Source organism: Bacillus sp. D48C (genome assembly GCF_053345735.1).
Genome location: NZ_JBKFAQ010000003.1, coordinates 49,418 through 164,760 on the forward strand (window position 1 = coordinate 49,418; position 115,343 = coordinate 164,760).

At 35.1% G+C, this 115,343-nt stretch carries 98 protein-coding genes, 2 pseudogenes and 1 riboswitch (1 of these 101 cut by a window edge); of the genes and pseudogenes, 62 read left to right on the top strand and 38 right to left on the bottom strand.

From position 1 onward, the window contains the following. A partial coding sequence (gene galE / locus ACLBXA_RS09160) for a UDP-glucose 4-epimerase GalE (protein WP_447617177.1) occupies positions 1–670 on the top strand: 670 nt, incomplete at its 5' end. A 568-nt stretch (positions 671–1,238) separates the two neighbouring features. Here the strand turns inward: galE and ACLBXA_RS09165 are convergent. Beyond that, positions 1,239–1,640: a hypothetical protein gene (locus ACLBXA_RS09165; RefSeq protein WP_001128270.1), complete on the bottom strand. Its 402-nt coding sequence runs from the start codon at positions 1,638–1,640 to the stop codon at positions 1,239–1,241. Between the two features lie 371 nt (positions 1,641–2,011). Here ACLBXA_RS09165 and ACLBXA_RS09170 point away from each other — a divergent pair, with 371 nt between their 5' ends. Both ACLBXA_RS09170 and ACLBXA_RS09175 read left to right on the top strand, forming a co-directional pair. Next, positions 2,012–2,602, top strand: coding sequence for an AmiS/UreI family transporter (locus tag ACLBXA_RS09170; protein ID WP_000542567.1), 591 nt, complete (start codon positions 2,012–2,014; stop codon positions 2,600–2,602). A 102-nt stretch (positions 2,603–2,704) separates the two neighbouring features. Then, positions 2,705–3,592 carry an NAD-dependent epimerase/dehydratase family protein gene (locus ACLBXA_RS09175; RefSeq protein WP_003310130.1) on the top strand — a complete coding sequence of 296 codons (888 nt, stop codon included), beginning with the start codon at positions 2,705–2,707 and terminating at the stop codon, positions 3,590–3,592. 88 nt (positions 3,593–3,680) lie between these two features. On the opposite strand, the gene sodA is transcribed toward ACLBXA_RS09175, so the two are convergent. Beyond that, positions 3,681–4,307: a superoxide dismutase [Mn] gene (sodA, locus tag ACLBXA_RS09180; protein WP_000094037.1), complete on the bottom strand. Its 627-nt coding sequence runs from the start codon at positions 4,305–4,307 to the stop codon at positions 3,681–3,683. A gap of 216 nt (positions 4,308–4,523) precedes the next feature. Between sodA and ACLBXA_RS09185 the strand changes: the two genes are divergently transcribed. Further along, a complete protein-coding gene (locus tag ACLBXA_RS09185; RefSeq protein ID WP_000005086.1) occupies positions 4,524–5,594 on the top strand; it encodes a nitric oxide synthase oxygenase in 1,071 nt (356 codons plus the stop codon). Positions 5,595–5,953: 359 nt separating this feature from the next. Continuing rightward, on the top strand, positions 5,954–7,522 hold the full coding sequence (locus ACLBXA_RS09190) for a BCCT family transporter (protein ID WP_001242450.1): 1,569 nt from the start codon (positions 5,954–5,956) through the stop codon (positions 7,520–7,522). A gap of 52 nt (positions 7,523–7,574) precedes the next feature. On the opposite strand, the gene ACLBXA_RS09195 is transcribed toward ACLBXA_RS09190, so the two are convergent. Then, positions 7,575–8,873 (bottom strand): MFS transporter, encoded by a 1,299-nt coding sequence (locus ACLBXA_RS09195; protein WP_001103416.1) that lies wholly within the window; start codon positions 8,871–8,873, stop codon positions 7,575–7,577. Positions 8,874–9,197: 324 nt separating this feature from the next. Here ACLBXA_RS09195 and lytS point away from each other — a divergent pair, with 324 nt between their 5' ends. The 6 genes from lytS to msrB all read left to right on the top strand — a co-directional run bounded on the left by lytS (position 9,198) and on the right by msrB (position 15,402). Continuing rightward, entirely contained in the window at positions 9,198–10,967 is a 1,770-nt protein-coding gene (lytS, locus tag ACLBXA_RS09200; protein ID WP_000933557.1) for a two-component system sensor histidine kinase LytS, read from the top strand. Further along, entirely contained in the window at positions 10,945–11,685 is a 741-nt protein-coding gene (locus tag ACLBXA_RS09205; protein ID WP_000921846.1) for a LytR/AlgR family response regulator transcription factor, read from the top strand. Before lytS ends, ACLBXA_RS09205 begins: the two co-directional genes overlap by 23 nt. Positions 11,686–11,817: 132 nt before the next feature. Continuing rightward, positions 11,818–12,249, top strand: a complete 432-nt coding sequence (gene lrgA / locus ACLBXA_RS09210) for an antiholin-like murein hydrolase modulator LrgA (RefSeq protein ID WP_000104901.1) — start codon at positions 11,818–11,820, stop codon at positions 12,247–12,249. 35 nt (positions 12,250–12,284) lie between these two features. Further along, entirely contained in the window at positions 12,285–12,977 is a 693-nt protein-coding gene (lrgB, locus tag ACLBXA_RS09215; protein WP_000168869.1) for an antiholin-like protein LrgB, read from the top strand. Positions 12,978–13,300: 323 nt separating this feature from the next. After that, positions 13,301–14,335 (top strand): AI-2E family transporter, encoded by a 1,035-nt coding sequence (locus tag ACLBXA_RS09220; protein WP_001166012.1) that lies wholly within the window; start codon positions 13,301–13,303, stop codon positions 14,333–14,335. Positions 14,336–14,436: 101 nt separating this feature from the next. Then, complete coding sequence (msrB, locus tag ACLBXA_RS09225) at positions 14,437–15,402, top strand: peptide-methionine (R)-S-oxide reductase MsrB (protein WP_447617178.1); 966 nt, start codon at positions 14,437–14,439, stop codon at positions 15,400–15,402. Between the two features lie 28 nt (positions 15,403–15,430). On the opposite strand, the gene ACLBXA_RS09230 is transcribed toward msrB, so the two are convergent. Then, positions 15,431–18,547, bottom strand: a complete 3,117-nt coding sequence (locus ACLBXA_RS09230; RefSeq protein WP_001033480.1) for an efflux RND transporter permease subunit — start codon at positions 18,545–18,547, stop codon at positions 15,431–15,433. Positions 18,548–18,687: 140 nt separating this feature from the next. Between ACLBXA_RS09230 and ACLBXA_RS09235 the strand changes: the two genes are divergently transcribed. Further along, the gene (locus tag ACLBXA_RS09235; protein WP_000659642.1) at positions 18,688–19,563 is read left to right on the top strand and encodes a TetR/AcrR family transcriptional regulator; all 876 of its coding nucleotides are present in this window, start codon (positions 18,688–18,690) and stop codon (positions 19,561–19,563) included. 41 nt (positions 19,564–19,604) lie between these two features. Here the strand turns inward: ACLBXA_RS09235 and ACLBXA_RS09240 are convergent, their stop codons facing one another. Further along, positions 19,605–21,158, bottom strand: a complete 1,554-nt coding sequence (locus ACLBXA_RS09240) for an ABC-F family ATP-binding cassette domain-containing protein (protein WP_002083531.1) — start codon at positions 21,156–21,158, stop codon at positions 19,605–19,607. A gap of 169 nt (positions 21,159–21,327) precedes the next feature. Between ACLBXA_RS09240 and ACLBXA_RS09245 the strand changes: the two genes are divergently transcribed. Both ACLBXA_RS09245 and ACLBXA_RS09250 read left to right on the top strand, forming a co-directional pair. Beyond that, complete coding sequence (locus tag ACLBXA_RS09245) at positions 21,328–21,900, top strand: TetR/AcrR family transcriptional regulator (protein WP_000074952.1); 573 nt, start codon at positions 21,328–21,330, stop codon at positions 21,898–21,900. Between the two features lie 59 nt (positions 21,901–21,959). Next, a complete protein-coding gene (locus ACLBXA_RS09250; protein WP_447617179.1) occupies positions 21,960–22,898 on the top strand; it encodes an NAD-dependent epimerase/dehydratase family protein in 939 nt (312 codons plus the stop codon). 49 nt (positions 22,899–22,947) lie between these two features. Here ACLBXA_RS09250 and ACLBXA_RS09255 read toward each other — a convergent pair whose 3' ends face one another. The 4 genes from ACLBXA_RS09255 to ACLBXA_RS09270 form a co-directional block, all read right to left on the bottom strand. Continuing rightward, positions 22,948–23,886, bottom strand: a complete 939-nt coding sequence (locus ACLBXA_RS09255; RefSeq protein ID WP_447617180.1) for a glycosyltransferase family 2 protein — start codon at positions 23,884–23,886, stop codon at positions 22,948–22,950. A 96-nt stretch (positions 23,887–23,982) separates the two neighbouring features. Continuing rightward, positions 23,983–26,649, bottom strand: coding sequence for a YfhO family protein (locus tag ACLBXA_RS09260; protein WP_000023701.1), 2,667 nt, complete (start codon positions 26,647–26,649; stop codon positions 23,983–23,985). 309 nt (positions 26,650–26,958) lie between these two features. After that, on the bottom strand, positions 26,959–28,380 hold the full coding sequence (locus ACLBXA_RS09265) for an oligosaccharide flippase family protein (protein WP_000856134.1): 1,422 nt from the start codon (positions 28,378–28,380) through the stop codon (positions 26,959–26,961). A gap of 97 nt (positions 28,381–28,477) precedes the next feature. Then, positions 28,478–29,458, bottom strand: a complete 981-nt coding sequence (locus ACLBXA_RS09270; protein ID WP_000970526.1) for a glycosyltransferase family 2 protein — start codon at positions 29,456–29,458, stop codon at positions 28,478–28,480. Positions 29,459–29,683: 225 nt separating this feature from the next. Between ACLBXA_RS09270 and ACLBXA_RS09275 the strand changes: the two genes are divergently transcribed. Then, positions 29,684–30,961, top strand: coding sequence for a glycosyltransferase family 39 protein (locus tag ACLBXA_RS09275; protein WP_000901472.1), 1,278 nt, complete (start codon positions 29,684–29,686; stop codon positions 30,959–30,961). 76 nt (positions 30,962–31,037) lie between these two features. Here the strand turns inward: ACLBXA_RS09275 and ACLBXA_RS09280 are convergent, their stop codons facing one another. The 3 genes from ACLBXA_RS09280 to ACLBXA_RS09290 form a co-directional block, all read right to left on the bottom strand. Continuing rightward, positions 31,038–31,394 (bottom strand): DUF2304 domain-containing protein, encoded by a 357-nt coding sequence (locus ACLBXA_RS09280; RefSeq protein WP_001121769.1) that lies wholly within the window; start codon positions 31,392–31,394, stop codon positions 31,038–31,040. A gap of 6 nt (positions 31,395–31,400) precedes the next feature. After that, positions 31,401–32,129, bottom strand: a complete 729-nt coding sequence (locus ACLBXA_RS09285) for a glycosyltransferase family 2 protein (RefSeq protein ID WP_000021477.1) — start codon at positions 32,127–32,129, stop codon at positions 31,401–31,403. A gap of 217 nt (positions 32,130–32,346) precedes the next feature. After that, entirely contained in the window at positions 32,347–32,859 is a 513-nt protein-coding gene (locus ACLBXA_RS09290; protein WP_000412126.1) for an acyl-CoA thioesterase, read from the bottom strand. A gap of 298 nt (positions 32,860–33,157) precedes the next feature. On the opposite strand from ACLBXA_RS09290, the gene ACLBXA_RS09295 reads away from it, so the two are divergent. After that, positions 33,158–34,471, top strand: coding sequence for an ArnT family glycosyltransferase (locus ACLBXA_RS09295; protein ID WP_447617181.1), 1,314 nt, complete (start codon positions 33,158–33,160; stop codon positions 34,469–34,471). Positions 34,472–34,559: 88 nt separating this feature from the next. Here ACLBXA_RS09295 and ACLBXA_RS09300 read toward each other — a convergent pair whose 3' ends face one another. From ACLBXA_RS09300 to ACLBXA_RS09310, 3 genes and pseudogenes are all read right to left on the bottom strand, one after another. Beyond that, positions 34,560–35,300 carry a methyl-accepting chemotaxis protein gene (locus ACLBXA_RS09300; protein ID WP_396132498.1) on the bottom strand — a complete coding sequence of 247 codons (741 nt, stop codon included), beginning with the start codon at positions 35,298–35,300 and terminating at the stop codon, positions 34,560–34,562. 15 nt (positions 35,301–35,315) lie between these two features. After that, positions 35,316–35,864 (bottom strand): annotated as a pseudogene (locus ACLBXA_RS09305) (protoglobin family protein); the annotation flags it as partial. Between the two features lie 131 nt (positions 35,865–35,995). Then, positions 35,996–36,628: a trimeric intracellular cation channel family protein gene (locus ACLBXA_RS09310; protein ID WP_000924367.1), complete on the bottom strand. Its 633-nt coding sequence runs from the start codon at positions 36,626–36,628 to the stop codon at positions 35,996–35,998. Between the two features lie 464 nt (positions 36,629–37,092). Between ACLBXA_RS09310 and ACLBXA_RS09315 the strand changes: the two genes are divergently transcribed. The 8 genes from ACLBXA_RS09315 to ACLBXA_RS09350 all read left to right on the top strand — a co-directional run bounded on the left by ACLBXA_RS09315 (position 37,093) and on the right by ACLBXA_RS09350 (position 46,486). Then, positions 37,093–38,565 (top strand): O-antigen ligase family protein, encoded by a 1,473-nt coding sequence (locus ACLBXA_RS09315; RefSeq protein WP_000880761.1) that lies wholly within the window; start codon positions 37,093–37,095, stop codon positions 38,563–38,565. A gap of 95 nt (positions 38,566–38,660) precedes the next feature. Next, complete coding sequence (locus ACLBXA_RS09320; RefSeq protein WP_001221223.1) at positions 38,661–39,770, top strand: glycosyltransferase family 4 protein; 1,110 nt, start codon at positions 38,661–38,663, stop codon at positions 39,768–39,770. A 21-nt stretch (positions 39,771–39,791) separates the two neighbouring features. Beyond that, on the top strand, positions 39,792–40,532 hold the full coding sequence (locus ACLBXA_RS09325; protein ID WP_000290744.1) for a WecB/TagA/CpsF family glycosyltransferase: 741 nt from the start codon (positions 39,792–39,794) through the stop codon (positions 40,530–40,532). Positions 40,533–40,748: 216 nt separating this feature from the next. Continuing rightward, a complete protein-coding gene (locus ACLBXA_RS09330) occupies positions 40,749–41,948 on the top strand; it encodes an MFS transporter (protein ID WP_000521109.1) in 1,200 nt (399 codons plus the stop codon). Positions 41,949–42,166: 218 nt separating this feature from the next. Further along, positions 42,167–42,883, top strand: coding sequence for a LytR/AlgR family response regulator transcription factor (locus ACLBXA_RS09335; RefSeq protein ID WP_000698255.1), 717 nt, complete (start codon positions 42,167–42,169; stop codon positions 42,881–42,883). 122 nt (positions 42,884–43,005) lie between these two features. Further along, positions 43,006–45,084, top strand: a complete 2,079-nt coding sequence (gene cstA / locus ACLBXA_RS09340; RefSeq protein ID WP_000854306.1) for a carbon starvation protein CstA — start codon at positions 43,006–43,008, stop codon at positions 45,082–45,084. Next, entirely contained in the window at positions 45,077–45,280 is a 204-nt protein-coding gene (locus tag ACLBXA_RS09345; RefSeq protein ID WP_447617182.1) for a YbdD/YjiX family protein, read from the top strand. The genes cstA and ACLBXA_RS09345 overlap by 8 nt, the downstream gene beginning before the upstream one ends. Before the next feature lie 147 nt (positions 45,281–45,427). Next, a complete protein-coding gene (locus ACLBXA_RS09350; protein WP_000942921.1) occupies positions 45,428–46,486 on the top strand; it encodes a GGDEF domain-containing protein in 1,059 nt (352 codons plus the stop codon). A gap of 85 nt (positions 46,487–46,571) precedes the next feature. On the opposite strand, the gene pdxK is transcribed toward ACLBXA_RS09350, so the two are convergent. Continuing rightward, positions 46,572–47,396 (bottom strand): pyridoxine/pyridoxal/pyridoxamine kinase, encoded by an 825-nt coding sequence (gene pdxK, locus ACLBXA_RS09355; protein WP_000174252.1) that lies wholly within the window; start codon positions 47,394–47,396, stop codon positions 46,572–46,574. A gap of 134 nt (positions 47,397–47,530) precedes the next feature. Between pdxK and ACLBXA_RS09360 the strand changes: the two genes are divergently transcribed. From ACLBXA_RS09360 to ACLBXA_RS09370, 3 genes are all read left to right on the top strand, one after another. After that, the gene (locus ACLBXA_RS09360; protein ID WP_000488150.1) at positions 47,531–49,081 is read left to right on the top strand and encodes a GAF domain-containing sensor histidine kinase; all 1,551 of its coding nucleotides are present in this window, start codon (positions 47,531–47,533) and stop codon (positions 49,079–49,081) included. A 20-nt stretch (positions 49,082–49,101) separates the two neighbouring features. Beyond that, positions 49,102–49,749 carry a response regulator gene (locus ACLBXA_RS09365; RefSeq protein WP_000695816.1) on the top strand — a complete coding sequence of 216 codons (648 nt, stop codon included), beginning with the start codon at positions 49,102–49,104 and terminating at the stop codon, positions 49,747–49,749. Between the two features lie 191 nt (positions 49,750–49,940). Beyond that, entirely contained in the window at positions 49,941–50,567 is a 627-nt protein-coding gene (locus tag ACLBXA_RS09370) for an FMN-dependent NADH-azoreductase (RefSeq protein ID WP_000246718.1), read from the top strand. Between the two features lie 59 nt (positions 50,568–50,626). On the opposite strand, the gene ACLBXA_RS09375 is transcribed toward ACLBXA_RS09370, so the two are convergent. Continuing rightward, positions 50,627–51,298 (bottom strand): transcriptional regulator YeiL, encoded by a 672-nt coding sequence (locus ACLBXA_RS09375; RefSeq protein ID WP_000703317.1) that lies wholly within the window; start codon positions 51,296–51,298, stop codon positions 50,627–50,629. A 107-nt stretch (positions 51,299–51,405) separates the two neighbouring features. On the opposite strand from ACLBXA_RS09375, the gene ACLBXA_RS09380 reads away from it, so the two are divergent. The 4 genes from ACLBXA_RS09380 (at position 51,406) to ACLBXA_RS09395 (ending at position 56,106) form a co-directional block, all read left to right on the top strand. Beyond that, positions 51,406–52,101: a YjjG family noncanonical pyrimidine nucleotidase gene (locus tag ACLBXA_RS09380; RefSeq protein ID WP_000760176.1), complete on the top strand. Its 696-nt coding sequence runs from the start codon at positions 51,406–51,408 to the stop codon at positions 52,099–52,101. Positions 52,102–52,284: 183 nt separating this feature from the next. After that, a riboswitch (SAM riboswitch) is annotated at positions 52,285–52,389 on the top strand. Between the two features lie 92 nt (positions 52,390–52,481). Continuing rightward, positions 52,482–53,780, top strand: coding sequence for a bifunctional O-acetylhomoserine aminocarboxypropyltransferase/cysteine synthase (locus tag ACLBXA_RS09385; protein WP_000504772.1), 1,299 nt, complete (start codon positions 52,482–52,484; stop codon positions 53,778–53,780). Continuing rightward, positions 53,764–54,669: a homoserine O-acetyltransferase MetA gene (gene metA / locus ACLBXA_RS09390; RefSeq protein ID WP_001121542.1), complete on the top strand. Its 906-nt coding sequence runs from the start codon at positions 53,764–53,766 to the stop codon at positions 54,667–54,669. The genes ACLBXA_RS09385 and metA overlap by 17 nt, the downstream gene beginning before the upstream one ends. A gap of 141 nt (positions 54,670–54,810) precedes the next feature. Continuing rightward, complete coding sequence (locus tag ACLBXA_RS09395) at positions 54,811–56,106, top strand: homoserine dehydrogenase (RefSeq protein WP_000659105.1); 1,296 nt, start codon at positions 54,811–54,813, stop codon at positions 56,104–56,106. Positions 56,107–56,136: 30 nt separating this feature from the next. On the opposite strand, the gene ACLBXA_RS09400 is transcribed toward ACLBXA_RS09395, so the two are convergent. After that, positions 56,137–56,763 (bottom strand): YczE/YyaS/YitT family protein, encoded by a 627-nt coding sequence (locus tag ACLBXA_RS09400; RefSeq protein ID WP_000943406.1) that lies wholly within the window; start codon positions 56,761–56,763, stop codon positions 56,137–56,139. 97 nt (positions 56,764–56,860) lie between these two features. Between ACLBXA_RS09400 and ACLBXA_RS09405 the strand changes: the two genes are divergently transcribed. Genes ACLBXA_RS09405 through ACLBXA_RS09425 form a run of 5 tightly spaced genes read left to right on the top strand, consistent with a single transcriptional unit; the run spans position 56,861 to position 61,326 of the window. Beyond that, positions 56,861–57,838, top strand: a complete 978-nt coding sequence (locus tag ACLBXA_RS09405; RefSeq protein ID WP_081143286.1) for a LacI family DNA-binding transcriptional regulator — start codon at positions 56,861–56,863, stop codon at positions 57,836–57,838. A gap of 10 nt (positions 57,839–57,848) precedes the next feature. Then, a complete protein-coding gene (locus ACLBXA_RS09410; RefSeq protein WP_133963959.1) occupies positions 57,849–58,730 on the top strand; it encodes an SGNH/GDSL hydrolase family protein in 882 nt (293 codons plus the stop codon). Beyond that, positions 58,727–59,644, top strand: a complete 918-nt coding sequence (locus ACLBXA_RS09415; protein WP_000207706.1) for an ABC transporter ATP-binding protein — start codon at positions 58,727–58,729, stop codon at positions 59,642–59,644. The genes ACLBXA_RS09410 and ACLBXA_RS09415 overlap by 4 nt, the downstream gene beginning before the upstream one ends. Next, positions 59,637–60,629 (top strand): ABC transporter permease subunit, encoded by a 993-nt coding sequence (locus ACLBXA_RS09420; protein ID WP_001206482.1) that lies wholly within the window; start codon positions 59,637–59,639, stop codon positions 60,627–60,629. The genes ACLBXA_RS09415 and ACLBXA_RS09420 overlap by 8 nt, the downstream gene beginning before the upstream one ends. A 19-nt stretch (positions 60,630–60,648) precedes the next feature. Next, positions 60,649–61,326, top strand: coding sequence for a uracil-DNA glycosylase (locus ACLBXA_RS09425; protein ID WP_000432545.1), 678 nt, complete (start codon positions 60,649–60,651; stop codon positions 61,324–61,326). Between the two features lie 41 nt (positions 61,327–61,367). Here ACLBXA_RS09425 and ACLBXA_RS09430 read toward each other — a convergent pair whose 3' ends face one another. The 3 genes from ACLBXA_RS09430 to ACLBXA_RS09440 all read right to left on the bottom strand — a co-directional run bounded on the left by ACLBXA_RS09430 (position 61,368) and on the right by ACLBXA_RS09440 (position 64,201). Continuing rightward, positions 61,368–61,658, bottom strand: coding sequence for a DUF3817 domain-containing protein (locus tag ACLBXA_RS09430; protein ID WP_000953395.1), 291 nt, complete (start codon positions 61,656–61,658; stop codon positions 61,368–61,370). Between the two features lie 209 nt (positions 61,659–61,867). After that, a complete protein-coding gene (locus ACLBXA_RS09435; protein WP_000221382.1) occupies positions 61,868–62,689 on the bottom strand; it encodes a Cof-type HAD-IIB family hydrolase in 822 nt (273 codons plus the stop codon). 228 nt (positions 62,690–62,917) lie between these two features. Then, complete coding sequence (locus ACLBXA_RS09440; RefSeq protein ID WP_000847020.1) at positions 62,918–64,201, bottom strand: purine/pyrimidine permease; 1,284 nt, start codon at positions 64,199–64,201, stop codon at positions 62,918–62,920. Positions 64,202–64,296: 95 nt separating this feature from the next. Here ACLBXA_RS09440 and ACLBXA_RS09445 point away from each other — a divergent pair, with 95 nt between their 5' ends. The 3 genes from ACLBXA_RS09445 to ACLBXA_RS09455 all read left to right on the top strand — a co-directional run bounded on the left by ACLBXA_RS09445 (position 64,297) and on the right by ACLBXA_RS09455 (position 66,016). Further along, entirely contained in the window at positions 64,297–65,289 is a 993-nt protein-coding gene (locus ACLBXA_RS09445) for a potassium channel family protein (RefSeq protein WP_000993978.1), read from the top strand. Positions 65,290–65,295: 6 nt separating this feature from the next. Then, entirely contained in the window at positions 65,296–65,583 is a 288-nt protein-coding gene (locus tag ACLBXA_RS09450) for a YwdI family protein (RefSeq protein ID WP_001167339.1), read from the top strand. A 64-nt stretch (positions 65,584–65,647) separates the two neighbouring features. Continuing rightward, positions 65,648–66,016, top strand: a complete 369-nt coding sequence (locus tag ACLBXA_RS09455; RefSeq protein ID WP_000688315.1) for a DUF423 domain-containing protein — start codon at positions 65,648–65,650, stop codon at positions 66,014–66,016. 31 nt (positions 66,017–66,047) lie between these two features. Here the strand turns inward: ACLBXA_RS09455 and gerQ are convergent, their stop codons facing one another. The 4 genes from gerQ to hemQ all read right to left on the bottom strand — a co-directional run bounded on the left by gerQ (position 66,048) and on the right by hemQ (position 69,475). After that, entirely contained in the window at positions 66,048–66,476 is a 429-nt protein-coding gene (gene gerQ, locus ACLBXA_RS09460) for a spore coat protein GerQ (RefSeq protein ID WP_000068647.1), read from the bottom strand. Positions 66,477–66,503: 27 nt separating this feature from the next. Next, positions 66,504–66,926, bottom strand: coding sequence for a cell wall hydrolase CwlJ (gene cwlJ / locus ACLBXA_RS09465; RefSeq protein ID WP_000538161.1), 423 nt, complete (start codon positions 66,924–66,926; stop codon positions 66,504–66,506). Between the two features lie 330 nt (positions 66,927–67,256). Then, positions 67,257–68,528 (bottom strand): serine hydrolase, encoded by a 1,272-nt coding sequence (locus ACLBXA_RS09470; RefSeq protein WP_000722876.1) that lies wholly within the window; start codon positions 68,526–68,528, stop codon positions 67,257–67,259. Between the two features lie 203 nt (positions 68,529–68,731). Further along, complete coding sequence (gene hemQ / locus ACLBXA_RS09475; protein ID WP_001287595.1) at positions 68,732–69,475, bottom strand: hydrogen peroxide-dependent heme synthase; 744 nt, start codon at positions 69,473–69,475, stop codon at positions 68,732–68,734. Positions 69,476–69,755: 280 nt separating this feature from the next. Between hemQ and pta the strand changes: the two genes are divergently transcribed. Next, positions 69,756–70,727: a phosphate acetyltransferase gene (gene pta, locus ACLBXA_RS09480; protein ID WP_000067215.1), complete on the top strand. Its 972-nt coding sequence runs from the start codon at positions 69,756–69,758 to the stop codon at positions 70,725–70,727. A gap of 48 nt (positions 70,728–70,775) precedes the next feature. On the opposite strand, the gene ACLBXA_RS09485 is transcribed toward pta, so the two are convergent. Together ACLBXA_RS09485 and ACLBXA_RS09490 are read right to left on the bottom strand one after the other, a co-directional pair. Then, positions 70,776–71,621 (bottom strand): lipoate--protein ligase family protein, encoded by an 846-nt coding sequence (locus ACLBXA_RS09485; protein WP_081143284.1) that lies wholly within the window; start codon positions 71,619–71,621, stop codon positions 70,776–70,778. 129 nt (positions 71,622–71,750) lie between these two features. Next, positions 71,751–72,443, bottom strand: coding sequence for an RsfA family transcriptional regulator (locus ACLBXA_RS09490; protein ID WP_000868355.1), 693 nt, complete (start codon positions 72,441–72,443; stop codon positions 71,751–71,753). A 284-nt stretch (positions 72,444–72,727) separates the two neighbouring features. Here ACLBXA_RS09490 and ACLBXA_RS09495 point away from each other — a divergent pair, with 284 nt between their 5' ends. The 6 genes from ACLBXA_RS09495 (at position 72,728) to ACLBXA_RS09520 (ending at position 78,739) form a co-directional block, all read left to right on the top strand. Continuing rightward, positions 72,728–72,952 (top strand): DUF1450 domain-containing protein, encoded by a 225-nt coding sequence (locus ACLBXA_RS09495; RefSeq protein WP_000526079.1) that lies wholly within the window; start codon positions 72,728–72,730, stop codon positions 72,950–72,952. 311 nt (positions 72,953–73,263) lie between these two features. After that, a complete protein-coding gene (locus ACLBXA_RS09500; protein WP_000388296.1) occupies positions 73,264–74,319 on the top strand; it encodes a FecCD family ABC transporter permease in 1,056 nt (351 codons plus the stop codon). Then, positions 74,316–75,332: a FecCD family ABC transporter permease gene (locus ACLBXA_RS09505; RefSeq protein ID WP_001260753.1), complete on the top strand. Its 1,017-nt coding sequence runs from the start codon at positions 74,316–74,318 to the stop codon at positions 75,330–75,332. The genes ACLBXA_RS09500 and ACLBXA_RS09505 overlap by 4 nt, the downstream gene beginning before the upstream one ends. 15 nt (positions 75,333–75,347) lie before the next feature. Beyond that, positions 75,348–76,160 (top strand): ABC transporter ATP-binding protein, encoded by an 813-nt coding sequence (locus ACLBXA_RS09510; protein WP_000212066.1) that lies wholly within the window; start codon positions 75,348–75,350, stop codon positions 76,158–76,160. Between the two features lie 190 nt (positions 76,161–76,350). After that, positions 76,351–77,289 carry an ABC transporter substrate-binding protein gene (locus ACLBXA_RS09515; protein ID WP_000787726.1) on the top strand — a complete coding sequence of 313 codons (939 nt, stop codon included), beginning with the start codon at positions 76,351–76,353 and terminating at the stop codon, positions 77,287–77,289. 145 nt (positions 77,290–77,434) lie between these two features. Further along, entirely contained in the window at positions 77,435–78,739 is a 1,305-nt protein-coding gene (locus tag ACLBXA_RS09520; protein WP_000262742.1) for an HD domain-containing protein, read from the top strand. 39 nt (positions 78,740–78,778) lie between these two features. On the opposite strand, the gene ACLBXA_RS09525 is transcribed toward ACLBXA_RS09520, so the two are convergent. Beyond that, positions 78,779–78,964, bottom strand: a complete 186-nt coding sequence (locus ACLBXA_RS09525; protein WP_001147171.1) for a 2-hydroxymuconate tautomerase — start codon at positions 78,962–78,964, stop codon at positions 78,779–78,781. 112 nt (positions 78,965–79,076) lie between these two features. Between ACLBXA_RS09525 and ACLBXA_RS09530 the strand changes: the two genes are divergently transcribed. Further along, on the top strand, positions 79,077–79,751 hold the full coding sequence (locus ACLBXA_RS09530) for a site-2 protease family protein (protein WP_000372445.1): 675 nt from the start codon (positions 79,077–79,079) through the stop codon (positions 79,749–79,751). Between the two features lie 25 nt (positions 79,752–79,776). Continuing rightward, a complete protein-coding gene (locus ACLBXA_RS09535) occupies positions 79,777–80,286 on the top strand; it encodes a YwhD family protein (RefSeq protein ID WP_000136681.1) in 510 nt (169 codons plus the stop codon). A gap of 34 nt (positions 80,287–80,320) precedes the next feature. On the opposite strand, the gene ACLBXA_RS09540 is transcribed toward ACLBXA_RS09535, so the two are convergent. Continuing rightward, positions 80,321–82,372 (bottom strand): transglycosylase domain-containing protein, encoded by a 2,052-nt coding sequence (locus ACLBXA_RS09540; protein ID WP_079246218.1) that lies wholly within the window; start codon positions 82,370–82,372, stop codon positions 80,321–80,323. 101 nt (positions 82,373–82,473) lie between these two features. Then, entirely contained in the window at positions 82,474–83,199 is a 726-nt protein-coding gene (locus tag ACLBXA_RS09545; protein WP_000042780.1) for a glycerophosphodiester phosphodiesterase, read from the bottom strand. Positions 83,200–83,351: 152 nt separating this feature from the next. Between ACLBXA_RS09545 and ACLBXA_RS09550 the strand changes: the two genes are divergently transcribed. The 4 genes from ACLBXA_RS09550 to speB all read left to right on the top strand — a co-directional run bounded on the left by ACLBXA_RS09550 (position 83,352) and on the right by speB (position 87,012). Next, entirely contained in the window at positions 83,352–83,759 is a 408-nt protein-coding gene (locus ACLBXA_RS09550) for a MerR family transcriptional regulator (RefSeq protein WP_000276560.1), read from the top strand. Between the two features lie 5 nt (positions 83,760–83,764). Further along, positions 83,765–84,928, top strand: coding sequence for an MFS transporter (locus ACLBXA_RS09555; RefSeq protein WP_000444236.1), 1,164 nt, complete (start codon positions 83,765–83,767; stop codon positions 84,926–84,928). A gap of 164 nt (positions 84,929–85,092) precedes the next feature. After that, positions 85,093–85,920, top strand: coding sequence for a polyamine aminopropyltransferase (gene speE, locus ACLBXA_RS09560; RefSeq protein WP_000424696.1), 828 nt, complete (start codon positions 85,093–85,095; stop codon positions 85,918–85,920). A gap of 219 nt (positions 85,921–86,139) precedes the next feature. After that, positions 86,140–87,012, top strand: a complete 873-nt coding sequence (speB, locus tag ACLBXA_RS09565; protein WP_001209831.1) for an agmatinase — start codon at positions 86,140–86,142, stop codon at positions 87,010–87,012. Between the two features lie 129 nt (positions 87,013–87,141). On the opposite strand, the gene ACLBXA_RS09570 is transcribed toward speB, so the two are convergent. Next, entirely contained in the window at positions 87,142–88,179 is a 1,038-nt protein-coding gene (locus ACLBXA_RS09570) for a PTS sugar transporter subunit IIC (protein ID WP_000996325.1), read from the bottom strand. 234 nt (positions 88,180–88,413) lie between these two features. Here ACLBXA_RS09570 and ACLBXA_RS09575 point away from each other — a divergent pair, with 234 nt between their 5' ends. After that, positions 88,414–88,776 (top strand): YxeA family protein, encoded by a 363-nt coding sequence (locus tag ACLBXA_RS09575; RefSeq protein ID WP_000779933.1) that lies wholly within the window; start codon positions 88,414–88,416, stop codon positions 88,774–88,776. A gap of 25 nt (positions 88,777–88,801) precedes the next feature. Here ACLBXA_RS09575 and ACLBXA_RS09580 read toward each other — a convergent pair whose 3' ends face one another. Beyond that, on the bottom strand, positions 88,802–89,788 hold the full coding sequence (locus ACLBXA_RS09580) for a S66 family peptidase (protein WP_447617183.1): 987 nt from the start codon (positions 89,786–89,788) through the stop codon (positions 88,802–88,804). Between the two features lie 202 nt (positions 89,789–89,990). On the opposite strand from ACLBXA_RS09580, the gene ACLBXA_RS09585 reads away from it, so the two are divergent. From ACLBXA_RS09585 to ACLBXA_RS09595, 3 genes and pseudogenes are all read left to right on the top strand, one after another. Beyond that, positions 89,991–90,428: a DUF1934 domain-containing protein gene (locus ACLBXA_RS09585; protein WP_079246217.1), complete on the top strand. Its 438-nt coding sequence runs from the start codon at positions 89,991–89,993 to the stop codon at positions 90,426–90,428. Next, positions 90,428–92,098, top strand: a complete 1,671-nt coding sequence (gene argS / locus ACLBXA_RS09590; protein WP_001086463.1) for an arginine--tRNA ligase — start codon at positions 90,428–90,430, stop codon at positions 92,096–92,098. The genes ACLBXA_RS09585 and argS overlap by 1 nt, the downstream gene beginning before the upstream one ends. Before the next feature lie 397 nt (positions 92,099–92,495). Beyond that, positions 92,496–92,994 (top strand): annotated as a pseudogene (locus ACLBXA_RS09595) (RNA polymerase sigma factor). A gap of 26 nt (positions 92,995–93,020) precedes the next feature. Here the strand turns inward: ACLBXA_RS09595 and ACLBXA_RS09600 are convergent. The 4 genes from ACLBXA_RS09600 to map all read right to left on the bottom strand — a co-directional run bounded on the left by ACLBXA_RS09600 (position 93,021) and on the right by map (position 106,656). Then, a complete protein-coding gene (locus tag ACLBXA_RS09600; protein WP_000738257.1) occupies positions 93,021–93,395 on the bottom strand; it encodes a hypothetical protein in 375 nt (124 codons plus the stop codon). A 146-nt stretch (positions 93,396–93,541) separates the two neighbouring features. Continuing rightward, on the bottom strand, positions 93,542–94,942 hold the full coding sequence (locus tag ACLBXA_RS09605; protein WP_000045708.1) for a M28 family metallopeptidase: 1,401 nt from the start codon (positions 94,940–94,942) through the stop codon (positions 93,542–93,544). Positions 94,943–95,431: 489 nt separating this feature from the next. Then, complete coding sequence (locus ACLBXA_RS09610; protein WP_447617184.1) at positions 95,432–105,082, bottom strand: SpaA isopeptide-forming pilin-related protein; 9,651 nt, start codon at positions 105,080–105,082, stop codon at positions 95,432–95,434. Between the two features lie 779 nt (positions 105,083–105,861). Then, entirely contained in the window at positions 105,862–106,656 is a 795-nt protein-coding gene (gene map / locus ACLBXA_RS09615) for a type I methionyl aminopeptidase (RefSeq protein ID WP_002083543.1), read from the bottom strand. A gap of 157 nt (positions 106,657–106,813) precedes the next feature. Between map and ACLBXA_RS09620 the strand changes: the two genes are divergently transcribed. The 4 genes from ACLBXA_RS09620 to ACLBXA_RS09635 are packed head-to-tail and all read left to right on the top strand — an operon-like array spanning position 106,814 to position 110,177. Beyond that, on the top strand, positions 106,814–107,716 hold the full coding sequence (locus ACLBXA_RS09620; RefSeq protein WP_447617185.1) for an ABC transporter ATP-binding protein: 903 nt from the start codon (positions 106,814–106,816) through the stop codon (positions 107,714–107,716). After that, the gene (locus ACLBXA_RS09625; RefSeq protein WP_001202431.1) at positions 107,713–108,447 is read left to right on the top strand and encodes an ABC transporter permease; all 735 of its coding nucleotides are present in this window, start codon (positions 107,713–107,715) and stop codon (positions 108,445–108,447) included. Before ACLBXA_RS09620 ends, ACLBXA_RS09625 begins: the two co-directional genes overlap by 4 nt. Next, positions 108,448–109,578, top strand: coding sequence for a sensor histidine kinase (locus ACLBXA_RS09630; protein WP_000570631.1), 1,131 nt, complete (start codon positions 108,448–108,450; stop codon positions 109,576–109,578). It begins immediately after the preceding gene. Next, positions 109,575–110,177: a response regulator gene (locus ACLBXA_RS09635; RefSeq protein WP_447617186.1), complete on the top strand. Its 603-nt coding sequence runs from the start codon at positions 109,575–109,577 to the stop codon at positions 110,175–110,177. The genes ACLBXA_RS09630 and ACLBXA_RS09635 overlap by 4 nt, the downstream gene beginning before the upstream one ends. Before the next feature lie 40 nt (positions 110,178–110,217). Here ACLBXA_RS09635 and ACLBXA_RS09640 read toward each other — a convergent pair whose 3' ends face one another. Beyond that, a complete protein-coding gene (locus ACLBXA_RS09640) occupies positions 110,218–111,969 on the bottom strand; it encodes a M4 family metallopeptidase (protein ID WP_001109525.1) in 1,752 nt (583 codons plus the stop codon). Positions 111,970–112,137: 168 nt separating this feature from the next. Between ACLBXA_RS09640 and ACLBXA_RS09645 the strand changes: the two genes are divergently transcribed. Then, positions 112,138–112,995: a helix-turn-helix domain-containing protein gene (locus ACLBXA_RS09645; protein ID WP_001147494.1), complete on the top strand. Its 858-nt coding sequence runs from the start codon at positions 112,138–112,140 to the stop codon at positions 112,993–112,995. Positions 112,996–113,083: 88 nt separating this feature from the next. Beyond that, a complete protein-coding gene (locus ACLBXA_RS09650; RefSeq protein ID WP_000734733.1) occupies positions 113,084–113,230 on the top strand; it encodes a quorum-sensing peptide PapR in 147 nt (48 codons plus the stop codon). A 16-nt stretch (positions 113,231–113,246) separates the two neighbouring features. Here the strand turns inward: ACLBXA_RS09650 and ACLBXA_RS09655 are convergent, their stop codons facing one another. After that, positions 113,247–115,343, bottom strand: the 3' portion of a protein-coding gene (locus ACLBXA_RS09655; RefSeq protein ID WP_447617187.1) for a DUF4084 domain-containing protein. It continues 582 nt past the right edge of the window; 2,097 of the gene's 2,679 nt are visible here — the last part of the coding sequence; its start codon lies off the right edge, out of view — the gene reads right to left on this strand; its stop codon occupies positions 113,247–113,249.

Below are 115,343 nucleotides of genomic sequence, written 5' to 3' on the forward strand. Positions count from 1 at the left end.
AAAGAAGATGATCTTTAGTTCATCTGCAACTGTATATGGTATCCCGGAAACGTCACCGATTACGGAGGAGTTTCCATTAAGTGCAACAAATCCATATGGTCAAACGAAATTAATGATTGAGCAAATTATGCGTGATGTAGCATTTGCAGATGCAGAATGGGGTATCGCATTACTTCGCTATTTCAATCCATTTGGTGCACACGAAAGTGGGCGTATCGGAGAAGATCCAAATGGAATCCCAAATAACTTAATGCCATATGTAACGCAAGTAGCAGTAGGTAAGTTAAAAGAATTAAGTGTATTCGGAAATGACTATCCAACGAAAGATGGAACAGGAGTCCGTGATTACATCCATGTTGTGGACTTAGCAAATGGTCACGTAAAGGCGCTTGAGAAAGTAATGAGTACAACAGGAGTAGATGCTTATAACCTGGGCACAGGCATGGGCTATAGTGTACTAGAGATGGTTGAAGCATTTGAAAAAGTTTCGGGCAAGAAAGTTCCTTATAAAATCACAGAGCGTCGCCCAGGTGATGTGGCAGTATGTTTTGCTGATGCATCGAAAGCAAAGCGTGAATTAGGCTGGGAGGCAACACGCGGATTAGAAGAGATGTGTGCAGATTCTTGGAAATGGCAATCAAATAATAAAAATGGCTATTTAGAAGTTTAATGATGAATAAAAAAATGACCTTTGCTTAAAAGCAAGAGGTCATTTTTTATATTCATTTTTTATTAAGTTTATTACCTAACCTAGAAAAGAACGTTCCCTGTTTTATAGGAATATTTGACTGGCAACACGTGTAGGAATCGATACTTTCAATATTAGTAAAGGTATTGATTATTAAGTATGCGCTCTATTTCTCGTCTTAGAACGAAAGTGTATTTAATATAGCCTAGTAGTAAGTGAATAAAGATTGAAAAGTGCTACAAAGGTATTGTTATAAATAAGGAAAATTATCGGAAAGGATATAGATGAGGGATCAACTGCCTGTAAAACCCCAACTGATTAAAGTTTTATTTTATGATCAGCCAGCAACACAAGAGCAATTTCAGCGAGCATATGTAAATTTATTAAAAGAAATTAAAGGTTTTGATTCAAGCCTATTCCTTATACAAAATTGAGGATTTGAAACAATCAAAAACTGTTAAGGGTTACTATCGCGTTTTAGGTCCGTAATACAATTTTCTCATAAGAAAGAATGTATTACGGACCAACACCTATTACATAATAGGAGGAATTAATGAATTCGAACAAGTTGTTTGTGATATACTGTGTTTCCCTCTTGACTTGTATATGGTGGGAGACTTCGTCCGAAACAATTTGCAATAATATTGGAGTGAGCGGGATAAGAAATACGTATTTCATACAAATCAATAGTTTCATCTAAATTAGCATAAAAGACTGCGAGATGATTGCCTTGTAAAACATATGGGAATTCTACTTCTGCATTTTCACCAATTAATACAGGTAACTTTACAGGATTAGAATAATTAGACCAATCCCACACTTCTATATTTACATAGTGAGCGTAATATGCATCTAAATTTACAATGTTTATGACCGCTGAAATAGTTGCAGGTTCTCTTGTTAATACACCTGTAGAGTGAAAAACAGAATGATTTGGATAATGAAGAGGCATAAATATCAAACCTTTCTTAAAATGATAGGATTTTACAATATCTTATGCTAGAAGGTAGTAGAATGAGATAGAGGAATGTATTATTTTATTCATTTTTTATGGAAATTGAAAGCGTATTATTGAAATGTATTCCAACACTTGTATCATCGCTAGAGTCCGTTTATAATCAAGGAATCCTAGTTCATGTTTTGATAGGATTATTTATTATTGAAAGCGTTTTAAGTTCGCTCCTTTTTAAGGTAGGAGGTCTGACTTATACAGATGAAAAATTATGTATGTAGTTTTAAATGGGAAGAAAAATAATATAAGTATCACTTTATAGTGTGGGGAGGTTAAAAGTGTGAAAGGTAAAGATTTTCACACGAGTATATATGGGTTATGTAGGATTATTACTTTCAGGGGCAGCTTTATTTTTAAATAGTCTTGTTATATTAGGGAAAGCAGAGATGAAAAGTGCGGGTGTTTTTAATTTATTTGTGGGTGCACTACAAATTATTATTCCGTTTTATTTGATCATGATTTCTGACCAAAGCAATTGGACAGTGTATTCATATGCGGCTACTTTCTTATTTGGATTAACCTATTTATATGTAGGTGTTACTTTTATAAAGGGAATGGATAGTAGTGGTCTAGGATGGTTTTGTATTTGGGTAGCAATTATAGCCTTATTCTATATGGTTGTTTCATTTGTTCAATTTCATGATGTTGTTAATGCGTTAACATGGTTTATGTGGGCATTACTTTGGTACTTATTCTTTGTGCTAAATACACAAAAAAAGAATATTAATCAATATCTCGGACGAATCGCCTTCGTACAATCATGGGTAACATTGACTTTACCTTCACTATTTTATTTTATGGGAGTGTGGGGAGAGGGATTTGTATATGAACTATGGGTTTATGTATCAGTAATTTCTATTTTGTACTTTTGTTATTGTATTTTTAAATATAGAGTCCGTTAATATATTATCTGCATAAAAGCATGGAATCGTTAAACTGATTTCATGCTTTTTTTTATAGTAGCCTTTTATAATAAAAGAAGTAGTATTTTATAAATTGCAAAAATGGGGATGATGAAATTGAAGAAAGTGTTGGTGCTAGGAGGAACAAGATTTTTTGGTAAACATTTAGTAGAGTACCTTTTGCAAGCTGGACACGATGTAACAATTGCCACGAGGGGAGTTACTGAAGATTCTTTTGGTAACGCAGTAAAAAGAATAATTGTCGATAGAGAAGATGGAAAACTACTAGAAGAGCGTCTAGAAGGAAAAAGTTATGATATTGTATACGATAATTTATGCTATAGTTCAAATGCAGCGAAAATGGTATGTGAAGTTTTGAAAGGAAAAACGAAGAAGTATATTATGACATCTTCAATGGCTGTCTATGAACCTGCATTAAGCTTGTTAGAAGAGGACTTTAATCCATACGAATATGCAATTACATATGGAGATAGGAATGATTTTAATTATAGTGAAGGAAAGCGATTAGCCGAAGCGGTTTTATTTCAATATGCAACATTCCCAGTCGTTGCAGTGCGTTTTCCAGTTGTTATTGGAGAAAATGATTATACGAAAAGGTTACAATTTTACGTTGAATGTGTTGTGAACCAAAACCCTATCGTTGTGGATCATGTAGATGGAAATTTGTCATTTATACATGAAAAAGAGGCAGGAGAGTTTCTAGCTTGGTGCGGAATGGAAAATGTGAAAGGACCAATTAACGCCTGTAGTAACGGGGTAGTTTCTACGGAAGAAATTATTCATTTCATAGAAGAGAAGACGGGAATAAAAGCACTTATCCAGGAAGCTGGGGAAAATATAGCTCCTTATAATGAGGTAACTAACTGTACGTTACATAATGGAAAGGCTCGTGAATTTGGATTTTTGTTCCGAGAGCTGAAAATAGAAATAAAAAATGTTTTAAAACATTATATAAATACAATGAAGTAATCATAAATCCCCCGGTGGCAATCCGGGGGATTCTGGAGGATTTCGACAATACTGATTTTACATTACCAAATTTACCTTATACGTACGACTAATGTTTTTGCGATTGAATTGCTTGTAAATACTTCTCGTTTACTTGGTCCCAGTTTACTGTATGCCACCAGTTGGTAACAAACTCGGGGCGCCGATTTTGATACTTTAAATAATAAGCATGTTCCCATACATCAATTACGAGTAAGGGGATTTTTCCTTCTTGCAAAGGCGTATCTTGATTTGGTGTACTCATAACAGAGAGTTCCTCACCGTCAAGAACAAGCCATCCATAGCCACTTCCAAAACGACTAATAGCTGCTTTGGAAAGTTGATCTTTTAAGTTGTCAAAGGTATTGAAATAATAATCAATTACTTTTGCAACGTCTCCATTAGGCTCACCGCCACCTCGTGGGCTCATCACTTCCCAAAAAAGACTATGACAATAGTGACCACCACCGTTATTTCGTACAGCTGTAACAATTTCCTTCGGTAAAGCATCTAAATTACATAGCAATTCTTCTAAAGATTTATTATGTAATTCAGTATAATTTTCTAAAGTAGCATTTAAATTGTTTACGTATGTCGCATGGTGCTTTCCATGATGAATGGAAAGTGTATTGCTATCGATATGTGGCTCTAGTTCATCATAGTCATATGAAAGCTTTGGCAATTGAAATGAAGACATAACATTCCCTCCTTTCTATTCAAAAGTTGGTCTAGGTAAAAAAACTTTACCTGAGTCAAAAATACACTCATTTTCTATGGAAGTCAATAGTAAGTTCGTTAATTTTCTGAAAAATATTACAATAAAAGTAACACTCTCGCTTTCATTTGTGACTCCTATCCTTTTTGCTTATACTGTAAAGTATCAGGGTTTTGTTGAAATAGAAGGAGATTGTTTATGAGTGAAACGAAACAATTAATAGAGGAAGCAAGTAATTTTATTACGATTTGTTATAAAGAGCTTCATAAAGAACAATTGATAGAAGAACGTATAAAAGAAATTCAAATTGAGGTAGAGAAGACAGGGACATATGAGCATACATTTGAAGAACTTGTTCATGGTTCACGAATGGCATGGCGTAACAGTAATAGATGTATTGGAAGACTATTTTGGAGTAAGATGCACATATTAGATGCGCGCGAAGTAAATGATGAAGAGGGTGTATATAATGCATTAATTCATCATATTAAATATGCAACGAACGACGGGAAAGTTAAACCAACCATTACGATTTTTAAGCAATATCAAGGTGAGGAAAATAATATACGAATTTATAATCACCAATTGATTCGATATGCAGGATATAAAACAGAAATGGGAGTGATCGGTGACTCTCATTCCGCTACATTTACGGACTTTTGTCAGGAGCTTGGCTGGCAAGGAGAAGGTACGAATTTCGATGTATTGCCACTTGTGTTTTCTATAAACGGGAAGGCGCCTACATATAAAGAAATTCCGAGGAAAGAAGTAAAAGAAGTGCCAATTGAACACCCAGAATACCCTATTTCATCACTTGGAGCAAAATGGTATGGGGTTCCAATGATCTCGGATATGTGCTTAGAAATTGGCGGTATTTCTTATACAGCTGCTCCGTTCAATGGATGGTATATGGGAACAGAAATTGGGGCGCGCAACTTAGCGGATCATGATCGTTATAATTTACTTCCGGCTGTTGCGGAGATGATGGATTTAGATACATCGAGAAACGGTACGTTATGGAAGGATAAGGCGCTAATTGAGTTGAATATTGCCGTACTACACTCTTTTAAAAAACAAGGAGTTAGTATTGTTGATCATCATACTGCTGCACAACAATTTCAGCAATTTGAGAAGCAAGAAGCTGCTTGTGGTCGTGTTGTAACAGGTAATTGGGTGTGGCTTATTCCACCATTATCTCCAGCTACCACTCATATTTATCACAAACCGTATCCGAATGAAATTTTGAAGCCAAATTTCTTTCATAAATAATATTTAGTGCAGTTTTTTCTGCAAAATATAATTTTTTTAATTACTGTTATGTAGCAAATGGAAGCCTTTACTCTCGGTTATTTTTGGAAGAGGATTTTTGAACCAAGGAGTTCCTTATGTTATAATCAAATTTCTGTTTCGAAGACCTTATAGAAATATAAGGTCTTTTGTTTTGCTTTTTTATGTAAGAGAAAGAGATTTTTTCTTTTTAATAAGGGATTTGGCATATTTTTAGGGACAACATAAGTATGTGGGAAGTCGATAAAATGTTATGCATATATAATTATTGTGTTTTGGGTTTAAACAATAAAACATAATAAAGTTGTTTTTTTAGATTGCTGAGGAAGGAGGAATTGTAAATGAGGATGAAGAGTCGAAAAACTGATTGGCCTGTATTTATTATTAGCGGTGGTTCACTTTTATTATTTGTAATTGCAGTTTTTTTGAACAAGGATTATGTAGAGAGTGCGATTAATAACAGTTTCGCTTTTTCAATTAAATATTTTGGTGCCTTCTGGCAAGTTTTATTATTAGGTACATTTATTGTTGCGATGTGTATGGCGTTCTCCAAATATGGGAGAGTTAAACTTGGGGGATTAGAAAAACCTGAGATTAGTACGGCAAAATGGCTTGCTATTATTATGTCTACATTACTTGCCGGAGGTGGCGTTTTTTGGGCAGCAGCAGAGCCAATGTACCATTTGATGACGGTGCCACCAATACATGATGGTATATCTGCTGGAACGAAAGAAGCAGTCATGCCTGCTTTAGCACAAAGTTATATGCATTGGGGATTTTTAGCATGGACGATTTTAGGTACAATTAGTGCGGTAGTTATGATGTATGGACATTATCATAAAGGTATGCCGCTAAAACCTCGAACGCTTTTATATCCTATTTTTGGGGAAAAATTAAGAAAGAGCCTGCTTGGAACGATAATTGATGCAGCTGCAATTATTGCAGTAGCTGCAGGTACAATTGGCCCCATTGGATTTTTAGGTTTACAAGCAAGTTATGGATTACAAGAATTATTTGGAATTTCTGATGTGTTTACTACTCAATTGGCAATTATTGTTTGTGTAGTGGCCGTGTCTACCATATCGGCAGTAACAGGTATTGATAAAGGGATTCAAATTATAAGTAATTTAAATGTTAGATTAGCAATTTTGTTAATGGCATTCATATTACTATTTGGGCCAGGTGGATTTATTATTGATTCGTTTGTTTCTTCGTTTGGATTTTATGTAAGTGAGTTTATACCGATGAGCACATACCGTGGTGATACAAGTTGGTTAGGATCTTGGACAATCTTTTTCTGGGGATGGTTTATTGGATACGGACCAATGATGGCAATTTTAGTGAGTCGAATTTCAAGAGGGAGAACGATTCGAGAAATCATCGTTGCAATTGGAATTATCGCACCTATTATTACAACGTTTTGGTTTACTATATTAGGTGGATCAGGTGTGTTTTATGAGTTAATGAATCCTGGTTCTATCTCGGACGCATTAAGTGAATCTGGTATGCCGGCAGCTATGATTGCAATTACAGGGCAATTGCCACTTTCTAATATTATTGGACCAGCATTTCTTTTATTAACAATTTTATTTGTAGTGACAACAGGAGATTCAATGGCGTATTCCATTTCAATGGCAGTGACTGGAGACGGAGATCCTAGAATTAGTTTGCGAATTTTTTGGTCGCTTATTATGGGAGCAGTTGCAGCAATTCTTTTATATATGGGTGAAGGAAGTATTAATGCGCTACAATCGTTTATCGTAGTGACGGCAGTTCCGGTATCAATTTTATTATTCCCAATGCTATGGTTAGCGCCTAAAGTTGCGGGAGAATTAGCATTAAAACAAGGTATTGTAAAAGAAGAAGATAAAACTGCATTCTTATTTCAGAAGGCTAGTAAATCAAAATAAATAAAAACGTAAAAGAGGAAGCATCTTAAATAAGATGCTTCCTCTTTTACGTTTAATCTAATACTTTTCCCTTTGTTTCTGGTACACATATTAGCATTGTAATTAACCCGATTGGATAGATGATAAAAATCAAGGACAATGCTCCAAGCAGGTTGCCGCCTGTAGCGAGTAAGCCGATAATAACAGGCCCAAATCCAGCTAACCCACGTCCTGTACCGAAAATAAAGTTTTCTGCGGTAGAGCGAGCTTCAGCAGGGTAGTTTTCAGCTAAAATTGCCCCAAACCCTCCCATCATTCCATTTGCAAAGAATCCAAGCAATGCACTTCCCCATAATAATAATGTTGAATCTGTGAATAAGAAGAAGTAAATGAGACAGTATACTGTACCACCAATATAATAAATTGCAAAAGTTTTACGACGACCAATTTTATCAGCCAGAATACCAAAGATTGCAATTCCAATTAGCATACCGATGGTAGAAATGAACATCCAGCCACTCGCTTTTGCTAATGTATAGTTATATTTATTTGCTAAAATAGTTGGCATCCATGTGAAGATGCCGTAATATCCGAAGTTCTGGATAAACGACATAATAATAAGACCGATTGTTGTGATTGTTACTTTTTTATTGGCAAATAATTTTCGAAGTGGGAATTTTTTTATATGTTTTAGTTGTTCTGCTTCAGTAGTTGTTAATTTACCTGTAGCTTCTTTTTGCAATAGTTCCTTTTTGTAGCGTTGTTTTTGCTCCCATATTTTCGGTTCACTTAAACTTTTACGGACATAGACAGCTAGTAAAGCTGGAATTAATCCAAATAAGAAAACGGCTCTCCATCCAAAGTGTGGGACAATAAATGCTGGAAGGAGTGAAGCAATCAGTACACCAAATTGCCATCCAAGTGCAACAACAGATGTCGCTTTAGCGCGCATTTCTTTAGACCATGTTTCTGTTACAATGGCCATTCCGATTCCGAATTCACCACCAACTCCCACTCCAACTAAAAAGCGAAGAATTAATAATTGCCAGTAGTCTGTTGCGAAATAAATGAGTGCGGTTGCTAGTGAAAACAGTAAGATTGTGAAGGCCATTGTACGAATACGGCCAAATAAATCAGCAATAAATCCAAATAAATAAGAACCAATTAACATCCCTATTGTGGTAGCTAATGTTAAGTTTCCACCTTCAACAGGACTTAAGTGAAACTCTTTTAAAATATAGACAAGTACGAAAGATAATAGCAACATATCTAAACCTTCTGCTGCATATCCTAGCGCAGAACCAAATAATGTTTTATACCTTTTCGCTTTCGTCTCCTCTGTTGTTTGTTGTACATCAGTAGTGACGTTCATTATTACTCCTCCTTATTTTCTACAGTCGCTATGGAAGAATAACAAAAGGCCTTCTCACCTGATATGATGAGAAGGCCAAAAAAGCATACGTATCCCCAAAAAAGAACATACGTATATTGTATTCCGACTTCCTTCTCAACCTCACGGGGTTGGGTTAAAGGACTGTATTATATTACTTTATTTTTAGCACTCTTCTATTGGATTGTCAAATAAAGAGGAAGTTATTATGTGTGAAATATTTCAAAAAACATTTCGTTCTTCTTGACGTCGGCTTCATTATTTTCCCATAATAAAACTAACTAAATAAAAAGGAATGAATCAAAGATGCTAAATTTAGTACTCATGATGATTGAACGAGTCGGACTTATAGTTATTTTAGGATTTTTACTCTCTCATATTAAAACTTTCAGGCGCCTCCTTCATAAACAGGATGGCTATGTAGATAAGCTTAAGCTTATTTGTATTTTTTCGGTATTTACAATTGTAAGCAATTACACTGGGATTGAAATAGCGGGAAATACAATTATGAATGAAAATTGGTTACAAGGTGTTTCTTCGTCAAGTACAATTGCGAATACGCGTATTATGGGTGTTGGTATTAGCGGCTTACTTGGTGGCCCTATCGTAGGGATTGGAGTAGGGTTTATTGCTGGTATTCATCGTTATATGCTTGGTGGTACGACAGCGCTAAGTTGCGCAATCTCTTCTATTTTAGCGGGGATTATAACTGGTTATATCGGATATATTTTCAAAAAATATAACCGTACAATTACTCCTAAGTTTTCAGCAGTTTTAAGTATTTTTATCGTATCTTTAGAAATGCTTATGATTTTATTAATTATAGAGGATGGAATTAGCGTTGTGAAAACAATAGCGATACCGATGATTCTTGTAAATAGTTTTGGAAGTTTTATTTTACTTTCTATGATACAAGCTATTTTGCGTCAGGAGGAGAATGCAAAAGCACTTCAGACTCATAAAGTATTGCGTATTGCTGATAAAACGTTACCGTATTTTCGTCAAGGCTTAACAGAAGAATCGTGTAAGCATGTGGCACAAATTATTCACCGCTTTACAGGAACAGATGCGGTATCTTTAACAGATACAGAGAAAATATTAGCGCACGTTGGATTAGCATCAGATCACCATATTCCTTCACATAGTTTAATAACTGGTTTATCAAAAGAAGTTTTACATACAGGGCAAATAATGAAGGCGAAATCACGTGAGGTTATTAATTGCCAACATGAAGGCTGTCCCTTACAAGCCGCTATTGTTATTCCACTAACTTCACATGGAAATACGATAGGGACATTAAAACTGTATTTCAAAAATTCTAACCAGTTAAGTCGCGTTGAAGAAGAATTAGCAGAAGGGTTAGCAAAAATATTCTCCACGCAGTTAGAGTTAGGAGAAGCTGAGTTGCAAAGTAAATTACTTCAAGATGCGGAGATAAAAGCATTACAAGCGCAAATTAACCCGCACTTTTTATTTAATGCGATTAATACAGTATCAGCTTTATGCCGAACAGATGTAGAAAAAGCAAGGAAGTTATTATTACAGCTTAGCGTGTATTTCCGTTGTAATTTGCAAGGAGCACGTCAGTTATTGATTCCACTGGAACAAGAATTAAACCATGTACAGGCATACTTATCACTAGAACAAGCAAGGTTCCCAAATAAGTATGAGGTAAAGATGTATATTGAGGATGAGCTAAAGACAACTTTAGTACCACCATTTGTTCTTCAACTATTGGTTGAAAATGCATTGCGACATGCTTTTCCGAAGAAGCAACCAGTGTGTGAAGTGGAAGTGCATGTTTTTGAAAAAGAGGGTATGGTTCACTTTGAAGTAAAAGATAATGGACAGGGAATTGAGGAAGAACGTTTAGAACAATTAGGAAAGATGGTAGTTTCTTCAAAGAAAGGGACTGGAACAGCTTTATATAATATTAATGAACGTCTTATTGGGTTATTTGGGAAAGAAATGATGCTTCATATCGAAAGTGAATTAAATAAAGGGACGGAGATTACCTTTATTATTCCAAAAAAAGTAGGGGAGGAAGAGCCAGGTGTTAAAAGTATTAGTAGTTGACGATGAAATGTTAGCACGTGATGAACTAAAGTATTTATTAGAGAGAACGAAAGAAGTTGAGATAGTTGGTGAGGCTGATTGTGTGGAAGACGCATTAGAAGAACTAATGCAATGTAGACCAGATATTGTATTTTTAGATATTCAATTATCCGATGATAACGGATTTGAAATCGCGAATATATTAAAGAAGATGAAAAATCCACCTGCAATTGTATTTGCTACTGCCTATGATCAATATGCGTTGCAAGCATTTGAAGTAGATGCGTTAGACTACATTTTAAAACCATTTGATGAAGAGCGTATTGTGCAAACATTAAAGAAGTATAAAAAACAAAAACAAGCGCAAATAGAAACGAAGCACGAAATAAAGGGGACAGATGTAACAGCAGAGATGCATAAATTAGCATTACCAATTGAAGAATCAATCGTACTTGTGAATATTGAAGATATTATATATGTAGGGCTTGTAGATGGGAAAGTAACAGTAAAAACAATGAGGGAAACATATGTAACACATGATACACTTGTAATTTTAGAGAAGAAGTTACCACAAGCAAACTTCATGCGCGTCCATCGTAGCTTTATTGCAAATATTAATCATATTACTGAAATTCAGCCATGGTTCAATTCTACTTATAATTTAATCATGAAAGAAGGATCGAAAGTACCTGTTAGCCGTACATATGCCAAAGAACTCAAGAAGCTGCTTCGTATTTAAGAAGCAGCTTTTGTATTTCATCCTTTTATATTTGTAACTGATTCTGTATATTTGACGTTCCGTTATGTAAACGCTTACCTCGTTACTTACATCTTATACAATAAAGGTACCAAATCGAAAGAGGTGGCCAAAATGAGTACGAAAAAAGTATACAGTTTCTTATCACAAGCATTCATATTCTCAGCTATTATGTTAATTTCTAATATTATTGCAACACATTTACCAATTCCGATGCCTTCATCGGTAATCGGGTTAGTTATTTTATTTAGTCTATTATGTTTAAAAGTTATTAAATTGGAGCAAGTTGAATCACTTGGAACAGCTTTAACAGGTATTATCGGATTCCTTTTCGTCCCATCAGGTATTTCAGTTATTAATTCTCTTGGTGTAATGGGACAATATTTTGTACAAATTTTAACTGTAATTGTTGTAGCAACAGTTATTTTACTAGCTGTAACAGGATTATTTGCACAATTTATTTTAGGAAAAGATGAAAAAGAAACAGAAGATACAAAAGAATTGAAAGTAGTAAATAAAGGACGCAAGCACGGAAAGGTTGCGTAACCATTGCATTTATATATTGTTAGGAGGTAATGAATATGGCAAGCACAATGACTCCATATTTCGGAATCGTCGTTTCATTAATCGCATACGGGATCGGAACGTTATTATTCAAGCATTCAAAAGGATTCTTCTTATTTACACCATTATTTGTAGCGATGGTATTAGGGATTGTCTTTCTAAAGGTAGGTAACTTTACTTTTGAAGAATATAATACTGGCGGAAAAATGATTAGTTTCTTCTTAGAACCAGCAACAATTGCATTCGCTATCCCACTATACAAGCAAGTGGATAAGTTGAAAAAATATTGGTGGCAAATTTTATCGGCTATCGTGGTGGGATCTATTTGCTCAGTAATTGTCGTGTTCATTGTTGCAAAAGCAATCGGTTTAGATACAGCAGTAATGAATTCAATGCTACCACAAGCAGCAACAACAGCAATTGCGTTACCAATCTCAGAAAGTATTGGTGGTATTCCAGCAATTACATCGTTTGCAGTTATTTTCAACGCAGTTATCGTATACGCATTAGGGGCATTATTCTTAAAAACATTTAGAGTTAAGCATCCGATTGCAAAAGGTTTAGCACTTGGAACAGCGGGCCATGCATTAGGAGTTGCAGTAGGAATTGAAATGGGTGAGGTAGAGGCAGCGATGGCAAGTATTGCTGTAACGGTAGTTGGGGTTGTAACAGTAGTTGTCATCCCAATGTTTATGCCATTCATTGGATAGTAAAACTTACTTAAAAAATAAGAAAAGCAAGCTATTTGTAGGACAGATTTCTACTGATAGCTTGCTTTTTATGTTACAGTAGTGGTAAGACCTATTTAAAAAAATGTAAGTTTCCTTAAATCTTCATTAATACTATGTAGAATACGTTTTGAATTAGGTCATTGTATTGTAAAATAAGAAGTAATCTACTATATACCTGTTAAGATAGGCATATAATGAGTTTATAAAAATCTTAATATGAATGAATAATTTAAAAGTAGAAAAGAGAGAAATCTACTTATTAACGTTTTAGTTTATAGGACAGGAGAGAGTATTCGTCGATTATGCAAATAAAAAACCTGTTTCAAAGCAAAGGATTTCAGAGGTTACTCGTATTAGTAATACTTGCTCTCGTGTTATACGGGCTGCAAAGTATGTTGAATTTAATATTAATTACGTTTATTCTCACGTATTTAATGGATCGATTCCAAAAGTTTATTTCCCGCAAATTAGATCATTTCATGCCTATTAATCGAAAAATTATTATAGCATTTCTATATGTAATGTTAATTGGTGGAATTGCTATTACGCTATTTAAATATTTACCAGTATTAACGATACAAATTTCACAATTGATTTACCAATTCAATGTATTTTTAAGAAACCCACCAGATAGTGAACTAATTAAGTATGCAGTTAATGCTGTCAATCATATGGAGCTTTCTAAATATGTAGGACAAGGCGTAGACATTTTGTATAAATCGATTACGAATGTTGGTAAATTTGGCCTTCAAGTTTTACTTTCTTTAATTTTGAGTTTGTTTTTCTTACTAGAAAAATCTCGTATTGTTGGTTTTACTGTAAAGTTTAAAGAAAGCAGGCTTGCAATTTTCTATACTGAAATTGAGTACTTCGGAAAGAAATTTGCACGTTCATTTGGAAAGGTAATCGAAGCGCAATTTTTAATTGCTGTTGTTAACTGTGTTCTTTCAGTTATCGCATTATGGATATTAGGATTCCCACAATTATTAGGTTTAGCGTTAATGATTTTCTTGCTTGGCTTAATTCCAGTAGCGGGGGTTATCATTTCGTTATTCCCACTTTGTATGATTGCTTACAATATTGGCGGTATTATGTACGTTGTTTATATTTTAGTTATCGTAACAGTTATTCATGCGCTTGAAAGTTACGTATTAAATCCGAAGTTTATGTCGCAAAAAACAAATTTACCGATTTTCTATACTTTTATGGTATTAATTTTCTCAGAGCACTTCTTAGGTGTATGGGGACTGATTATCGGTATTCCAATTTTCATTTTCTTATTAGATGTCTTAGATGTGACAAGTGATGAAATGGAGAAGGATGTTGGAACAAAATAAAGTGAAGTAGAGAAAAAGCATCGATGTTCGATGCTTTTTCTTTTATAACATTATGTTTCTTATGCCATACTGTAAGGAGAATATAGAATAGGGGTGAAGTAATGGCTGTAAATGAAAAGGTAGAATTGGCTACATTTGCTGGAGGGTGTTTTTGGTGTATGGTTTCTCCATTTGAAGAGATGGAGGGAATTATACAGGTTGTTTCAGGTTATACAGGCGGTCATAAAGAGGACCCAACGTATAAAGAAGTGTGCTCAGAAACAACAGGACATTATGAAGCAGTACAAATTACATTTGATGCAAATAAAATGCCGTATGAGGAATTGTTAAATATATATTGGAGACAAATTGATCCGACTGATATTGGGGGACAATTCCACGACCGCGGGCAGTCTTATGAAACGGTGATTTTTTATCATAATGAAGAACAACATAAAAAAGCTGAGGCCTCAAAAGAAGAGCTTGAGCAGAGTGGACGCTTTTCAAAACCAATTGCGACAAAAATACTACGAGCAGCTACATTTTATCCAGCTGAAGAATATCACCAAGGATATCATAAGAAAAACACATTCCGCTATGAGTTATATCGTAAAGGCTCAGGACGAGATGCTTTTATTAAGGAACATTGGCCAAAGGATAATGCTCATTTAAAAGAAAAACTCAATGAGATGCAGTTTTATGTAACACAGGAAAATGGTACAGAACCACCATTTCGAAATGAGTATTGGAACCATAAAGAGGAAGGTCTTTATGTAGATATCGTTTCAGGTGAGCCGTTGTTTACTTCTCTAGATAAATTTGATAGTGGATGTGGATGGCCTAGTTTTACAAAACCAGTTATGTCAGCAAGTGTGAAAGAAAAGATGGATGTGAGTCATAATATGACACGTACAGAAGTGAGAAGTAAAGAGGGAGATTCGCATCTTGGGCATGTATTTCCAGACGGTCCAGGACCGAATGGGCTTCGTTACTGCATTAATTCCGCAGCTCTTAGATTTATTCCAAAAGAGGAATTAGAGAAAGAAGGTTATGGCGATTTCTTAATCTTGTTTGGAAATAAAAAATAACCTCGCAGTTAGCGAGGTTATTTTTTTGCTATTTTGTTTTTTTCTTTTTAAATTTGCTTAATACTTCATAAACAATTGGAACAATAAGAAGTGTTAATAACGTTGAACTTGTTAATCCACCAATTACTGTTACACCAAGTCCTTTAGAAATTAAGCCGCTACCTTCAAATCCTAATGCAAGCGGGATAAGAGCTCCGATTGTTGCAATTGCAGTCATTAAAATTGGACGCAAGCGTGTTGCACCAGCTTCTAATAAAGCTTCACGTGTTGATAAACCTTCATTTTCTTTATGAATAACGCGGTCGATAAGCACGATTGCGTTTGTTACAACGATACCGATTAACATAAGCGCCCCAATCATTGCAGATACACTTAATGTTTCACCAGAGATTAATAAGGCAACAAGGGCCCCAATAATTGTGAATGGTAGCGAGAATAAAATTGCGAATGGTGCAAGGGCACCGCCAAATGTAACGACAAGAACGAAGTATACAATGGCAATCGCAGCTAACATCGCTAGGCCAAGTTGCTTGAATGATTCTTGAATATCTTTAGTAACACCGCCCATAGAAACATCTACACCAGAAGGAAGATCCATTTTATCTACTTCTTTTTGGACTGCAGCAGATGCTTTTGAAACGTCATCAGATGTTAATTTTGCACTAACCTCTGCATAAACACGGCCATCTCGGTGTGTTACTGTATTCGATGTTTCACCTTCTTTTACAGTCATAACATCTTTTACAGCTACTTCATTACCAAGTGGTGTTGTAATTTTGCGATTTGTTAAGTCATCGATTGTTTCATAATTTTGTTTTTCAGCTTCTACATATACATTGATATCTTTACCGTCTTTTTTAATTGTTGTCAGAACAGGGCGATCATGTTGATTAGAAAGTCCCATTCCAATTTGAGCAGCCGTTAAGCCCATTTTACTCAGCTTTTCTTGATCTGCGACTAAAGTGTACTCTGCATATGTTTTTGCAATACTAGAATCTATATCTTTTAAGTCTTTATTTTTCTTCATGATATTTTGAATATCTTTTACGACAGGCTTAATGTCTTCTGAGCTATCTCCGTAAACGTATAGTTTAATTTCGTTACTACCGCCACTTGCTCCGAAGTCTTGGTTTTTCCATTCACCTTTTCCAGACATTTTTTGTAAATCTTTCACGACTTCTTCTTTTTCTTTTTCGAAGTTTTTCGTGTCGTTATCATATTGAACGAAGAACATAGCTTGATTTGTTTGACCAGGGCTCATTGGATTCTCTCCACCTAATGAGAACTGAATTGTTTTCACGTCTTTATTATCTTGGAAGTGCTTCTCAGCTTTCGTTGCAATTTTTTCAACGTCTTCTAATGTTTGACCTGGTTCAGGTTTGTATGTTGCGATAATCATTTTTTCTTCTTCAGAAGGTAAGAAACTTACACCGATAACCGGTACAAGTGCGAGACTACCAACTAATAGAAGGACAGCAATACTAGATGTAATAATTTTGTGATTTAAAGCCCATTCAAGTATACGTTTATACCCATTTGCTAATTTGCTTGGTTTCTCTTCATGATGTACCTCTTTTTCCCTCGTGCTTTCTTTCTTAAATAAGGAATGGGCAAGCATTGGTACGATTGTAACAGCCACTAGTAACGATGCTAATAAAGCGAAGACAATAGTTAAGGCGAATGGTAAGAACATTTCACCAATCATACCTTTTACAAGTCCTAGCGGTAAGAATACAGCGATTGTCACAATGGTAGAAGACATAATCGGAATAAACATTTCTTTCGTAGCTTCACGAATTAAATCTCTTCCGCGCAATTTCTCTTCTGATAACGACATACGTCGGTAAATATTTTCAATAACAACAATTGAGTCATCAACAACACGGCCTATAGCAACTGTCATTGCTCCAAGCGTCATAATGTTAAGCGTAATATCCATTTGCTTTATGACTAAAACAGCAATTAATAACGAAAGTGGTATTGAAACGACAGAGATTAACGTTGTTCGAATATTTCGTAGGAACAGCATAATAATAACAATCGCAAAGATAGCACCGAAAATTGCTTTGCTTAGCATTGTTTCAACTGACTTTTCAATAGGTGCACCTTGGTCGAATGTTGAAATGATCTCTAAATCTTTATATTTTTTCTCAAGATCTTTTACTTTATCTTTTACTGCATTTACAACATCAACTGTATTTGCATCAGAGGCCTTCACAATTTGAATTCCAATTGCTTCTTTTCCATTTGTTCGAGAAATGGATTCTGCTTTCCCAACTTCTTTAATTTCAGCAATTTCGTCTAATGTAACTGTTGGAATTCCGTTCATAGCAGCTGGATTCATTTGCGGCGTTTGTGCACCAGCGCCAGCATTTTGACTACCTTGACCGTTAGGTGATGAAGGTATAGCTGGGATTTTGAGTTCTTTTAATGCTTTAATCGTTGTAATATTGCCATCTACAACAACTGATTTTTCCGTGTCTTTAAACGTATATAGGCCAAGTGGTAAAGATACATCCGATCCTTTAATTACATTTTTTACAGTATCTTCACTTAGTCCTAGTTCTTTCATTTTATCTTTCTTGAAGACGAGCTGTACTTCATCTACTTGTTGACCTGCAATTTGAACAGATGCAACACCATCAAGTCCTTTTAAGCCCGGTACAATATTTTTCTCTACATTTTCAGTTAAGGTAGCTAAAGATTCATTCTTGCTTGCTACGCTTAACGAAATAACAGGAAAAGCATTGAAGTTTACTCGTGAAACCTTAGGGTCTTTAACACCGTCAGGGAGCTTTACATTTGTGAGAGCTTCTTTAATTTCTGTTTCTGCTTTTTCCATATTTTTATCAAAATCGTATTCTACTTGAATAGAAGATGCGTTTTGAAAAGATGATGAGCTAACAACGTTAACACCACTTAAATTTTGTAGTTGTTCTTCCATCGGCTTTGAAACTTTATCGGCTACTTCTTCTGGTGTAGCACCAGGATAGACCGTAGTTACTGTCACAATCGGTGTTGTAATATCAGGAATTGTTTCCAGCTTCATATTGAGGCCAGAGTAAATTCCCGCAATAGTAACAATAATGGTTAGTAGCCAAACTGCGAACTTATTTTTTAACGAGAAATTGATGATTTTGTTCATGTTTGCGCTCCCTTTGTATTATATTGACCAACTGGTCAGTCTAATACATAATATAACTGACCAGTTGGTCAATCGTCAATAAAAAGAGATGGTATAATAAATCCATAATAAGATGCGAGATTAAATTTAGGAGAGAAGATATGAAAGAAAAAGAGCGTTTAATTATAGAATCGGCTATGAAGTTATTTGCTACTAAGGGTGTAAATGCGACATCAGTGCAGGAAATTGTGACAGCTAGTGGTATATCTAAGGGAGCTTTTTACTTATATTTTAAATCAAAAGATGAGCTTTTATTAGCGACACTTCGATATTATTATGACAAAATTCAAAAGAAAATGCTGGATATTGAGCAAGAGTCTTTGTTACCACGTGAAAAATTTGCAAAACAATTACATTGTCAGTTTAATGATATACAAAAGCATAAAGAGTTTATTATTATGCATGCGAGAGAAAATGCGATTCCGTTTAATAAAGAAGTGGAAGAATTTATGATGCGGATGAAGTTAGAGTCTCATGCATTTTATCGAAATAGTTTATTGTCCATTTATGGTGAAAAGATTATGCCATATTTATTGGATTTAGTAATTATGGTGGAAGGCATATGCCGTGGGTATTTAGAATTAATTATTTTACAAGCAACAGAAATTGATTTATCTTACGTCTCTGCTTTTATTTTAAAAAGAGTAGATAATTTAGTAGATGGCTTGGTAGAATCTTCGGAAGAACCTATTTTACACGAAGAAAAGCTTGGAGAATTTCTTTGTAAATCAGAGCTCATTAAGGAACAGGTTAAAGAGCATTTTTTAAAAGAAATTATTGGATTTAAGCGTACTCTAGCTGATCAATTAGAGGACGATGAGCTGCTAGTAACATTAGATGTTTTAGAGGCGGAAATGCGATTGCTTAATCCAAGAATTCCGGTAATTAGAGGTATGTTAGCAAATTTAGAGGTTTATCCGGAATTAAAAGAATTTCGCTTACGCCTTATAGGATACTACAATATAAAAAATTCTTAATAAAAAACTCCTTGTCTACACAAGGAGTTTTTTATTAAAGATTACTTACTATTTTGAGACCATTTTTCTACATCCCAAACCTTTGTGATCCAATCTTCATAGAATTCCGGTTCGTGACATACAAGGAGAATTGTTCCTTTATATGCTTTCATAGCCTTCTTAAGTTCTTCTTTTGCTGTAACATCAAGATGGTTTGTCGGCTCATCAAATAGTAGCCAGTTACTTTCTTCACCCATTAGCTTACATAAACGAACTTTTGCTTGTTCTCCACCACTTAATTGACTTAATGGACGAGAAATATGTTCATTTTTTAATCCGCATTTCGCTAACATCGCACGAATTTGATGCTGGTCTAGGCCAGGGAATGTATTCCATACATCATCAATTGGTGTTATATTATCAGCTTTAACTTCTTGCTCAAAGTATGCAGGCTCTAAGAAGTCACCAAGACTTGTTTTACCGTTTAAAGGTTTAATTTTACCTAAGATTGTTTTTAGTAGCGTTGATTTACCAACACCATTACATCCAACAATAGCAATTTTTTCACCACGCTCAATTGTCATTGATAACTTTGGTAGTAGCGGATGTGTATATCCGATTTCTACATTTTCACCTTCAAAGACGAAGCGACTACTTGCACGACTTTCTTTAAATGAGAATTCAGGTTTGATTGCTGTTTCCGGACGATCAATAAGTTCCATGCGATCAAGTTGTTTTTGACGACTCTTTGCACGACCTGTCGTTGAATAACGAGCCTTGTTCTTTGCAATGAAGTCTTCTTGCTTTTTGATAAACTCGCGCTGCTTTTCATAAGCGTTTATATGTTGATTTTTATTGATTTCTGCTAGTTCTAGGAATTTTTCATATGTCGCTGTATAGCGTGTCATTTTTGTGAATTCTAGATGGAAAATAACATCAACACATTTGTTCATAAATTCCGTATCATGAGAAATCAATAAGAATGCATGTGGGTATTCTTTTAAATAAGTTGTTAACCAATGAATATGTTCAACGTCTAAATAGTTAGTAGGTTCATCAAGCAATAACACTTCTGGTTGTTCAAGTAATAGCTTTGCAAGCAATACTTTTGTACGTTGTCCACCACTTAGTGCTGAAACATCACGATCTAAACCAATAGCATCAATTCCAAGACCACGTGCAGCCTCTTCAATTTTCATATCTAGTAAATAGAAACCACCTGCTTCAAGTGCATCTTGTATTTCTGCCATTTGCTCAAGAAGTTCTTCTAGTTCTTCTGGTGTAGCAGTTCCCATTTTTTCTGTAACTTCATTTAAAGCTGTTTCCTTTTCGAATAACGGTAAAAATGCATCCGCTAGTACGTCACGAATTGTACGTCCAGGCGTTAAAACCGTATGCTGATCTAAGTAACCGTAATGTGTGCCTGGTGTCCATTCTACACGACCTTCGTCATGAATAAGCTGACCAGTAATGATATTCATAAATGTTGATTTACCAACACCGTTTGCACCAACTAATCCAACGTGCTCACCTGCTAATAATCGCATAGATACATCTTTAAATAATGTACGATCGCCAAATGTATGTCCTAATTTTTCAACTGTTAATAAGCTCATAGTATCCTCCGTCCAACTTGAAATAGTACCTTGAATCATGATACTAAATTCTTTCATATAATGCCATCATTTCAAAATGTATATTTTTTCAAAAAAAGGGTTGCATTAATTTTCTGAAAATATATAATATAATTGAACAGTGGTTAATTATATGTGTGAGGTATGAAATATGTCGCCAAGGAAAGCAGTTAAACAAGAACTAACAAGAGAAATGATTATGAATGTAGCTAGGGAGCTATTTATAGCACAAGGATATCAACATACTTCAATGCGCAAAATTGCAACAGAACTTGGATATAGCCATGGTTCGATTTATTATCATTTTAAAAACAAAGCAGAGCTATTTTACGCAATGGTGGAACAGGATTTTCAATTATTAAACAAAAAGTTAGATGAAATTTGTAATCAAAAGTTATCGAGAGAAGAGCAACTAAGAGCAGTTTTATTCGGTTTTATTGAATTTGGTCTAAGAAATCAGAGTCATTATGAAATTATGTTTTTAATTAAAGATGCCGAATTAAAAGAGTGTTTGGCAAATAGTCCTAATGTTAGTTATGAAAAATTTGCGAAGGTTATTTCTTTTTTATGTGATGGGGAATTAAATGCGATGATAATATGGTCTGTTTTTTTATCATTACATGGATTTGTAGCACATTATTGCAGAAGTGGCCAAACGTTTGAAGAACTACAAGGTTTGGCTAAGGTACATGTAGAGTTTATTTCAAAATCGCTTCTTATGTAAGTGATTTTCTTTTTAATATTAATTGAACAGTGGTTAATTAATTTAGGAGGGGATTTATAATGAAAAAGGCTTTAGTATTAGGTGCTTCTGGTTCAATGGGTTATGCAATTGTAAACGAATTATTTGGCCGAGGGATTCATGTGGTTGCTTTTGCAAGAAATAAGGAGAGATTAGGTGCATTATTTTCTGGGAATAAACATGTAGAAGTTGTAGCCGGCGATGTATTTGTAAAAGAGGATATAATGAATGCTGCTAAAGATGTTGATATTATATTTCATGTTGTAAATATTCCGTATTCAGATTGGGAGAAACAGCAAGAGAAATTATTAATAAACATATTAGAGGTATCGAAACATTACGGTATCAAACTAGGGATAGTTGATAATATTTATGCGTATGGAAGGCAAGGGGAAGGGCTTGTAAAAGAAGAGGCTAAAAAAAGACCACACACAAAGAAAGGGAAGATTCGTTTACAACTTGAAGAGATGGCAAAACAAGCTAATGTACGAATGTTTATTGCTCATTTCCCAGACTTTTATGGTCCAAATGCAGAAAGCACACTTGTTCATCATACATTAAAGGGAATACTTGCAAATAAAATGTCTAGCTTTGTTGGAGATAAAAAGATTGCCCGTGAATATATTTTTACACCAGATGGTGCAAAAGCAATGGTTGAATTAGCTTTACATGATGAGGCCTATGGACAAAATTGGAACATACCAGGTTATGGTGTTATTACAGGTGAGGAAATGATTCAACACATACGGGAATTAACGGGATATACGAAACGAGTAATAACTGTAAAAAGAGGAATGATCCAGTTTATTGGTCTGTTTGATAAGCAGATGAAAGAATTTATGGAAATGCTATATTTGACGGAAAAACCAGTTGTATTAAGCGGGGAGAAATATGAGAGGTATATCGGGGATATACCAAAAACTTCGTATTATAATGGGCTAAAAGAAATGATTATATCTATGCAAAAAAAGGGTGTGTAAATGTTAGTATATAAAAAAGTTACTTCTACCTACAGAAGTAACTTTTTTGTTATGCCTTTTGTTTAACTTCACTAACTTTCTTTTCAGCTACAATAAAATGCGGTCTACGTTTTGTTTCATAATAAATACGACCGATATATTCACCAATAACACCTAGGAATATGAGTTGAATACCGCCAATAAATAGTATAGCGGAAATGAGAGTAAAGTAACCAGGAACTTCCACACCACCAAGGATAATTTGAACGAACGTAGTGATTACATATAAAAGTCCAAAAATGGTTGTTAGTAATCCAAGATATATAGATAGGCGTAACGGTTTATTATTGAATGAAATTACACCATCAATTCCGTAATTTAATAATTTCGAGAAGGTCCATTTACTTTCTCCATCAGAACGTAATACATTTTCATATTCAATAATTAATTCGTTATAACCAATCCAAGAGAATAAGCCCTTTGAAAATCGGTTGTACTCACTTAAGGATACTAATGAATCCACTGCTCTTCGACTTAAAAGTCTAAAGTCACCAATACCATCTACTAATTCAATATCTACAAACTTATTCATCACCTTATAGTAAAGACGAGAGACGAAAGAGCGAACGGGTGAATCACCAGTTCTTGTCCTTTTTGCAATGACTTGGTCGTAGCCATCGTTATATCCTTCTAACAGTTCTTTTATTAACGTAGGAGGGTGTTGTAAGTCAGCATCCATAATAACAATGGCATCGCCTGTAGCGTATTTTAAGCCAGCTAACATTGCAGCTTCTTTTCCGAAGTTTCGACTAAACGATAGATAGTGTACCGATGAATCTGAACTAGCTAAATCACGTAAAATATTTAATGTATCATCTTTACTACCATCATTAACAAAAACAAATTCATAATCGGTAGTTAATTTATGAATTTCAAGAGAAGTCTCTGAATAAAAGGCTCGAAGCACCTTTTCTTCATTGTAGCATGGTACAACGATTGAAAGAGTCATTTTTGACACTCCTTGTTTGTAGTGGGTTAAAACAATGTTATGCGTTTTTATATGAAGCTATCCAATTGGATAGCTTCATGATTCATTGATTGCTCATTATTGCTTTTTAAAAGAAAATTTTCGTCGTGCTTTTGGATTTGTGAAAATTAGTAAAGCTACACAAATAATTAGTGAGATAATTGATATAATCATACCTAATTTGAAGTAAGGTGTAACGTAAGTCATTTCGATTACATGTGAGCCTTTTGTAATGGGAACACCGATAAAGGCAGAATTCGCTTTCGTAAATTCCTTTTCTTTTCCATCAACTTTTATAGTCCAACCTTTACTATATGGAACAGATAAATATAGGAGCCCGTCTTTATTTGAGTTGATATCCCCTTTTAAATAATTGTTCTTATAATAAATATTTTCAAGTCTATTTTCAGTTAATTTTTTTGTTTCTTTTTGTACACTTTCATAGTTTACGATATTTGCTTGTAAGTCACCTAATTCATACTCACCTGCCATATCAATAGAGATAGTTAGGTTTTCTGGACGCTCAGTGCCTAAATTGTAAACAAATCTTTCTAACGGATACGAGTATGCACCAGCATCGTCACCTTTTCCGATTGTTTTTCCATTAACAGTTGCATTGAATGTACCTGTATTTTTCAATTTTAATTCTATCAGCAGGTCACCAGGCGTATTAGGATAATTGATAGGTAAGATCATATTTCCAAAGCCATGAACAATTAGTTTGTTTCCTTCTTTTACCATATTTTCGAATTTTGCTTTTTCCATTTTAATAGATACTGCCTTTGACTTAAGGTCTTGTTTATTAAAATGGTTTAATGAAAATTCTTTTGTATTATTAACGACAACAGCATGTAATAATAATTGATCACGCTGAGCGAAGTTTAATTTAGAAAACTCTTCTTCACTTATAGCCGAATCATATACATACCCTAACGGTAAGGTATAGTTATTTTTGTAAATATTATATGGTCCTACTTGCTGTAATAGTTTATATCCATAAGGTACATTCTTTGGATCTGTATCAGCACTTAATACGCGATATTTTATACCTAGCATATTTTCAAGTAGCAGTCGACTATCAGCTTGATAAAACATTGAGGGTGTATCGTACATTTGGAATACGCCATATTTATTTTTCATAAAGTCATGGACATAATAATTAACCAAGCTTTGATATGTACTTACGCCATGATATCCTTGTAGCATTGGTGTGTTATATTCGCTATATGGATTAAGAATACGATAAAAGTCTTTATCATTTTCTTGTATGTAGCGAATTGCAGCAATTTCTTCTTTATTATCATAGCCTGGTTCGTGTAACTTTTCAGTTGAAATCTGGCTCTGTCCGTAAACGGTACTAAGTATATTATTCGCATACATATAATTCATAGAAATTGTGCTAACGAGTATGTTCAATACAACTAAAAATTGTATGAAAGGTTTAGAAATATAACGCCATAAACATACTGTAATAACAGAAAGAACGACAGTTCCGAGTAAAATGTTATCAACGTCTTGTAAAGGTTTATCAGTTACATTTATATTTGCTTTTCTATAAAATGCATAAATGAATAATCCAATAGACACTAATAAACTTATTAAATAAGGTAATTTGTAGTCTTTCTTATGAATAATCATCCAATCTAGAATGTATGCAATTGTTTGGGCAATGACAAATACAAATAAATAAAACCATCTAGATTGCATTGCTGAAAAACCATTAAATACAGAATATGTATATGGAAGCATAAACAGAATGAACATGAATAACGTAAAGAATACTTTATTTTTAACGAGTTTATCACGTATAAACATTCCAAATACGATTAAGAATAAAATTAAAGCTGGTAAAGCTAGTTGATGATTTTCAGCACTATACATGAAGAAAATATTTTCCATTAAATCTTTATAAAATTTATCTTCAAATAATAGTGGTATCTCAAACTTTTTTGATAGTCGATCGGCGCTAAATACGGCATTAACTGATGGGAGGAAGCAAACGGCGGCTAAACCGAGTGATAGTCCGTACAATAAGCCGATTCTAATATAATAAGTTAGAAAAGAGACAATCGTTTTATTTTTTTGTGTCGCAAAGTATTGGAATAATGCATAAATGAATATGAAAATACTTGTGATAAAAGCAAAATAAAAGTTTGATGCTAACATTAAAGTAGCAGCGATTAGGAAAAGTACGCGCTTCTTTTCAATAATATATTTATCAAGTCCCCATATTACTAATGGTAAAAATACAATGGCATCAGCCATGAAATCCCATAGTAAAGAGTGGCGGATGAAAGTAATACAGCCACCATATATAATAGCAGCAACAAAAGATGAGAATGCTGTTTTATTATGGTAACGTAAAGAGCCATACATGAATAACATAGCTAAAAAGTTTTTTAAAATACTCATGTATAATTTCACGTCATACACTTGCTCAAGACTTAGTTTAGGTAGTAACAGTGTAATCCAGAAAAACGGTGATGTGCTGTAATAATAACTAAACTCTCCAAATAAATCTCCACCTAACCCATAATCAAAAGACCAGAAAAGGTTGCCATCTTTAAAGGCATGTTGCAGAAGAAACGTAAAGAAGCCAAATTGGCGTAATGCATCCCCTGTACCAGAAAAGGCTTGATTAGATGTTAAAAAGAAATAATGAAAAGCAAAAGCACACAATAATAATATTGGCATAATTATTATCGTTTTCTTGGAAAAGAACTTATTATTCGGCTTTATGCTCATAAAAATTGATAATCCTCCTTTAAAAGTTGTTATCATGTAGCAACTAGTTTTTAGGTAGCATATAAAAACACACCAATTTTTAAAGGTGTGTTCTTTAGTTTTAACATGAGAAAATATATATTTTTGTTGAAGCATATATATTTTTACAGGCATTGAAATTCATAGTTTACATGTAATTTAGTATAAGGCATTTTCAGAAAGTAAGTCAATTTGACCTGGAATATATAGAATTTTTTTACTGAAGAAAAATAGTGGTATATAAAAAAACAAAAAGCTTTTCCATTTTTAAATAGGAAAAGCTTTTTGTTTTTAAGCATGTTTGCGAATGAGCTTTTGTTTTATAAACCCTAAAACGAATCCACGTATTTGAGGGTCAATTAAAACCCCGATTATACCGTATAGTATACCAGTAAGCGTTAAAGCAACTAATGGTGGTAAGTTGATTAATGCGATTCGGTATATACCGTAACTAATAATAAAGGCTAAGGAATTAAATATAATTCCTTTAACTAATAATTGCATGCCTTTACGAATAAAGAGGGTAAATCCGATTAATAGTGTAATTTCGGTAAGGATAGCTGCGGCAGCTGCCCCCATCATTCCATATTTACTACCTAGTACAATATAACCTATGATGGCAACAACTAATCCAATAGTCATTGTTGTTGCGCGTTTCCATTGCTGGCCAATTGTTGTTAAATTGTCGGCTAGTGGATAGTTAATTGATTGTAAAATAACCATAAACGCTAAAATAGCAAGAGCGTCACCAGCGGGAGCGTACTTTTCTCCTAATAAACTAACAATCCAGAAACTTGGATCAGCAATAAAGGGGATAGAAATTCCCATTCCTAAAAAAGACATAAGTTTTAATTCAAAACTTGATAATTTTCTATGTTCTTCGATGTTTTTCTCATTACCAAAAGCAAAAAGCCTTGGATAAAAGGCAGCTGCAATTACTCCCGGTATTTGATATAGTACAGCTGGTATTTTAGATGCAGCACCAAAGAATCCAACTTGATTATATGTTGAAACCTTTTCTAAGATAATAGGCCCCAATTGTGGTAAGAGCATAATGATGATTCCATTGATTGTGAAAATAAGTAGTTGATCTAAAATACCTTTATCCCAACCCTTATGGACTTTCGTATAGCGTATTGTCATTATAAAGGCGATAACACCTGTTACAAGACTAGATACCCCGTACATGGCAGCAACCATCATAAGTGACCATTGGAAAGACATCCCTAGTAATAGGGCAGCAGCAGCTGTTACACCTTGTAGTACAGAAATAATAGCTGTAAATTGCATGCGTTCTGTTACTTGGAAGTAAGCCATCCCAACACCTTGTAAGGTTGCTCCGAACATTGTTGGTAGAACAACCCAATATACCATCGCACGTAAGTAAGCATCGGGATAGAAGAACTGGGCAAAAATAGCGAAAAGTACAGAAATTACGATAGCTAATATTAAACGAATACGTAAATAACTACTTATTAGCACGCTAATATTAGCATCGCTTCTCGTTCCTTCACGCATAAACGTATGTGTCAAGCCTGCATCTGTAAAGTAACAAATAACAGCTGAAACTGCTAACGCAGTTGTAAACATACCGTAATCACTTGGAGAAACATATCTTGCAAAGAAAATGGTTGCAATAGCCAGTACAAATCGAACAGTAATATTTCCTACAAATAGGTAGGAGGCATTTTTAAGAATCTTATTTGTTTTCATGGGAAAAAACCTTTCTATTCTTTAGGACCTTTTTTGTCTGTCCTATTTGTAAATTTGATTTGTTTACGGAAAGAGAGGTGAGTACTATACTTTCAGTTTAAGAAAACAGAAATTTAATTCGTACAAACCAAAGCATTGCATATAGTTTTTTACTACGCTTTCCGTTTTTTGAATAGATTTTACGGCAATATTTCTTTATATCTTTTTTGATTAATTGAACTTGGGCATTATTTAATTGAGAGTTTTCTTTAATGTATATACAAGCATTATTGATAACCGTATAAGGGAATAAATAAGTCTCAAGAATCTCAATAAGTGACTGAGGGTCTTTCGTAATGAAGTCTTGAGATTTATTATGTACCCAGTCTTTCATACGATTGAATACTTCCAGTTCTTTAGTTGTTTTTAATTCGTAATCTTTATATTTAGAAGAAAGATTTCCTTCTGATAAGATTCTATAATATGTTAAATATTCATCGACATAGCATACATTTGTCACACTCATTAGTTTAAATAAAAACTCCAAGTCTTCTCCCCAGCTACATCCTGGTGTAAAACGGATATTATGATTCATTGCGATAGAGCGTTTGAAAATCCAAGTACTTGTTTGAGCAACAACTTGGTGTGTTAAGAATGCTTTTGCCATATCACCTTTAATAAAGTTTGTTGTATGCTCAACCTTTTCGCCTGTTTCTTCGTAGAAATTCATATAACCACAATAGCACGCGTCCATGTTGTTTTTATGCATACTCTCGATTTGTTTCTCAATTTTAGTTGGATGCCATAAGTCGTCACTATCAAGGAAAGCGACGTATTCTCCGCTAGCATTTTCAATCCCTGTATTACGAGCTACTGAAACACCTTGGTTTTTTTGGTGAACGTACTTTACTTGACCCGGATATTTTTCGGCAAGGTTTTTCACGATAGAAGGTGATTGATCTTTACTTCCATCATCTACAATTACAATTTCAATGTTTTTATATGTTTGATCTAGTATTGACTGCATCGTTTCTTCAATATATTTTTCCGTGTTATACAGAGGTATGACAACAGAAACAAGTTGCTTTTGTTCCATCATAGAATTTTTATCTCCTCAAGTTTTTTATGTCTTGCACCATATATACAAGCCCTTTGAAAGGGAGAAGATTACAAGAACATCTGTATAAGTTTAACGCATATAAACTTTGTAAATCAACTTTCTATTGTTGTACTTTGTATAAAAAGTATTTATTATAGAACGTATTGTGTTGTAAAAATATAGAAAAAATTTTTGAAGGTTATGTATCTGAAGGGAGAAGATGAGATGTTAGGGCGATTTACTCGCAAATCTAATATAGTCCTTTTAGGGATTATTATGATTGTCGGGTTTGCACTTCGTTTTGCAACTTTACAAACACATGGTGCAGATCTATCTATAGCTAGCGATGATATAGGTTATCAAAAAACGGCAAATATTTTATTGGAAACAGGGATGTTAACATACCATGAACCAGATAAACCAACGATTCATATTATGCCGGGTTTTCCAGCCTTATTAGCTGCTGTATTTTACTTTTTTGGAAATGGCAGTGAAGGTCTTTTTATAGCCAAATTAATCATTATTCTATTAGGGGTACTTAGTATTTTGCTAACTTATAAGATTGGTACTTATTTATTGAATCCTGCTGCAGGATTAATAGGTGCTTTCTTATTAGCTGTGTATCCTCCAGAGATTGTTATGGAAAATTTAACTTTAACAGAAGGGCCGTTTCTATTCCTTTCATTAGGATTAGTATATTGGAGTTTAAAATTAGCTGATACTCATAAAACGAAACATCTTCTGATTGTATTAATTTTCTATTTTTTAGCACTGTACCTCCGCGTACAAATTGCCTTATATCCAATCTTATTATTTGGGTATCTTTTAATGAAACGCTATCCATTCCGGATTATGATGAAGCAGGCGATTATAAGCATAGGAATAGGACTTATCGTACTTGGACCATGGTGGGCCCGCAATTACATTCAATTTGATAAATTTATCCCACTAACTGCAGGGGCAGGGAATCCGTTATTACTTGGAACGTATCAAGGGGAAGGTTACCCAGAAGGTAAGGATATGGGGGAACTTGAAATAGAATTACATGCAAAGTACCCTAATCTTGAAGCGCATGAATTTATGGAGTTAGAAGAAAAAATAGCCATTGATAAAATGAAAGAATGGTGGAAAACGAATAAGGGCTCTATGATAGAGAGTTATTTAGTCTTGAAACCAGAAATTCTTTGGAAAAAACCGTATTATTCTATAGAGCATAATATTGAAGTATTCAATGTTTCTGCAAAGGATATGAATGAAATATATAATTTTATTAAGACGACGTTTTTAATATGTACAGTACTTTCATTTATTTTCCTTTTAAAAAGGTGGAGAGAGACTACATTTTTATGGTCAATCCTTTTACTGCAAACAGCTTTAACATGTTTTTATGTTGCATATGAACGATATGCATTACCGTTAATACCATTCTTATTTATTATAATTGGAGTAGGGACCGTGGCAACGATTATGAAAATTAATAAATTATTAATTAGAAAAAAATAATTTGCAATAAAAAACATCTTAATTTTTTTAAAAAATTAAGATGTTTTTTTGTATATATTCATATTTAAATAGAAAACTATTCGTTATCGGTTTCAGTTTGCGTTACTTTTAATTTTTGCTTTAATAACGCATAATCTTGCGTTAATGTTACAAGTTGATGATGTAATTTAGAAATTTTTCTTGTTAAGTCAAAAATTAAGATGAAACAGAATAATAGTCCAAATAAAAATAAAACAGATGGAGGATATTCTACGTGTAATAGTTGTCCAATCCAATTTATAATTTTTTCAGTAGAACTTAAAATTGCCATTGAAACACAAACAAAAATCCATAAAATGGCATATTTAGTTTCTAAAGCTCCACGACGAATAGAATTAATAATTAATAAAAATAATAATAGAATGAAGATAAATGAAAAGGTAATTATAGGCATTTATTATCAACCTTTCACAATTTTTTGCATCAATATAGCAAGGCTTACTTTAATCATGTAATATGCAGATTTAAGAGGTGTAATAGAAGATTGTCCCCCTTGGCGCTCTTGCATATTTACGGATATTTCATGAATGCGTAATTTTTTCTTTTTTAAATGAATAAGGACTTCTGGTTCTGGATAATCTTTTGGATAATTATGTGCAAAAATCTTAATTACTTCTCGATTGATAGCACGATACCCAGAAGTTGGATCCATAAAGGTTTGTTTTGTTAGTACTTTCAGTAGAGCAGTAAAATAAAAAATACCAACTCTTCTGGAAATACTACCTTTATAAGCTGTTTTCTCTGTAAAACGTGAACCTAGCACCATATCGCATTGGTCTTCAGCAATAGGTTTTATAATTTTGTACAAGTCATCAGGATTATGTTGCCCATCAGCATCGAACTGAATTGCAATATCATATCCATTCTCATAAGCGTATTTATAACCAGTTTGTACAGCTGAGCCAATACCTAGGTTATATGGTAAGTTCACAAGGTGAACAGGAAAATCATTTACGATTTGAGCTGTTTTATCATGTGATCCATCATTAATAACGCAAATGCTTAATTCTGTAAAATGCTGTTTTAGTTTTAATAGTCTTGTTAATGTATCTGCAATTGCTTCTTCCTCGTTATACGCAGGAATAATAATTAACGTTTTTGGTATTGAAATTGGTACCTCAATAGACATTATCGCACCATCCCTTATATACTTAATTATATTATAGTTATTTTTAAACGAACCTTATCTAATATACCATTAATAGTATAGCAAAATAAAGGAAAAACTGGTGGGTTATTTTAGGAGACAAACAGTAAATAAAAGATAAGAGCTGGAATTTTTTTATAATAAAAAATACATGCAAGGATGAAATAAACCTGTGCATGTATGAAGTGAGAGTAGCGTATTATATATTCCATGGCTTACTTAAAGTTAAAACTTCAGCCATCTCTTTACTTTTTAAACGTCCCTTTTTTCGGTTTTCCGCACGTTCTAAACCGGTTGTGTGTAACCAATGTTCTTCCTGAGTTTCAGGGAGTACTTGTGGTACGGACGAAGGTTTTCCATCTTTTATTGCCACAAATGTAATGAAGCAAGTAGCAGCAATTCTACGCTCGCCTGCTAGTAAATTTTCTGCGATTACTTTTACGAAAACTTCCATTGAAGATTTCCCTGTATAACATACAAATGCTTCATAACAAACAGAATCAGCTTGGTGAATTGGAGTTAAAAAATCAACTGAATCAATAGATGCTGTTACGCAATGTTTACGACTATGTCTTGCAGCCGCAATTGAAGCAATACTATCAATTTCTGCTAATAATTTCCCTCCAAAAAGTGTTTGGTGATTATTTAAATCGTTAGGAAAAACACGTGTTGTCTTAATTGCTTTAGATTCTCGCATGAATTTCTTTTCCATATATTCAGCCCCTATAGTCTGTTTTCAATCAGAATAATATGTGTAAGCGGAGTACTCATATTAGATATTTAATGAAGTAAAGTGTATTCCAAAAGAGAATGATTTAAACTTCTGTATTTGTATTCATATAACTGAAAGAAAATTTATTTTATCTAAAATGTAGTGTAAAAGAGGATTCGCTTACATTGCAAGTAAAAAGTAATGACTATGTATTTGTCATAGAAATTCCCTATCAGCCGTGTACCCATTCATGATAGAATCGTTTTGTTATGAATGGAAATAGAGGTGCAATGGACATATGAATCATATACAAACAAATTTTTCATCTTTCTTCAATAAAATTACGATCGGTGCGATGCTCGCATTTTTTGTTTATAGTTGTTGGGCAGCATTTGAGACAAGTAAGCAATTTTTTGGAGGAAGTACAACAAGTGTAACAATCATACTGGCAATTTTCGTCATACTCATTTTGTTAGTGGCATCAATCCTACAATATCGTTTTACAGATAAACAATTTCTTATTTTTCTTATAAGTATATCTATAGTTGTGAGACTTAGTATGTTGTTATTTGTAGATGCTCCAATAATTGGTGATATGAAAGTGATGTATGAGTCTGCAAAGCAGATTGCAATTGGTAATAATATAGGGACTGTAACTCATTTGCCTTTTATTATATATGAGTCAGTAATTATTCGTATATTTGGTGATACATTATTCGCTTTACAACTATTTAATGTGTTATTTTGCGCAGGAACCGCATTTTTTATTTATCGTATTGCGGCAATGGTTTTTGGAGAAGGATGCGGGCGTATTGCTTCTATATTTTATGCTCTGTATATTCCAAATATATTCATGAGTTCCGTATTAACTCCTGAGTCACTTGCAATATTTTTATTTTATTTTGCTTGTTACATACTTTTATATAAAGGATTAGATCATCCTTATATGTGGGTGTTTTCAGCGATTTTATTTGCATTTAGTAATATGATTTTCCCAATGGGATTATTTCTTCCTATTTTTATCACGGTATATATATTATTAATTGAAGTGTTTCAATCAGCAACGAAACAAAAAGTGTTACTAAAGATGATAGGGATACTTATTCTATTTTATATTGCTCATTTTAGTGTGAATTATGGAATTAAGACAATGGGACTGTCACAATATACGATTGCGAATGAGACGTATGTTCAATCTGTCTTAATTGGAAAAACGCAACATGAGGAAAAAATATCGAAAAATCAAAGTGTAACAGAGCATATTGATCAAAAGTTAAAAGAGATTGAGGGAGAAAGATTTAAACTTTTAGAACCGATGATAAATCAGTTTTCAGAGGAGGGGATAAATTCTATTCTTTTTAAATGTGAAAAACTGATATATATAGCCGTAACATTGTTTATGAATATAGCTCTATTACACTTCCTAATTAAGAAACAACAAAATGAGGGATATATGTTGTTCTTATTTTTAATTAGTGGCTACGTATTGTTAAAGCTCTTCCAAGTAGATATGGCATATTACAATGTAATTATGCCGGCATTGTTTATTTTGCAGAGCTTTGGTGTTTATATGAGTTATGTGTATTGTCAAAAAATATTTTTCAGAAAGTAAAAAGAATCCATTCTGGATTCTTTTTTTGATGAAAGATGAAATTTAGTAGTCAGTGCAGATGAAAAGTATGCCTGACCTGAATTTTGTCTTATCGATTTAGTTCTAGTTGCAAATTATCGGCTGTTAGAGCCATTTGTGAGGAATCATCTTGAATTCCTTTCATGACTTGTGAAATAGTTTGTAGCTCATGTTCAATTTTCTTATTCTGTTCTTTTGAGTTAGACATATCTTTTACAATTTCTTGGAAGTATCGATCTGTTGCCGACATACTATCCGTTCCTTCCGATACGAGAGAGCTAATTTGTTTCACGGAAGACGAGACACGGGTAATTTGTTCATTTGTTTTTTCGACGAGCTTTGTAACGTTAAATATCGATTCTTTCGTTTGCTCTGATAATTTTCGGATTTCACCAGCAACAACAGAAAACCCCTTCCCAAATTCTCCAGCACGTGCAGACTCGATAGCAGCATTTAGTGCGAGTAAATTTGTTTGCTCCGCGATCGATTTAACGATATCTATGATTTCGTTAATTTTGTTAGAAATATCGAGAAGTTCATGAGTATCTGTAATAATCGTTTCCATATTCATTTGAATAGATCCCATTCGTTTGTTTTGCTGGTTTAATTGTTCTTTCCCTTTATTCGCTTTTTCTTCAGATGTTGTAGCTAATGATGTACCTGTTTTAGCAATCTCTACAATAGTTTCAGACTTAGCGGTTAGTTTTTGAATAGAAGAGCTTGTCTTTTCAGATACAGCAGCTAGTTCTGTTGCGATATGCGTAATTGTCATAGCAGTTAGTTCTTTTTCTTTCTCATGCTCTTTTTGCATTCTTTCATATTCAGATTCATAAGCTGCAAGAACAAGTTCTTGTTCAAGAGTGAATAATTTATTTATGACATTTATAGAATAGGAAAAATCATCGATTGTTGTTATTTTTGTTTGCAAAATCTTCATAATAGAGCGGAATAATTCTTGATAAGCAGCAGTATACCATTTTCGATGTAAGCCAATTTGTACATGTCGTTTGGCAATCCTAACACGCTGTTCAATAAAATCTTCATGCATATTGCCGCTGAATAATTCTTTAATATGTGTTTTTAAAGTTTGCTTTAGTTTTGGAATAGAGCTGTAACGTTCAATAATAGTAATTAAATTAGGTTGTTTTGTAATGTTGGCATAGAATTTTTCAGTAATCCAATCAATTTCTGCATAAATAAAAGGCTGTAGTACTTTTACAACTTGTAAATCTTCTTTTGAAATGTGTAGCATATCCATTTGAATTTTCAGTTCAGAATTAGTAGGTACATTAAAAGTTATTTGTTGGTCCTTACTTAATTCGATTATACTAGCGTTTGTTTTATTAATATTTTTTTTGAAAACCCCAAGCATCATTCTTCCCCCTGTGTATAAAACGTTTTCAATTTTAAAACTAATATAGAGTAATTATATATGCTTATATATAATTACTCTATATTAGTTCGTAGAATAGTATATAAATTAAGAGAATTCTAGATAGAATTCTCTTAATGGCCTTTATTAATTTTAGCATGTGTTTTAAAGAAAACAGGGAAATGCACATTATATATTACAGTGACGACACGAATAACGAATGTTACTAATAAACAAACATAGAAAGCTAATACGTGCGCGCCCATAGCGTGTGTGATTAGGAAGCTAATTGCTCCTAAGATAGAAGCGATTGCGTAAATCTCTTTTCGGAATACGTAAGGGATATCTTGAGCACAAATGTCACGCAAAATACCGCCTCCAATACCTGTAATGACTCCCATTGAAACAACTAAAAATGAGGCGTCAACATGATGTGACATTGCCGCATTTGCACCAATAGCTGTAAAAACGCCTAAGCCAACAGCATCAGAAAGCATAATAACGATTTGAAGTTTATTGATGCGCTCAAAAAACATACAAGTAAATAATGCTGATAATACACTTACGAAAAAGTAAATGGGTTTTACAAATGCGACAGGGGGCAGGTTACCAATCATGATATCACGAATAATACCGCCGCCGAGCGCAGTAGCTACAGCTAAACAAAGGACACCAAATAAATCTAAATCTTTTTTTAAACCAACTAATGTACCAGAAATGGCAGCGGCGATAATGCCAAGAAACGTAAATATATCGATTAATAACATGGCCTTAATCCCTTCCTCTTAAAGATGTTCCAGAGAAAAAATATACACTAAAGTATTGGAAATAACAATTACTTTTCGTTACATGTAGAAAAACGGATAAAATACATAAAGAAAGCGTTTGAAAATGTTTAGGGGAAAACGAAGCAAGGTTAATTTTTAGTTGTAGGGTAGCCGAGTGAATGTCATTTTTTAACCGTTAAATTCTATATATCAATAAAATGATTAATAAATGTTTGCTATAATGCTGATAATAAGTGAAAGAGTGTTAGATAGTTTTTATAGAGATAGGGAAGGATAGCTAAAGGATAATATTTTCTAGTTACTAGTTACGATGGATTGGCTAGTTTCGGTATAAAAATAGTTCTCAATTTAAATATGAGTTATGTTATAATTGCTAGGTGTGTTTTAACGATAATAAATTATGATTAAAAGATAATGTTAAGATTTTGTATGGAGGTCTTGGAATGTTAGCAAATCAAGCTAGGGTTAGATTTGAGCATTTTTTGCTCTTTTTTATTATTTTACAGCCTGTTTTAGATTTATTAACGTCTCTTAGCATCACTTTATTAAAGTCAAATGCTACCGTTGGAATTTTAGTAAGATTCCTTATTATGGCTGTTGGTGGTATTTACATTTTAATTCAGGCAAAAGAGAAGGAAAATAGAAAGTTTTTAATTTATCTTATATTATTAGCCGGAGTTTTAGGGGTAGGATTTATTAATAATAAACTAGTTAAGGATCCTATTGTACTTAGTGAAGAAGTTAAATTCGTTGCGAAAGCATTATATATATATATTATGCTGGGGTCATACATTTTAGCTTTAAAATCATTGAAAAAGACAGTTAATATTAGTGATAAGGTTCGAAATAGTATTGTATATTCTACATTAATCATTAATGCAATTATGGTTATTTCTATTTCAACATCTACTGACTTTGGTAGTTATGAATGGATGAAGGTTGGTTCTCGAGGTTGGTTCTATGCAGGGAATGAACTAGGTTCAATCTTAGCCATTATTTTCCCTATTGTGGTACTATATTCTATTCAAAAAACAAAGAGCTGGAAACACATTTTATATTGGATTCCATCAATTTTAATGATTTATTCGCTAATTCAGGTTGGTACGAAAGTAGGAATGGGCTCAATTGGTGCTACGTTAGCGGCAGCAATCGGGATTATTTTACTTCAATTATTATTTGATAGAAAAAATCCGAACAAAAAATCCCTTGCGCTTAATGCAGTAATTGCTATTATCCTATTGGCCGGTGTAGTTGGAACGTTTAAACAAACGCCATTAGCACAAAATATGGGTATTCACAATAATTATTTATCAGAGCAAAATGTGGCACAGCAAGGTCAAAAAGAAAAAGAAATTAAAGAGAAGCTGAAAAAAGAGCAAGAACTTAAAGAAAAAGAAGAAAAGCACCATAAGGCTGAAAAACCAGAAGAAAAGGCGAAGATAGAAGAGGAAGTTAAGAAAGAGCTTGAGAAAGAGCAAAAGAAAGAAAATCAAGAAAACCTTATTTTCAGTGGACGTCAAGTATATGAAGAAAGACATAAGCAGTTCTTTAAAGAAGCGCCAATGTCACAAAAGTTATTAGGAATGGGTTATGCAGGTAACTTTAAATACAATGAACAAAAGCAGCCAGATCCAAAATTAATTGAAATGGACTTCCATGATTGGTTTTATGATTTCGGGATTATTGGCTTTGTATTACTAATGATTCCATTTATTTATTACGGGCTAAGAATTCTACTAGCATTTGCTACGAGATTTAAGGACATATTTAATATAAAATATGGAATGATTTCAGCAAGCTTATTGTTAGCGTTAGGTATTGCTTATATTGCAGGACATATTTTAACAGCACCAGGAGTTGGGATTTACTTTGTAGTGGTGCTAGCTTATCTAATAGTAGACCTAGAAATTGAATGATAAAAATAAAAGCTAACTTTTGTTAGCTTTTATTTTTTAGTACATTAAAATAAAAATAGCTGGAAACGTAGCGAGGATTTAAAGGAGGAAAAAACATGAGAATATTGCATATGAATGCAGGAGCAGAAGATGGGGGAGGGAAAACACATATTATTTCACTTCTCGATCAGTTTCCAACTGGTGAAGTAGAATTAGCAGTATTTGAAGATGGAATTGTTGCGAAGGAAGCAAGGGAATTAGGGATAAAAGTCCATGTGTTTTCACAAAAATCGCGCTATGATTTATCCATTTTAAAGAATATAAGTGAATTTATTAATAAAGAAAAATTTGATGTAGTTCATACGCATGGTCCTAGGGCTAATTTCTATGTTTCTTTAATGAAAAAGAGAATAAAGGCAAAATGGGTAACGACTATTCATAGTGATCCATTTCAAGACTTTACTAAACAGGGCTTCAAAGGTTGGATTTTTACGAAATTAAATTTGAAAGCCTTAAAAAATATAGACTTATTTTTCGTTGTAACAAATAGATTGAAAAAAAGCCTGGCAGCATTAGGGATTTCAAATGAAAAGATGCATGTTATTTATAATGGAATTGAATACGATAAGGAAAAAGCAGAAGGCTATAATAAAAAAGAAATGTTCAATATTGCTGAAGATGTATTTACGGCAATCCAAGTAGCGCGATTACATCCTGTCAAAGGACATGAAGTTTTATTCGATGCGTTACAACAAACAAAATTGGAGAAAATTAAAGTATTATTAGTTGGCGATGGCCCATTAGAAGAAAATCTAAAGTCATTAGCTACTGAAAAAGGGATTAACGATAAAGTAGAGTTTTTAGGACATCGTCAAGATGTAAAACAATTATTTGCGTCGTCACATGTAAATTTATTAACTTCTCATAGTGAAGGGTTCCCACTAGTTTTATTAGAAGCGGCAAATCAACGCGTACCATCAATTGTGACTAGGGCTGGAGAAATTGAACCATTAATCGTAGATGAAACTTACGGATGGATTGTGCCAACAGATGATGGAAAGGCATTAGCATTAGCTTTAGAAGAAGCGTATGATAAGTGGAAAACTGGAGAATTAGCAGCAATGGGTAAACATATTTATGAGCATGCTACTATGAATTTCTCACTTCAAAAACTATATGAAGATACAAAGGAAACATATAAGCAATTAATAGCGAAAAACTTGTAATGATAGAGAGGATAGTTAACTATGGCAGTACAAACAGTTGATATTCTAGGCGTTCCTTTTTCTACAATGACAATGGATGAAACGGTCAAATATTTAAAAGAACAACTAGAAGCGGAGCGAACTCATACGTTTCAGGTAGTAACAGCAAACCCTGAAATTGTTATGTGCGCAAAAAAGGATGAAAAGTTCTATCAAACATTATTGAATACAGATTTAATTACACCTGATGGTATTGGGGTTGTAAAGGCAAGCGGCATGCTTGGTACACCTTTAAAAGAACGTGTAGCAGGTTTTGATTTAATGTGTAATTTACTTGCGAAGTTATCAGAAGATAGTAAACCAGTATCTGTTTTCTTATTAGGTGCAAAGCCGCATGTTGTACAAGCTGCAGCAGATCATTTAACAAAGACATATTCAGCTGTATCCATCGCCGGTACACAAGATGGTTATTTCAAACAAGAAGACGAAGAGAATATTATTTCTCGCATTCAAGAAGCAAAACCAGATTTATTACTTGTTGCACTCGGTTTCCCGAGACAAGAGAACTTTATCCAAAACAATAAGCATCGTTTAGAAACGAAAATGGCTGTTGGAGTGGGTGGAAGTTTAGACGTATGGGCTGGAGAGGTAAAACGTGCACCAAAATGGATTCAAGCGATTCATTTAGAGTGGTTTTATAGATTATGCAGTAATCCAACACGCTGGCGTCGTCAGTTAGTATTAGCGGAATTTTTAAAAGAAGTAATGCGTTCGAAAAAGTAGCGAAATATCGCTACTTTTTTTTTATTTATTCATTTTTAATGAAGTGAAACTTTAATCAGTGAGTCATCCCTACTGATTATTAGCCCTCACCAATCGGGATAGACGTTTTACTTTTTGGGAATGATGAAGGAGAATTTTTTACACAAAAGTATTTTACTTATACAATTCACACATGTAAAATGATGTGTAAAGACACCTGTGTGAGGAGGACTTCTAGTGGGCAAGGTAAAAGAAATTTCGAAGCGCAAACTACTTGGTATAGCTGGACTTGGATGGCTATTTGATGCAATGGATGTTGGAATGCTTTCATTTGTAATGGTAGCCTTGCAAAAGGATTGGGGATTAACGAGCCAGGAAATGGGCTGGATAGGCAGTATTAACTCAATCGGTATGGCAGTAGGAGCGCTTATTTTTGGGATACTATCAGATAGAATAGGCCGAAAATCAGTCTTTATTATTACATTATTATTATTTTCTATCGGTAGTGGTTTAACTGCATTAACAACGACACTCGCGATGTTTCTCGTTTTACGCTTTTTAATTGGTATGGGGCTTGGCGGAGAGCTTCCGGTTGCCTCTACACTAGTATCAGAGAGTGTTGAAGCGCATGAGCGTGGGAAAATTGTTGTGTTATTAGAAAGTTTTTGGGCAGGTGGATGGCTAATTGCAGCCCTTATCTCGTATTTTGTTATTCCTAAATATGGTTGGGAAATTGCGATGGTATTGAGTGCAGTTCCAGCACTATATGCTTTATATTTAAGATGGAATTTACCGGATTCCCCAAGGTTCCAAAAAGTTGAAAAAAGACCATCTGTTATTGAAAATATAAAATCAGTTTGGTCTGGGGAATATCGTAAAGCAACAATTATGCTATGGATTCTATGGTTTTGTGTTGTCTTTTCTTATTATGGAATGTTCCTTTGGTTACCGAGTGTAATGGTGCTAAAAGGATTTAGTTTAATAAAAAGTTTCCAATACGTACTTATTATGACATTAGCTCAACTTCCAGGATATTTCACCGCTGCTTGGTTTATTGAACGTCTCGGTCGTAAATTTGTGTTGGTTACGTATTTAATCGGGACAGCTTGCAGTGCCTATTTGTTTGGGGTTGCGGATTCATTAACAGTATTAATCGTGGCAGGTATGTTACTATCCTTCTTTAACTTAGGTGCTTGGGGAGCATTATACGCCTATACACCTGAACAGTATCCGACGGTTATTCGTGGTACTGGTGCAGGAATGGCAGCAGCATTTGGGCGTATTGGTGGTATTCTTGGGCCACTATTAGTGGGGTATTTAGTTGCCTCAGAAGCTTCACTATCACTAATATTTACGATTTTCTGCGGATCAATTTTAATTGGTGTATTCGCTGTAGTAATACTTGGACAGGAAACGAAGCAACGAGAATTAGTATAAAGTGAAATTTTAAACGTAGCCCTGACCGTTTATTACCCTACACTACTCCGCTCTTTCTAGGCAGTTAATGTAGGATAAAGGGGGAGAGGAAACCGAAGTGGTTTCCTTTTTTCTGTTTTTTTAGATAAATAATGGTATAGTAAGAAAAAGGGATTATTTCTTATAAAAGCGAATGTATACAGCAGGACATATGGACAAAGAATTAGGTGGTTGAAGAAATGAAAATTTTACTGATCATGGAAGAGGCAGAAGAGAGAAGAGAGTTAGCTGAAAATTTCACTGAAAATATGAGAAATGTAGAATGTTTTGAAGCAAAGACAGGAACAGAATCTTTATTTATGATGAAAAAACATATACCAGACTTTGTTTTTTTAAGTTCCAAATTACTAGATGGTACTGGTTTTGAATATGCAAGTTTATTACGAGAAATAAATTGCTATACAAAATTTATTTTTGTAGGTGAAAACATAGAGGAATCTATTACAGCTTTTCGTTTCCAAGCATTTTATTATTTATTACGACCATTTCGTGAAGAAGATTTACAATTTCTTTTATATAAAATAGGTAAAGAACAAGGTGAGAAAGCAAAGAGTTATTTGCGGAAACTACCGATAGAAAGTCAAGAGGGTATACGATATATTCTTCCAGAAGATATCGTATATGTAAGTAAAAATAAAGAAAATAAAACTGTTTCAATTTACACAACGAATAATCAGTATATTTCAACATATACACTTCAGGAATTAGAAAATAAGCTAAATGCATATGATTTTTTACGTGTGCATAAAAGCTATTTAATTAATATGTCATATGTAAAAGAACTGAAACCTTATTATAATGGCACGTATAATTTGTATTTAGATAGGTATGATGAGCAACCGATTCCAGTCAGTCGTAATTATGTAAAACGCCTTCGAAATAAAATTGAATTATAGTAGGTAATGAGAGTATTTTAACATGATAAACTGAAAATCCTTCATGATAGGGAGGATTCAAGTTAAATATTCAGAAAATTTAGTACAATCTCCACTAAGAAATAGTATTGGGGGAATTGTATGTGAAGACATTGAAATCGATCTTACTTTGGGGCGTTATTACAGCAGTAGGAGCAGGGGCTTTTGGGGTAATAGCTTTATCACAAGGTGAAACCATTAATGCTGTATGGCTCTTAGTAGCTGCTGTATGTGTATATGCAGTTGCTTATCGCTTTTATAGTAGATTTATAGCGAGAAAGGTTTTTAATTTAGATGATAATCGTCAAACACCAGCCCATACATTAAACGATGGGAAAGACTATGTTCCAACAAATAAGTGGGTATTGTTTGGACATCACTTTGCAGCGATTGCTGGGGCGGGACCTTTAGTAGGACCGATTTTAGCAGCACAAATGGGATATTTACCAGGGACCATTTGGATTATTGTTGGGGTAGTTGTTGCGGGGGCTGTCCAAGATTTTGTCATTTTATTTGCTTCGATGAGACGTAATGGTAAATCGTTAGGAGAAATGATTAAGGATGAGATTGGGCCTGTTACAGGACTAATTGCAATGATAGGTATTTTAGGAATTATGATTATTTTATTAGCAGTATTAGCGTTAGTCGTAGTAAAGGCACTGATTGGAAGTCCTTGGGGAATGTTTACGATAGCAGCAACGATTCCCATCGCTATTTTAATGGGAGTTTACATGCGCTATATTAGGCCTGGTCGTGTTGGAGAAGGGTCAGTAATTGGTATTATCCTACTTATTTTATCTCTTATTGGAGGACAGTATGTAGCAGAAAATCCAACACTTGCAAGTATGTTCACATTTAGTGGCGAAACAATTGCTATTATGCTTATTGTATATGGATTTATTGCATCTGCATTACCAGTTTGGATGTTATTAGCACCACGTGATTATTTAAGTACATTTTTAAAAGTTGGAACAATTGTTGGATTGGCGATAGGTATTTTAATTGTAGCACCTGATTTACAAATGCCAGCAGTTTCGCAATTTATTGATGGAACAGGTCCTGTTTTCTCCGGTAATTTATTCCCGTTCTTATTTATTACGATTGCCTGTGGTGCAGTCTCTGGATTCCATGCTCTTGTTTCATCAGGTACGACGCCAAAAATGATTGAACAAGAGGGACATGCACAGCCAATTGGTTACGGAGCAATGTTAATGGAGTCGTTTGTAGCTGCGATGGCAATGATTGCAGCTTGTGTATTAACACCAGGAACTTATTTTGCGATTAATAGTCCGGCAGCACTTATTGGTACGGATGTATCGCAGGCAGCTCAAGTTATTTCTTCATGGGGATTTGCTATTACACCAAATGAACTAAAAGAACTTGCTGTAAATGTTGGAGAGCAAACAATTTTATCACGTACAGGTGGCGCACCAACGTTAGCGATAGGTATGGCATATATTTTCTCACAAGTAATAGGTGGAACGGCGATGATGGCATTCTGGTATCATTTTGCTATTCTCTTTGAAGCCCTATTTATTTTAACAACGATTGACGCAGGAACGCGTGTAGGACGATTTATGATTCAAGATATTTTAGGGCATGTATATAAGCCGTTTGCGAAAACAGATTCTACATTAGCAAATGTAATAGCTACAACGTTATGTGTATTAGGATGGGGTTATTTTTTGTACCAAGGGGTAGTAGATCCGCTTGGTGGAATTAATACATTATGGCCACTTTTCGGTATTGCAAATCAAATGTTAGCAGGTATTGCATTATTACTTGGAACGACAATTTTGTTCAAAATGGGGAAAAAGGCATATGTTTGGGTGACACTTATTCCAACTGTTGGATTGCTTATTGTAACGATGACGGCGGGTTATCAAAAGCTATTTCATGAAAACCCTAAAATAGGATTTCTATCTCATGCAAAGGTGTTCCAGGGAGCATTAGATGAGGGGAAAGTGTTAGCACCAGCTAAAAATGTTGCTCAAATGAAGCAAATTATTTTCAATGATTATATTGATGCAGCGCTTTGCGGGATTTTTATGATAGTTGTAATCGCTGTATTAATTTCTGCAATTCGAATTTGGATTCAAGTATTAAGAAATAAGCCGATGCTGCTAAAAGAGGCAGCATATATTTCTAGAGATGAAAGTGAGTCGAGGAACTATTATGCTTAAACGACTACGGAAAGTATGGGGGGAAAGAAAACGCTTTATTAGTTTGCTCGTTGGGGTACCAAGTTATGAAGTATATGTGGAGCATATGAAAAAGTATCATCCTGAAGAAGAGGTTGTATGTCAAAAGCAATTTTTTGCTGAGGCACAAGAAGCAAGATTTAATGCAAAGGGTGGAAAAATATCACGCTGTTGTTAATGAAGAAGGGCGAGTTTTCGCCCTTTTTATTTTTTTGCTGTTTCACGTGGAACAGCAAAAAATAAACAAAAAACTTTGGGAATTATAGGGATTTCGTATACAATAAAGTGGGGAAGGGGATAGATGGAAAATTAGGGAGATTATTTTATGTTAAGGGACTTATTTGTAAATACAACAATTATTCTTTCCTTTATTTTTGTTGGAGGTCAGCTTTTAAGAGATAGGCCGTTAAAAGAAGAGTTTTCTCTTTGGCAGAAATGTGTAGTAGGTATTCTTACTGGAATATTAGGTATATTACTAATGTATTTCGGTGTTCATGTTGGTACCATCCTATTGGATTTGCGCTACTTAGCTGTTATTTTAGCTGTTATAATTGGAGGCCCGATAGCGAGTACTATAGCTGTTAGTATGATTTTAGTAACTAGGTTATTATTTATGGATTATTCATTAGCTTCTCAAGTAGCTTTTTATACAATTATTGCGATAGGAGTAGGTAGTATCTTTATTTCGCGTCTAAATATCTCTCTAGGAGAAAAGTGGGCATGGTTACATACATATATTTTATCTATTCTAATCCCCTCACTATATATATGGTTAATTAAAGATATTAACATAGTAGGATTATATTTAATTTCTAGTATTATTACAGGCTACATAACATTCATAAGTGCAAATTACGTTTTACAATCCAATGAGTTATTCCAAACGATGAAGCAATACGCAACGGTAGACGCATTGACAGGTCTAGGAAACGTAAGACAGTTTGATTTAGAGATGAATCGTCATATTAGTAATAAGAACATGAAAAATGATTCGCTTTGTTTACTACTTATAGATATTGACCACTTTAAGTATGTAAATGATACGTACGGGCATCCTGCAGGGGACGAAGTGTTAAAACAAGTAGGATGTATTTTACGAGAAACTTCACAATTTCCAGATTTGGCTTTTCGAAAGGGTGGAGAGGAGTTTGCGCTTTTGATACCGAATAAGGGATTAGCTTACGGAATTCGTATGGGCGAGCAAATTCGTATAGCTGTTGAAAGTCACCCATTTCAATTGTTAGATGGAACAAAAATAAAAATTACGGTTTCGGTAGGGGTTTCAGAGTATGAAGGGTCATCAGAGCAATTTATTCAAGCGGCGGATGATGCGTTATACTACTCGAAACGAAATGGTAGAAATAAGGTCAGCTCTGCATCTTAAAGATAAGATGACCAGAAGACATAAAGCTTATAAAAAACACTCACAGAGGCAATGTATGAACCTTGTGAGTGTTTTTATTTATATATTAGACAAGTTCTTTTGATACAACGAATTTACGATATGCACCATGGTGAGTTGGACCTACGTATTCGTTAATTTTGAATGAGTAACGAATAGCAGCTGTGATGAATTCTTTAGCAGTTTTTACTGCTTCTTTCACAGGTTTTCCTTTTGCAAGTTCTGCTGTAATTGCAGCAGAATATGTACAACCTGCACCGTGTGTATTGGTTGTATCGATTTTTTCTGATTCTAGAAGATCGAATGTTTCTCCATCATATAGGACGTCGATTGCAGTTTCCGTACCAAGTTTGCTTCCACCTTTAATTAGTACGTATTTGGCACCTAAAGCGTGGATTTTCTTCGCTGCTTCTTTCATGTCCTCAAGAGAATTAATTTTCACACCGCTTAATTGGTAAGCTTCAAATAAGTTTGGTGTTACAACTAATGCCTTTGGCACAAGAACGTCACGTAAGCAATCGTTCGTTTCAGGATGTAATGCTTCATCTGCACCTTTACATACCATAACAGGGTCAACTACTACATTTTTGAAATTGTGCTTTTCGATTGTTTCTGCAACCATTTCAATAATTTCTACTGATCCAAGCATACCTGTTTTTAAAGCGTCTACGCCAACACCTTCAATTGTTGTTTCTAATTGTGGTTTTAATGTAGAAGCTGGGATTGGAAATACGTTATGTGCCCAACCGTTATGTGGATCCATCGTTACGATTGTTGTAAGAGATGTCATTCCGTATACGCCAAGTTCTTGGAATGTTTTTAAATCTGCTTGTATACCAGCACCGCCACTTGTGTCAGAACCAGCGATAGTAAGTGCTTTATTTAATGTCATTATGAAAGCCCCCTCAAGTGATATAATGAAAACTATGTTTTCACCATTATATCAATGTTACGAATAAGTACAAAGTGAAAAGTAGATGATTTATTTTAAGAGCTATTTAAAATCTTGTATGCAGGAGACTGAGTATGTTTCGAGATAATCGTACAAATGAATTAGTTATATTAAAGGAAATTGCAGAAACATTAAATACATCAAATGATACATATCATGTATTGCAAGCAGTACTAGAAAAATTGCTCAGTGTAACAGGTTTAACGACAGGCTGGATTTTTCTTGCGGATGAAAATGGGAAGTATACGAAGGTGATCGATTACCAGTTACCAGAGGCACTTAAATATGAAAATAAACGCCCGATGTGTGAAGGTGAGTGTTGGTGTTTACGCGGCTTCGTAGATGGGAAATTAGAGAGAGCCGTTAATATTATTGAATGTAAAAGAATTAATAATGCAATTGAATATAATTGGGGAGATACAGAAGGAATTCTTCATCATGCTACGGTTCCTTTAAAGGCTGGAGGAGAGAAATTTGGTGTTTTAAATGTAGCTAGCCCAGGTAAAACACATTTTTCGGAAGAAGAATTAGTATTGCTCCAATCAGTTGCTTTCCAAATCGGGACGGCTTTAAAGCGAACAAAATTATATGAAAATGAAAAGCGAAGAGCACATTACTATGTGAAATTGGAGCGGTTTATTCAAGCTTTAAAAACGATTCATAAGTTTAATGTATTATCTGAAAAGGTGGTAAATCACGTAGGTGAAGTATTTCAGTGGAATCAAGTGGCGTTTTTTATTAGGGAAGAAATAGAGTTATCTTTGCGAGCTTCTTATGGGCAGGAAGAGTTACAAGAGGATGTAAAAGAAGCGGCAAAGAAGGCGTTAGAACAAGGTGAGCTAGCTCTATTAAAACGTGTAAATGGAGTTGTTATTGCTACGCCAATACATATTCAAAATCATATATTTGGTGTTTTATGTGTTAGTTTAAATAATGGAGAATTTGATGTTAATACAATAGATATAATTCAAGCATTATCGAATCACGTTTCATTAATAATAGAGAATCTAAGGTTAAACGAACAGCGCCGTGAACTCGTACGACTGGAAGAAAGAAACCGATTAGCAAGGGATTTACATGATTCTGTTTCGCAAAAATTATTTTCATTAACCTTTATGACAAAAGGGGCTGAGGCCGTTTTAAAAGGTCAAAATGAAAAGGTTGACCAATCTTTGCATGAGATGCGGGAACTAGCGCAAGGAGCTTTAAAGGAAATGAGAACATTAATTTGGCAGCTTCGTCCGGCAGGATTAGAAAAAGGTTTATTACCAGCTTTAAAGCAGTACGGTGAAAACTTGGGACTGAAAATTCGGGAACAAGTTACAGGTGTTCGTGATTTACCGCGTGTAGTAGAGGAAGCGTTATGGAGAATTGGACAAGAAGCTTTGAATAACGTAAGTAAACATGCGAATGTCAGAGAATCAACGATTTATTTCAAAGTGACAGAGAAGAATGTATCATTAGAAATAGTCGATCAAGGAAACGGCTTTGTAGAAAAGGATATAAAAGAGAAGAAATCACTCGGCATGACTACGATGCGTGAAAGAGTAGAATTAGTTGGTGGAACAATTAAAATTGTAAGTAGTAAGAAGCGAACGAGCGTAAAAGTAAATGTACCATTATGATGTGAAAATGAGGGAAGTTTGTGAAAATAAAAGTATTGTTAGTCGATGATCATACAGTCGTTTTAAAAGGATTAGCATTTTTCTTAAGTACACAGGAAGATTTAACGTTAGTTGGAGAAGCAAATAATGGGAAAGAAGCGTTAGTGAAAGTAGGGGAGACGAATCCAGATGTTGTATTAATGGATTTATATATGCCCGAAATGGATGGTGTCGAGGCGACGGCGTGCATCAAAAAAGAATATCCGAATGTGAAAGTAATTGTATTAACTAGCTTTTCTGATCAGGCGCATGTTTTACCAGCGTTAAGGGCGGGGGCAAGTGGGTATATTTTAAAAGATGTAGAACCGGATCAGCTTGTTGAAGCTATTCGAAGCGCATATAAAGGTAATATTCAATTACATCCGGATATAGCAAATACTCTTCTCTCTCAAACACTACCTGTGGAAGAAAAGGAAGAAGAACCTTCTATTCAAGTGGATGTGCTAACGGCGAGAGAAAATGAAGTGCTGCAGCTATTAGCGAAAGGGATGAGTAATAAAGAGATCGCTTCTGTTTTAGTTATTACAGAAAAAACGGTAAAAGCTCATGTAAGTAGTATTTTGAGTAAGTTGAATTTATCTGATCGCACGCAAGCGGCGTTATATGCAGTGAAAAATGGAATTGTATAAGACAAAAGTCGTAAGACCTAGTTCGCCTTTAGAAGGTGGACTTTTTTTATGGAAAAATACGTCTATGTGAGGACGAAAATGTATTGATATAAAGATAAGATATGTTTGTAAGCAACAAAACAACAATTACAAGGGATACCTTTTTTGAAAGCATATAACAACATAAGAGTGAGTACTAGGAGGAAGAAATAATGGCAACAGTTTTATTTGTTAAAGCAAACAACCGTCCAGCGGAACAAGCAGTTAGTGTAAAATTATATGAGGCATTTTTAGCGAACTATAAAGAAGCACACCCAAATGATACAGTAGTAGAACTTGATTTATATAAAGAAGAATTACCATATGTAGGTGTAGACATGATCAATGGTACATTTAAGGCAGGTAAAGGATTTGATTTAACAGAAGAAGAGGCAAAAGCAGTAGCAGTTGCTGATAAGTATTTAAATCAATTTCTAGAAGCTGATAAAATTGTTTTCGGCTTCCCATTATGGAACTTAACGATTCCAGCAGTGTTACACACATATATTGATTATTTAAACCGTGCTGGTAAAACGTTCAAATATACACCAGAAGGTCCAGTTGGTTTAATTGGAGATAAGAAGATTGCATTATTAAACGCGCGCGGCGGCGTATATTCAGAAGGTCCAGCAGCTGAGGTAGAAATGGCTGTTAAATATGTAGCAAGCATGATGGGCTTCTTCGGTGCAACAAACATGGAAACAGTAGTTATTGAAGGACATAACCAATTCCCAGATAAAGCAGAAGAAATCATTGCTGCAGGTCTTGAAGAAGCAGCTAAAGTAGCAAGTAAATTTTAATTTAAATTATAATCGTCACTCAAAGAAACAGCATTAACGTTTATGTTAATGCTGTTTCTTTATATTTTCAGCTCGTCAGCAAGCTTTTCTAATGTATTTCGATCTTGTATATAATATGTTCGGCCTTCTTTTTTTAAATAATTTTGTTGGCAAAACTGGTTTAATACATATAAAAGATGACGATAGCTGACATTTAAGTATTCTGCAGCCTCAGTATGCTTTTCTATATAACAATTATTTTGTTCTGTTAATAAAATAAAAGCAGCTAATCGATTTTCGAAAGGATAACTATAGTTTTTTGCGTAATTTTCAGTGCGAGTAATTGTCTTTTCTCCAATAAATTTGCATAAGTGCTGTAAAAACGTTGCATCTTGTAATACAAGTTGCTGACAATCTTTAAGAGGAAGTGCTAAACAAACACAATCTTCTAGTACTTCAACGGACTTGGTGATATTTTCTACTCCTATTAATCCTAATTCCCCGATAAAAGATGGTGCTTGAATAAAATTAATTAATGAAACTTTCCCGTTTTTATGATTCATATATATTTTTGCTTTCCCAGAAATTAAGTAATAGAGATAAGGGAGGGCGTTTCCTTCGCTACATATCATCTCTTTCGTTTGAAAAGAATGCAGCTCTACATATGGCAAGACATGAAATGAAAATAGGGTATGGAATTGATGGATTCGCATGTATTGATAAATTTCTTCTTCATTTTTGCTGATTTTCATATTTTCACCCCTATTTATAGTATGAGATATCTCCTATTATCTTTACAAGAAGGAATGATACGATTTATGTAAATTTGTTTTTGTAGAAAAGAGAGTGTGATGAATTTATGAAAAAATATAAAACATTACTATTTGATGTAGATGATACATTATTAGATTTCCAAAAGGCTGAAAAAGTAGCTTTACAGGTGCTTTTTGAAGAGAAGGGAATCCCTTTAACAGAGGAGATAGAGGCTCGTTATAAAAAAATAAATAAAGGTCTTTGGAATGCTTTTGAAAAAGGTGAACTATCACGTAATGAAGTTGTAAATAAACGATTCTCTATGTTGTTTAAAGAGTATGGAGAAGAAGTAGACGGTATATTATTCGAAAATAATTATCGTAGCTACTTAGAAGAAGGAAATCAACTCATGCAAGGTGCGTTTGAATTTATAAATCAAATTCAAGGGGAGTATGAGTTGTATATAGTGACAAATGGTGTTTCTAAGACGCAAGATAAACGTTTGCGTAATGCAGGGTTACATTCATTATTTAAAGATGTTTTTGTTTCGGAAGATACAGGTTTTCAAAAGCCGATGAAAGAGTATTTTGATTATGTTTTTGAACGGATTCCTAACTTTGCACCTGAAGAAGGGCTGATTATTGGGGATTCATTAAGTGCCGATATTAAAGGTGGATATGTAGCGGGAATTGATACTTGTTGGTTTAATCCAGAAAGGAAATTAAATGATAGTGGGATTATACCGACATATGAAGTGCATAATTTTGAAGAATTATACGCTCTATTAAAACAGTTTGTTTAATGAAAATAGATGATTGGGGTTTATTTTACATGAATCATTTTTTCTAAAGGTCTTTTTCGAGTTAGTATGGAATATATTTCTTTTGTTGCTTTATATGAAATTGTTAATGTTTGTTTTAGAACATTCAGAAAAAACTGTTTGACATTAGGAAATTATTGCTATAAAATCAACGGTAATTGCATAGTCTTATCAAGAAAAGGTGGAGGGACAGGCCCGATGAAACCTTGGCAACAGCCGTATAACGGAATTGTGCCAAATCCTGCAGGTAGTAATCCTGAGAGATAAGAAAGAGCCTTTAGAGCGTGTTTTCAAACTGCTCCTTTCTTGTTTTCAGGAAAGGGGCAGTTTTTTATTTTGTATAAAAGAAAGGAGAATGAGAGATGGGAGAATCATGGGGAAAAGGAACGATTTGTGTGCAAGGTGGCTATACGCCAAAGAATGGTGAACCACGTGTTTTACCACTTTATCAAAGTACAACGTATAAATACGATACTTCGGATGATTTAGCAGCCCTATTTAACTTAGAGGCAGAAGGATATATTTATACGCGTATTGGAAACCCTACTCTAGCTGCATTTGAGCAGAAGTTATCAGATTTAGAAGGCGGGGTAGGAGCTGTTGCAACGGCTTCTGGGCAAGCGGCTATTATGCTCGCAGTTTTAAATATTTGTAGTAGTGGAGACCATTTACTTTGCTCTTCAACTGTTTACGGGGGAACGTTTAATTTATTTGGGGTGAGTTTACGTAAGCTTGGCATTGATGTTACGTTCTTTAATCCCAATTTAACGGCAGATGAAATTGCGGCACTTGCTAACGATAAGACGAAGCTCATTTATGCAGAATCATTAGGAAATCCAGCGATGAACGTTTTGAATTTTAAAGAATTTTCAGATGCAGCGAAAGAGTTAGAAGTGCCTTTTATCGTGGATAATACATTAGCAACTCCTTATTTATGCCAAGCATTTGAGCACGGAGCAAATATTATCGTTCATTCTACGACGAAATATATTGATGGTCATGCAAGCTCTTTAGGCGGCATTGTCATTGACGGAGGGAACTTCGATTGGACAAATGGGAAATATCCTGAACTTGTTGAACCGGATCCAAGTTATCACGGCGTAAGTTACGTTCAAAATTTTGGTGCAGCAGCTTATATTGTGAAGGCGCGTGTTCAATTATTAAGGGACTACGGAAACTGTATGAGCCCATTCAATGCGTATATTAGCAATATCGGCTTAGAAACGCTGCATTTAAGAATGGAGCGTCATAGTGAAAATGCTCTCGTAGTTGCTAAGTGGCTTGCTAACCATGAACGTATTGAATGGGTGAATTATCCTGGATTAGATAGCAATGAAAATTACTCGTTAGCACAAACGTATTTGAAAAAAGGTGCTAGTGGTGTTTTAACATTCGGCATTAAGGGCGGATTAGAAGCGGCGAAAGAATTTATCGCAAATGTAAAACTAGCAACTCTTGTAACGCATGTAGCGGATGCACGAACTTGCGTTATACATCCTGCTAGCACAACGCATAGACAATTAAGTGCTGAAGATCAGCGTCTAGCTGGCGTTACATCAGATTTAATTCGTTTATCTGTTGGCATAGAAGATGTTTCTGATATTATTGCAGATTTAGAAGCGGCGCTAGTCGGAGGCAAAGAACATGCCGATCATAATTGATAAAGATTTACCAGCTCGCAAAGTGTTGCAGAAGGAAAATATATTTGTAATGACGAAGGAGCGAGCAGAAACACAAGATATTCGGGCATTGAAAATTGCTATCTTAAATTTAATGCCTACAAAGCAAGAAACAGAAGCGCAATTACTTCGTTTAATTGGCAACACACCGTTGCAATTAGATGTTCATTTGCTTCATATGGAATCACATTTCTCTCGCAATGTAGCGCAGGACCATTTAATGAGCTTTTATAAAACATTTCGTGATATTGAAAATGAAAAATTTGACGGGCTCATTATAACAGGAGCACCAGTTGAAACTCTTTCTTTTGAAGAGGTAGATTATTGGGAAGAGCTTAAACGTATTATGGAGTATTCAAAAACGAATGTAACATCTACGCTCCATATTTGCTGGGGGGCACAGGCTGGCTTGTATTATCATTATGGTGTTCCAAAGTATCCTCTTAAGGAAAAAATGTTCGGTGTATTTGAACATGAAGTTTGCGAGCAACATGTGAAATTGTTACAAGGGTTTGATGAATTGTTTTTTGCTCCCCATTCTCGTCATACAGAAGTACGAGAGAGTGATATTAGAGAGGTGACAGACTTAACATTATTAGCAAATTCTGAGGAAGCGGGTGTTCACCTTGTCATTGGGCAAGAAGGAAGGCAAGTTTTTGCCCTTGGGCATAGTGAATATAGTTGTGATACGTTAAAGCAAGAATACGAACGAGATCGTGACAAGGGATTAAATATTGATGTGCCAAAAAACTATTTTAAACATAATAATCCAGATGAAAAGCCCCTTGTTAGGTGGAGGAGTCATGGGAATTTATTGTTTTCTAATTGGTTGAATTATTACGTGTATCAAGAAACCCCTTATATATTGTAAAGAAAGATTGTGTAACACGTGGCAACGTTTTCCTTGTAAAGATTAACCTTTATTTTTCCGAATGTTCGAAATACATTGTTTTTCAGATTTTTTATTCATATAATTTCATCTAAACACAATTTTTGAGGGGTGGACAGTACTATGAAAGAAATTCAAGTTGGTTTATTAGGTCTTGGGACAGTTGGGAGTGGTGTAGTTCGTATCATTACAGATCATCAAGAGCGACTTATCCACCAAGTAGGTTGTCCTGTAAAAGTAACGAAAGTACTAGTACAAAATATTGAAAAAGAGAGAGAAGTAGAGGTACCTTCTACTCTATTAACACAAGATGCAAATGAAATTTTAGATAATCCAAATATTGATGTTGTCATCGAAGTAATGGGTGGCATTGATGATGCAAAATTATATATTTTACAAGCTTTAAAAAGCGGAAAGCATGTTGTAACTGCAAATAAAGACTTAATGGCATTACATGGAGCTGAATTATTAGCGACAGCAAAAGATAATAAAACTGATCTCTTCTATGAAGCGAGTGTGGCAGGGGGAATTCCAATTCTACGCAGTATTGTAGAAGGACTCTCTTCAGATCTTATTACGAAAGTCATGGGAATTGTAAATGGAACGACAAATTTTATTTTGACGAAAATGTCAGACGAAGGGAGAGCATATAACGACGTGTTAAAAGAAGCCCAACAACTTGGATTTGCAGAAGCAGATCCAACATCAGATGTAGAAGGTTTAGATGCAGCAAGAAAAATGACGATTTTAGCTACTCTCGGTTTCTCTACAAATGTAGAGCTTGGAGATGTGAACGTAAAAGGAATTACCTCTATTACAGAGGAAGATATTGAATACAGTAAGAGCTTAGGTTATACAATTAAATTAATCGGTCTTGCAAAACGAGATGGTGAAAAATTGGAGGTTACGGTTGAACCAACTTTACTTCCAAATACACACCCTCTTGCGGCAGTACAAAATGAATATAACGCTGTGTATGTGTACGGTGAAGCAGTTGGGGAAACGATGTTTTATGGACCAGGGGCAGGAAGTTTACCGACAGCGACAGCTGTTGTTTCGGATTTAGTTGCTGTAATGCAAAATATTAGATTAGGGGTAACAGGAAATAGTGCTGTAGTCCCACAGTATCAAAAAGTATTAAAAGAGCCAGACGAAATAGTCGTGAAAAAGTTTTTAAGACTGCATGTAAAAGACGAAATTGGTGTATTTGCAAAAATTACTTCATTGTTCTCTGAGCGCGGAGTTAGCTTTGAGAAAATTATTCAAATGCCGCTTGAAGAGAAAGGAAAGGCTGAAATTGTAATTGTAACGCATCGTGCGTCTCTTGCTGATTATGATTATATTCTACATACGTTGCAAGGGTATGAAGAAATAGATTGTTTGAAAGCGAACTATCGAATTGAAGGGGATGCTAAGTAGTATCTCTTACCATAAAACAGAAAGAGCCTATTAAGCAGCTTGCTTAATAGGTTCTTTTCTATTTAAAATCTGTGTACCAACTTGAATAAATGCTTGGATAATCCAGCCTGTTGTAAAGGATAAGATGATGGTTCCAAAATAGATAGGTCCATCTAATAAAAAGCTTAAAGTTAAAAATAAAAAGGCTAATGAAATCTCTGTTCTTCTAAACGTCCATTTTTTCTTCTCAGCAACGGTTAAAACGAAAGCTTCTTGAGGCGCTGCGCAAAGGTTTGTAGAGACGTAAAGACCAATTCCAGCTCCAACGAATAGATTTCCGCAAATAAGTGTTATATATTTTGGAAGAGAGCGGATAGCGTCCATAATAGTTATAATGGAACCAATCCAATCAACAAAAAGAGAAATAAGAATCATCGTTACAATTGTACCGATTGTAATTTGTTTTTTATTCCAAAAGAGTACGATAAGTGTAAAGGCAAAGTTAATCATGAAAATCCAAAAACCAATACTTATCCCAAAATTTTGATATAGTGCAATAAAGAAGGAATCATAAGGGCTAAGTCCAAAGGAAGTAATTGTCGTCATCATATTAATACCGATGGCAAGAATGAGTAAACCGCCAATGAAAAATATATATTCTAATTTGAATCGAAGCATAGTTGTATATCCTTTCTAAATGTATTTGCTAGGAAAGGATATATTGTGGAAAGCTTACCAGGTCAAGAGAGAATTTTTGTGAGAAGGGGAAAGTAAGATGACAAATATAAGAAAGATTGCTGAACTTGCTGGAGTATCTGTTTCAACTGTTTCACGTGTACTAAATAATCATCCGTACGTAAATGAACAGAAACGAAAAGAAATTTTAGCGATTATAGAAGAATTAAATTACACGCAAAACGTGAATGCAATTCATTTAGTGAAAGGAAAAACGAATGTAATTGGCGTTTTATTGCCACACGTAAATGATCAATATTATAGCGCTATTATTGAGGGGATATCAAAAGAAACGGCAAAGAATAATTATAATATGATGCTTTGCCAGACAAATTATAGCGAAGAAAGAGAACTAGAAATTTTAAATATGTTAAAAATGAAAAAGCTTGATGGGGTTATTATTTGTTCTCGGGCAAATAGTAAGGAGAAGCTTGAAGAATATACGAAATTCGGCCCGATTGTTATGTGTGAAGAAATAGATTCAAAATGCATTTCAAGTGTCCATATTGATTACTACAAAGTATTTTCACGTGGGATGAAAAGCTTAATAGATGCCGGTCATACAAGTATTGGATATTGTATTGGAAGAAGTAATAGCGTTAATAGCCAAAGACGAAAGAGGGCGTATGAAGATTCGCTTCAACAGAGTATCGTAACACCGTTAGAGATCTGGAAATTTGAGGGGTGTTTTACAGTGGAAGATGGACGCAATGTAATTAGAGAATGGGCTCATATGTCAGTAAAACCGACGGCGTTCCTTGTATCTTGTAACCATATTGCAGCGGGGATGGTTACAGAAGCAAAAAAACAAGGAATTCGTATTCCAGAGGATATTACGATTATTGGGTGTGATGATCAAGAGGTGGCAGATATATTGGGTATAACGACGATTTCGCATTCTAGTAAAAACGTTGGATTGAAAGCGTTTGAATTATTATATGAAAAGATTAATGAAGAGAAATTAGATGTGAAGCATATAGAGTTATTACCAGAGTTAGTAGATAGAGAAACGACATAATTGAGAAGGTGTGAAAATCGCTTTTCAAAATTTCGTTTGGTATAATTATGGACAATCTATGAGGGCTAAAAGGGGTTTTGATATGAGATCAAAAGTAGTAAAAGTAATTCTACTCATTACAATTGCATCTTTCTGTTTATTTGCATATGGCTTTGTTTCAGGTGTAAATGATGTATTAAATCCGAAAGCTTCAAATTTAATTAAAAAGACCGATGTAGTGGCAAAAGAGAAAAAGAAAACGGGAACGTTACAAATCGTTAGTTTAGGTGATTCATTAACGCGTGGCGTTGGTGATAAAGAAGGAATTGGCTATGTTGGGCGAATGAAAGAGGATTTACAAAAAGATTATAAGCAAAAAATTGCATTAACAAATTTAGCAGTTAGTGGTGCAAAAATGCCCGATTTATTAAAACAAATTGAAAGTAATGGCGCTCAATATTCAATTAAGCAAGCAGATGTAATCGTGTTAACGATTGGTGGGAATGATTTGTTCCCAGGCTGGGAATCGCTTGGGAAGATAGATTTAGATACGTATCGTCCTGACACAGAAACGTTTCAAAATGAAGCAAAGAAAATTATAGAAGAAATTCGTAAATTAAATACAGATAGTCCGATTTTTTGGCTTGGTTTATACAATCCTTTTGAAGATGTAGAAGATTTAAAAGGGTCTTCAAACATTGTTGTGGACTGGAATGCATCTTTAGAGAAGTTAGCGCTAAACGATAAAAATGTGTATATTACACCGACATTTGATTTATTCCAAAACCGCGGAAAAGATTTATTATACTCTGATCATTTTCATCCGAACGAAGTAGGTTATATGTATATGGCAGAACGTTTAGTTCAAAATGTTGTAAGTAAATTAAAACTAGAACAAGGAGGGGTAAAATGACGACGATACTTTCCGTACGAGACTTGAAGAAGGTAATTGGAAAGAAGACTCTTGTAGAGGACATTTCCTTTGATGTAAAGCAAGGAGAAGTGTTCGGGTTCTTAGGACCAAATGGTGCTGGAAAGACGACTACCATTCGAATGTTAGTCGGATTGATTACGGCGACAGAAGGTACGATTTCTATCGGTGGTTATTCGATTAAGGACAATTTCAGAGAGGCGATGCGTCAAATTGGGAGTATCGTTGAAAACCCAGAGTTGTATACATATTTAACAGGATGGGAAAATTTAAAGCAATTTGCTCGTATGTTAGGTGATATATCAGATGAACGTATTATTGAAATTGCTGAAATGGTTCATTTAGATGAAAGAATTCATGACAAGGTAAAAACGTACTCACTTGGTATGAAACAACGCCTTGGAATTGCGCAGGCGCTCCTTGGGAATCCAAAATTGCTCATATTAGATGAGCCAACGAATGGTTTAGATCCAGCAGGGATTAGAGAACTTAGGGAATTTATACATAAGCTTGTAAAAGAAGAAAATATGAGCGTGTTTATTTCAAGTCACTTGCTAAGTGAAGTGCAAATGATATGCGATCGCGTTGCTATTATTCATAAAGGAAAGATGATAACAGTTGCCAAGGTTGAAGAATTAATTAAAACAGCAAGTGATCGTGTAGAATGGATTGTTACACCAATTTCTAAGGCGAAAGATATGTTAGAAGCAGCCGAGGAAGTAAGAGAAGTGAGTGTAGAAGGCGAGCGATTATTATGCCGCATGGATATTGCATCTATAAGTAGTTGGAATAAACACTTGGTAGAAAATGAAATAGATGTACATAGTGTTAAGGAGCTTGTATTTACGCTAGAAGATTTATTTATTGAACTCACAAGGGGTGAGCAGCATGCGTGAATTTGCGAATCTAGTTTTAAATGAATCAGAAAAGATTTACCGTAAGAAACGTATTTTTGTTGTTATGCTTATTTTAGCAATCTTAATCCCGCTTTTTGTGTATGCGCAGTATCGCGAAATAGAAACGACACAAAAAAGACTCGGTACAACTGATTGGAAGGTTTCATTGCAACAGCAAATTGTTGATTCTCAGAACCGGTTGAATAATTCTAGATTGCCAGAAGAATGGCGTGATTGGTTAAAGGTAAGAGTTGAACAACAACAATATTATTTAGATCATGATATTAATCCGATGGCGCCAGGTGCACCGACTTTTGTCAGAGCATTTATTGAACAAGGAATTACATTGTTTATTCCGCTTCTCGTAATGATTGTCGCCATTGATATCGTTTCTGGAGAACGAAGTGATGGGACGATGAAGATGTTACTTACGCGGCCGATTCGGCGCTGGAAAATACTCCTTAGTAAATACGTGACGATGTTATTTTTCATTTCGCTCATACTGCTCCTTGTAGGTTTGTTTGCTTACATATTATCAGGGCTTGTATTTGGATACTCGGGATGGAATTTACCTGTTTTAACAGGATTCGTCATTGATAAGGAAACGTTAAATACGAACTTTGTGCACCTTATTCCGCAGTGGCAATACATCTTAATGGCGTATGGACTAGCCTGGTTTGTTGCTATCGTTGTCGGAACTATATCATTTATGGTCTCTGTTTTAATTCGTAATACACCAGCTGGTATGGGCGTTATGCTAGCTGCATTAATTGCAGGCGGTATCTTAAGCTCATTCGCAACATCTTGGGAAGGCGCGAAATATATTTTTAGCGTGAATTTATCATTAACGGATTATTTATCAGGAAAATTACCTGCATTACAAGGCTTATCAATGGGATTTTCTTTGATGAATTTAACTGTTTGGGCAGTTGTTTCTCTTATTATTTCGTTCTTAGTATTTACAAAACAGGATATGTTGAATTAATTGGACAGGAAGTGAAAGCATGGAAAATGTTTTAAGAAATGATTGGGGACCATTACTGGCACCAGAATTTGAGAAAGAGTATTATCTTACTCTATCCAGTTTTTTGACAGAAGAATACAGCACGCATGTTGTTTATCCGAAGGTGGAAGATATTTTTAACGCTCTTCAGTATACAAGTTATGAAAATACAAAGGTTGTTATTTTAGGACAAGATCCGTATCATGGACCGAATCAAGCGCATGGTTTAAGCTTTTCTGTACAACCTGGTGTTAAAACACCACCATCATTGTTAAACATGTATAAAGAGCTTCGAGATGAATATGGTTATGAAATTCCGAATAACGGTTATTTAGTAAAATGGGCGGAGCAAGGAGTATTACTACTAAATACCGTATTAACAGTTCGTCAAAGTGAAGCAAATTCTCATAAGGGAAAAGGATGGGAGCACTTCACAGATCGTGTGATTCAACTGTTGAATGAACGTGAAAAGCCAGTTATTTTCATATTGTGGGGGCGCCATGCGCAGGCGAAGAAGAAGTTAATTACGAATCCGAATCATCATATTATCGAGTCTGTACATCCAAGTCCATTATCAGCAAGACGTGGTTTCTTTGGTAGTAAGCCATACTCTAAAGTAAATACGATTTTAGCTAATATGGGCGAAAGAGAAATTGATTGGGAAATTCCAAATTTATAAATAGAAAAGGTAGTTAACAGTCGTTAACTACCTTTTTATTATTATTGCTCGTTCTTTAATTTTGCATCTAGTACAAAAGTACCAAATGGGATAACTGATGAAACGAATGCTCCAAGTGCCCATAAAATTGATTTACGGTGTACGATTGTTACTTGAATTACTGCAAAGATGAATAGAATAAATAGAACACCATGAGCCATGCCTGTAATTTTAACAGCTGTTGCAAATCCTGCGAAATATTTCAATGGCATTGCTACAAATAATAGTAATAGGAAAGAAATACCCTCAACTAGTCCAATTGCTCTTAATCGTCCGATTGGTGTAGATAACATAAAGTAGCCTCCTTTAACGTATGCTTGTATATAGTAAATTTGTATTCTTTTTCAAAATAAAATAGTCTATTTTGTTTCATTATATACAAAAAGAAAGTTTACACTACGAGAATAGTGCAAAGTTCAAAATATAGTCACAAAAGCATGAGAATTTAAATAAAAACCTATTTGAAGTATTTGACTTCAAATAGGTTTTGTGAATGAAAATATTAAACAAGTACATCCGTTTTTAAAACAAATTTCTCTACAACTTTTGCAACACCATCGTTCATATTTGTATCTGTTACGTAATTTGCAATTTCTTTAATATCATCAGGTGCATTGCCCATTGCAACGCCAAGACCAGCAAATTCAATCATTGCTTGGTCGTTATAGCTATCGCCCATTGCGATAACTTCTTCACGCTTAATGCCAAGCTTTTGAATCAGTTTGTTTAAGCTCGTTCCTTTTGTAACACCGGCTTCAGTAAATTCTAAGAAGAATGGTTTCGAACGCATCACGCTTAATTGGCCTTCTAGTTGTTTTTGTAGTTTCTTTTCAACTTCAACAAGGCGTTCAGCTTCTTTATTCATTAATACTTTTACTACAGGCTCTTTAACTGCGGCTTTAAAGTCATCTACTACAACAATTGGCATACCAGTAATATCGCCCTCAATTTCAGTATAAGGATTATTTTCTTCCGTTACGATATCATCGCCCATATAAGTATGAATCCATACATCTTCAGTTTTACTAATTTCAAATAGGTTGTGAACGATTTCAGGAGATAGTGTACTACTAAAGATTTCTTCGTTTGTTTTACAGTTAATAATTTTTGCGCCATTAAAAGATAGAATGAAACTGCCGTATTCTTCTAAGCGAAGTTCTTTGGCTACATTGCGCATACCAAACGTTGGACGTCCAGAAGCAAGTACAACCTTTACCCCTTGCTCTTGTGCAGTCATTAACGCTTCTTTCGTACGAGGTGAAATAGTATGGTCATCACGTAATAAAGTATCATCTAAATCTAAAACAATCATTTTATAAGTCATATAGAAAATTCCTTTCTTTAATTGAAATCAAAATACATGTTCATGAAGATGTTGAGGAATAATAGTAAGACATCAAACCTCTTTGAAAAGAAGTAGATAAATCATTATGAGTGTGTTGCTCATAATATCGGTTAATAATCATTGGGGATGGATAAAACCCCAATGATTCAAGTTTGATTTTATCGTAACAACTCTAAAGGTAGAGTGCAATAATGGAAGTTTTCCAATTTACGATATTTGTTTTGCTGTGGAACGAGAAAATAGTATTTCTAGCAAAATGGCCATTACAGATCCAAGAACGAGACCGTTACTTAAAAACGATGCTAGAAATGGTGGAAGTGTGGAATATGCTCCTGCTGGAACAAACATAACTCCGACTCCTGTGAAGATTGAAAGACCGGCTACTTTAAATAATCGTTCTTTATCCTGGACAGTTTCGTATTCTCGAAAGGCAAGGCCAATCATGCTTGCGAATACAGGATAAATAGCGGCATAACCAACTGCAACAGGGATTGCTGCAAAGAATGAAGTGATCTTTGGAAATATACTAACGACAATAATAAAGCTTGACCCTAATATAAACGGGAGACGTTTATAAATATTAGTCGTTGCAATAAAACCTGCTGATCCAGAAATAGCGACAGGCCCAATAGCTGAAAATAGGCCGCCTAGCAATTGGTTGATTCCTGTTATAATGCCAGCTTGTTTAAAACGATCTGGTGCTGCATTCTTTTCATACTTAGAGACAATCCTTTGCACAACACGAATACTTGCTAACATATTTGTTAGAAGTAATAGTGTAACGAAAACGACCGTAATTGCCATGTTCCATTCAATACGAGGCATTCCGAAAACAAATAGAGACGGAAAACGGATTATATCTGTCACAGGCGTTACTGGATTTGATAACCCGAAGCATGCGAATAATATCCAGCCGCATACGATACTGAAAAGAACAGAATATTGTCCAATAATAGGTAGCTTCATGATGAAAAAGGATAGTAAAATAACAATGAGTGAAAGAATAAATACGTTAGGTTGTACTTCTGTATGTTTTCCATCAAGGCCAAACATTCCCTTTAAGAAGGAGCCACTAAGCTGCGCAACAAGAAGAAATAAATATGTTCCAATGACTGTCGGTGTAAAATAGCGAACGAGTTTATCAATAAGTCCAAAAGCGCTAAGAATAATACAAATAATACCGCTTAATAGGAAAGCATATTGAAGAACTTTAAGTGTCTCATTGTTTGATCCAAATAATACGACGCCTAAACTTGCGTAAAGGGAGAAAATTCCCCACCAAAGTCCAGCAGGACCTTCTTGAATAGGAAGTTTATGCCCAAATATAGCTTGCAAGAGACCAGCAAAGCCTAGAACAAATAATGTTCTTTGTACGAATGCGATAGCTTCAGCGCCATCAAGACCATAACTAGTTGCGACACTAATTGGTACAATAAGGCTTCCAGCTAAAATAAATAGTGCCCATTGTAAGGCGGAAAGAAATGTCTTCATTATATCAACCTCTTTCATAGATTCCGTATCTAGTATATACGTATTTTATTTCCACTGGCAAAGATTGTAGATAGAGAAAAGAGTTGAAATACGGTATGAATGCACGTAAGCAATTATGGATCGCAGTTATATGTATGACTTTTGTTGTAATTCTAGGAACGATAGGATTTATGACAATTGAAGAGATTAGTTTGTTTCAAGCATTTTGGATGACGATGATTACTGTATTGACTGTTGGATACGGAGATGCTGTTCCTGTAACGCAAGCGGGGAAAGTATTTGCGCTCCTTATTATTCCTGTTGGCGTAGGTATTGTTACGTATGCAATTGGGGTAGTGGCAGCTATGATTATTGAAGGGAATTTATTTCATGCAGTGCGGAGGAAGAAGATGGATAAACAAATAGCGCAGTTGAAAAATCATATTATAGTATGTGGTTGCGGTAGAGTGGGGCTTCAAGTTGTACATGAATTGCAAGAAAAGAAAATTCCATTTGTTGTTGTCGATAAAGATGAAAGTGTATTAGAGAAGGGAAAGCTTTTGTATATACATGGAGATGCGACGGAGGATCAAGTTTTACATCATGCTGGAATTTCAAAAGCGGCTGGTTTAGTTGCTATCGTAGCAAATGATGCTGAAAATGTATTTATTACATTAACAGCAAGAGGATTAAACGATGCAATTAAAATTGTGGCGAGATCTGAAAAGCCAGAAACTGAAGAGAAATTAAGGCGTGCGGGTGCAAATAAAGTTATTAATCCATCCAGTATGGCAGGAATTCATATTGCAAAAGGTATTGCGAATCCATTAACAGTTCATTATATTGATACAGTGCTGTATGGGATAGAACAGTCATTTGTCATTGAAGAAATTTTAGTTGGAAAAGATTCAATATTAGTTGGTAAATCGTTACTAGAGAGTGATGTGAGGAATCAGTTTGATGTAACGATATTAGCGATTTTGAGAAATGGGGATATTATACATAATCCAACGGGGCAGGAAAAACTGCAAGAACATGATATGATAATAGTATTTGGTTTAGTAGAGAAGCTGAAGCAATTTGAGAAAGAACTACAAAGTACGAGGTGATAAGGAATGCAAATATCGAGCGATAAGATTTTAAATAAAATGGCGAATGAAATTGCAAAGGCAAAAAGTAGTGAAGGACAAAAATCAAAAGATCATTTATTAGTTGTGCGTGCTTTATGCGATTTACTATTAGATGAACAGGTTGAATCTTCTACGTATAGGGAGCCGCAAATTCAATCGCAAGTAATTGGATCGCAGCCTATAAAGACAGTTCAACCAGTTATGCCAGTTTCTGGAGAACCTGTGTATATTAAAGAAGAAGGTGCAAATGGTAATTCTTTATTTGATTTTTAAGGATTAAATCGTTTGGCTTATATGAAAAAATTGCTTATGATAAAAGTAAAAAAGGGGAATTAAGATGAAAATTTTCTTTTTACTAGGTTGTATTGCAGCGGGGCTATCTGTTGCGTTAGGAGCCTTTGGAGCACACGGTTTAGAAAATAAAATTTCTGCGAAAATGTTAGAAGTTTGGAAAACAGGTGTTACATATCAAATGTTTCATGCAGGTGGACTATTCGTAGTTGCTTTATTGATGGATAAGGTTCAATCATCACTTTTAACTACTGCTGGTTGGCTTATGGTAGCTGGGATTATTATGTTTTCAGGCAGTTTGTATGCATTAAGTACGACAGGTATTAAGTTCTTTGGCCCAATTACACCTCTTGGTGGCGTAGCGTTTATTGTAGCATGGATTTTAGTCGGAACTGCAGTTGTAAAAGGTTTATAAAAAAACAAAAGCTGGCATATGCCAGCTTTTTTTATGGTCTTGGAGCATAAGTTGCTTGTTGACTAGGTAAGTACGTAATTTCTTCGGGGAATTCCACATAATCTAAGTAAATCATTAATAGTAAAAAACGTTTCCCTGATTGTGGCTCACTAATTACAATATGATCGCGACCAGCTGCTTCGATAATACCTGTATACGATTGGGTACCGAGTGAGCTACCACGTTCATAAGTCATTACAACCGTAGCTTGCTTACCCTTGTTTAAACGAAGGATATTTTCAATATAGGATTGTTCTAATGGTAACATGCCTTGAGAAACGGCATATTGAGCTTGCGCCGCTTGTTGTTGCATTGCTTGCTGTTGTTGCTGTTGTTGTGGAGTCATTTGCTGCGGTTGTACATAAGTTCCAGATGGTTGATAAAATCCAGTTCCGTAATACGGGTTTTGTTGCTGTGCCATTCAAAAATCCCTCCTTATTATCAATCCTTAATAAACGCTAGGACAATCTTCGCCAGATGGCTGGAAGAAGCAGTGCTTTTTGAAGCGACCAGAGTTTTGTTGATTATACCAAGTTGACGGACAAGGGCCTTCAGGTCTAAAAAACCATAAGGCAAAATTTGCAGGCCAAAAGCGTTGTCCCTGAATCGTTCGCCTTGCTAAAGCAATATCTTGTTCCCTTGCACGTTGATAAAAATACCCTTTTTGTGTTGCCTCAAAACCACCAGGATTTTGATACACCATTTGACGTAAATTACGTATTTTTTTAAAATCTAAACAATTTCCACGGACACGATTTACCCCAACGTTCCCGACCATCAACATCCCCTGTTGTCCTTCTCCTTCGGCTTCAGCACGCATCAGTCTAGCTAATAACTTTACATCTTCTTCGTTATAAGCAATAACGCCCATTATGTGTCACCTCTCTTTTTGGAATACCTTGTGGAAAGAGGTTTATCCCGCATTAACGGGCAGTAAGACTCCCACCTTAAAATTGGGCTGGAGCAAAGAAGGTGGGTGGGAGATCAAACTGCCCGTAAAAGCCCGATTAGTTCAACTAATAATCAGTGGGGATGAACAAAACCCCCACTGATTAAAGTTTCACTTTATCTCTAGATGAAGTGTGTAACAATTACTAGTTCATACGTATGAGGAAAAGGACTCAGATATGACAACCAAACGAAGTTTTACATGGAGAGAAGAAAATAAAAAAAGCTAGCGTGAGCTAGCTTTTCATCATTATTAAAATACTTTAGACCATAAGTTTGAGAAGAAATCTCCAATAGAGCGCATTGATAATACAAACCAATTTGCTTTTTCAACTTCTTCTGTCGTTTTTGCAGTAGCTTTCATACTTTTACTACCGTCTAAGAAACCATATTTATCAGTTGATTCTAAAGTAATTGAGCCTACTTTGGTATCTTTCTTAACAGGAGCAACTAAATGTCCATCTTCAGCAAGGGATTTATCTAATTCAGTCCCAATTTTATAAGGCTCTTTGCTACCTTTTTTCGCAATTACTGTTATTTCTTTTTCGGGTGCAACAGTTACTTGGTCTTCTTTCCCTTTTACTACAGAGATTGTATTGTTTTTATTAACTTTTAATTTTTGTTTTTCAAAGTTATTAAATCCATGTTCGATTAATTCACGAGATTCTGTGAAGCGTTCATCCATTGATTTTGTTTTAATAATAACCGAGATAAGACGAACATCACCACGTTTCGCTGTAATAGTGAACCCATATCCAGCGGTATCAGAACTACCAGTTTTTAAACCGTCCGTTCCATCATAAGAGAAGGCAGCGCCTGGTAACATCCAGTTCCAGTTTTCCATACGAATTGGTTTTGGATGATTGTCTGGGAAGTTTCTAAATCTTTGTTTTGTATCCTCTAGCATTTCTGGATACTTTGTAATAATCGTTTTTGCAAGAATACCCATATCGCGAGCTGACATGGAGTTTTCTCCGGTCGGATCTGTTCCTTCAGGATGTTTTCCTTTTAAATCAGCATTATTTAACCCGGTAGAGTTTACAAATTTATATTTCTTTAACCCTAGCTTTTTTGCATGTTCATTTGCAAGATTTAAGAAGTTTTTCTCACTTCCTGCAAGAAGTTCTGCTAAAGCAATACTAGATCCATTTGCAGAGAATATAACAATAGAATGATATAATTCTCTTACAGTATATTGACGTCCTTTTTCGAACGGTACATTAGAGAATTCATTATTACGAGAGACTTCATAAGCGTAATCAGAAATATTTACTTTCGTATCCCAAGTGATTTTTCCTTCTTTAATTGCTTCTAAAACAGCGTAAACAACAATTAATTTTGACATACTAGCAATAGCTAGCAATTCATCTGGATTTTGCTCGTGAAGTATTTTTCCTGTATCTGCATCAAATAAAAGTGCAGCAGCAGCCTCAATATGTATTTTTTCTTCCGCATGGGATGTTGTTACTCCTAAGGAAGAAATTGACAATACAAGCAATAGTAAAATAGACAAGATTTTTTTCATATAGATTATCACCTTCGCATCGTTATTTAGCATATAGCTCGTATCATTTTAGCATAAATTTGGATATAGAAAGGTTACAATTTTGTAAGGTATTTGAAAGAGATTTGTCGATTTTTGTTCAAATTTGCGGAGAAAAGCAGTTTTTTGAGGAGAAATATGGAGGGTAATAAAAAAAGGAACGAATTTCGTTCCTTTTTCACGATTTATATGTGTAAAAATTTCTCTACCTTTTCGTCTGGTAAAATGTTTCCAACGAAAAATGTTCCGAATTCACCATAACGAGCACTTACTTCATCGAAGCGCATTTCATATATAAGTTTTTTAAATTGAAGAACATCGTCAGCGAATAATGTTACGCCCCACTCAAAATCGTCGAATCCAACTGACCCTGAAATAACTTGGCGTACTTTACCTGCGTATTGACGACCAATTTTACTATGACTGTACATCATTTTTTTACGCTCTTCCATAGGAAGCATGTACCAGTTGTCATCACCTTGGCGACGCTTATCCATTGGATAGAAGCAAATATGATTTGCTTTCGGCAATTCAGGATATAAGCGAGCTAAAATTTGCGGGTTTTGGTATGGATCCTCATCAGCTGGAAGATAGTTGCTTAGTTCAACAACAGATACGTAAGAATATGCAGGAACCATATATTCAGCTAAAGTTGTTTTATTCAATTCTGTCTCAATTTCATTTAACTCTTCCATTGTTGGACGTAAAATCATAAGCATAATATCAGCTTTTTGACCAACAACTGTATACATTGCGTGACTACCTTTTTTCGCAGTAGCTACTTCGTTCCATTTTTCAACGACATTTAAAAATTCAGACACTGCTTGTCCGCGTTCGTCGCTAGATAATGTTTTCCATGCAGCCCAATCAATAGAACGTAAATCATGTAAACAATACCAGCCATCTAACGTTGTTGTTGCTTCACTCATTCTATTCACCTCAGTTAATGATAGTTTTACACGTTAACTATAGCATATATAGTTTTAAAATCATCTATATAAAACCTTGGCGCATAAAATTGTCACATTTAAATTTACTTGAAAATAGGAGGAGATAAGGATTAAAGGGGATTTATTTTTAGGCTGAATTTTATGAAAATATAATCATTTTCATTTTATCTATTTTTTGGGAGCTATAAGTTTAAAATATAGAAGAAAAGCAGTATTCTTAAAGATAGAGTTTTTTTAACATATGTAGGAGGGTTTATTCGTGAGCAACTTATTTACAACAGTAAAAGAAAAAGTTCAAGGAAAAGGCATTTCTATCGTACTTCCTGAAGGAACTGATGAAAGAATTTTAGGCGCTGCAGAGCGTTTAGCAAAAGAAGAGTTAGTAAAACCAATCTTAGTTGGTAATAAGGAAGAAATTAGCGCAAAAGCTGCTAGCATGAATTTAACATTAGCAGGCGTTGATATTTATGACCCAGCTACATATGAAGAAATGGATGCAATGGTAGCATCTTTCGTTGAACGCCGTAAAGGTAAAGCAACTGAAGAAGACGCTCGCAAAATCCTTAAAGACGAAAACTACTTCGGTACAATGCTTGTATACATGGGCAAAGCACACGGTTTAGTAAGTGGTGCAGCTCACTCTACAGCTGATACAGTTCGTCCAGCACTTCAAATCATTAAAACAAAACCAGGCGTTACAAAAACTTCTGGCGTATTCATCATGGTACGTGAAGAAGAGAAATATGTATTCGCTGATTGCGCAATTAACATTGCACCAAACAGCCAAGATTTAGCTGAAATTGGTATCGAGAGTGCAAAAACTGCTGAATTATTCGGTATTGACCCACGCGTTGCTATGTTAAGCTTCTCTACAAAAGGTTCTGCGAAATCTCCAGAAACAGAAAAAGTTGTAGAAGCAACTCGCATTGCAAAAGAAATGGCTCCTGAATTAACTTTAGATGGAGAATTCCAATTCGATGCGGCATTCGTACCATCTGTAGCTGAGAAAAAAGCTCCAGGTTCTACAATTAAAGGTGATGCTAACGTATTCGTATTCCCAAGCTTAGAAGCTGGTAATATCGGTTACAAAATCGCTCAACGTTTAGGTAACTTCGAAGCGGTAGGACCAATCTTACAAGGTTTAAACATGCCTGTAAATGACCTATCTCGTGGATGTAACGAAGAAGAAGTGTACAAGTTAGCTTTAATTACAGCAGCTCAAGCACTTTAATTCTATAATGAATTGAAATAAAGACCGTCGCTATAATAGCGACGGTCTTTATTTTTCTAAGCCAAGTGCTTTATTGTTACGATCAATAATCCGTTGTAAATTCGTCTCATATAAAGGGATTTCATCTATTGTTAATTGAGATGGTGTTAACTTCGGAGCGAATTGCTGCAATGTTTTTAAAAGGTGCATCATTAAATCTTGTACTGTAATGGTTTCGCCAAGTAATTCTGAAAGTGAAGCCATTGTACTCGGTACAATTTCAGGATACGTAAAGCGTGTTTCTTCTCCTTGAATGGCTAGGTTATAGAAATCACGAACGAGTGCGGCACGCTCAGAGCCACTTCCTGTAGCACAAAGATAAATTTGGACAGCGACACCCCCGCGAATACGGCGCTGTGAAATGCCAGCGAATTTTTGATCGCGAATACTTAAGTCATAGCTACCAGGACAGTAAGAACCTACAATTTCTTTTGCCTCGATAGTAACGTCGTAATCCTTTAACATCTCCTTAATTAAATGCCACATCGTATCGTATCCAAGATCAATATCGATACCTTTTTCTGTTTCTTGGAATAAAAGTGATACGTTTAAAACACCTTCATCAAGCACGACTGCAAGCCCGCCAGAATTACGAACAATAACATTGAAGTTGTTCTTTTTTAACAAGGAAATGCCTTCTTCTAAGTGTGGTAGGCGTGAATCTTGAATGCCAAGAACAATTGTATTGTGATGAACCCAAGAACGCATTGTTGCAGCTGATTGACCATTTCCAATGCTTGTGCACAGTGTGTCATCCATTGCGAATGACTGCAATGCATGGAATGTTGGTCCCAAACTAGATTGATCTACAATACGCCACTCTGGCTGAGATAAAATGGAACGGGAATTGCTCATATAACTAACCCCTTATCTTTAAAATGACAATCTCTATTATAGCAAAAAAATGAAGAATAGAGTTTTCTCATATATAAAGGGGAAGTTTAGATGTGAAAGAATAAAAAGGATGCATTATATGCATCCTTTTTATTCTGCAATTTTTTCTAAATTACCGTTTCGATCCATTCGGAAAGATGTTTGAGAACGTTCTTCGTCATCCATGACTGCCAACTTACGAGCTCGGTTCATAATGTTCATAAGTGTTTCGTAATCTTCTTGTACAGTATGAGATTGCTTTTCTAATTTTTCTAGTTTCTTTTCTAGTTCTTCATTTCGAAGGATTTGTGCTTTAATTTCTTGTTTCAATCTCGTATTCTCGTTTTCAAGAGCTGTTACTTTTATATTTGAGGATCCAACTGTTTGTAAGAAATAAATAACATCTTGCATTGTCATAGAGCTTTTTGCAACAGGAACGGTAGATTCTTGATATGGAATAGCTTCTTTATATTGTACAATTGATTCCTCTTGTACGAATTCTTCATAATCAGTTATCGAATCTGAAGCTGGTGGTGTATAAAGTAAACGTTTTTTCGCTTGCTCACCGCTTGCAGCGCGCATTTTATCTTTACGATGTTTTTTTGCTAGTTGAAGAGCTTGTTCATAGCTATAGCGAACGACAGCATTCCAGCGGAAACCACAAGCAGCGGATGTACGATTTAACTGATCCCCTACTTCCTCAAATGCATTTAATTGCGTACTTCCTTCTCGAACATGACGAAGTACCGTTTCAGCAAGTAATAAATCATCCTCATCTGTCCAAGCATCTTGTCTTACTTTCATAGATTCAACTCCCTTTCTTTTTATGAACTTCCTATTTTTATAATGGGCAAAAAAATAAACTTTTATACAAAGCTTTTAAAAATATGGTAGATTTCGATGAAAGGTAAAAATTTTCCCATGAATGGTGAGCGCTTCTGTAGGAGAGCATATAAATATGTAGCATTATGTAGAGAATAGGCCCTGTAGGGAAACTTGCAACGAGCTTCAAAGAACGGTAAAATACCATTTAGTGTTTATTTTTAAATGTACTTGAGAAAAGTTTAAAATAGAGGAAGTGTTATATAATGGGAAACGAATTTCGCGTGTGCGATGACTGTCAGGCAACGAACGTTAAAACGTTAGTTCCGAAGTTAAAAAAAGTAGATTCATGTGCAACGATTGAAGTTGGATGTCAGTCTTACTGTGGTCCTGGTCGTAAAAAATCATTCGCATTTGTAAATAACCGTCCAGTTGCGGCTCCAACAGAAGATGAGTTAATCGTAAAAATTGAAGCAAAGTTAAATAAGTAAGAAAAAGAAGAGTGAAAAGATTACTCTTCTTTTTTATGCCCATAAGAGGAACGATTTATTCTGCGAAAGTGCTCTTGTGTGGACGAACGTTTTCTAAAGGATGGATATAACTTTTGTATTAAAGTTCTAATTTATATAAATTTGTATTTCAAAATAATGGTTGACAGTCTTTTAAAGCGATAGGTAGAATAGAAGTGTCTGATTCTGAGAATCATTATCAGGAAAAAAACAATTCACCTAATTTTTTTATTACTATTTGAGAATAAATTTCATTTTAATAAATATATGTTGTTGGTTAGGATGGTTGAGGGATGGAAGCGAGCGCAAGCAGTATAGAACAGCAAGAAGAGAATGTTAAAGAGATTAAGAGCAGACCGCTTATTGCTTCTATTATTTTAGTAGCGGGTACAGTTTTGTTAGCTTTAAGCATGGCAGTTTCTATTTCTTTTGGGGCTGCAGATATTAGTTTAAAGACTGTATGGCAAGCTGTATTTCAGTTTGATGGATCTATTACACATCATAACGTAATTCAAGAGCTTCGCATGCCTAGAGCAATAGGGGGCGTAGTTGCAGGTGCCTTTTTAGCGGTATCAGGAGCAATTATGCAAGGCATGACGCGAAATCCACTTGCTTCACCATCGTTAATGGGGATTACAGATGGTGCAGTATTTGGAATTGCAATTATGTATGCATTTTTTCCTAATTCACCTTATTTGATGTTTGTTATTGCATCTTTTATTGGAGCTGCGTTTGGTGCAAGCATTGTATATGGAATTGGGTCTTCTTCACCAGGTGGATTAACACCTGTGAAATTAGCTTTAGCAGGTGCAGCTATTAGTGCTCTATTAGGGGCAATTTCATCTGGAATTGCATTGTATTTTAATCTTGCTCAAGAGGTGAGCATGTGGAATGCAGGCGGAGTTGCTGGAGTGAAATGGCAAAGTATTAATATGTTAGTGCCAATTGGCCTTGTTTGTCTTTTTATCGCAATTATGATGTCGAGATATATTACAATTTTGAGCTTCGGTGAAGAAATTGCGATTGGACTTGGTCAAAATACGACATTAATTAAATTTATCGGAACAGTACTTGTTCTTGTTTTAACGGGTTCCGCAGTTTCCATGGCAGGATCAGTTGGATTTGTTGGTCTTGTAATCCCGCATATGACTCGTTTCCTTGTAGGCTCGGACTATAGATGGGTTATTCCATGTTCTGCGGTCTTAGGCGGGCTGTTAATTGAATGTGCAGATATGTTATCTCGCGTTATTAACCCGCCATTTGAAACGCCAATTGGAGCAATTACAGCGCTAATTGGGGTTCCATTCTTCCTCTACTTAGCACGTAATGAAGGGAGAGGAAAGATGTGAGGACGAGTGTCTTAACAAAAAAGAACATTTCTATATTAACGATTTTAGTAGGACTAATCGTTTCTATATTTCTTATTAGTTTAAATACAGGAACTTTTAAAATACCGCCAATGGACGTATTAAAGTCATTGGTTGGAATAGGGGCTGAAGATCAGTCTGTTATTTTATTTGAATTCCGCATGCCGCGTATGGTGATTGCTATACTAGTCGGATCTGCTTTAGCGATGTCAGGTGCGATTTTGCAAGGATTATCACGAAATCCACTTGCTGATCCAGGTATTATCGGTATTAACGCTGGAGCGGGATTAACAGTTGTTATATTCGTCTACTTTTTCTTTGGAAAAGTTGGGACTGGTACATTTTTATCTGTATTTATCCTTCCATTCTTCGCGTTGGTTGGTGCAATATTAGCGGCGGTTATTATTTATTTACTAGCATGGAAAGACGGCGTTTCATCAACGAGATTAATACTAGTTGGTATCGCTGTTGCAGCCGGGTTTGGTGCTGTTAGTTTAATTTTTTCTATGAAGATGACATCTAACGATTTTCGTTTTGCTACGATTTGGTTAGCAGGAAGTCTATGGGGCACAGATTGGAAGTTCGTGCTAAGTGTACTTCCATGGATGGTTATTTTCTTGCCACTTGCTATTAGTAAGGCGCACATATTAAATGTAATGAACCTAGGCGATTCTACAGCAGTTGGTCTTGGTTTAAATGTAGAAAAGGAAAGACGTAAATTATTATTTATTGCAGTTTGCTTAGCTGGTGCATCTGTCGCTGTTGCCGGAGGAATTGGTTTTATCGGTTTAATGGCTCCGCATTTAGCGAGGCGCCTTGTTGGTGGTAAACATCAAATTATGCTGCCTACTGCTGCACTAATAGGGACGTTTTTACTCTTATTCGCAGACGTAATTTCAAGAAGCGTGTTAACAACTTCAGAAATACCGGTCGGTCTTGTTATTTCTGTAATTGGTGCACCATATTTCATATACTTACTTATGAGGACAAAATAAAGGGAGGCTTTTTGTATGGCAACTTTAGCAGTTGATGCGGTATCTGTTGGCTATAATGAAGGGTTAATTATTGATGGATTAACAGTTGAAATTCCGGAAGGGAAAATTACAACAATTATTGGACCAAATGGTTGTGGGAAGTCCACATTATTAAAAACGGCTTCTCGTATTTTGAAGGCGAAAAAAGGTACTGTTTATCTTGACGGAAAAGCAATCGAGAAACAACCAACAAAAGAAATCGCAAAGAAAATGGCGATTTTACCACAGACTGCAGAAGTGCCAACTGGCCTTACTGTGTTTGAACTTGTTTCATATGGACGTTTTCCTCATCAAAAAGGATTTGGAACGTTGAAAGAAGAGGATTATCGTTACATTCATTGGGCACTTGAAGTGACGGGAATGACAGAATTCGCAAATCGTTCAGCAGAGGCGTTATCAGGCGGGCAACGTCAACGTGTATGGATTGCGATGGCCCTTGCACAAGGAACAGAATTACTTGTATTGGATGAACCAACAACGTACTTAGATATGGCTCATCAATTAGAAGTATTAAACTTATTGAAAAAATTAAATGAAGAAGAAGGTAGAACGATTGTTATGGTTATCCATGACTTAAACCACGCTTCTCGTTTCTCAGATCATATGATTGCATTAAAAGCAGGTAAGTTAATGAAACAAGGAACGCCAGATGAAGTTATGACAAGTGAAACACTTCGCAGTGTATTTGAGATTGAAGCTCAAATCGTTCCTTGTCCAGTAAACTGTAAGCCAATTTGTTTAACATATGATTTAGCGATGATTAGTAATCAATTGCGTAAAAAAGCATAAGTAGAACCCCCTCGTGAAGAGGGGGGACTTCTAATGGACGTTGAGCTTCTTATATAAGAATGGGAAGTTGAACGCCCGTTAGAATGGGTTATTAACAACAATTAATAAATATATATAAATTAATTGTTATATTTGTTTCTTATAGTTCATTGTAACTTATAAGATAAATACAGCTAGAAGGAGTGGGAACATGAAGAATTTTAAAATGGCACTATTAGCAATGGTACTAGTTGTGACTTCTGTACTATTTGCAGCTTGTTCTAACAAAGAAGAAGAAAAGAAAGCAGATGCAAAGACTGAAGAGCGCACTGTAAAACATGCAAAAGGGGAAATTAAAATTCCTGCAAATCCAAAGAAAATTGCTGACCTTAGTGGTTCAACAGAAGAATTATTAATTTTCGGTATGAAACCGGTTATTACTGCTAATACATCTCAAGAAAAAATTGATGCACATATTGAAAAGAAACTAAAAGACGTTAAACCAGTTGGTTCTGCTTGGGGCGATAAAATTAACATCGAAGCAGTAGCTGCTGCAAAACCAGATTTAATTCTTGTAAATAATCGTCAAGAAAAGATTTATGATCAATTATCTAAAATTGCACCAACAGTTATGTTAAACACTCCATTAGATCAATGGCGTCCAAAATTCCAAGAAGTAGGTCAAATCTTCGGTAAAGAAAAAGAAACAAAAGAATGGTTCAAAAAGTATGATGAAAAAGCAAGCAAATTACATGACAAAATCGTCGCTAAAACTGGTGAAGCAACATTTATGAAAATGGCTGCATATCCAAATGCTTTCCGCGTATACGGTGACTACGGTTACGGTAGCGTAATCTTTAATGATTTAAAACTACCAGCAGTTAAAGGTACACCAACTGATAAACCGTTAGTACAAGTACAAAAAGAAGCTTTAATCGATTACAACCCAGATTACTTATTCGTATTTACAACTGGTGACGGTTCTCAGCGCTTAAAAGAATTCCAAGAAGAATCAATTTGGAAAAACATGAACGCTGTTAAAAACAACCACGTATTTACAATTAAAAATGAAGACTTAAACAAAGGTTACTTCCCATTAGGGAAAGATATGATCTTAGACGAAGTTGCTGAATTCGTTTTAGGTAAATAATGTATAAAGGAAATCACTTTTACTTCGGTAAAGGTGATTTTTTCTTTTTATAAAGGGAATTAATACAGTCTTTCATTTCTTTCTGTTTCTCATTTCGTTTATAATATAAAGTAAGAATGTAGTAAAGAAAGGGGGATGTCGGAAAGTGGTATATTTAAACGACAAACTCAGCGAAACAAAAGTGTTTAAAGACCCAGTACATAAATATGTGCACGTGCGTGATCGTGTTATTTGGGATTTAATCGGAACGAAAGAATTTCAACGCTTGCGCCGTATTAAGCAGCTTGGAACGACATTTTTTACATTTCACGGTGCAGAGCATAGTCGCTTTACTCATTCGTTAGGTGTATACGAAATTATTCGTCGTATGATTGATGATGTGTTTGATGGCAGACCAAATTGGAATGCTGAAGATAGATTGTTATGTTTATGTGCGGCATTACTTCATGATGTCGGCCACGGCCCATTTTCTCACTCGTTTGAAAAAGTATTTTCATTAGATCATGAGAAATTTACGCAAAAGATTATCGTTGGCAATACGGAGATTAATGATGTATTAAGTCGTGTTGATAAGGAGTTTCCACAAAAGGTAGCAGATGTAATTGCAAAAACGTCTACTAATAAATTAGCGATTAGTATGATTTCGAGTCAAATTGATGCGGATCGTATGGATTATTTATTAAGAGATGCTTATTTTACAGGCGTAAAGTACGGAAACTTCGATATGGAACGTATACTGCGTGTAATGCGTCCGTATGGGAATCAAGTAGTCATTAAAAATAGTGGTATGCATGCTGTTGAGCATTACATTATGAGTCGTTATCAAATGTATTGGCAAGTATATTTCCATCCGGTAACGCGAAGTGCAGAAGTTATTTTAACGAAGATTTTACACCGTGCGAAATCACTGCACGAGAAGTATTACACATTTAAAAATCATCCTGTTCATTTCTATTCTTTATTTGAAGAAGAAGTAACAGTAGAGGATTATTTAAAGTTAGACGAGAACGTTATGTATTACTACTTCCAAGTATGGCAGGAAGAAGAAGATCCAATTTTAAGCGATTTATGTCGCCGTTTTATGAATCGAAATCTATTTAAATATGTAGAGTTTACAGATAAACACGGTTTAGATAATTGGATGGAGTTAAGTAGTTTATTTAAAAAGATTGGACTTGATCCGGAGTATTATTTAGTAGTTGATTCAACATCGGACTTACCGTATGACTTTTATCGTGCAGGAGAAGAAGAAGAGCGTCTGCCAATCCTGCTTCTTATGCCAAACGGAGAGCTTAGAGAGCTTTCACGTGAATCGGATATTGTTGAGGCGATTACAGGTAAGAAAAGAACGGATCAAAAGTTATTCTATCCACATGATTTAATCTATGAAGATGGAAGAAAAGGAAAATATAAAGAGAGAATTATTGAGTTGTTAGAAGGAAAGAAATAAGAAGCAGCTAATGGCTACTTCTTATGAAAAAACTTGAAATTATTTGTCGCTTAATCGTTTTCCGCCAACTGCATAATGGTTTTTAGACATTTCTTCGATGAAAACAACGATGTTTTCTTCAGGAGCACCAGTTGTTTCGCTTACTGCTGCTGTTACTTTCTCAGCAAGAGCTTTCTTTTGTTCTTCTGTGCGTCCTTCTAGCATTTTCACTGTTACGTATGGCATGTACAATCGCTCCTTTTATGTAAGTTACACTCTTATTATAGCGGATTATGGGGAAGAACAATCGAAAAAACAAATAATTTCTTTTTTTGACATATGGAAGAGGAGATGAAGTATGGATCAGTTATTTAGATATCCATTGCACGAAATTCCGTTGGTAGCAATGGCGATTATTATTGCATTATCCGTTCATGAATTTGCACATGCATATGTTGCATATAAATTTGGGGACGATACAGCAAAGAGACAAGGGCGTTTAACGTTATCACCGATGGCTCATTTAGACCCTATCGGTTTGATTGCAGTATTAATTCTTGGATTCGGTTGGGCAAGACCGGTTCCTGTTAACCCATATAACTTTAAAAGACCGCGTCTTGCAGGCATATTAGTTTCAATTGCAGGGCCGATTAGTAACTTAATTTTAAGTGCAATTGGTTTAATTATTTGGTATAGCTTATTAAAATTTGGTGTATTATACTCAATTCCATCTGCAGTAGCAGATACGTTAGCTCAATTTTTCCAGATTTTTATTATGCTGAATATCGTTTTACTTGTATTTAACTTATTACCGATCCCACCACTTGATGGGTATCGCGTAGTGGAAGATTTAGCACCAGCAAATATTCGCGCGAAAATGACACAGTATGAAAAATACGGGGCAATTGCGTTATTAATTCTCGTTATTACACCGCTTAGTAATTACACAATTCAACCTATTTTTCAGGTAGTTATTCCGCATGTATTTGTATTTTTAGATAGCATCATTGCGCCTATTTTTGGCCTTTTATAATTTTTAAGTGAGGAGGATTTTACATATGACAGAGAAAAAGAAAAAAATCGGTTTTAATATCGTGAAAAATGATTCAACAGATGGACATGGTGGATTTGGTGTTGGGGCATTAAGCTTAGAAAACATTTCACCTGTATTTGTTGATGTACTAGAGAAGACTGCATTCGTTGATATCGGTGCGATGCATGCGCGTAGTACAGTAGAAAAAGGTATTAAGTTTTTAACAAATAAAGATGAAGTTCCAAACGGAAAACCATTTTGGCTTGTTTGGGTAACGATTGAAAGAACTGCGACAGGTGCGTATTACGCAGGTGTAACAGCTTGTGAAATGACAGTTGACCGTGAGATTCGCCGCGGATATAAATCACTTCCAGAACACGTAAACAAAATGGATAAATCAATGAAGCGTCACATTATGGTTGACCATATGGATGAATCATCTAAAAAAGTACTTGGTACGTTCTTGAAAGAACATAATGAAGCGATTTGGAACGAATCTGGTGAAGAATTGCGCCGTGCATTATTAAGTGAATAAAAAATAGCTGACGGATGCCCGTCAGCTATTTTTTTTACCAAGGAAGATATTTTTTCCACCAACTTGTTTTTTTCTTTTCTTCAGTCGTTTTTTCAAATTCTTCTTTATCATCGACGTGATCCATACAATATTCAGTCGGTTCGGTACCTTTAGCGAAGTACATTTTCACAGAAATAGGACAATTTTTTGTAGCAATTTTACCGTTCTCTGGGTTGATATTAACCGCTACGACGTCACCTGGTTGTTTAAATTCTTTTTTTGGCTGTCCATCTAAGCCTTTCTCCATCGTATCAGTCCATATTTTCTTCGCATATCCTTGTTCTGCTACGTTTGAAATAGATTTAGGTTGATCGTATCCGACCCATACACCAGTTACGATTTGCGGAGTAAATCCGATCATCCAACTATCCGTTTCAGTAGAACCAGATTTTCCGGCATATGTTCTTGATAATTTTGATAACATCGATTGGCCAGTTACAGCAGCATAACTGCTTAGTTTCTTATTAAACATACCAGTCATCATTTCTTCCATTACAAACGCTTTGCTCTTGTCGAGAACTTGTTTACTCTCTAAATGAGCATCGTATAATATATTTCCTTCATGATCCATAATGCGGCGAATGAAAGTAGGTTTTACTTCTTTTCCACCGTTTGCGAACATGCTATAAGCGTTGACCATTTCAATTGGTTTTACTGGTGATGTACCGAGAGCTAGAGAAGGCACATCTTTTAATGCACTTGTAATTCCAAATTGTTTCGCTGTTTTTGCAAGCGCGTCATCTCCTAAAAATAAATTCGTTTTCACAGCATATATGTTATCAGAGACTGCGAGAGCTTGTGCCATCGTTACGAAATCATCGGCATAATAATCTTTATAGTTCTTCGGTTTATACTTTGAAACGCCGTCACCTAAGGTGAATACAGTATATTCGCTTTTTAAGCGCGTAGCAGGTGTGAATCCTCGTTCTAATGCCGCATAATATAGAAATGGCTTAAATGTAGAACCAGGCTGACGGATGGCTTGTGTAGCCCTGTTAAATTGACTCGTAGTATAATCAGTTCCGCCAACAAGAGCAGCCACTTCACCTGTCGTTGGATTCATAGAGACGAGAGCAGTTTGTATGTTTGTTGTGTCAGGTATATGATCTTTTACAGCTTGTTCTGCTACAGCTTGTAGTTTAGGGTCTAGCGTTGTATAAATTCGCAAGCCACCTCGTTGTAAAGCTTGTTCGTCTAATCCAACATCACGAAGAAGTGAAGCTTGTACAGCATCTTGGAAATATGGTGCGACCTCTGCTACTTTTTTCGTATCTAATGAGGCAAAAGTTAGTGGCTCTTTCTTCGCTAAGGCTGCTTGTTGCTTCGTAATATATCCTTGTTCTACCATTTCATCTAATATGAGGGCTTGTCGTCCTTTAGCACGATCCTCTTTCAAAAAGGGAGAATAGACACTTGGTCCTTTTGGGATACCTGCGAGCATACTAGCTTCTGCTAATGTTAACTCTTTTGCTGTTTTATCGAAATATAGACGGGACGCAGCTTCGATGCCATAAGCGCCATGTCCGTAATAAATTGTATTTAAATATCCTTCTAAAATATGATTTTTATTATAGTTTACTTCAAGGCGGACAGTGTACATTGCCTCTAATAATTTCCGTTTCCACGTTTTATCATGATCTAAATACAGATTACGCGCGTATTGTTGTGTAATTGTACTAGCTCCTTGTACCTTTGCCATTGCTTTTAAATCAGCAACAATTGCACCTGCAATCCGTTTTACATCGAAGCCGTGATGTTTATAAAATCTTTGATCTTCAATAGAAAGGGTCGCTTCTTTTACATAAGGTGAAATTTCATTAAGAGAGACATTGTAACGTTTTTGAATTTCGTTACTTTGTCCAATAACAGTATCATCGTTTGCGTAAAAGACGCTTGTTTGCGGGACCGCAACAGGAGGAGGTCCCATAATTTTTGCAACTATAATAATAACAAAAAAAGAAAAAACGAAGAAAAGGACGCAAGAAAACATTGCGGTGAAGAAAAGACGTTTATATTTTTTAAGTTTTGGATTCATAGTTTGATCCATCTTTTTTCAGCCCCTCATTAATACAAGCGTTATTGTATTAGTATTGAGGGTTTTCGTTTATTTTAAACAATGAAATTTCGAAAATAAAAAAGCCCCTTCCATTAAGAAAGGAGCTCAAAGGCACGTGCTGGCCAATCGGTAATGATGACATCTACACCATAATCAATCATAGTTTGTAAATCTTTGTATTCGTTAATTGTATATGGACGGAAAACATATCCTTGCTCTTGTGCTAACTGCACAAATTCTTTCGTTAATAGCTGGAAGTTTGGATGTAATCCACTTGCTTCTCTATGTTTTGCTTCGGCAATTGGATCAGCAATCGGTGTATCATATAAAATTGCTCTTGGAATTTCAGGAGCAATTTCTGCTAATAATGAAACAGAGTCATGGTTAAATGATGAAAATACAATTTGATTTGAAAGATGATATTCACGCACAAGTGCAACAACTTTTTCCTCAATATTTGGGTAATGAATAACATCTGTTTTTAATTCGATATTTAGTTGTAAGTTCGTTGTGGAAAGCCAAATGAAAACCTCGCGCAACGTTGGAATTTTTGCTTCTTGGAAAGAAGGGGCTTTATGGCTACCAGCGTCCAATGATTGTAATTCCTCTACCGTTTTTTCAGAAACAAGTCCAACGCCATTTGTTGTACGATCGACGGTTTCATCGTGAATTACGACAAGTTCACCATCTTTTGATAGGTGGACATCGAGTTCAATTCCGTGAGCGCCAATGCGTTCAGCTTCTTGGAAGGCAATCATCGTATTTTCGGGATGTGTTCCTTTTACTCCGCGGTGAGCAAAAATAAGTGGTTTACTCATATGAAAATCTCCTTATTATCTCTTTTCTTTCATTATGAAACTGCTTTAGGGAAAATACAATTGAATATGACAAACATTTACAAAAGTCTAACAGTTGCAGAAAAGTTAACGTTAACGTAAAATGTAATAATTGAGTGAAGGGAGGAATAAACATGTATAAAATTGATGAAGTAACAAAGCAAGTCGGTTTAACAAAACGTACACTTCGTTATTATGAGGAAATTGGTTTAATTCATCCCCCAGAACGTAGTGAGGGGAATATTCGTCTGTATACGGATGAGGATATTGCCAGAATTAAAAGAATTGTAGAAGCGAAAGAAGTGCTAGGAATCACACTTCAAGAAATGCAACATTTCTTATCACTAAAAGAAAGAATGGAGCAAAGAAGAAATAGCGAGAACCCTCGTGATCGTGAAGTGATTCAAGAAATTAAAGATATGCTTGAAAAACAAGTGCAAACGTTAGACGAAAAAATGGAGCAAATGCAACGTGTAAAGGCAGAACTCGAAGATAGTTTACATCGTGCAGTAACATTTTTAGAGAGCACAAAAGGAGAGTAATCAAAATGGAGAGCAAACAAAAACTAGGGAGATTGATTACAGTGGTAGCTACCTTTCTTGCCTTTTCGGGTATAGGGGTAGTTGACCCAATCTTGCCGATTATTGCTGAGAAAATTGGTGCAACGCATTGGCAAGTTGAAATGTTATTTACCGCTTATATTTTAACGATGGCAATCATGATGTTACCAGCTGGTATATTTGCATCGAGATTTGGTGATAAACGAATGATGACAATCGGTCTTGCGATTGTGACTGTATTTGCGTTTATATGCGGTATATCGCAAACGATTGCTCAATTATCTCTTTTCCGTGCTGGATGGGGATTAGGAAATGCGATGTTTTTTGCGACAGCAATGACACTGTTAATAGCATTAAGTAAAGAAGTTCATGAAGCAGTAGGATTATACGAAGCAGCTATCGGCTTAGGTATGGCTGGGGGGCCGTTATTGGGTGGAATACTAGGTGGACATTCTTGGCGTTATCCGTTTTTCGCGACGAGTATTTTAATTTTCTTAGCATTTATTTTAGTATTCTTTTTTGTAAAAGAACCAGAGCGAAAGGTGAAGCGTAAGGCTGCTGGCGTAGGGGAATTACTTAACTTGGTGAAGTATAAACCATTTATGCAAGGTGCTATTTCAGGGATGCTATACTACTACGGATTTTTTGTTGTGTTAGCATATTCACCACTTATTATGCATTTATCAGCTATTCAATTAGGCTTTGTATTTTGCGGATGGGGACTGGCGTTAGCTTACGGTTCTGCAATTTTAGCACATAAGCTAGAAGGGAAATATGAACCAAAAACATTATTGAAGGGGAGTTTACTCGTATTTGCGATTTTCTTAATTGCACTATTCTTTGTGAAAATTATGTGGTTACAAATTACTCTTATCGTTTTATCAGGATTGGCATCTGGCTTAAACAATGCATTATATACAAGTTATGTAATGGATATTTCACCTTATGAAAGATCTGTTACGTCAGGTGTTTATAACTTTGTTCGTTGGTTAGGTGGTGCGATTGCTCCAATTTTATCAGGAGTTATCGGGCACACAGTTTCACCACAAAGCCCATTTTTAGTTGGGGGAATTGTTGTGTTAGTTGGTTGTATTATGATCTTAATTCCAATTCGTAAACCAGTAGAACTAGAGACGAAAACCCTTTCTTAAGAAAGGGTTTTCTTTATACACATATGTTAGAACCCTCTGACTAAAATATATTTTCGGTATTTTTGTACTTTTAACTATACATTTTGGATGTTTTGTTTTATTTTTGTTAGGGGACATTAATGATGTCCCTATTATAAATTTGCATTGAAAGGCGTGATTGTACGATGGAACTATGGTTCACTGAAAAACAAACAAAACATTTTGGGATTACGGCGCGTATTAACCGCACATTACATACGGAGCAAACAGAATTCCAGAAACTTGATATGGTTGAAACGGAAGAGTTCGGAAACATGCTTATTTTAGACGGCATGGTTATGACAACAGAAAAGGACGAGTTCGTTTATCACGAAATGGTAGCGCACGTACCTTTATTTACACATCCAAACCCTGAAAACGTATTAGTTGTTGGCGGCGGCGATGGCGGTGTTATTCGCGAAGTGTTAAAACACCCAAGTGTAAAGAAAGCAACTCTTGTTGAAATCGATGGAAAAGTAATTGAGTACTCTAAACAATACTTACCATCAATTGCAGGCGCATTAGATAATGAGCGTGTAGAAGTAAAAGTAGGAGACGGTTTCCTACACATCGCAGAAAGCGAAAATGAATACGACGTAATTATGGTAGATTCTACTGAGCCAGTAGGCCCAGCAGTAAACTTATTTACGAAAGGTTTCTACGCTGGAATCTCTAAAGCGTTAAAAGAAGATGGTATTTTCGTTGCACAAACGGACAACCCTTGGTTCACACCAGAACTAATTACAACTGTGTTTAAAGACGTAAAAGAGATTTTCCCAATTACTCGTTTATACACAGCGAACATCCCAACTTACCCAAGTGGTCTTTGGACGTTCACAATTGGATCTAAAAAACATGATCCATTAGAAGTAAGTGAAGAGCGTTTCCACGAAATCGAAACGAAATACTACACAAAAGAATTACACAATGCAGCATTCGCATTACCGAAATTTGTTGGCGATTTAATTAAGTAAGAAATCGAGTTTGAACAAATAAAGTGTAGGTAGCTCATTTAAGGTGTTTGTCCAGAAGACTTGAACATGCTAGCTACTTACACTCCTGTAAAGAAAATCGTCTTCTTATTGTTAAAAAAGAAGACACCGGTAAATCGAGAAAGAGGAGCAGTTCGCTCCAAATTTGAGAAATAATGAAAGGTTGGGATACCTTAAGTTCCACATAAGGAGGAAAAGAATATGCGTTTTGATGAAGCTTATTCAGGTAAAGTATTTATTAAAAGTCATCCAAGTTTTGAAGAGTCAAAGGTAGTTATTTACGGGATGCCTATGGATTGGACAGTAAGTTACCGTCCAGGTTCTCGCTTTGGTCCTGCACGTATTCGTGAAGTATCAATCGGTCTTGAAGAATATAGCCCATATTTAGATCGTGAATTAGAAGAGGTAAAATATTTTGATGCGGGTGATATCCCATTACCATTCGGAAACGCACAACGCAGTTTAGACATGATTGAAGAGTATGTATCAAAACTTTTAGATGCCGATAAGTTTCCACTAGGTCTCGGCGGTGAGCACCTAGTGTCTTGGCCAATTTTTAAGGCAATGGCAAAAAAATATCCGGATTTAGCAATCATCCACATGGATGCTCATACTGATTTACGTGAATCGTATGAAGGGGAGCCTTTATCCCACTCTACACCAATTCGTAAAGTGTGTGATTTAATTGGTCCGGAAAACGTATATTCTTTCGGAATTCGTTCTGGAATGAAGGAAGAATTTGAATGGGCGAAAGAAGTAGGTATGAACTTATATAAATTTGACGTATTAGAACCGTTAAAAGAAGTATTACCGAAACTTGCTGGACGCCCAGTCTATGTCACAATCGACATTGATGTATTAGACCCAGCTCACGCTCCAGGAACAGGAACGTTAGAAGCTGGCGGTATTACATCTAAAGAATTATTAGATTCCATCGTAGCAATTGCAAATTCAAATATAAATGTAGTTGGAGCAGACTTAGTAGAAGTAGCTCCGGTCTACGACCATAGTGATCAAACACCAGTCGCAGCAAGCAAATTCGTGCGGGAAATGCTGCTCGGTTGGGTGAAGTAAAAGCGGAAGCGGCTCGCTCAGAATGTGTCGGTAAGTCGATATATATATAAATCGTCGATATAATCTTATTTACCATGGCAAGACATGAAAAAAAGAGTTATTCTCAAAAGGTGAGAATAACTCTTTTTCTTATGCAACTTTCTCTTCCGAATTAACGCCGCGAATTTCATCAGCAGAGCGGATCGGATATTTGCGGAACACAATAGATCCGATGTATCCGATAATAGTGGTAACGATTCCACATAGTACAGCAGCAATCGTTACTTTTATAACGTCATTAAATCCGAATAGGACGAGAAGACCTGGAATTGGTGATGCTGTTCCTGGTGCATTATTAACAAGCTGGAATAGCGATGTAATAATACCGGCAAGTGCACCGCCAACGAAATTTGTCATATAAATTGGAATTGGATTTGCTGAGACAACATCGGCTTGTGTTAAAGGCTCGATTGCTACAGCAATTGTATCTTTCTTTGAACAAATTTTTAATCGTTTAAAGAAAATAAAGTTCATCGGGGCTGAAGCTGCTACGGCAAGACTACCAATTGCCATTGGTAAACCTGTTAATCCAAGCATTGCAGTTAGTGCCATAGAACTCAGTGGAGAGGTAGAAATAACTGTTATTAATCCACCAAGCATAATACCCATAATGATAGGACTTTCTGTAGTTGCAACTGATATCATAGAACCGATTTTACCAAGTGTTGCGTTAACGAGCGGATCCATAAGCATTGCCATTCCACGTGAGATTGGTGCAGCGATAAATAGGATTGCTAAAAATTCCACACCAGCCGGTAATTTCTTTTCGAGAAATTTCACGACGAAGGCACAAACGTATCCGGCGAAAAATCCTGGTAAAATACCGAATCCACTAGTAGCGATACCAATTAAAACAGCGTATACGGGGGAAACACCGATTGCTAATGCGACTAAAATCGCTGCTGCAACACCGCTCATACTACCAGAAGCTTCTCCTACTGATTGTAAAAAGTCATTGTGAAACATTTCTCCACCTATATAACGGTGAAATGCTTCAATAAGAAAACTTGCGATTGCTGCATTAGCTAAAGCACCCATCGCCTTCATTCCGTAAGGCGCACGGTAACTGAAAAGTGTAAATAGACAAAGTACAACAAGTAATAGTGCTAAACCTTGCAAGATAGCCATTTGAAAACTGTCTCCTTTGATTTTTGTAATAAAAATTCGTATCATTCAATAATAATATAAAAGTGTATGAAACGGAAAAATTTTTTCTTGGGAACTTGCTGTAAGAAAAAATCCCTTACAATAATGTAAGGATTGTGTAAGACTTTTCGATAGAGTATAGTATACCCTTTTCCGTATAATACAGGTATAGACATAACATTAGTGAGAAAGAAGTGTAAAACAGGAGGCGCATGTATGAAATTGGTCATTAAAGTTTTAGCTGTATTCGCCATTATTTTAGGGGGAACAGCGTATTATTTGAATACAAAAACAGAAGGTGTACATGCTTTTGTAGACAACTTCTTTTCAAATAAAGAAATACAAGATTATTATGCGGTTGTAGATAAAGGTGAGAAAAAAGACGGTGAGTATTTGTATACATTTAAGGGGTATACAGAGGACGGAAATCAACAAATTATTAAAAGAATGGTAAATCGTGAATTGCATGCAGGTGCTTTTATAAAAATTTATGCAAAAGGTATGCAAGGAAAAGGATGGGCTGAAATAACGAAAGAGTCAATCCCGCAAAAAGCGTTGCAAAAAATAGAAAAACCATAAAAGGAGCGACTCATTCGCTCCTTTTTTAGTACGCTAAAATAGTGATAGATGTCTTTTCTTTGTTAGAAATAATTTTTGCACGTCCACCAATTGGGAAAGTGAAAATCGGGGTTGTATGCCCGAAACTTGCGTTTGCAATAATAGGAATATGTGCAAGTTCAGGTTTTGAAGCAATCATTTCTTGAATTTCCGCTATCGTACATTCTGCTTCTTTTTGCATTCTTCCTATTACAATACCTGTTATATGTTCAAAATTAGGTTGCTGCATAAGGGAATGTAGATAGCGATCAAAAGTTTTAAGTGTCGATTTTCCTGTTAAACTGTCTTCTTCAAGGAATAAAATTTTGCCCTTTAAGTTTGGCATATATGGTGTGCCTTGTAGTAAATTAAGTGTGCTCATATTGCCACCGATAATTTCTCCTGTCGCTTCCCCCTTTTGAATTGGAACATACCCTTCATTTTTAATAAATTCTCGATTTTCCTGATCCATATACCAAGAATCATCGCTCCACGTTTCCGCCGGAATGATTTCAATAGGCTCATTAGCGGTTAAGCATTGTAAAAAGTAATCAGCCGTGTAATGGAGTCCTTTTTCCATTCCAAATGAAGAGAAGTGGGGACCTGAATATGTAACGAGACCCGTTTTTGCGTAAATTGCATTATTTAAGGCAGTAATATCAGAATAACCACAGAAAAATTTTGGGTTTTCACGAATTAAATCAAAATCGAGATATTTCAATAAACCATTCGAGTTGTATCCGCCAAGTGTAGTTAAAATAGCTTTTACATTAGGGTCTCTAAATGCTTCATGGAGGTCTTGGACGCGGGAAGAAATAGAAGAGGAAGCAAATCGATCTATCTCATCGGCATATTTTGAGAATGTCACTTGAAAGCCCATGTCAGTTAATCTTTTTATAGCAAGTTTTCTATTTTCATTTGAAACAATACTTAAACTACAGGATGGTGAAATCACGCGTATTTCATCACCCTTTTTTAACTTTGTTGGTATCATTGAATTCACCTCTATAATTAAAAGAATATTTAGATTTAAAAAATATTTTATCATATGAAATAAAGTAGGAGGGAATTATTTTTTGAAATGGAGTTTTCCTGATTTTTCAGCAGACAGACAGCGTCTTTTTTTGATATGATAGGAAAAGTGATTTATTATAAGTAGTATTTAATATCTATAACATTTGAAAGGTGTGCAAGACGTGAAGAAACAACTTGCAGGCTTGCCGATACACGTTCATTTCGTAACAGAAATCCGTGAAGGGGCGAGGAAGGAAACCGTTGCTTTTGAAGCAAATGGTCAATACTATGTAAAAGGTCAAGGTACATATGTAACATTCCAGGAGCCGAACGAACAAGGCGAAGTGAAAACAATTATTAAAATTCAAGATGAACAAGTTCTCATTATGCGTTCAGGTGCTATTTCTATGCGTCAGACGCATGTGAAAGGTGAATGGACAACGGGTACGTATACGAGTGAACTTGGTACGTTTGCACTGCAAACGAAAACTGATAACGTTCTTTTTAAATGGTCGGATGAAAAGAAAAAAGGACAACTCTTCTTAACGTACGCATTGCTTCTAAGTGAACAAGAAGCTGGCAGATATACAATTACAATTAATTTGAAGGAGGCAAAATAATGAATTCCTTAGAACAGGTAAAAGGATTGATTAAAGAAGAAATTCAAGCTGCTGTATTAAAGGCAGAATTAGCGACAGAAGAACAGATTCCAAACGTTGTATTAGAATCTCCAAAAGATAAAACAAATGGTGACTTCTCTACAAACATGGCAATGCAACTTGCACGCGTTGCGAAAAAAGCACCTCGTATGATTGCAGAAGAACTAGTTGCAAACTTCGATAAAGCAAAAGCTTCTATTGAAAAAATCGAAATCGCTGGTCCTGGTTTTATTAACTTCTATATGGATAATAGCTACTTAACAGATTTAATTCCAACAATCGTAAACGCTGGTGAAGCTTACGGTGAAACGAACACTGGTAAAGGTGAAAAAGTACAAGTTGAGTTCGTATCTGCGAATCCAACAGGTGACCTTCACTTAGGACATGCACGTGGTGCGGCAGTGGGTGACACTTTATGTAACGTATTAGCAAAAGCAGGATACGATGTATCTCGTGAGTACTACATTAATGATGCCGGTAACCAAATTCATAATTTAGCTCTTTCTGTTGAAGCTCGTTACATGCAAGCTTTAGGTTTAGATAAAGAAATGCCAGAAGACGGTTACCATGGTGCGGATATCATTGGAATCGGTAAACGTTTAGCTGAAGAGTTTGGCGATCGTTACGCAAAAGCTGATGCTGAAGAAAGCTATGAATTCTACCGTTCATACGGTTTGAAATATGAGTTAGCAAAACTTCAAAAAGACTTAGAGAGCTTCCGTGTTAAATTTGATGTATGGTTCTCAGAAACATCATTATACAAAAACGGAAAAATCGATGCTGCACTTACTGTATTAAAAGAGCGTGACGAAATCTTTGAAGAAGGCGGAGCAACTTGGTTCCGTTCAATGACTTACGGTGATGACAAAAACCGTGTATTAATTAAAAATGACGGTTCTTACACATACTTAACGCCAGATATTGCTTACCATCGCGATAAATTAGAGCGTGGTTTCGATAAGCTAATCAACATTTGGGGTGCTGACCACCACGGTTACATTCCTCGTATGAAAGCTGCTATTCAAGCGCTAGGTTACGATAAAGAAACACTTGAAGTAGAAATCATCCAAATGGTACAACTATACCAAAATGGTGAAAAAATGAAAATGAGTAAGCGTACAGGTAAAGCAGTTACACTTCGTGAGCTTATGGAAGAAGTAGGCGTGGACGCAATGCGATACTTCTTCGCAATGCGTAGTGGTGATTCTCATTTGGACTTCGATATGGACTTAGCTGTATCAAAATCTAATGAAAACCCAGTATACTATGCACAATATGCTCATGCTCGTGTATGCAGTATCCTTCGTCAAGGTGAAGAGTTAGGATTAGCTGCAGATGGAGACGTGAATTACAAACTTGTTACTTCTGAGAAAGAAGTAGAGTTACTGAAAAAGCTTGGTGAATTCCCAGCTGTAGTTGCGGATGCAGCACAAAAACGTCTGCCACACCGTATTACAAGCTATGCATTTGAATTAGCAGCAGCATTACACAGCTTCTACAATGCAGAAAAAGTATTAAACCAAGATAACTTAGAATTAAGTAAAGCTCGTTACGAGTTAATGAAAGCAGTACGTACTACGCTTCAAAATGCATTAGCAATCGTAGGAGTATCTGCACCAGAAAAAATGTAATGAAGAAAAGCGGAGCCGACTGTTTAGTCCCGAAGGCTAAGGTTCTTTCCCACAGAAGATGCATTTTATCTTCTCGTGGGGAAGGTTCTTAGACAGAAGGGGCTAGGAGGCAGAGCTGGACATAAAGAAAAGCGGAAGCGGCTCGTTCAGAATAGGAGGGGGATGGAGCTCCTGACAGAGAGGCGTACTTTGCCTCGGAGGAAGGCGCGAAGCCACCGAGTATTCTAGCCGCTGGAGCTAGACAATAAAGAAAAGCGGAAGCGGACTTTCGTTTTTAAATAAAAGGCAATCACATGATGTTGTGATTGCCTTTTTGTATGGAGATAATAAAAAAATAAAATTTTATCAAACAAAAGGATAATTTGCGTCGTCTTATATAAATGACAGGAGGCTTATGATGGAAGAAAAGGTAGAAGAATTAATTGATATATAAGCAGCAAATATATTCCTTATGCTATAAGTTAGCGAAAACGAAAGAAGATGCGGAAGATATTTTTCAAGAGACGTGGATAAAGGTTTTTTCATCAAGGCATCAACTTTCCTATGTGGATAATTATAAAAAATGGATTGCTACAATTTGTGTTCGTACGTTTTATGATTTTTATCGTAAGAAAAAAAGGTGGAAAGATCGAATATTGGATTTGTTTCATAAAGAAGATGGTGGAGAAATAGATTTCGCAGATGAAGTAAATATATCAGAAGAATGTATTCAAAAAGTGGAAGCGGAAATGATACGGGAAGTTATACAGTTATTGAATGAAAAGTATAAAACTGTGCTCGTACTCTATTACTATGAACAATATTCTTACAAGGAAATGAGTGAAATATTAAATATACCGATTGGTACGGTAATGGTGAAAGATGGTTTTGTAAAAGTGAATTGGGAAGCAAAATAAAGGGCCCCTGAGAAAGGCCCCTTATTTTATTGGATTGTATAAGTAACAGAAAAACTAACAGGACTATAGTAAACGTAAGGTGCATGAAATTGAACATACATATTTCCATCTGTTTTTGCAGTGAAAATTCGGCCGTAACCATCAGAATAACGCCCAATAAGGTTATGATTTGAGTCATAAACACTGTAACTAGGAGTTTTGCTGTTAGGATGAATTGTTAGTTCTTGTCCTTTTTGAAGGAAAATAGGTTCTTGTTCAGAACTACCTCCAGTTTGCAAAGAATAAAATTTTGTAAAGCTTTGTTCTTGAGCGGCAGCAGCGACTTTTGTTTCAGGAATAAACGCGGTAGCTCCGGTAATTCCTGCTAAAGTTAACGCACCTACTAAAATCATTTTTTTCATAATAGAAAAAGCCTCCTTATTAGTTGTAATCGGTGTTGTTACAGTTAATATTGTATACGATAATGAGTAGGATAAAATATGCTTTTATGCATATATATTTTTTCTCAATAAAAGACCACTGATAAAAATCAGTGGTCTTTTATTGATTAAGCAGCTTTCTGCTCAGTTTGAGTAATAGGTTTTTGAAGCGAGTTATAAACTCCTGTTCCGATAACGTCTAATGCCATTTTCATTCGTTCAGGTGAAATGTTTTCTAATACGTTATCTTGGGGTGTATGGTATACCTTCTCGATATGATAGATTAATGGATTCCAACTATCGACACCCATCCAAATAAATAGAGCAGCAGGAATACCAGCTTCAGCAAACGGTACGTGATCACTGGAGCCAAATTTCCCTTGAAGAACGAGGTCATTATTTAATTGTTTACCTGCTTGCAAGGCAGCATCTGTTACAAAGTTTGTAGAGCCATCAGGTGTCATAGCGTATAAATTCTTTGCTTTATCATAATTTGTTGCAACCATATCAGCATTAAAGACGCCTAAAATACGGTCACGTTCTTTTTGGGATAGACTATTAACGTAATAATCCGAACCAAGTAATCCAGTTTCTTCAGAACCAAAGGTAATAAAGCGAATTTCTTTATCAGTTTCTACATTTTGAAAAGCACGAGCTAGTTCTAATACTAATCCAGTTCCAGAAGCATTATCATTTGCGCCAGGTGCTCCAACAACACTATCATAGTGCGAGCTTACAACGACTGCTTTTTCATTACCCGTACTCTTTTTTGGTTTCTTTTTTGCGATAACATTTAGAGATGTTAATTTAGATTCATGTCTCGCTTTTAGGGAAAGAATTGTTGTCTCTTTTTTAGCGATTTCTTCTTTAAATGCATTTCCTTGCGCATAAGCAAGACCAAAGACAGGGATAGATTGCTTTTTCGTTAGGCGGGGATTGAAGGTTTGTCCATAATTTCCGCGTCCGCCAATTAAACTGTATAAAAGAACACCTTTTGCACCTTTGCTAACAGCATTTTCAACTTGTTTATTATAATCTGTAACTGTCGTTCCTCTTTCAAATAAAACAATTTTACCGTTTACTTCATTTGGAATATCTTCTAATTTTGTCCCACCTTGAACAAAGATAAGGGGAGCTGTAATAGCTTCTGTAGATATTAGTGCATTAGGAGCAGCACCAGCTTGCCAATTACGTTTTGTTGATAGTGGTGATTCAATGAATCCAACGTATTGATCGGGCACCTGAAATGGCTGATATTCTACGTCATAACCCATTGATTTAAGCTGCATACCAATGTAACGAGAAGCCCATTCTTCGGATTTTGTTCCACCGGGTCGAGGCCCAATTGTTTCAGATAAGAAACGAACATGTTCAATGGCGCGGTTTGGATCAATTTGTTTTGTAATAGATGGAGTTTGTGGAACTTCTGAAGTGGAATCCGCTTTTGCTTGCCCAATTGGAGCTAAGCTAACAGCAAGTGATATAGCAAGCAAAGAGCTTACTATTTTTTGTTTCAATGATTTGCTCATTTTTTCCTCTCCTATTCTTCTATTCTCTCTGACTGACAAAAGAAGACGGATAATGACTTTATTTTACCTTTGCGTCTTTTGTTTTTCAATATTCTGACATTGAGAAATAAAAACAATATATGCATATTTGCATATTTTTGAGGGAGATATGTATGCTATCATTTTAAACGAAGGTTCGCTTTCTACTCTGAAAGCCCCTACATTGCATGAATCTAGTGTACCCAAACTTTAGATTATGTAGAGGAATGGAACCACTGTAGGGTTTCATTCCTCATGTTTGAATCAGTTGATGGTAATTATGTTTCCGCATTTCATAATTATTATCAGTGATATATGTAAGGCATCCATATGAAAATACGAGGCTGTTCAAAGGTTTTCCGTACTTTTGGGCAGCCTCACCCCGTTAAAAGGACGATACTTTATGTATCGTCCTTTTTGTATAAAAAAACACCCAATCAATTGAGAGATTGATTGGGTGTGAAAAAATTATTAATAATTTTTTTTGCGTTTTTTAGCTAAAATACTTAATAATCCAGCTAGTAGAAGAACGATACCTACTGTTTGTGTAGGATCTTCTTTATGACCTGTATTTGGAAGGTGCTTATCCGTATTTCGATCATCTTGCTGTTTGTTATCTGTTTCATTCGATGTTTCTTCGGAAGTTCCGTTTTCGTGTTTCTCAGATGTTTCAGTGCCTTTGTTTTCTTCTTTATTTGGCGGAGTAACGGGCTTGTCATCTCCACCTGAAGAAGATTCAATCTTTTTATTTGAAACTGTAATTTGTAGTGGCGTAGCTTGGGCTTTATCAATTGTAAATTTTATTGGTGATGCATCTAATTGATAGCCTTTAGGAGCCTTTGTTTCTACTAATTGATAATTACCAGGTTTCAAATCATTTATGATTACTTTTCCTTGTTGATCTGTTTTTAAACCTTCTCGGATGACGTTTCCATCTTGGTCTAAAATATTGAAAATGGCACCTTCAAGTGTTCCATGGTGATCAATATCAACTTTAGTTAACTCAATTGAACCTGTTGTTAAACTATTTAAAGCTGTAACAGAGGTAACTTGAGTTTGTCCTTTCGTAATTGTGAAAGGAATTGGTTTAACGTTTAAATCATAGCCAGTTGGAGCTTTCATTTCAATGAACTGATAGTCTCCCGGACGCAAATCAGAAACAGAAATCTTCCCATCTTTATCAGTAGTTAAATCAGAACGAACATCCTTGCCGTCCATATCCACAATTTTAAAGATAGCCCCTTCAAGAATAGTGCCGTCGATGTCATCAACTTTAGTTAATTCAACAGCGCCTTTCGTTAAGCTGTTAGTAGCAGTAACAGAAGTTTTAGCAGTTTGACTCTTTTCAACAGTAAACTTGATAGGATTTTGATTTAAGTCGTAATGCTTAGGAGCTTTCATTTCAATGAACTGATAGTCACCCGGACGTAAATCAGAAACAGAAATCTTACCATCTTTATCAGTAGCTAAATCAGAACGAACATCCTTGCCATCCATATCCACAATTTTAAAGATAGCCCCTTCAAGAGTAGTACCATCGATGTCATCAACTTTAGTTAATTCAACTGCGCCTTTAGTTAAGCTATTCGTAGCAGTAACAGAGGCGATTTTTTCTTGGCCTTTTTTAACTGTGAACTTAATAGGTGTTTTGTTTAAGTCATAGTGTTCAGGAGCTTTTGTTTCGATAAACTCATAGTCTCCTGGCGGTAATTCATCCACAACTAAACGGCCGTTTTTATCAGTAGTTAAATCGGTACGAACATCGTGTCCATCCTTATTAACAATTTTAAATACTGCACCTTCAAGTGTTGTGTTTTGCTTGGCATCATCAACTTTAATTAACTCAACACTACCTTTCGTTAAGCTATTAATAGCTGTAACGAAGACATGCTTTGTTTGACTTCTTTCGATTGTGAACTTAATTGGTTCTTCATTTAAGTCGTAATGTTTAGGAGCTTTCGTTTCGATAAACTCATAGTCTCCTGGTTGTAAGTCTTTAGCGATGATTTTTCCATCTTTATTGGTAACTAAATTCGTACGAATGTCGTTACCGTTCAGATCAGTAATTTTAAATACCGCACCTTCTAGCATTTCTTTCTTATCTATAGAGTCAACTTTCGTTAATTCCACGCCACCTTTTGTTAGGCCATTCTTAGCAGTAACAGAAGCGTGAGTTAGTTGACTTTTTTCGATAGTGAAGCTAATAGGTGTTTTATTTAAATCGTAATGCTTAGGAGCTTTCATTTCAATGAATTGATAGTCTCCTGGGCGTAAGTTCGTAGCAGTAATCTTACCATCTTTATCAGTAGTTAAATCAGTGCGAACAATTTTACCTTTCGCATCGATGATGTTAAACACTGCATCAGAAAGTTTTGTATCTGGATTTATATCATCCACTTTTATTAATTCTACAGCACCCTCAGTTAAGCTATTTGTAGTAGTAACTTGGAGCTTTTCTTTTTGGCTTTTCTTAATTGTAAACTTAATAGGTGTACTATCTAATTTATAGTGTTCAGGAGCTTTCGTTTCAACAAACTGATAGTCCCCAGGACGTAAATCAGAAACAGAAATTTTTCCATGTACATCTGTTGTAAGCTCAGTGCGAATGTCATTACCATTCAGATCAGTAATTTTAAATATCGCATCTTTAAGAGCGGTACCATCAACATCATCCACTTTAGAAAGCTCCACAGTGCCTTTCGTTAAGCTATTTGTAGCTGTAACAGAGACAGGCTCAGCTTGGCTCTGTGTGATTGTGAATGGAATTGGCTCTTTGTTTAAATTGTAGTGTTTCGGAGCCGTTGTCTCGATGAATTGATAATCACCAGGACGTAGGTCAGAAACGCTAATTTTACCTTGTTGATTCGTAACAAGATCTTTGCGAAGTACAGTACCATTCATATCTGCAATTTTAAATACTGCGCCTTCAAGAGTAGTGCCATCAACGTCATCTACTTTAGAAAGTTCCACGCCGCCTTTTGTTAAACTATTTTTCATAGTAACGGTAGCGATATCTTTTTGGCTTTTTTCAATTGTAAATATAATTGGTTTTTTGTCTAAATCATAGTGTTCAGGAGCCGTTGTTTCAACGAATTGATACGTACCAGGACGTAAGTTTTCGACAACGATTCTACCTTCACTGTTTGTTTTTAAATCTGTTTTAAGTACCTTGCCATTTTGATCTAGTAAATTAAATACCGCATCGGCAAGTTTTGTTTGATCGTTTAAATCATCAACTTTAAGTAATTCGATACTACCTTGTTTTAAGCTATTTGTAGCAGTTAAAGAAATAGATTTCTTCTGTCCTTTTTCAATAGTGAATTTGATTGGTGTTTCATCTAAAACATAATCCTTAGGAGCTTTCGTTTCGATGAATTGGTAATCACCAGGACGTAGGTCGTTAATTTCGATTAGTCCTTGTTCATTTGTAACAAGGTCTTTATGAACTACATCACCGTTCATATTAACAATTTTAAATACTGCATCTTTAAGAACAGTGGCATCAACATCATCTACTTTAGAAAGTTTAACAGCACCCTTTGTTAAAGCATTTGTAGCAGTGACATGAAGAGCTTCAGTTTGGCTCTTTTTAATTGTAAATACGATAGGTTTTTTATCTAAAACGTAATGTTCAGGAGCAATTGTTTCAACGAATTGATACGTACCAGGACGTAGATTTTCAACAACAATTTTACCTTCATCATTTGTTTTTAAGCCTTCTTCAACTAGCTCTCCGTCTGCATCTAATAAATTAAATACGGCGTTAGCAAGTTTTGTATTTATATCAATATCGTCAATCTTTGTTAGTTCAACGCTACCTTTTTTCAAAGCATTTTTACCTGTAACATTGATCTCTTTCGTTTGACTTCTTTCAATTGTAAACGGAATTTGTGTTTCTTCTAATACATAGTGCTCAGGAGCTTTTGTTTCAATGAACTGATAGTCTCCAGGGCGTAAATCAGAAACAGAAATTTTTCCGTTTTTATCTGTAACAAGATTCGTATGAACTTCCTTACCGTTCATATCAACAATCTTAAAGATTGCACCTTCGAGCATCGTACGATCGATGTCATCGATTTTTGTTAATGTTACTGCACCTTTCTTTAAACTGTTAGTAGCAGTAACAGTAATATTCTCTTTTTGACTTTTTTCGATAGTGAACGGAATAGGCTCTTTGCTTAAGGTATAGTCTTTTGGAGCTTTTACTTCAACAAATTGATAGTCTCCAGGACGTAAATCAGAAGCAGTAATTTTACCGTTTTTATCAGTCGTTAAACCTTTGCGAATTACCTTTTTAGTATCATGAGCGTCAACGATTATAAATTCTGCACCTTCAAGAGTAGTGCCATCAACATCATCAACTTTTGTTAAAGTGACGCCACCTGTAAGTAAACTGTTTTTTACAGTAACAGGGATAGGAAGATCTTCCTTACTACCTTTTTTAATTGCGAACTTAATAGGTGTTTGATCTAATTTATAATGTTCAGGAGCTTTCACTTCAATAAATTGATAATCGCCTGGTGCTAAATCAGGGATGACTAATACTCCGTGTGCATCTGTTATTAAATCTTTCATAATTTCTTTGCCAGTTGCGTCTTGTAATGTGAATACAGCGCCAGCAAGAGCTTTCGCGCTCTCCACGTCATCTTCTTTAATTAATTTGACCTTTCCTTTCGTCAAACTATTTTTAAATGTAAGTGGAAGGAGTTTTTGTTGTCCTTTTTCGATTGTAAATTCAATTGGTTCTTCATTTACATCGTAATAAGTAGGAGCCTTCGTCTCGATTAGCTTATAATTACCCGGACGTAAGTCTTGTACTACTAATTTACCGTCTTTATCAGTAGTAAGTTCCGTACGAACATCCTCACCTTTGTCATTAACAATTTTAAATACTGCACCTTCAAGGGTTTCCTTAGCATTTACAGAATCAACTTTTGTTAATTCAATACCACCTTTTGTTAAGCTGTTAGTAGCTGTAACGTTAATAGCAGTCGCTTGGCTCTCCTTAATTGTAAATTCAATAGGTGTTTTATTTAAGGCATAATGCTCAGGAGCTTTCATTTCGATAAATTTATAGTTACCTGGACGTAAACCAGTAGCAATAATTTTACCTTCCTGATTCGTAACTAATTCTGTACGGACATCTTCATTTTTATTATTAACGATTTTGAATACGGCACCTATAAGTGCAGTGCCATCAGTATCATCGAGTTTTGTTAGTTCAACATCGCCTGGTAGTAGACCATTTTCAGCTGTAATAACAATCGGTGTTTTTTGACCTTTCTCAATTGTAAATTCAATTGGTGTTGATCGCAGTTCATAATGTTCAGGAGCTTTTGTTTCAATAAATTTGTATTTGCCTGGACGTAAGTCAGAAGCTTTAACAGTTCCGTTTGTGTCGGTAGTTAATTCTGTACGAACGTCTTCGTTCTTATCATTCACGATTTTGAACATAGCTCCAGCAAGAGGAGTCTTTTTATCAAATTCGTCGACTTTTAATAGCTCAACAGCACCTGTAGTTAAACTGTTTTTTGCAGTAATTGAGATAATGCTTGTTTGACTTTTCTCGATTGTAAACGGAATTGGTTCTTTATTTAAGTCATAGTATTTAGGTGGTGTTGTCTCAATAAATTGATAATCACCAGGATCTAAATCTTTAACGGTCAAAGTTCCATCTTTTTCTGTTTTTAAGTTTGTACGGACATCTTCATTTTTGTCGTTAACAATTTTGAATACCGCACCTTCAAGGGTAGTGCCATCAGTATCATCCACTTTTGTTAACGTAATGTCACCTTTAATTAAAGCGTTTTTTGCTGTAACAGAAGCGACTGTAGTTTGGCTTTTTTCTATTTCAAATAGAATAGGCGTTTTGTCTAATTCATAATGCTCAGGAGCTTTTGTTTCGACAAATTGGTATTTACCCGGACGTAAATCTTTTGCTTCTATTTGTCCATGTTCATTTGTTGTTAATTTTTCATATCCAGGAATATTTTTTCCGTTGCGATCTTGAACAGTAAACTCTGCCCCTGCTAAAGTTTTATTATAATTATCCACTTTTGTTAAAAGAGCAGATCCTTTAGTTAAACTATTTGTCGCAGTTAGATTTACTACTGTTGTTTGATCTATAGAGATAGTAAACGGAATAAGTTTGCTATCTAATTGATAATGCTCAGGAGCCTTCGTTTCTTGTAAGTAGTAAGTTCCTGGTTTTAGTTTATCTATAATAATTTGTCCGTTATTATTTGTTGTTAATTCTTTGTGTTCTGGAATTACTTTTTTATCTTTATCCAGTAGTGTGAAAATAGCGCCTTGTAGTGTTGCATTTTTGTTCAGGTCATCAGATTTTGTTAAAACTACTTTCCCGACAAATTTCTTATTTGCAAGTTTATATGTTGTAGTCTCTTGTGTACCAAGTTCAACAATTTTCCCTTGTTTTAAATCCCAGCTAATTACATAGCCTTTAGGAGCCTTTGTTTCTTTTAATAAATATTTATCACGTTTTAAATTATTAAATTTAGCGATACCGTCTTTGTCTGTTGTAATTTTACGGATAACAGTTTTACCTGTACGATCGTATAAAGTAAATTCTGCCCCAGCTAATAGTACGTTCTTATTGTCGTTATCTACCTTTATAATTTCAAGGTTTCCACGACCTTTGGTAGCAGATCCACCACCTGAACCAGAAGACATTCTCACTTCAATTGTTTCAGTAGTTTCTGTGTTTTTAACTGTCAACTTATTGCCTGTGATTTTCGCTTTATTACTTACTTTTTCTTTATCGTCTGCATTAATAAGTGAGCGATATTCTAAAATATAAGCTCGATCAATTTTTTTCAAGAAGGCAATTTCGAAATGTTGCTTTCCGGTAGTATTGTCTGTTGTTATTTTGAGTTTATAGTCTGTTCCTTCTTTTAATTCGTTTACTTTATCTTTTGTTAAATTTCCATATGGATCAACAGTTGTAGGATATAAGTGGAATGAATCTTCCACAATTACCTGATTTTCGGTTGGGTCATCTGTTACAACCGCATCCGCAATGGTTGATTGGCTTTCGTTAATTGCGATACTCCAATTAATATAGTTGTCGTCTTGCACAGCTTTTTTAGTAACGAAGCTGCCACCTTTATTTACTTGAGTATCACCTGTAAGGGTGTTAACAATTTTAGAGCCATCTTTTAAATCTGCCTCGTTTTTGTAAGTGCCTTGGATAAGTTCACCATCAAGGCTTGTTTTAAAGATAATATAGTAAGGTGAATTAATTGATTGTTTGAAATGAACCTTTAGGGTGTTTTTATTTTTCTCTGTAGGTTCTTCAAGTTCATATTTCTCAGTTGGTACAGCATTACCAGGTTGTGCATTATCAGGATTTCCATTTAAAATCATATCGCGTACTTCAATGGATCCAGGAACTAATTTTTGTTTATCTTGTATTACGTCTATAACAGAAGGATCTTTAATCTCAACATTATTGTAGTTAAAGCCTATTATCCAAGTAATTTCCTTCGTTTGAGCGTTATAAGAACCGTACTTATAACCATTTGCCTTTGTGAAAGTATCAGGATCGAAATTAGCTTCAACTTTATTTGATTGTGGCTTAGAATCCGTATCTATCCAAGATAGGTTACCTGTATTTTTAAATGAAGTTTTACCACTTTCTAGCTTTGTATAATCAAAGTCTGTCGTATATTTTACAACTAATGTCTTTGTCATATTAGACTGATATGTACCTATAAGAGTAATTTTGAAGCCTTTATCTGTTGCATCTAAAACATAGTCAGTCCCAGCTTGAAGGGTATAATTTCCATCTTTAATTTCTAGTTTTTTATCTTTTAATTGTAATCCACCATGATCAAAGGTGTCCGTAATGATCGCGTTGTTTAATGGGTAGTTGTTATTATTTACTATAATTGTCCAAGTTGTTGTTTTGTCTTTATAATTTGTTTCAGCTTTATTATTAGATTTAATAATATTTTGCTGCTTGAAGCTAGCTTCATTTTCTTTACTTGAATCATTATCAGCTGTAACTTTATTTTTTACTTTTCCATCTTCTATAACTTTATTAGTTGGCTTGGTTTTATAGGTAATCACATAAGCACTATTAATATCATCGTTAAACTGTAAATCGAATCCATTCTTCTTGTTATTTACAGTGTAATTATTCACAGCGTCACCTGTTACAAGCGTTCCCTTTTCATTATATGAAGCGTTTTTCACAACAATAGAATTTGCATCTAGTTCGTGTGTATCGTCAAAAATATCTTTTAAAATCGCGTCTGCTTTTTTGATCTCTCTTTGATCACCATTGTAAGTAATTGTCCACTCAATTGTTTGCGTCTTTGGATCATATTTACTTGTTTTATTTAAGTGTGTACCACGAGAAACCGTTACAGTAGAGCTTGCGTTTTGTTGCTTTTGATTATCACTCGTTATCGTAACGTTATTTCGAAAACTTTTAATATTTTCATCAGTAATTTTTGTGGCATATTCGATTTGATATGCTTTATTGATAGAATCTTTAAAAGCAATCTCCAATTTTGAGCCATCTGATGAAATAATATTGTAATCTGTTGGCTCAGCTTCTGCACCACGCATTACATTTCCATTAACATCAACTTCTAAATAATAAACTTTAATAGAATCTTTATTTAAGCTTGTACCCTGTGGGATGTTATCTTTAAAAACCGCATTTTTAAGGGTTTCTTTCGTTTTGTTCATCTCTACTTTCCAATTAATTTCATTTGTATTAATTGGTCTATCAGGTACCCCTTTTTTATTCGTAGCTGTTTGTACATTAGGCTTAAAGTCAACTGTAATAGAAACATCCTTATCTTTAATTGGGAAAGGAATTTCTTGTGTTGTTGTACCTTTAATTTCAGCTTTATTAAATTCTGTCTTTAATTGTAGGTTACCAGCAACATCTGGATGCTCTTCAACATAATCGTTGAATGTCATCGTGACTTTTCCGTCTTTTGTAACAGTAAAATTACCAATTTGATTGTTTTCACTATCATATAAAGGACTGTTAATTGTATTGTAAATCTTAAAATGTTTAGGAAGATCAAAAATATAGTAATCTCCGCTTTTCACATTCATTGATTTTAAAAGCTCCCATGTAAACTCAATATTGGCAGGGGAATCTGTGCTTGGACGGTTATCCTCTGTAAATGGTTTTCCGTCTTTATCCGTCAACTTTACACCGGTTAAAATGTTTGTTGTTATTTGCTTTGGACCTGAATTTGTATTCTCAACAGGGCTGCTTGCTAGCTTATGTTCTGGATTGCCAGTAGCAATTTTAGCTACTGGGTTTTGTTCCGGATTATCGGTAACAGGTTTAGTTGCTGGGTTTTGTTCCAGATTATCGGTAACAGGTTTAGTTGCTGGTTTCTGTTCCGGATTATCGGTAACAGGTTTAGTTGCTGGGTTTTGTTCCGGATTATCAGTAACAGGTTTAGTTGCTGGATCTTGCTCCGGATTGTCAGTAACAGTTTTAGTTGTTGGATCTTGCTCCGGATTGTCAGTAACAGGTTTAGCTACTGGATCTTGCACTTGTTTATTAGTATCCTGTTTGGTGCCATCTTCTTTAGAGTCTTCTACCTGAACAGGAACTGATATAGGTTGAACGATTGTTCCTAAAGGAAAAGCGATTTGAACTGATTTTTCTCCAGTTTTTAAAGTTGAGTTAAACACGGTATCAACTTTAATTTTTCCTTTAGCGTCTTTCAAATTTTCTACTTGATCATTAAATATCAATTTTAATTTATTATCTTTAGCTGTTATAAAATATTGACCAATATTTTTTTGATCTGTTACTAAATCCCCTTGCAAATCTTTAGATACTTTTAATGCAAGTGGTATTTGAACTACTGCTGTATCATTTGCATGTGCAACTTGTTGATCCTTTATTGACCAAGCGTATTCTACTTGAATGGTTGATCCTATCTTTATTAAGTTGTTAGGATTTTTTGCTTCGTCAATAATATGATTCGTTGCATCTTTCATTTCAACAGTGTCAAATAAGGAATCTCCTGTTAAGGTTTCCGCTTTTACTTGATTGTATGGAAAACTAGCAAGCTGCGAAAATAGTACGAATACAATTAAACATACATTGAAAAGTTTTTTCATTTTTCCTCCTCTGAACATTCATTTGTCCATTGGGGACTTATTCCACATGAACAAATGGAATATTAAAAGTATTTGTTATAAGCTATTTGTTTTTGCTATCCCTCCGTTTCTATACGCGTTCTCAGACAAACTGGGTTATGTTCAAAGTAATATTATTTAACGTAAAACAAAATGTATATTTACACAGTTATTTGGAAATATACACAATTCGACAAAAAATGTCGAAAAAAATACTGATATAAAGAATGATATCAGACCTTTATATGTGAGATAGTTTTCATGTATATCTAGTAAAAAAGAATGGTTATAAAGGTAAGTTTTACGATACATACTAACCAAGGTAGTGTATCCCCTTGTGAAGGCTTATTTTTGCCTTAAAGTTATGTGGAAATAAAAATCTAGATAGGGTTGTTTTTGGTCAGAATGAAGACAATATGTACTTTGAAAATAGTCATCTATTTTGTCTAAAGAGAGTTGTACGATTAGTGGACCGAAGTTGAAAGACGATAGTTTCTTACATTGTTAGAGGAATATAAGGATTACAGAATATTCGACTAACCCGTTACTACGGTCATTTTTGAGACTGTTTAAACAATAAAAAAGAAGGTGTTTTCCTCCTTAGCTACAATATCTTTTTAGTAAAGATAAGCTTAAGTAACCTCCGCTAAAGATTATATACTTAAATGATAAAGAGTTCAACAATAGTTCACATATTTTCCCAAAATTAAAAAACGGCTGTTTTATGTGGAATAAATCTACAAAACAGCCGTTTTTTTATATTAGATTTCTGTTAAGATTATTGGTTCGCCGCGTGTTACGACAACGGTATGTTCACATTGTGCAACAAGACTTTTATCAGGTGTAATGAATGTCCAACCGTCGTCACCACGCTCAATAATATGATCAGCTTTCATAGATATGAACGGTTCTACAGCGATAACAAGACCGTCTTTTAGAAGCGTATTATCCATTGGATCATAGTAGCTTAAAATGTGATTTGGTGCTTCATGTAAGCTAAGACCAATGCCGTGACCAGTTAAGTTTTGAATAACATTGTATCCACTTTTATGTGCGAAGTTTGAAACAGCACGACCAATTTGATTTTGTTTTGAGCCAGCTTTAACCTTTTTCATTGCTGCCCAAAATGCATCAACCGCTGCTTGGCAAAGCTTTTCTTTTGCCTCGTCTTCTCCAAGTACAAATGAAATACCTGTATCAGCATAATAGCCATCAAGTGCAGCAGATACATCGACGTTTACTAAATCGCCTTCTTTTAATACACGATCTCCTGGAATACCATGAGCAACTTCTTCATTTACACTAATGCAAGTTACACCTGGAAAATCATATTCTTTTTCAGGTGCAGAAATAGCACCATGCTCATCTAATACTTTTTTACCGATCAAATCAAGCTCTTTCGTTGTCATACCTGGCTTCGCTTGTTTTTTCATTTCTTCACGTGCAAGCGCAACGATGCGGCCGATTTTTCGTAAGCCTTCTAAATCTTGTTCATTACGAATAATCATGAAAACCACTGTCCTTCCTCGAATATATATCTTATCCGATTGTATCATGTTTATTTTCGTCCTGCTACTTGCTTGCGGTATGCGGGCTGATTCCTCTCACAAGGAATATATGACAATTGTCATATCGATGTCATGACGCATCATACTGTTTCCTAAGTTTTCCAGGTAATACAATGTAAATATAAGAAACAGTGGGGGTGGAGAGATGGAAAAGATTATTGAAGTAAATGGTGTTTCTAAAACATTTAAACATAAAAAAGCAGTAAATAACGTTTCATTTCACGTGGATAAAGGAGAAATAGTAGCATTACTTGGACCAAATGGTGCGGGGAAGACGACGATAATTTCGATGATGCTTGGATTAAAAGATCCTACAGAAGGTACGGTTTCTATATTTGGAAAGAGTCCAAAGCAGAGAGGCGTTCGTAATAATCTTGGGGCAATGTTACAAGAAGTAAGTGTGATTGATAGCATTACAGTGGAAGAGGCAATAGAGCTATTCCGCAGTTATTATAAGAATCCTGTAGCGAAAGAAACGTTACTGCAGTTATCAAATTTAGAATCAGAGCGAAAGCAAAGATGTGAGAAATTATCAGGTGGGCAAAAAAGAAGGTTAAACTTTGCGCTTGCACTTGCGGGAAATCCGGATTTGTTATTTTTAGATGAGCCGACAATCGGAATGGATATTACGTCTCGAAGAACGTTTTGGGAAACGATTCGAAAGTTAGCAAGTGAAGGGAAAACGATTATTTTAACGACGCATTATTTAGAAGAAGCAGATGCTTTAGCAAATCGTATCTTATTATTTGCGAACGGAAAGATTATCGCAGATGGTACACCAGACGAAATGAAAGCAACGATTTCGAGAAAAACAATCACATTTTATTCGAAGGAAAGCATTCCTACAAAATTACTAAAGGAATTACCAAATGTAACAGAAGTAAAGTCAAACGAAGGACGCTTCATTTTAACAACGGAGGATACGGATGCAACTTTAAAAGCCATTTATCAAAGGAATTTACCTGTAATAGATGTTTCAGTTGAACGTGGAAGCCTTGATGAAGCATTTGAACAGTTTGTCGCAAATCAGAAGGAGGAAATCGCATGAGAGCGTTATGGATGCAATGCAAAATAGAAATTTTACGTACATTCCGCAATAAATTATTTATTTTTTTCTCATTATTAATGCCTGTTATGTTTTACTACATTTTTACAAATGTTGTTCAAGTACCACAAAACGGAGATGCGTGGAAGGCACACTATTTAATTTCGATGGCAACTTTCAGCATTGTAGGGACTGCACTCTTTAGTTTCGGTGTGAGACTTTCTCAGGAAAGAGGGCAAGGGTGGACACATCTTCTAAAAATTACACCGCTTCCAGAGGGAGCATATTTAACAGCAAAAATTATCGCTCAAACAGTAGTAAATGCTTTTTCAATATTAGTTATCTTTATTGCAGGGATACTAATTAATCATGTTGAGTTAACGGTAGGGCAATGGATTGGTGCGGGGCTATGGTTATTGTTAGGGGTAACACCATTTTTAGCATTAGGAACAGTAATAGGTTCCATTAAGAAGGCGGACGCAGCTGCTGGCTTAGCAAATATTTTAAATATGAGTTTAGCTATAGTTGGCGGGTTATGGATGCCGATTGAAGTATTCCCCAAAATATTAAGAACGATTGGTGAGTGGACACCGACATACCATTTCGGAAGTGGTGCGTGGGATATTGTAGCTGGAAAATCAATTGGATGGGAAAATATCGCGGTATTAGGAGGTTATTTCCTTATATTTGTTGTAGTATCAATATATATAAGAAAAAGACAGGAAGCGGTATAAATGATAGAGAAAAAGAGGATTGAGGTTTTTCCGAAACATATGGGGTTCTTTCCGTATATGTGGTTTGTTTATCTATTATTTCCAATTTATCACTTAGCGCAGGCATCAGGATGGAAGCTTGTAATAGGAAGCGGTATGTTGATAATTTTTATCGTCACATACCGTCAGCTTTATTTTGTTCAGAGAACGTTTGTTTTTTGGGCTTGTATTCAAATGGTACTCATCTTTTTATTTGCTTTATTTTATAATCCTTTTATGATATTTTTTGGCTTTTTCACAGCAAGTGCGATGGGATTTGCGCCAAATAAGAAAGTATTTCGAGTGCTGTTATGTTCGTTAGTTATAATGCTTGGAGCATTTTTATTTGTAAATATGAATCAACTAACAACTACAAGTTTAGTAAATATCGTTCCGATGTTTATTTTAATGCTTCTTACGCCATTTGGTATGCGCAATTTTAATCAGAAAAAGATGTTAAAGAACCAACTGAATGAAGCAAACGAGCAAATTAAAGACTTAGTAAAGCGTGAAGAACGGCAGCGGATTGCGAGAGATCTTCATGACACATTAGGGCATACGTTATCTCTTATTACTTTGAAAAGCCAGCTTGTAGAGAAGTTAATTGTGAAAAATCCAGAGCGTGCAAGTGTGGAAGCGAAGGAAATTACACAAACGTCTCGTACAGCCTTAAAGCAGCTGAGAGAATTAATTTCTGATATGCGTATGATTACGGTAGAAGAAGAGCTAGAGCAAATAAAGGCAATCTTACAAGCAGCTAATATTGAATTAGAAGTGAGGCAAGAAGCAAGCTCGAGCTCGTTATCACCAATTGAACAAAATATTGTCGGGATGTGTTTACGTGAGGCCGTTACAAATGTTGTAAAACATAGTAAGGCAAAGCGGTGTGCAGTTTCTGTATTAGAATCGCAAGGTGAGCTGATTTTGAAAGTAGAAGATAACGGAATTGGTTTAACAGATCAAAATCATGATGGAAATGGTATCCGCGGCATGAAAGAACGAATTGCTCTTATTGATGGATTTGTTGAACTAGGTACAATCAATCCAGGGACGTTGTTAACAGTAAAAGTTCCAGTTGTTATTAGAACAGGAAAAGATGAGGTGAGGGCATGATTCGAATTATTATTGCAGAAGATCAACGGATGCTTCGTGGTGCATTAGGTGCCTTACTTGATCTAGAAGATGATATCGAAGTAATTGGGCAAGCGGCAAACGGGGAAGAGGCGCTAAAATTAATTGAATCGTTAAAACCGGATATCAGTATTATGGATATTGAAATGCCAATTCAAAGTGGATTAGATGTTGCTGAAGCGTTAAGGAAAGAAAAATCACCATGTAAAGTTATGATTTTAACAACATTTGCACGGCCAGGATATTTTGAAAGAGCAATGAAAGCTGGCGTGCACGGCTATTTATTAAAAGATAGCCCAAGTGAAGATTTAGCAGCAGCAATTCGTAATGTAATGAAGGGGAAACGAGAGGTCTCCCAAGAGTTAATGTTCGGTCTATGGCAGGAGCAAAATCCGTTGTCAGATCGCGAAAAGGAAGTATTGTTGCTTGCGAAAGAAGGAAAGACGGCAAACGAAATTGCGAAGGCACTTTATCTTTCACCGGGTACAGTACGTAATTATATTTCTGAAGTATTAACGAAGCTCGATGCGAAAAATAGAATTGAGGCAATTACAATTGCGGAAGAAAAGGGTTGGATATAAGAAGAAGTTTACCTAAGAGGAGTAAACTTCTTCTTCTTTGTTATTGTACTTCTATTACCTTATTTACTTTTTGTAACGACTTGTAACCATGTGCTTCAAATGCCTTTGCAAATTCATTTGATACGGCAGTGCCATATAAATCTTTTGCAGCTTGTACGATGTGAGATTGAAGTGATTCAAAGTCTTCAGCGGAAGTTGCATAATTTTGCAATGCACGCATAACAACTTTGCTTACTTTTTCATTGCCTTGTTTTTGAACAGCAACACCGTTATATGTTTTACCTTCAGCTAATTGATATAATACGTGACTGATAATACCAGAATTCACGTGTGATTCTTGATTATTACCATCATTATAGAAATCTTTTAAATTTGTATATAATTTATGACCGCCGTCACCAATTTCCCTTGGGATATCACGAATTGTTAGGCCACCTAATGTATCGCCCATAATCCAGTTTCCTTTATCTTTCTTTACGTAATATTCGATTTGTGTACCCCAGAAATCCGCTAATCCCTCGTTTAGTGCAGATGTTTCAGCGCTTGGATATCTCACGACTTTATTTTTCGTCGTGCCACTGAATACAGCATGTCCAAATTCATGAGCTGTTACATCAAGAGCTGATGTTAGTTTGCCGTCTAAACCATCACCAAATACCATTTGGTTCCAAGCGGGATGCCAAAACGCATTTACATAGTCTTCTTTTATACCATCACTAACTTCAGTAGAATCAAAACCGTGTACACTAGCAACAACTTTTGAATCTTTATTATCGTAACTTTTTAGATTATGTTCTTTCTTAAAGTAATCATAAATATCACTCATGTTCTTCATAGCGCCCGCGGCTTCTTTATCTGCAAAATTAGGAGTGCTACTTGAAATTAGTGTCCCTGGATAACCAGCTTGACTATATCCCCCGAGGGAATCGGCGTAGTTTGCATTATAAATATAAATACCATTTCCGCGTGATAAATCCGCTAAATAAAATTTCCCATCAGTTCCTTTGGCAATATTGAAAGAGATGTTTTCTTGAAGTGCATTTTTCCCAGTTCCTTGCTCACTTGCAGTGGATAATCTAGGTGATGTTACTTGATTTATAGTCTTATTCTCTTTGTTTTTAATGAATTTTTCTTGGAAAAGTACTTCACCAGTTTTTAGATCAACGATAGCATTGCCATTTATAATTTGTTCATTGTTTTCATAAGTAAATGTAATAACAGTTGCGAATGTATAATAGCCATCTTTTTTCTTATAAACAACGGTTTCGCTAGAGAATTCTGTCTCAACCGCATCACTTGGAATTTGAACTATATCGCGTAATTTAGATTTCACTTCATTTTTCGACAAAAAATTTGTTATAGTAAGATTAGGTTGTTGATTTAAATTTTGAACAACTTTACCACTAACAGTTGTGATCACTCCATTTTTATCTACTTTTACAATGAGATCTTGGCCATATACTTTATAGTTTTTATATGTTTGTGCAAGGCGAACTTCGGTTTGATTTTCTTTGGTTTCTTTATTTGTAGGTTGGAAATCTACATTTTTTTCAGTAGTGACTTGTTCTTGTTGAGCTTTAGCCCCATCTACCTCACCTTTTAAATACTTTTTAGCAATATTTTCTTTCGTATCATTTTGAGGTTGTGTTAATTTCCCGATTGTTAAACCAGGCTGAGCAATTTCAACTTTGACTGCACTTTTGTCTAATTCTTGAGCATGAATAGCTTCTGTTGATAAAGGGTAAAGAAGACCGAATGTAACGAAAGCACTGGCAAGTTTTCTATAATTCATCTATAACACTCCTAATCTATTATTGTATGTGAGATGAATTGTATGAAAAATTTGCCGAATTTTATATATATTATGCATTATTTCATATCAAAAATTGTCGAATGCACATTATTGTAGTGGTATGACAACTTAAAAAATTAGATTGTTATAATGGGATGGTGAGTAAGTATGCAAGCAGAGAAATTAGGAAGTGAAATTAAAAAAATTAGAGTGTTAAGAGGACTAACACAAAAACAGTTATCCGAGAACATATGTCATCAATCGGAAGTAAGCAGAATTGAATCGGGTGCAGTATACCCAAGTATGGATATATTGCAAGGTATTGCAGCGAAATTACAAATTCCCATTATTCATTTTTATGAGGTACTCATTTATTCGGATATTGAAAGAAAAAAACAGTTTAAAGATCAAGTCATTATGCTTTGTAAGCAAAAAAGATATAAAGAAATTTATAATAAAGTATGGAATGAGCTGAAAAAGGAAGAATATCATCCTGAATTCCAGCAATTTCTTCAATGGCAATATTATGTAGCTGCTTACGTGTTGAAAAAAGTCGATTACGAATATTGTATTTTAGAATTAAAGAAATTGCTCAATCAACAATTGACAGGAATTGATGTATATCAGAATCTTTATATTGAAAACGCAATTGCAAACATTTATGCTGAAAATGGCTATTTGAAGAAGGGTATTGATTTATTTGAACAAATATTAAAACAATTAGAGGCATTGCATGATAATGAAGAATTTGACGTGAAGGTAAGGTATAATCATGCAAAAGCATTATACTTAGATAGTCGATATGAAGAATCACTTTATCAAGTAAATAAAGCGATTGAAATATCATGCCGAATTAATAGTATGGCATTAATTGGACAGCTATATTATCAAAGAGGTGAATGCCTAAGGAAGTTGGAGTATGAAGAGGCAGAGATTGAAGATGCATATAAGAAGGCAAGTTTCTTTTTTGATATATTAGAAATGCATGCATATAAAGAAGCGCTCGTAAATAAAATCAGCAGATAAACAACCTAAAAAGTGGATATGCATAATTGCATACAATGTGAATAAATTTTCATGATATATTAAAAGTAAAAAATGTGGGTGATGGAATATGAAGAAATTACTTATTGGTAGTTTATTAACGTTAGCAATGGCATGGGGTATTTCATTAGGTGATACAACATTAGAGAAAAGTCAAATAATTTCTCATAATGATCAAGAGGTACAAGTAGCTGCAGATTTACCTTTTGAGTTTTAAAAAACAACCGCCTTATTTAGACGGTTGTTTTTTTATGGAGTAACATCCAAACGTCTTTACTAGAAACAGGTTTGCTAATAAAGAATCCTTGAATGTGATCACAATTTTGTCTATGTAAAAATTCCCATTCTTCTTCCGTTTCTACACCTTCTGCAATCACTTCTAAATTTAGTTCTTTTGATAGTGTAATAATGGAAGAGACAATTGCTTCTTCTAAAGGACTATTTGTAATTCCACAAATAAACTCTCGAGCAATTTTTAATGTGTTGATTGGATATTTTGTTAAATAAGCTAAAGAACTATAACCAGTTCCAAAGTCATCGATTGAAATTTGAATGCCGAGATTTTGAAGCTGTTCTAGTTTTGCAACTACAGATTGATTTTGATTAATTGCGATGCTTTCCGTAATTTCAATATCTAGTGCTTCTGGTTTCAGTTCTGTTTCTTCTAACACCTTTGAAATAGTTGGGATTAAATCAGCATGGTTAAATTGAACAACAGATAAATTCACACCAACTTTTAAGTGAGAAAAACCTTGATTATGCCATCTTTTTGCCTCTAAACAGGCAGTACGTAAAATCCAATTACCAAGTTCAATAATAAAACCAGTTTCCTCTGCTAGAGGAATAAATTGGGCAGGAGATACGATACCGAGTTTTGGATGCTTCCAACGTATTAATGCTTCAAAACCGATAATTTCTTTTGTTTTTGTGCTTACTTGTGGTTGGTATTCAAGGAAAAATTCATTTTGTTGTAATGCTTTTGAAAGTTCACCTTCTAAGAATTGAATTTCATTTTGAGCGATACTCATTTCTTTTGAGAAGAAAACAAATCTGTTTTTTCCATTTGCCTTCGCACGGTACATAGCCATATCAGCATTTTTCATTAACTCATTTACATCAGTTCCATAATCAGGATACATCGCAATTCCGATACTCGGTGTAATAGAGAGTTCTTCGCCTTGAATGAAGAATGGTTTGTTTAAAATAGTTAAAATCTGTTCAGCTATAAAAATTGCACTTTTTTCTGAGTACATTTCTGGTAATAGAATGGTAAACTCATCTCCACCTTGGCGAGCGACGACATCTTTTGAACGCAAGCAACCGCGTAGTCTGTTTGCTACTTCAATTAATAATAAATCTCCGACGTCATGACCAAGTCTATCGTTAATTTTTTTAAATCGATCTAAATCAAGGAACATGACGGCGACATCATTTGCGTTAGTTTGGGCTGTATTCAAAATGGCTTTTAAATCTTTTTCGAACTTTCGGCGATTTGGTAATCCAGTAAGTGCATCGTGAAAGGCTAAATGTTCTACTTGTTTTTGTTTTTCATATAAAGTGGTAATATCACGCGCTATCCCAAACATTCCGACCACTTCTTTGTTTATAAAAGTAGGGATAAGTGTAATATGGAGATAATAATAATAGCCTTCTTGTTCTTTTGTACGAACTTCTAACGTTTGTGGCTTACCTTCCTTTGTAATTTGTAAAGCCTTCTTAAGTAGTTCGTGGTCTTTTGAATCAATGAAGTGTACCAGAGAATAGCTTGCCACTTCGCAATAATAGGCAGTAAATAAGCTTTCGCATGCCTTATTAGATTGTTGAAAAATGCCATTCATATTTAAAGAGAAAACGGCATCGGGATGATCTTCGAATAAAGATTTATAGCGTTGTTCACTTTTTGATAATGCAAATGCACCTTCTTCAACTTCGCCCTCTAGTTGTGTAGTCAACTGTTCATATGTATGGATTAGTGCTTGATTATCTTTCCGCATGTAAAGTTGCCGCAAGAATAACAAAATAAGTGATAACACGAGGCCGATTAACATGAATTTATCATCCCAAGGTTGAATGATAATAAAAGAAAAAGTAATAATTATACTAAAATAAGGTAGTATAAAACGTATATAATCGAATCGATAATATTTTGCTTTCGTTTCATGCTGCATTGGTTTATCCAAAATATATAGTATGGAAGAAAGTCCAATTAATAAAATAGAAGCAGTGTGTATTAAATAATTAATTTCAGCGGAAGTTTTCATCCCAAAATTCAATTGAAACAGATGAATATAACCGTATACGAGTATAATAGTGAAACCGATAATTAATGC

Excerpts from the sequence above, each read along its gene's own strand:
- ACLBXA_RS09165 (WP_001128270.1), bottom strand. The coding sequence starts at position 1,640 with ATGCCTCTTCATTATCCAAATCATTCTGTTTTTCACTCTACAGGTGTA.
- ACLBXA_RS09170 (WP_000542567.1), top strand. The coding sequence starts at position 2,012 with ATGGGTTATGTAGGATTATTACTTTCAGGGGCAGCTTTATTTTTAAAT.
- ACLBXA_RS09175 (WP_003310130.1), top strand. The coding sequence starts at position 2,705 with ATGGGGATGATGAAATTGAAGAAAGTGTTGGTGCTAGGAGGAACAAGA.
- sodA (WP_000094037.1), bottom strand. The coding sequence starts at position 4,307 with ATGTCTTCATTTCAATTGCCAAAGCTTTCATATGACTATGATGAACTA.
- ACLBXA_RS09185 (WP_000005086.1), top strand. The coding sequence starts at position 4,524 with ATGAGTGAAACGAAACAATTAATAGAGGAAGCAAGTAATTTTATTACG.
- ACLBXA_RS09190 (WP_001242450.1), top strand. The coding sequence starts at position 5,954 with ATGAGGATGAAGAGTCGAAAAACTGATTGGCCTGTATTTATTATTAGC.
- ACLBXA_RS09195 (WP_001103416.1), bottom strand. The coding sequence starts at position 8,873 with ATGAACGTCACTACTGATGTACAACAAACAACAGAGGAGACGAAAGCG.
- lytS (WP_000933557.1), top strand. The coding sequence starts at position 9,198 with ATGCTAAATTTAGTACTCATGATGATTGAACGAGTCGGACTTATAGTT.
- lrgA (WP_000104901.1), top strand. The coding sequence starts at position 11,818 with ATGAGTACGAAAAAAGTATACAGTTTCTTATCACAAGCATTCATATTC.
- lrgB (WP_000168869.1), top strand. The coding sequence starts at position 12,285 with ATGGCAAGCACAATGACTCCATATTTCGGAATCGTCGTTTCATTAATC.
- ACLBXA_RS09220 (WP_001166012.1), top strand. The coding sequence starts at position 13,301 with ATGCAAATAAAAAACCTGTTTCAAAGCAAAGGATTTCAGAGGTTACTC.
- msrB (WP_447617178.1), top strand. The coding sequence starts at position 14,437 with ATGGCTGTAAATGAAAAGGTAGAATTGGCTACATTTGCTGGAGGGTGT.
- ACLBXA_RS09230 (WP_001033480.1), bottom strand. The coding sequence starts at position 18,547 with ATGAACAAAATCATCAATTTCTCGTTAAAAAATAAGTTCGCAGTTTGG.
- ACLBXA_RS09235 (WP_000659642.1), top strand. The coding sequence starts at position 18,688 with ATGAAAGAAAAAGAGCGTTTAATTATAGAATCGGCTATGAAGTTATTT.
- ACLBXA_RS09240 (WP_002083531.1), bottom strand. The coding sequence starts at position 21,158 with ATGAGCTTATTAACAGTTGAAAAATTAGGACATACATTTGGCGATCGT.
- ACLBXA_RS09245 (WP_000074952.1), top strand. The coding sequence starts at position 21,328 with ATGTCGCCAAGGAAAGCAGTTAAACAAGAACTAACAAGAGAAATGATT.
- ACLBXA_RS09250 (WP_447617179.1), top strand. The coding sequence starts at position 21,960 with ATGAAAAAGGCTTTAGTATTAGGTGCTTCTGGTTCAATGGGTTATGCA.
- ACLBXA_RS09255 (WP_447617180.1), bottom strand. The coding sequence starts at position 23,886 with ATGACTCTTTCAATCGTTGTACCATGCTACAATGAAGAAAAGGTGCTT.
- ACLBXA_RS09260 (WP_000023701.1), bottom strand. The coding sequence starts at position 26,649 with ATGAGCATAAAGCCGAATAATAAGTTCTTTTCCAAGAAAACGATAATA.
- ACLBXA_RS09265 (WP_000856134.1), bottom strand. The coding sequence starts at position 28,380 with ATGAAAACAAATAAGATTCTTAAAAATGCCTCCTACCTATTTGTAGGA.
- ACLBXA_RS09270 (WP_000970526.1), bottom strand. The coding sequence starts at position 29,458 with ATGATGGAACAAAAGCAACTTGTTTCTGTTGTCATACCTCTGTATAAC.
- ACLBXA_RS09275 (WP_000901472.1), top strand. The coding sequence starts at position 29,684 with ATGTTAGGGCGATTTACTCGCAAATCTAATATAGTCCTTTTAGGGATT.
- ACLBXA_RS09280 (WP_001121769.1), bottom strand. The coding sequence starts at position 31,394 with ATGCCTATAATTACCTTTTCATTTATCTTCATTCTATTATTATTTTTA.
- ACLBXA_RS09285 (WP_000021477.1), bottom strand. The coding sequence starts at position 32,129 with ATGTCTATTGAGGTACCAATTTCAATACCAAAAACGTTAATTATTATT.
- ACLBXA_RS09290 (WP_000412126.1), bottom strand. The coding sequence starts at position 32,859 with ATGGAAAAGAAATTCATGCGAGAATCTAAAGCAATTAAGACAACACGT.
- ACLBXA_RS09295 (WP_447617181.1), top strand. The coding sequence starts at position 33,158 with ATGAATCATATACAAACAAATTTTTCATCTTTCTTCAATAAAATTACG.
- ACLBXA_RS09300 (WP_396132498.1), bottom strand. The coding sequence starts at position 35,300 with ATGCAAAAAGAGCATGAGAAAGAAAAAGAACTAACTGCTATGACAATT.
- ACLBXA_RS09310 (WP_000924367.1), bottom strand. The coding sequence starts at position 36,628 with ATGTTATTAATCGATATATTTACGTTTCTTGGCATTATCGCCGCTGCC.
- ACLBXA_RS09315 (WP_000880761.1), top strand. The coding sequence starts at position 37,093 with ATGTTAGCAAATCAAGCTAGGGTTAGATTTGAGCATTTTTTGCTCTTT.
- ACLBXA_RS09320 (WP_001221223.1), top strand. The coding sequence starts at position 38,661 with ATGAGAATATTGCATATGAATGCAGGAGCAGAAGATGGGGGAGGGAAA.
- ACLBXA_RS09325 (WP_000290744.1), top strand. The coding sequence starts at position 39,792 with ATGGCAGTACAAACAGTTGATATTCTAGGCGTTCCTTTTTCTACAATG.
- ACLBXA_RS09335 (WP_000698255.1), top strand. The coding sequence starts at position 42,167 with ATGAAAATTTTACTGATCATGGAAGAGGCAGAAGAGAGAAGAGAGTTA.
- ACLBXA_RS09345 (WP_447617182.1), top strand. The coding sequence starts at position 45,077 with ATGCTTAAACGACTACGGAAAGTATGGGGGGAAAGAAAACGCTTTATT.
- ACLBXA_RS09350 (WP_000942921.1), top strand. The coding sequence starts at position 45,428 with ATGTTAAGGGACTTATTTGTAAATACAACAATTATTCTTTCCTTTATT.
- pdxK (WP_000174252.1), bottom strand. The coding sequence starts at position 47,396 with ATGACATTAAATAAAGCACTTACTATCGCTGGTTCTGACACAAGTGGC.
- ACLBXA_RS09360 (WP_000488150.1), top strand. The coding sequence starts at position 47,531 with ATGTTTCGAGATAATCGTACAAATGAATTAGTTATATTAAAGGAAATT.
- ACLBXA_RS09370 (WP_000246718.1), top strand. The coding sequence starts at position 49,941 with ATGGCAACAGTTTTATTTGTTAAAGCAAACAACCGTCCAGCGGAACAA.
- ACLBXA_RS09375 (WP_000703317.1), bottom strand. The coding sequence starts at position 51,298 with ATGAAAATCAGCAAAAATGAAGAAGAAATTTATCAATACATGCGAATC.
- ACLBXA_RS09380 (WP_000760176.1), top strand. The coding sequence starts at position 51,406 with ATGAAAAAATATAAAACATTACTATTTGATGTAGATGATACATTATTA.
- ACLBXA_RS09385 (WP_000504772.1), top strand. The coding sequence starts at position 52,482 with ATGGGAGAATCATGGGGAAAAGGAACGATTTGTGTGCAAGGTGGCTAT.
- metA (WP_001121542.1), top strand. The coding sequence starts at position 53,764 with ATGCCGATCATAATTGATAAAGATTTACCAGCTCGCAAAGTGTTGCAG.
- ACLBXA_RS09395 (WP_000659105.1), top strand. The coding sequence starts at position 54,811 with ATGAAAGAAATTCAAGTTGGTTTATTAGGTCTTGGGACAGTTGGGAGT.
- ACLBXA_RS09400 (WP_000943406.1), bottom strand. The coding sequence starts at position 56,763 with ATGCTTCGATTCAAATTAGAATATATATTTTTCATTGGCGGTTTACTC.
- ACLBXA_RS09405 (WP_081143286.1), top strand. The coding sequence starts at position 56,861 with ATGACAAATATAAGAAAGATTGCTGAACTTGCTGGAGTATCTGTTTCA.
- ACLBXA_RS09415 (WP_000207706.1), top strand. The coding sequence starts at position 58,727 with ATGACGACGATACTTTCCGTACGAGACTTGAAGAAGGTAATTGGAAAG.
- ACLBXA_RS09420 (WP_001206482.1), top strand. The coding sequence starts at position 59,637 with ATGCGTGAATTTGCGAATCTAGTTTTAAATGAATCAGAAAAGATTTAC.
- ACLBXA_RS09425 (WP_000432545.1), top strand. The coding sequence starts at position 60,649 with ATGGAAAATGTTTTAAGAAATGATTGGGGACCATTACTGGCACCAGAA.
- ACLBXA_RS09430 (WP_000953395.1), bottom strand. The coding sequence starts at position 61,658 with ATGTTATCTACACCAATCGGACGATTAAGAGCAATTGGACTAGTTGAG.
- ACLBXA_RS09435 (WP_000221382.1), bottom strand. The coding sequence starts at position 62,689 with ATGACTTATAAAATGATTGTTTTAGATTTAGATGATACTTTATTACGT.
- ACLBXA_RS09440 (WP_000847020.1), bottom strand. The coding sequence starts at position 64,201 with ATGAAGACATTTCTTTCCGCCTTACAATGGGCACTATTTATTTTAGCT.
- ACLBXA_RS09445 (WP_000993978.1), top strand. The coding sequence starts at position 64,297 with ATGAATGCACGTAAGCAATTATGGATCGCAGTTATATGTATGACTTTT.
- ACLBXA_RS09450 (WP_001167339.1), top strand. The coding sequence starts at position 65,296 with ATGCAAATATCGAGCGATAAGATTTTAAATAAAATGGCGAATGAAATT.
- ACLBXA_RS09455 (WP_000688315.1), top strand. The coding sequence starts at position 65,648 with ATGAAAATTTTCTTTTTACTAGGTTGTATTGCAGCGGGGCTATCTGTT.
- gerQ (WP_000068647.1), bottom strand. The coding sequence starts at position 66,476 with ATGGCACAGCAACAAAACCCGTATTACGGAACTGGATTTTATCAACCA.
- cwlJ (WP_000538161.1), bottom strand. The coding sequence starts at position 66,926 with ATGGGCGTTATTGCTTATAACGAAGAAGATGTAAAGTTATTAGCTAGA.
- ACLBXA_RS09470 (WP_000722876.1), bottom strand. The coding sequence starts at position 68,528 with ATGAAAAAAATCTTGTCTATTTTACTATTGCTTGTATTGTCAATTTCT.
- hemQ (WP_001287595.1), bottom strand. The coding sequence starts at position 69,475 with ATGAGTGAAGCAACAACAACGTTAGATGGCTGGTATTGTTTACATGAT.
- ACLBXA_RS09485 (WP_081143284.1), bottom strand. The coding sequence starts at position 71,621 with ATGAGCAATTCCCGTTCCATTTTATCTCAGCCAGAGTGGCGTATTGTA.
- ACLBXA_RS09490 (WP_000868355.1), bottom strand. The coding sequence starts at position 72,443 with ATGAAAGTAAGACAAGATGCTTGGACAGATGAGGATGATTTATTACTT.
- ACLBXA_RS09495 (WP_000526079.1), top strand. The coding sequence starts at position 72,728 with ATGGGAAACGAATTTCGCGTGTGCGATGACTGTCAGGCAACGAACGTT.
- ACLBXA_RS09500 (WP_000388296.1), top strand. The coding sequence starts at position 73,264 with ATGGAAGCGAGCGCAAGCAGTATAGAACAGCAAGAAGAGAATGTTAAA.
- ACLBXA_RS09510 (WP_000212066.1), top strand. The coding sequence starts at position 75,348 with ATGGCAACTTTAGCAGTTGATGCGGTATCTGTTGGCTATAATGAAGGG.
- ACLBXA_RS09515 (WP_000787726.1), top strand. The coding sequence starts at position 76,351 with ATGAAGAATTTTAAAATGGCACTATTAGCAATGGTACTAGTTGTGACT.
- ACLBXA_RS09525 (WP_001147171.1), bottom strand. The coding sequence starts at position 78,964 with ATGCCATACGTAACAGTGAAAATGCTAGAAGGACGCACAGAAGAACAA.
- ACLBXA_RS09530 (WP_000372445.1), top strand. The coding sequence starts at position 79,077 with ATGGATCAGTTATTTAGATATCCATTGCACGAAATTCCGTTGGTAGCA.
- ACLBXA_RS09535 (WP_000136681.1), top strand. The coding sequence starts at position 79,777 with ATGACAGAGAAAAAGAAAAAAATCGGTTTTAATATCGTGAAAAATGAT.
- ACLBXA_RS09540 (WP_079246218.1), bottom strand. The coding sequence starts at position 82,372 with ATGGATCAAACTATGAATCCAAAACTTAAAAAATATAAACGTCTTTTC.
- ACLBXA_RS09545 (WP_000042780.1), bottom strand. The coding sequence starts at position 83,199 with ATGAGTAAACCACTTATTTTTGCTCACCGCGGAGTAAAAGGAACACAT.
- ACLBXA_RS09550 (WP_000276560.1), top strand. The coding sequence starts at position 83,352 with ATGTATAAAATTGATGAAGTAACAAAGCAAGTCGGTTTAACAAAACGT.
- ACLBXA_RS09555 (WP_000444236.1), top strand. The coding sequence starts at position 83,765 with ATGGAGAGCAAACAAAAACTAGGGAGATTGATTACAGTGGTAGCTACC.
- speE (WP_000424696.1), top strand. The coding sequence starts at position 85,093 with ATGGAACTATGGTTCACTGAAAAACAAACAAAACATTTTGGGATTACG.
- speB (WP_001209831.1), top strand. The coding sequence starts at position 86,140 with ATGCGTTTTGATGAAGCTTATTCAGGTAAAGTATTTATTAAAAGTCAT.
- ACLBXA_RS09570 (WP_000996325.1), bottom strand. The coding sequence starts at position 88,179 with ATGGCTATCTTGCAAGGTTTAGCACTATTACTTGTTGTACTTTGTCTA.
- ACLBXA_RS09575 (WP_000779933.1), top strand. The coding sequence starts at position 88,414 with ATGAAATTGGTCATTAAAGTTTTAGCTGTATTCGCCATTATTTTAGGG.
- ACLBXA_RS09580 (WP_447617183.1), bottom strand. The coding sequence starts at position 89,788 with ATGATACCAACAAAGTTAAAAAAGGGTGATGAAATACGCGTGATTTCA.
- argS (WP_001086463.1), top strand. The coding sequence starts at position 90,428 with ATGAATTCCTTAGAACAGGTAAAAGGATTGATTAAAGAAGAAATTCAA.
- ACLBXA_RS09600 (WP_000738257.1), bottom strand. The coding sequence starts at position 93,395 with ATGAAAAAAATGATTTTAGTAGGTGCGTTAACTTTAGCAGGAATTACC.
- ACLBXA_RS09605 (WP_000045708.1), bottom strand. The coding sequence starts at position 94,942 with ATGAGCAAATCATTGAAACAAAAAATAGTAAGCTCTTTGCTTGCTATA.
- ACLBXA_RS09610 (WP_447617184.1), bottom strand. The coding sequence starts at position 105,082 with ATGAAAAAACTTTTCAATGTATGTTTAATTGTATTCGTACTATTTTCG.
- map (WP_002083543.1), bottom strand. The coding sequence starts at position 106,656 with ATGATACAATCGGATAAGATATATATTCGAGGAAGGACAGTGGTTTTC.
- ACLBXA_RS09620 (WP_447617185.1), top strand. The coding sequence starts at position 106,814 with ATGGAAAAGATTATTGAAGTAAATGGTGTTTCTAAAACATTTAAACAT.
- ACLBXA_RS09625 (WP_001202431.1), top strand. The coding sequence starts at position 107,713 with ATGAGAGCGTTATGGATGCAATGCAAAATAGAAATTTTACGTACATTC.
- ACLBXA_RS09630 (WP_000570631.1), top strand. The coding sequence starts at position 108,448 with ATGATAGAGAAAAAGAGGATTGAGGTTTTTCCGAAACATATGGGGTTC.
- ACLBXA_RS09635 (WP_447617186.1), top strand. The coding sequence starts at position 109,575 with ATGATTCGAATTATTATTGCAGAAGATCAACGGATGCTTCGTGGTGCA.
- ACLBXA_RS09640 (WP_001109525.1), bottom strand. The coding sequence starts at position 111,969 with ATGAATTATAGAAAACTTGCCAGTGCTTTCGTTACATTCGGTCTTCTT.
- ACLBXA_RS09645 (WP_001147494.1), top strand. The coding sequence starts at position 112,138 with ATGCAAGCAGAGAAATTAGGAAGTGAAATTAAAAAAATTAGAGTGTTA.
- ACLBXA_RS09650 (WP_000734733.1), top strand. The coding sequence starts at position 113,084 with ATGAAGAAATTACTTATTGGTAGTTTATTAACGTTAGCAATGGCATGG.